This window comes from Micromonospora globosa, assembly GCF_000717585.1.
Classification (GTDB): domain Bacteria; phylum Actinomycetota; class Actinomycetes; order Mycobacteriales; family Micromonosporaceae; genus Micromonospora; species Micromonospora aurantiaca.
This window is the reverse complement of sequence record NZ_JNZR01000010.1, coordinates 57,333-150,953: the sequence shown is the minus strand read 5'-3', so window position 1 is coordinate 150,953 and position 93,621 is coordinate 57,333. Positions and strand designations below refer to the sequence as shown.

Genomic DNA, 93,621 nt, shown 5'->3' with positions numbered 1-93,621 from the left:
ACACACCAACCACCAGGCCCCACAACCGCGGAACCCCCAGCCGGGGCATTTCGTTCAACCACCCGCCGCTCTCGCGCCGGGCACTTTTACTACGTTACCCGGTGGTTTCTGCCGTGTCAAACCGGTGTCAACCAGTTTGTCGTGCGTCACCTTTTACCGGGCACCCCGATTCAACCGACTTCCGTCGGTCGTTCCGAGGAATTCGGTAGGCCGGCCGCCCGCGGTTTTCCCGCTGGCCCGTCCGTTTCCCTACCGGCCGAGAACCTTACCCGGTCGGTTCCGCCTCGCCAAATCCGCCTCCCGGCGAATCCGGGGCACCACCCGGTTCTCAGGTCCTGCGCTCCGGCCTTCCAGGTCTTTCGCCCTGTTTCGTCCGTTCCGCGCTGGCAGAGAGAAAGTTACGCGCCCAGCGGAGTGATCGTCAAATCCGCTGGGCGCGTCCCGCGTCACACAGTCGACAGGCGGCTATCCGCGCAGCTCGACGCCCGCGAACGAGCGCTTGCCCCGGCGCAGTACGAGGTAGCGGCCGTGCAGCAGGTCGTCCGCCGACACGGTGGCGTCCACCTCGGAGATACGCGTGTTGTTGACGTACGCGCCGCCCTCGGCGATGACCCGCCGTGCCTCCTTCATGCTCGGCACCAGGCCCGACTCCTTGAGCAGGCCGGCCACGTCCGGCAGCTCGTCGAGGTGCACCAGGCCGGCCTCGGTCAGCGCGGCGCGCAGCGTCTCCGGGGCCAGCTCGTCGAGCGAGCCGCGCCCGAACAGCGCCTGGCTCGCGGCGACCGCCTGGGCCATCTCCCGCTCGCCGTGCACGAGCGTGGTCAGCTCCTCGGCGAGCGCCCGCTGGGCCAGGCGCGCCTGCGGGCGTTCCGCTGTGGCCTTCTCAAGTTCCTCCAGCTCCTCACGGGAGCGGAAGCTGAAGTACCGCAGGTAGCGGCTGACGTCCCGGTCGTCGGCGTTGACCCAGAACTGGTAGAACGCGTACGGGCTGGTCATCTGCGGGTCGAGCCAGATCGTGCCGGTCTCGCTCTTGCCGAACTTGGTGCCGTCGGCCTTGGTGACCAGCGGCGTGGTGAACGCCTCCACCGGCCCGGCGCCGCGCCGCCGGATGTAGTCCACCCCGGCGGTGATGTTGCCCCACTGGTCGGAGCCGCCGTACTGGAGCCGGCAGCCGTGCCGGCGGTGCAGCTCGAAGTAGTCGTTGGCCTGGAGGAGCTGGTAGCTGAACTCGGTGTAGCTGATGCCCGTCTCCAGCCGCGCCTTGACCACCTCGCGGGCGAGCATCTTGTTCACCGGGAAGTGCTTGCCGACGTCCCGGAGGAACTCCACCACCGACATCTCGCCGGTCCAGTCCAGGTTGTTGACCAGTTGGGCCGCGTTCTCCCCGGAGTACGTGACGAACGGCGAGAGCTGCTCGCGGATGCGCTCCACCCAGCCGGCGATCACCTCGGGCGGGTTCAGCGTCCGCTCCGCGCTCTCCTTCGGGTCGCCGATCTGCCCGGTGGCGCCACCGACGAGCAGCAGCGGACGGTGCCCGGCCTGCTGGAGCCGGCGGGCCATGACGACCTGCATCAGGTTGCCGATGTGCAGGCTCGGCGCGGTGGGGTCGAAGCCCACGTAGAAGGTGGTGCTCCCGCCGTCGAGCAGCTCGCGCAGTTCGTCGAGGCCGGTCGAGTCCTGGATCAGGCCCCGCCACAGCAGGTCGTCGGTCAGGGAGTCCCGCCCCTGCGGGAGGTTGCTGTCGGTCACGGTCACCGATTCTCCCCCATCACCGGGCCCGGCCCGTACCGGGTTTGCCGAGGTGCGGCCGACTAGGCTGGCGGCGCCGTCGAACGCGAGGAGGAACCGCGGTGGACATGCCGAACATGACCGGTGGCTTCGTGGCCCTGCTGGGCCTGACGTTCGACGAGGTCAGCGGGGACCGGGTGGTGATCCGCTGGAAGGTGCGCCCGGAGCTGCACCAGCCGTACGGGATCCAGCACGGCGGCGTCTACTGCTCGGTGGTGGAGACGGCGGCGAGCATCGGCGGCGCACTCTGGCTGGGCGACAAGGGCAACGTGGTCGGGGTGTCGAACCAGACCGACTTCCTGCGCGCGGTGCGGGACGGCGAGCTGACGGCTGTCGGCACGCCGGTGCACCGGGGCCGCAGCCAGCAGCTCTGGCTCGTGGAGATCACCGACGCCGACAGCCGGCTGGTGGCGCGCGGTCAGGTACGGCTGCAGAACCTCACCGCCGCCTGACATCCGCGGGCTCGCCGATTCAGCCCGAAAAGGGGCACTGACGCCGATATCGTCGCCTCGGTGAGGACATCCGCTCCCGATCCGACGTGAGGAAGCTGTTCGCCGCCACGCTCGGCGTGCTGTCGGCGGTCGGCGGCTTCGTCGACATCGGTGACCTGGTGGCGGCCAGTCAGGCCGGCGCGCTGTTCGGCATGGCCCACACCTGGGTGCTGCTGGTCGGGGTGGTCGGCATCTGCGCGTACGCGGAAATGGCCGGCCGGATCGCGGCGGTGAGCGGACGGGCGGTGTTCGACCTGGTCCGGGAGCGTCTCGGGCCGCGCGTGGCGCTGCTCAACCTGGTCGCGTCGTGGCTGGTCACTGTGGTCACGCTCGCTGCGGAGCTGGGCGGGGTGGCGCTGGCGCTGCAACTGGCGACCCGGCTGAGCCACCTGTTCTGGGTGCCGCTCGCGGCGCTGGCCGTCTGGCTGGTGCTGTGGCGGCTGCGGTTCGAGCTGATGGAGCGGATCTTCGGCCTGGCCGGGCTGACCCTGCTGGTGTTCGCTGTCGCGCTGGTGGCGCTGCCGACCGACTGGCCGGCACTCGGGCAGGGCGTGTGGCAGGTCAGCGCGTCCGGGCACGGCTGGCCGCTGTACTGGTTCGTGGCTGTGGCGTTGTTCGCCTCGACTGTGAGTCCGTACGAGGTGTTCTTCTTCTCCTCCGGCGGCGTCGAGGAGCGGTGGGGCGCGGCGGACCTGGCGCGGGCCCGCTCGAACGTGCTGATCGGTTTCCCGGTGGGCGGGTTCCTGGCGTTGTCGCTGGTCGCCGTGGCGACGGTGGCCTACCACCCGTCCGAGGCGTCGTTGGGCACGCTCGACGAGGTGGCGCGGCCGGTGGCGACGGCGCTCGGCGGCGCCGGCCTGGCCGCCGCGGTGCTGGCGTTCTTCGCGGTGACGTTCGGCGCGGCGCTGGAGACCGGGCTGTCGGCGGCGTACGCGGCGGCGCAGTACTTCGGGTGGCAGTGGGGCAAGCGGGTCCGCCCCCGGGAGGCGGCCCGGTTCCACAGCGTGCTGCTCGTCGGTCTGCTGCTCGGTGTGGTGATGCTGATGACGACTGTGGACCCGGTGCGGCTGACCGAGTACATGCTGGTGCTGAGCGCGGTGGTGCTGCCGCTGACGTACCTGCCGATCCTGGTCGTGGCCAACGACCGCGGGTATCTCGGCGACCGGGTCAACGGGCGGTGGCTGAACCTGCTCGGCGCGGTGTTCCTGCTGCTCATCGTCGCGGCCTCGGTGGCGGCGATCCCACTGGCGATCATGACGGGGATGGGGCCATGAGGGTTCAGCTCGCCAGGCGGCTGCTCGACCGGCAGATCGTCGACGTGGACGGGTTGCTGGTCGGGCGCGTCGACGACATCGCGTTCGCTGTCGACGACGAGGGCTACCCGTACGTGGACAGCCTGCTCACCGGGCAGGGCGCGCTCGGCGAGCGGATCGGCGGGCGGGTCGGGCGGCTGCTGGTGGCGGTGGCGGACCGGTTCACCGACGACCCGCCGGTGCCGCCGTTGCGCGTACCGCTGTCCCAGGTCGCCCGGGTGGACAGTGCGGTGCGGCTGCGCTGCCCGGCGACGGACCTGCCGCCGTCACCGGTGGAGGCGTGGCTGCGCCGGCACCTGATCGAGCGCATTCCGGGGTCCGGTCGTGCGAGCGGGTGAGCTGCTCGGCCGCACCGCGTACGACCTGCACGGGCGGCGGCTGGGCCGGGTGGTGGACGTGGTGGTGCGCGGCGGGTGGCCGCCGGACCGGCTGCGGATCACCGACGTGATCGTCGCCGGGCACTGGTGGACCCGGGTGATCAGCCGGCTGATCGGCCCCGAGCTGCACCCGTCCGGGCCGTGGCTGCTGCGGGTGATCGCCCGGTTGGTCGGGCGGAGCACCCGCCAGCTGCCCGCCGACGCGGTGCAGCTGCTTCCGCCGGTGCCCGGCTTCCCGTTCGGCCCGCCGGCCGGGCACCGCTGAGCCGGGCGCCGGGGGACCGGCCGGGGCCGGTCAGCGGCGTGCCTCGTCGAGTTCGGGGGCGTCGGCCGGGCCGGCGGCGCCGTCGGTGGTGTCGCCGTCCGGGGAGCCGTCGTGGCGGCCGCGGCGGCGGACGTGCACCTCGGTGATGGCCCGCTGGTCGACGCCGGCCACCGACAGCTCCCAGCCGTCCACGGTCACCTGCTCCCCCGCCACCGTCGGGATGTGCCCGAGGCAGATCAGCACCAGCCCGGCGACAGTGGTGTAGTCGCCCGCCGGCCGGTTCGGCAGCTCCACGCCGAGGTCGGTCAGGTCGTGCACCGGGAACGTGCCGGGCAGCACCAGCGTGCCGTCGGCCTCGGTGCGCACGGCGCGCAGGTCCCGGTCGGTCTCGTCGTAGATCTCGCCGACGATCTCCTCCAGGATGTCCTCCAGCGTCACGATCCCGTCGACCGCGCCGCGCTCGTCGACCACGAGCGCGATGTGCTGGCGCTCGGCCTTGAACTGGCGCAGCGCGTCGACCACGGGCAGCGAGTCGGGCAGCAGCATCGGCGGTCGGGCGATCTCGTCGACCGGCCGGTCGTCGGAGACGCCGACCAGGTCCCGCAGGTGGATCACGCCCACCGCCTCGTCCAGGCCGCCGTGGCGGACCACCGGCGCCCGGGAGTGGCCGGTCGCCGCCAGGACGAGCCGCGCGGCCTCCGCGGTGGTGCCGCTGTCGAGCGTGAAGACCTGCAACCGGGGTACGAGCACCGCCCGCAACTGCCGGTCGGCGATCTCCACCGCGCCGGCGATGATCGTGCGCTGTTCCTTGGTGAAGCCGTGGTTGCCGGCCACGATGTCGCGCAGCTCGTCCGGGCCGATCTCGTCCGGCTCGGCCTTCGGGTCCAGGCCGAACAGGCGTACCACCAGGTCGGTGGTCGCGCCCAGCAGCCAGACGGCGGGCCGGGTGATGCTGGACAGCACGTCCAGCGGACGGGCCACCAGCAGCGCCCACCGCTCGGCCGACTGCATGGCGATGCGCTTCGGGGCCAGCTCACCGAAGACGAGCGTGACGAACGTGAGCACCAGGGTGACCGCGACGATGGCGACGGTCTCGGCGGCGTTGCCGAAGACGCCCAGCAGCGGGACGAGCGGCCGGGCCAGGGACACCGCGGCGGCGGCGGAGGCCAGGAACCCGGCGAGTGTGATGCCGATCTGGATCGTGGCCAGGAACCGGTTCGGGTCCTTCGCGAGACGGGCGAGGGTCCGTCCGCCGCGGCTGCTGCGCTCCAGCCGCTGCACCTGGCTGTCGCGCAGGGAGACCAGGGCCATCTCGCTGCCGGCGAACACCGCGTTGAGGATCACCAGCACACCGACCAGGGCAAGCTGGCTCCAGTAGCTCTGCACGACCGGTTATCTCCCTCGGCCCGATCCGGGTCGGCCGATGGCCGACTCGCCGGCCGGTAGATCCGGTCGGCGTGGCCCTCTGTTGCCCCGCGGGCCCGCGCCTGAATCCTGTGTGATCACTGAGCGTCGGGCGGCGGGTGCCGAGTTCACCCGCTCGTGGCGGGGACCGGCAGGTCGAGCACGTACGCGCCGCCCTCGGGGCGGAACCCGAGCCGGTGGTAGTAGGGGGCGATCATGCCGGGCGGGCTGACCACCCGGCGGAAGCCCCGGTCGGTGAACAGCCGGCTGCGCCGGTAGACGAACTCCCCCGGCGTGAAGTCGCGGAACGGCGGTGTCACGTAGTCCAGGTCGATCTGGGCCACCCCGCCCGGTTCGGCGTGCGAGAGCATCACGCCGACCACCTCGTCGGCGCGTACCACGAGGAACGCCGAGCGGTCGGCGGCGGCCGGATCCCAGCGGAAGCCCGGGTTGAACCGGGCGATGTCGGCGGCGTGCACCCGCAGCGTGTGCGCCAGGAACGCGTCGCCGGTGCCCACCTCGACCACCTGGTAGGTCTGCTCGTCGTGCCGGGTCGCCAGCAGCTTGCGCAGGTACCAGACGTTGATCACGGCGAGCACCACGTTCAGCCCGACCATCGGCCAGACCTGCACGGCGGTGTTGTAGCCGATCAGGATGAGGCAGCCGACCAGGTTGAGCGCGCGCAGCCGCAGGATCCGGGTCTGCAGCAGGGACCAGACCAGCAGCGCGGAGCCGGCCCAGCCGACGAGTTCCAGCCAGTTCACCCGGGGAGACTAGCGGTCTGCCTGGTCAGACCCCTCGGCGGGCAGCTCCAGGACGTACTCCTCGACCTCGGTGCCGCGCGACGGGGCGTACCCGGAGTCCTCGCCGATCACGACGAAGCCGCACTTGCGCAGCACCGCGAGCGAGGCGGCGTTGTCCTTCGCGGCGCGAGCGTGCAGCGGCCGGTGCGGCACCTCGCGCAGCAGCGCGCGCAGCGCGGCGGTGGCGTGGCCGCGCCCCCAGTGCGCCGCGTCGATCCAGTAGCTGACCTCGGTCTGCTCGCCGACCGGGAACGCGGCCACCCGCCCGACCAGCCGGCCGCCGACGACGACGGCGCGGTTCACGATCCGCTCGTCGGCGCGGATGCGCGCCCAGTGCGCGTCGAACGCGGCCCGGTCGGACGGGTCCTTCGGGCCGAACGCGGCCATCCAGTTCGCCTGCGGGTCCTGCTCGTGGGCGAAGAAGGCGGGCAGGTCGTCGTCGCGCACCGGGCGGAGCAGCACCTCGTTGGTCACGGCCGGAACGATACGGGCACCCCCCGACACTCTCGGGACCTCCGGCCCGGTGTGTGTCCCGTCCGGCCCTGCCGCGCCGCCGCCCGGCCCGGCTACCAAGGAGGTGGAACGACTCAGCCGAGGAGGCCGGACCATGTCGAAGTACGTCTACGACTTCATCGAGGGTGACCGCAGCCGGGCCGACCTGCTCGGCGGCAAGGGCGCGAACCTCGCCGAGATGACCCGGCTCGGGTTGCCGGTGCCGCCCGGGTTCACAGTCACCACCGACGCGTGCCGGGCGTACCTGGCCACCGGTGCGCCGCCGGACGGCCTGTACGAGGAGATCAACGCGCATCTGCGGGAGGTCGAGGCGCGGCTGGACCGGTGGCTGGGCGACCCGCGTGACCCGCTGCTGCTGGCGGTGCGTTCCGGCGGGCGGTACTCGATGCCGGGGATGATGGAGACGATCCTCGACATCGGGCTCAACGACACCACCGTGGCCGGGCTGGCCGCCCGCACCGGTGACGAGCGGTTCGCCTGGGACTCGTACCGGCGGCTGATCCAGATGTTCGGCCGGACCGTGCACGGCATCCCGGCCGAGGAGTTCGAGCACGAGCTGGCCGCGCTGCGGGCCACCGCCGGGCCGGGCGGGCCGGGCGCCGACCAGTTGCGCGACCTGGTCGAGACGTACAAGAAGATCTTCACCCGGCACGTCGGGCACGACTTCCCGCAGGCCCCGCACGAGCAGCTGTTCCTGGCCGTGCGCGCGGTGTTCGAGTCCTGGCACTCGGAGCGGGCCCGGATCTACCGGCGGCAGGAGCGCATCCCGGACGACCTGGGCACCGCCGTCAACGTGATGGCGATGGTGTTCGGCAACCTCGGCCCGGACTCCGGCACCGGTGTGGCCTTCACCCGCGACCCGGCCACCGGCGCCCCCGGCGTGTACGGCGACTACCTGACCGACGCGCAGGGCGAGGACGTGGTGGCGGGCATCCGCAACACGGTGCCGCTGACCGAGCTGGAGCGGCTGGACCCGGCGAGTTTCCACCGGCTGCGGGAGATCATGGCGACGCTGGAGCGGCACTACCGCGACCTGTGCGACGTCGAGTTCACCATCGAGCGCGGCCGGCTGTGGATGCTCCAGACCCGGGTCGGCAAGCGCACCGCGGCGGCGGCGTTCGTGATCGCCGCGCAACTGGCCGAGGAGGGCCTGATCACGGCCGACGAGGCGCTGACCCGGGTCAGCGGGGCGCAGCTCGCCCAGCTGATGTTCCCGGCCTTCGACGCCGCCGGCGCGCCCGAGCCGCTCGCGGTCGGCGTCGGCGCCTCGCCCGGCGCCGCGGTCGGGCGGGTGGTCTTCGACTCGGCCGCCGCGGCGGCGGCCGACGGACCGGTGATCCTGGTCCGGCCGGAGACCAACCCGGACGACCTGCCCGGCATGATCGCCGCGGCCGGGGTGCTCACCTCGCGCGGCGGGAAGACCTCGCACGCCGCGGTGGTGGCGCGGGGCATGGGCCGGACCTGCGTGTGCGGCGCCGAGGCGCTGCGCATCGACGTCGAACGCGGTGAGTTCACGGTGGGCGAGCAGGTGGTGCGCGCCGGCGACGTGATCTCGATCGACGGCACCAGCGGGCGGATCTGGCTCGGCGAGGTGCCGGTGCAGCCGTCGCCGGTGGCCCGGTACCTGACCGGTGAGCTGCGGCCGGAGGCCGACCCGCTGGTCGCCGCCGTGCACCGGCTGCTCGGCCACGCCGACGCGGTCCGCACGCTCGGCGTCCGCGCCAACGCGGACACCCCGGACGACGCCCGCCGGGCCCGCGAGCTGGGCGCCGCCGGGATCGGGCTGTGCCGCACCGAGCACATGTTCCTCGGCGAGCGCCGGGAACTGGTCGAGCGGCTGATCCTGGCCGACGGCCCGGCCGAGGTCGGCGCCGCGCTGGACGAGCTGCTGCCGTTGCAGCGGGCCGACTTCCTCGGACTGCTCACCGCGATGGACGGGCTGCCGGTGACCGTCCGGCTGCTCGACCCGCCGCTGCACGAGTTCCTGCCTCCGCTCGCCGAGCTGACCGCCCGGGTGGCGGGCGCGCAGGCGCGCGGCGAGGAACCGGGCCACGACGGCGTGCTGCTGGCGGCGGTGCGGCGCATGCACGAGACGAACCCGATGCTGGGGCTGCGGGGCGTACGGCTCGGGCTGGTGGTGCCGGGCCTGTTCGCGATGCAGGTGCGGGCGCTGGCCGAGGCGGCCGCGCAGCGGGTCCGGGCCGGCGGTGACCCGCGCCCGGAGATCATGGTGCCGCTCGTCGGTGACGTGCGGGAACTCGCCGCGGTGGCGGACGAGGCACGGCGGGTGCTGGCCGAGGTGCCTGACGCACCGGACATCCCGGTCGGCACCATGATCGAGACGCCCCGGGCGGCGCTGACCGCCGGGGACATCGCCGCCGAGGCGCACTTCTTCTCCTTCGGCACCAACGACCTGACGCAGATGACCTGGGCGTTCTCCCGGGACGACGTGGAGGGCGCGTTCTTCTCCGCGTACCTGGAGCGGGGGATCTTCCCGGTGTCGCCGTTCGAGAGCATCGACGCCACCGGCGTGGGCCGGCTGGTCCGCCTCGCCGTCGCCGAGGGGCGGGCGGCCCGGGCGGACCTGACCGTCGGCGTCTGCGGTGAGCACGGCGGCGATCCGGACTCGATCGGGTTCTTCGCCGACGCCGGGCTCGACTACGTCTCCTGCTCGCCGTACCGGGTGCCGGTGGCGCGGCTGGCCGCCGGCCGGGCCGCCGTCGAGGCCCGCACCGAGAAGTCCGACTCCCGCTAGGAGGGCCGCACCATGACCGCCATCTTCAACCCGACCGGACCGGCTGTCACGCCGCTCCCCCGGCCCGCGCCGCCGCCGGCCGCGACTCCCGCCCCCGCCCCGGCCGGGCCGGTCGGCCCGGTGCTGGAACTGCCCGGGGACGCCGCGCTGGTGCCGGTGAACCGTGACGGCCGCCCGGTCGGCGTCTTCGTCGCGGCCGGCGGCCGGGTCCGCTACCGGCGCGTGGTCGAACCCGACCAGTTGGTCGCCGCCGCCACCGGCGCGTTCGCGGTGGCCGCGCTCACCGCCGCCGTGGCGGTGTGGTCGCGGCGCCGCCCGCCGTCGGTCGGCACCGTCACCATGGGTCCGGGCGGATGGGTCAGCCTGCGCGGCGTGCCGGCGCCGCGGCTGCGCCCGGACCACAGGCCCTGGTGGGCGCGCCTGCTGCGGGCCCGCCGCCTGGTCGTCGACCGCTGAGCACCCCAGGGGTACGGCCGCCGGTACGTCACCGGCGGCCGTACCGCCGTTCCCCCGCGCGCCCGCGAGGAGGGCCGTTGGTCCCGGGTCACCGCGGTCCTGCGCCCCTGCCCGGACGCTCCCGGGTGGACGACGCTGAGGGGGAGAACGAGAGAGGGAGGCCCCCGATGCGCGCCAGTGTCGTCACCGCGTTCGACCGTCCGATGGAGATCACCGAGCGTCCCGTGCCGGAGGTCGGCCCGGGCGAGATCCTGGTCCGCATCGAAGCCAGCGGACTCTGCCACACCGACATCCACGCCGCCCGCGGCGAGTGGCCGGTGAAGCCCACCCCGCCGTTCGTCCCCGGACACGAGGGCGTCGGCCTGGTCGAGCAGGTCGGCCCCGGCGTCACCGAGCACGCCGTCGGCGACCGCGTCGCCCTGCCCTGGCTCGGATGGGCCTGCGGCACCTGCAAGTACTGCGTGACCGGCTGGGAGACGCTGTGCGAGTCGCAGCGCAACACCGGCTACAGCATCGACGGCGCGCACGCCGAGTACGCGGTCGCCGCCGCCCGGTACGCGGTGCGCGTGCCCGACGGCGTGGACCCGTTCGAGGCCGCGCCGCTGACCTGCGCGGGCGTCACCACGTACAAGGCCGTCAAGGTCGCCGGGGTGCGGCCGGGCGAGCGGGTCGCGATCTTCGGCATCGGCGGCCTGGGTCACCTCGCCCAGCAGTACGCCCAGATCTTCGGCGCCGAGACGATCGCGGTGGACGTGACCGCCGAGAAGCTGGACCTGGCCACCTCGCTCGGCGCCGCGCACACCGTCGACGCCGCCACCACCGACCCGGTCGAGCGGATCACCGCGCTGGGCGGCGTGGACGTGGCGATCGTGCTGGCTGCGAGCCCTCGCGTGATCGAGCAGGCGCACCGCTCGCTGCGCCGCGGCGGCCGGCTGGTGCTGGTGTCGCTGCCCGCCGACAACGCGATCACCCTGCCCGTCTTCGAGACGGTGCTCAAGGGCATCACGGTGCTCGGCTCGATCGTCGGCACCCGCGCCGACCTGGCCGAGGTCTTCGCGCTGCACGCCGCCGGCCGTACCCGGGTCGTCTACGAGACCCGCAAGCTGGACGACATCAACGACGCGGTGGACGACGTCCTCGCCGGCCGGGTCGCCGCCCGGCTCGTGCTCCAGCCCTGACCCCCGCCCCCGGTCCCCGCACCCGGCGGGGACCGGGCCACCGCCGACGCCCGGAGAGGGACCGACATGACCGCCACCGAACCCCTGGCCCCCTGGCGCGGATTCCACGCCGGAGCGTGGCAGGAGACAGTCGACGTGGCCGACTTCGTCCGCCACAACCACGAGCCGTACACCGGGGACGCGTCGTTCCTCACCGGGCCGACGCCGCGCACGCTCGCGGTGTGGGACCGGCTGCGGGAGATGTTCGGCGAGGAGCGGCGGCGCGGCGTGTACGACGTCGACGCGGCCACCCCGTCGACCATCACCTCGCACGCACCGGGCTACATCGACCGGGAGCGGGAGCTGATCGTCGGGTTGCAGACCGACGCGCCGCTGCGGCGGGCGATCATGCCGGCCGGCGGGCTGCGGATGGTGGAGACGGCGCTGCGGGCGTACGGGCGCGAGCCGGACCCGCGGGTGCACGAGATCTTCACCCGGTACCGCCGCACGCACAACGACGCGGTCTTCGACGCGTACCCGGCGAACGTGCTGGCCGCGCGGCGCTCGCACGTGATCACCGGGCTGCCCGACGCGTACGGGCGCGGGCGGATCATCGGCGACTACCGCCGGGTGGCGCTGTACGGCGTGGACCGGCTGGTCGAGGAGCGCCGCGCGCTCAAGGCGGCGCTGGACGACCGGCGCAGCACCGACGACGTGATCCGCGACCGGGAGGAACTGGCCGAGCAGATCCGCGCGCTCGGTGAGCTGAAGGAGATGGCCGCCTCGTACGGCTTCGACATCTCCCGCCCGGCCGCCACCGGCGCGCAGGCGATCCAGTGGCTGTACTTCGCCTACCTGGCCGCCACGAAGGAGCAGAACGGCGCCGCGATGTCGCTCGGCCGCACCGCCGGGTTCGTCGACGCGTACCTGCGGCGGGACATCGCCGAGGGGCGGCTCGACGAGAGCGGCGCGCAGGAGCTGATCGACGACTTCGTGATCAAGCTGCGGATCATCCGCTTCCTGCGCACCCCCGAGTACGACCAGCTGTTCTCCGGCGACCCGACCTGGGTCACCGAGTCGCTCGGCGGGATGGGCGCGGACGGCCGGCCGCTGGTCACCCGCACCGCGTTCCGCTACCTCCAGACGCTCTACAACCTCGGCCCGGCGCCCGAGCCGAACCTGACTGTGCTCTGGTCGCCGCGGCTGCCCGAGGGCTTCAAGCGGTTCTGCGCCCAGGTGTCGCTGGACACCAGCGCCATCCAGTACGAGAACGACGAGCTGATCCGCCCGGCGTACGACGACGACACCGCGATCGCCTGCTGCGTGTCGGCCATGCGGGTCGGCCGGGACATGCAGTTCTTCGGCGCCCGGGCGAACCTGGCGAAGGCGCTGCTGTACGCGATCAACGGCGGCCGGGACGAGCTGACCGGCACGCAGGTGGCCCCGCCGGCCGCGCCGGTCGGCGGCGAGACGCTCGACTACGACGAGGTGCTGGCCGCGTACGACCGGACACTGGACTGGCTGGCGCAGACGTACGTGGACGCGCTGAACGTGATCCACCACCAGCACGACAGGTACGCGTACGAGCGGCTGGAGATGGCGCTGCACGACCACCCGGTGCGCCGGTTCATGGCCACCGGCATCGCCGGCCTGTCGGTCGCCGTGGACAGCCTGTCGGCCATCCGGTACGGCCGGGTGAAGGTGCTGCGCGACGCCACCGGCCTGGCCGTCGACTTCGCCGTCGAGGGCGAGTTCCCGACGTACGGCAACGACGACGACCGGGCCGACGAGATCGCGGTGTGGCTGGTCGAGACGTTCGCGGAGAAGCTGCGCCGGCAGCGCACGTACCGCGACGCGGAGCTGACCATGTCGGTGCTCACCATCACCTCGAACGTGGTGTACGGCAAGCACACCGGCAACACGCCGGACGGCCGGCGCGCCGGTGAGCCGTTCGCGCCGGGGGCGAACCCGATGAACGGGCGGGACACGCACGGTCTGGTCGCCTCGGCGCTGTCGGTGGCGAAGCTGCCGTACGACGCGGCCCGCGACGGCATCTCGCTCACCGGCACCGTGACGCCGGACGGCCTGGGTCACACCCGCGACGAGCGGATCGCGAACCTGGCCGGTGTGCTCGACGGCTACGCCGACGCCGGCGGGTTCCACCTCAACGTCAACGTGCTGGACCGGGCCACGCTGCTGGACGCGATGGCGCACCCGGAGCGGTACCCGCAGCTCACCGTCCGGGTGTCCGGGTACGCGGTGAACTTCGTCCGGCTCACGCCGGAGCAGCAGCGCGACGTGGTGTCGCGGACCTTCCACGGGTCGCTGTGAACGGCCGCCTGCCCGCGCCGCCGGAGGTGACTCCGGCGGCGCCGGAGGTGACTCCGGCGGCGCCGGGTGCCGTCTCCGGCGCGGTGCACTCGTGGGACACCTCGGTCGGGGTGGACGGGCCGGGCACCCGGTTCGTGGTCTTCCTGGCCGGCTGCCCGCTGCGCTGCCGCTACTGCCACAGCCCGGACACCTGGTACGGCCGCAGCGGTCGCCGCCGCACGGTGGACGAGATGGTCACGCTCGCCACCCGGTACCGCCGCTTCATCCAGGTGGCGGGTGGTGGCGTCACGGTCAGCGGCGGGGAGCCGCTGCTGCAACCGGCGTTCACCCGGGAACTGCTACGCCGCTGCCACGACGACCTCGGCCTGCACACCGCGCTCGACACGTCCGGCTTCCTCGGTGTCCGCGCCGACGACGCGCTGCTGGACGCCACCGACCTGGTGCTGCTCGACGTGAAGGCGGGCAACCCGCAGACGTACCGCCGGGTCACCGGCACCGGCCGGCTCGCGCCGACGCTGCGGTTCGCGCAACGGCTCGCCGACCGGGGTACGCCCATCTGGATCCGGTACGTGCTGGTGCCCGGGCTGACCGACGCGGTCGACGAGGTGGAGCGGGTGGCCGACGTGGCCGCCGGGCTGGCGACGGTGCAGCGCGTCGAGGTGCTGCCGTTCCACCGGCTCGGCGCCCACAAGTACGCCGAGCTGGGCCTGACGTTCCCGCTGGCGGACACCGAGCCGCCCGATGCCGGCCTGCTGACCCGGGTACGCGGCCAGTTCGCCGCCCGCGGTCTCACCGTCACCTGACGGCGCGCCGGTTCAGCTGGCCGCCGCCGTCGGGTAGCCGTACAGGTCGAGCAGCCGGACCCGGGACGCCTGGAGGCGGTCCACCACCACGCTCATGAACCGGGTGGTGAGCTGACGGCCGAGCGTGTCGTCGGACTCCATCAGCCGGCGTACCCCGTCGGCGTCGAGTTCGACGGCGGTGCTGCGCTGGGTGGCGACCGCGCCGAACTGCCAGCGGTACGGCGGGAACAGCCAGGACCAGCCGAGCACGCCGCCCGGCCCGATCGTCTCGATGCCCACGTCACCACGGCCCGGCACCGGGAAGTCCAGCGCCACCTGGCCGCCGCGGACCAGCCAGAACCGGTCGGCCGGCTGGCCGGCGCGGAACAGCCGGTGCCCGGGGTGCCAGACCACCGGGCGGGCGTAACCGGTGAGCCGGGGCAGCCACTCGTCGGGCAGCCCGGCCAGGAAGGGGTGGACGCGGAGCATCTCCAGCGGGGTCATCGCGCCTCCAGGGTCGACAGGAGGGGAGCACTGGTCCCATTCCACCCCGCCGCCGGCCCGACCGGTAGGGGCCGATGGTCCCGGACGTGCCGGGCGGATCGACTCTGCCCAGGTGGGGGCCGTCGGCGCAGGCTGAAGGGGAACCGAAGGAGGACGTGATGACCGACAGAACCGGTGCCCCCGTCGTGGTGGGCGTGGACGGCTCCCCGTCCGCGCTGGACGCGGTACGGCTGGCCGCACGCGAGGCGGTGCTGCGGCACCGGCCGCTGCGGGTGGTGAACGCCTTCCTGTGGCCCCTGGTCGGCACGCCGCTGGGCATGGTCGCCCCGGTGCTGCCCGACATCGAGCTGCGCCAGGAGGCCGAGAAGCTGGTCGAGGAGGCGGTGGACGAGGCCCGCAAGGTCGACGCGGAGCTGGCGGTGACCGGCGCGGTCGTCGACGGCGGGCCGGTGGCGGTGCTGCTGCGGGAGAGCCGCGACGCCGCGCTGCTCGTGCTGGGTCACCGGGGACTGGGCGGCTTCGCCGAACTCCTCGTCGGCTCCGCCGCGGTGCAGCTCTCCGCCCGCGCGGACTGCCCGGTGCTCGTGGCCCGGGGTGAGGCCCGCGCCGACGGCCCGGTGGTGGTCGGCGTGGACGGCTCCGCGCTGTCGAACGAGGCGGTCGGGTTCGCGTTCGCCGAGGCCGCGGCGCGCGGCGCCGAGCTGGTCGTGGTGCACACCTGGCTCTACCCGCAGCCGGTGACCTACCGGGAGGCGTTCGGCGACGTCGTGCCGCTGGCGTACGACCCGCAGGAGTTGCGCGCCGACGAGCAGCGGGTGCTGGCCGAGGCGATCGCCGGCTGGGCCGAGCGCTACCCGGAGGTCACGGTACGGCCGAAGCTGGTCGCCGCCGCCACCCCGTCCCGGGTGCTCGTCGAGGAGTCCGTCGGCGCGCAGCTGACGGTGGTCGGCGCGCACGGGCGCGGTAGCCTCGGTGCGCTGCTGCTCGGCTCGGTCAGCCACGCCGTGCTGCACCACTGCCACAGCCCGCTCGCCGTCGTCCGGCACCGGGGCGACCGGACCCACTGAGCCGGTTCCCCGGCCCGGGCAGGGCCGGCAGCGCCACAATGGCCTGAGCCGACCGGAGGGAAAGCACCAGATGAACCGACCCGTCGTGGCGGGAGTGGACGGATCGCCGTCCAGCCTGGCCGCCGCCGACCTGGCCGCCGCGACCGCCGTCGCCCGTTCCCGGCCGCTGCTGCTCGTGCACGGCTACCTGCACCCGATGGGGTACGGCGTGCCGCTCAACCCGTACGACCTGGGGGTGCCGGCGCCCACCGCGGAGTCGGAGAAGATGCTGGAATCGGTCGCCGCCGACCTGGCCGAGCGGCACCCGGGCCTGCGGGTGCAGGTGCGCCAGGTCGCCGGCGGCCCCGGCGCCACGATGGTCGAGGAGTCCCGCCGCGCCGAACTGGTCGTGGTGGGCAGCCGGGGCGTGGGCGGCTTCGCCGGCCTGCTGCTCGGCTCGGTCAGCGGGCAGCTCGCGCAGCACGGGCACTGCCCGGTGCTGATCGTCCGCCCGGAGGAGCAGCCGATCCCGGTGGACGGTCCGGTGCTGGTCGGCGTGGACGGTTCCGACTCGGCCGCGTACGCGATCGAGCTGGCGGCGGACGAGGCCGACCGGCGCGACGCGGAGCTGGTGCTGATGCACGTCCGGTCGCCGGAACGCGGCGCAGTCGCGCCGGAGGTCGCGGCGGAGGCGTCCACCGCGGCGCGGGCCGAGGCGGCCGGGCTGCTGGCCGAGGCCGCGGCCCGGGTCCGGGCGGCGCACCCGGACCTGCGCGTGGCGGAACGGGCCGTGACCGCCGCCTCGCCGGAGACCGCGCTCCGGGAGGCCAGCGGTGAGGCGTCGCTCGTGGTGGTCGGTTCCCGGGGCCGGGGCGGCTTCGCCGGGCTGCTGCTCGGCTCGGTCAGCCAGGCGCTGGTGCAGCACTCCCACTGCCCGGTGCTCGTCGCCCACCGGCCGGAGCCGGCCGACGACTGACGCGCCGCGCGGCTGGCCGGCCCGCTCCGACCCGCTCCGCCCGGCCAGAGAGATGTCCTGCAAGCGTTATGACTGAGAGGCATATTTATGCCTCTCAGTCATAACGAGCTCCCCGGCGTGGTTCTCCGGCGACGGCCACGGCCGGTAGCTGTCGGGTCCGCGCCGACCCGCCCAGGCGTCAGGACGGGTCGCGGCCGGCGAGCAGGTCGGCGAAGTCGGTGGTGAGCGCGAACGGGTCGGCCGGGCCGGTCGCGGGCGGGCGGCGGTCCACCTGCTCGGCCAGCTCGGCTCCGGCCCGGCGGATCCGGGACCGCAGCGCGCTGTCGCCGTCGTCGCCGGCCCAGTCCTCCGGTGCGGCGAAGACCGCTGTGGGCAGTGTCGCCGCCCGCAGGTACGTGAACATCGGCCGGACCGCGTGCTCCAGCGCCAGCGAGTGCCGGGCGGTGCCGCCGGTCGCCCCGAGCAGCACCGGCTTGCCGGCGAGCGCGTCCCGGTCGACCACGTCGAAGAACGACTTGAACAGCCCGTTGTACGACGCGTTGAAGATCGGCGTCACCGCGATCAGCCCGTCGGCGGCCGCCACCTCGTCGAGCGTCCGCCGCAGCGCGGCCGGGGCGAAGCCGGTGAGCAGGTGGTTCACCACGTCGTGGGCGTGCTCGCGCAGCTCGACCACGCGCAGTTCCACAGTGGTGCCGCGGCCGGCCAGCTCGTCGCGGGCGGCCGCGGCGAGCTGGTCGGCGAGCAGGCGGGTGGACGACGGCTGGCCGAGACCGGCCGAGACGACCGCGAGGGTACGGCTGGTCATCGCTGCTCCCCGGCCGGGGCGGCGTCGCGGGCGGCCAGCAGACTCGCGTGGGTGGGCGCCTCGGGCACGTGCGCGGGACGCAGCGAGTCGAACTCCTTGCGCAGCACCGGCACCACCTCCTCGCCCAGCAGGTCGAGCTGCTCCAGCACCGTCTTCAGCGGCAGCCCGGCGTGGTCGATCAGGAACAGCTGCCGCTGGTAGTCGCCGACGTACTCGCGGAAGCCCAGCGTGCGGTCGATGACCTGCTGCGGGCTGCCTACGGTCAGCGGCGTCTCGCGGGTGAACTCCTCCAGCGACGGCCCGTGCCCGTAGACCGGGGCGTTGTCGAAGTAGGGGCGGAACTCGCGTACCGCGTCCTGGGAGTTGCGGCGCATGAACACCTGCCCGCCGAGGCCGACGACGGCCTGGTCCGGCGAGCCGTGGCCGTAGTGCGCGTACCGCTCGCGGTAGAGGCCGACCATCCGCTGGGTGTGCTCCTTGGGCCAGAAGATGTGGTTGGCGAAGAAGCCGTCGCCGTAGTACGCGGCCTGCTCGGCGATCTCCGGGCTGCGGATGGAGCCGTGCCAGACGAACGGCGGTACGCCGTCGAGCGGGCGCGGGGTCGAGGTGAACGACTGCAGCGGCGTACGGAACCGGCCCTTCCAGTCGACCACGTCCTCGCGCCACAGCCGGTGCAGCAGGTCGTAGTTCTCGATGGCCAGCGGGATGCCGTTGCGGATGTCCTGCCCGAACCACGGGTAGACCGGGCCGGTGTTGCCGCGGCCCATCATCAGGTCCACCCGGCCGTCGGCCAGGTGCTGGAGCATCGCGTAGTCCTCGGCGATCTTCACCGGGTCGTTCGTGGTGATCAGCGTGGTCGAGGTGGACAGCAGCAGCCGTTCGGTGCGCGCGGCGATCCAGCCGAGCATGGTGGTGGGCGACGACGGCACGAACGGCGGGTTGTGGTGCTCGCCGGTGGCGAAGACGTCGAGGCCGACCTCTTCGGCCTTGAGCGCGATGGCGGTCATGGCCTTGATCCGCTCACGCTCGGACGGCATCCGCCCGTTCGTGGGGTCGACGGTGACGTCACCGACGGTGAAGACTCCGAACTGCATGACCAGCTCCTCGCGTGGGGTCCGGACCGGTCGGCCCGGGATCGCTCCTCACAACATATTTGACGAGTCAACTATTCCGGTGGCTGCCCACCCCCGCGTGGCCCGGATCACGCGCCGCTCACCGACTACCCTTGCCGCGATGACGTACCCCTGGCTCGACGCACCCGCCGCGCAGGTCGCCGACACCGCGCGGACGCTGCTCGGCTGGACCGTGTCGTCCGGCGGCGTCACCGTCCGGCTCACCGAGGTCGAGGCGTACGCGGGCACCGGCGAGGACGCGGCGTCGCACGCCCACCGCGGGCCGACGCCGCGCAACAGGGTCATGTTCGGGCCCGCCGGGCACGTCTACGTGTACTTCGTGTTCGGCATGCACTGGTGCGCGAACATCGTCTGCGGTCGCGACGGCGAGGCGGCGGCGGTGCTGTTGCGCGCGGGCGAGGTGGTCGACGGCATCGAGACCGCTCGCGAGCGCCGGCCGCGCGCCGCCGACCGGGAGCTGGCCCGCGGGCCGGCCCGGCTGGTCACCGCGCTCGGGCTCGGGCGGGAGGCGAACGGCACCTCGGCGATCGACGGCAGCGGCCCGCTGCTGCTGACGCCACCGGCGAGCCCCGTCGACCCGGCGCGGATCGTCTCCGGGCCACGCGTCGGGGTCGCCGCCGCGCACGACCTGCCGTGGCGGTTCTGGCTGGCGGACGAGCCCAGCGTCAGCGTCTACCGGCGGCACACGCCGCGCCGCCGGCCCGCTCCGGCCGCCCCGGTGCGGAACTCACCGGCCTGAATCGGCCGTTCCGGGCAACCCGGAACACCCCGCGGCGCGTCTGTCGTGCATGACGCGCCGTCTTCTCACCACTCCCCGGAGGCACGGCGTTGTGCACGAATGACTTTCAACAGGGTGTTGACAACAGGTCATTCTTGGGTGTGGGATGGACGGCATGGTCACCGTGGACAACGACCCGTTCACCGCTCCGGATGCTGCCCAGGCCCGGGCGCACCGCAACTACGCGGCGCTGCTGCGGATCGCCGAGCGGCACGCCGGCACCAACTCCCGCCGCCGGCGCTACGCCCACCCGGACGTGCCCGACGCCTACGAGGCGGCCACGCTGGTGATGGCGCTGGCCGGGGGCGCCGAGCTGGACGAGGGTGAGGAGCCCGTCGACCAGGCCGACCTGATGGCCGCGCTGACGCTGATCCCGCACGTGCGGGCCGAGGTGGACGCGCTGGAGGCCGGCCTGTTGCAGGTGGCCCGCGGCCGGGGCATGACCTGGCAGGCGATCGCCTTCGGGCTGGGGCTGGGCAGCGCCCAGGCGGCCCGGCAGCGCTACGAGCGGCTCACCGTCCGCACCGGCACCGGCGACTGACCGGCCGCCCGGCGGCGCGGGCTGTCACAGCGGCGGGCGAGACTGTGCCGGACGACGGCACGGGAGGACGCGATGACGCGCGAGGAGATGCTGGCCTACTGCCTGGCCAAGCCGGGAGCCTGGCTCGACCGGCCGTGGGAGGGCGACGAGGTGGTGAAGGTGGGCAGCCGCATCTTCGCGTTCCTCGGCTCCCCCGACGGTGAGGCCCGTCTCGGGGTGAAGTGCGGGGCGTCCCGGGAGGTGGCCGACGAGTGGCTGCACCGGTTCCCGGCCGACGCACGCCCCTCCCCCTACATCGGCCGGTCGGGCTGGAACACGCTGCGGCTCTCCGGCGGCATCCCGGACGACGAGCTGATCGAGGCGGCCGACGGTTCGTACGACGCGGTGGTGGCCAAGCTCCCGAAACGCGAGCGCCCCACCGGCTGACCGGTCCGATCCGGGGCAGGCGGACGCCTGCCCCGGACCAGCCGCGCAGGTCAGCGGGGTACGACCCGCTCGGCGGCCCACTCCCGCCAGCCGGTCAGCTTGTCCGCCGCGGCGGCGAGCTGGTCGGCGACCGGGCCGGGGCCGGTGGAGCCGGGCGTGATGCGGGCGGCGAGCGCCGAGCGCACCGAGAGCACGTCGCGCACCGAGGGGTCCAGGTGCTCGCTCACCGCGGCCAGGTCGGCGTCGGACACCTCGTCCAGCGCGCAGTCGCGGGCCGCGCACAGCGCCACCAGCTTGCCGGTGATCTCGTGCGCGTCGCGGAACGGCACGTTGCGCCGCACCAGCCAGTCGGCGACCTCGGTGGCCAGCGAGAAGCCCGACGGCGCGCTCGCGACCAGCCGGTCCACCCGGACCGTCATCGTGGAGATCATCCCGGCCAGCGCGGGCAGCAGCAGCTCCAGCGTGTCGACCGCGTCGAACGCCGGCTCCTTGTCCTCCTGCATGTCCCGGTCGTACGTCATGGGCAGGCCCTTGAGCATGGTGAGCACGCTCATCAGGCCGCCGACCAGGCGGCCGGACTTGCCCCGGGCCAGCTCGGCGATGTCCGCGTTCTTCTTCTGCGGCATGATCGACGAGCCGGTGGCGAAGGCGTCGTCCAGCTCGACCCAGCCGAACTCCTGCGAGGTCCAGAGCACCACCTCCTCGCCGAGGCGGGACAGGTGCACGCCGATCATCGCGGTGACGAACAGGAACTCGGCCACGAAGTCGCGGTCGGCGACCGCGTCCATCGAGTTGGCGAACGAGGTGCGGAAACCCAGCTCCTTCGCGACCGCCACCGGGTCCAGCGGCAGTCCCGAGCCGGCCAGCGCGCCCGCGCCGAGCGGGCTGATCGCGGTCCGCTCGTCCCAGTCGCGCATCCGTTCCAGGTCGCGCAGCAGCGGCTGCACGTGGGCCAGCAGCCAGTGCCCGAACGTCACCGGCTGGGCGTGCTGCAGGTGCGTCATGCCCGGCGCGGCGGTGTCCACGTGCCGTTCCGCCTGCTCGACGAGGGCCTCGGCCAGCTCGACCAGCCGGGCCGCCACGCCGCGGGCGTGGTCGCGCAGGTAGAGCCGCAGGTCGGTGGCGACCTGGTCGTTGCGGGACCGGCCGGCGCGCAGCTTGCCGCCGAGGCTGCCGAGTCGTTCCAGCAGGCCGCGTTCCAGCGCGGTGTGCACGTCCTCGTCGTCGACGGTCGGGCGGAACGCGCCGGAGGCGCAGGCCGCCTCCAGGTCGTCCAGCGCCGCCAGCATCCGGCCCAGTTCGTCCGGGTCGAGCAGGCCGGCGCCGGCGAGGACCCGGGCGTGCGCGCGGGAACCGGCGATGTCGTACGGGGCGAGGCGCCAGTCGAACTGGACGCTCACCGACAGCCGCGCGAGCGCCTCGGCGGGCCCGCCGGCGAACCGGCCGCCCCAGAGGCTCGTCCGGTTGGCGGGGGCGCTGTTCTCGGTCAGGCTCTTGTCGTCCACCCCACCCATTGTGGTGCCCCCCATCAGGCCCCTCCCATCCGGGCGTCCCGTTGCGCGGCCATCGTGCTGGGCAGTCCCCACAGTCGTACGAATCCCTTCGCCAGCGACTGGTCGAACGTGTCGCCGGTGTCGTAGGTGGCGAGGCCGAAGTCGTAGAGGCTCGCCTCGGAGCGCCGGCCGGTGACCACCGCCCGGCCGCCGTGCAGCCGCAGCCGTACCTCGCCGGTGACGTGCCGCTGCGCGTCGTGAATGAACGCGTCCAGCGACCGCTTCAGCGGCGAGAACCAGAGCCCGTCGTAGACCAGCTCACCCCAGCGCTGGTCGACGCCGCGCTTGAACCGGGCCAGGTCCCGCTCGACTGTGACCGCCTCCAGCTCCTGGTGGGCGGTGATCAGGGCGAGCGCGCCGGGTGCCTCGTACACCTCGCGGCTCTTGATGCCGACCAGCCGGTCCTCGACCATGTCGAGCCGGCCCACGCCGTGCGCCCCGGCCCGCCGGTTCAGCTCCCGGATCGCCTGGTACGGGGTGACCGTCTCGCCGTCGATCGCGACCGGGACGCCGTCGTCGAACGTGATCACCACGTCGTCCGGGTCGCGTTCCGACGCCGGGTCCTCGGTGTACGCGTAGAGGTCCTCGACCGGGGCGTTCCAGATGTCCTCCAGGAAGCCGGTCTCCACGGCCCGGCCCCACAGGTTCTGGTCGATCGAGTACGGCGACTTCGCCGACACGTCGATCGGCAGCCCCTTCTCCTCGGCGTACGCGATCGCCTTGTCCCGGGTCCAGGCGAAGTCCCGGGCCGGCGCGACGACCTTCAGGTCGGGCGCGAGGGCGGCCAGGCCAACCTCGAACCGGACCTGGTCGTTGCCCTTGCCGGTGCAGCCGTGCGACACGATCGTGCCGCCGTGGGCGCGCGCCGCCGCGACCAGGTGCTTGACGATCAGCGGCCGGGACAGCGCGGACACCAGCGGGTAGCGGTCCATGTAGAGGGCGTTGGCCCGGATCGCCGGCAGGCAGTAGTCGGCGGCGAACTCGTCGCGGGCGTCGACCACCTCGGACTCGACGGCGCCGCAGTCGAGCGCGCGCTGCCGGATCACTGTCATGTCCTCGCCGCCCTGGCCGACGTCGACAGCGACCGCGATCACCTCCGCGCCGGTCCGCTCGGCCAGGTACGGGATGGCGACCGAGGTGTCCAGGCCCCCGGAGTACGCGAGCACGACCCGCTCGGTCACGAGGTGCCCCCTTCGACTGGGTCGTCGCGGCGGGCCCACGCGGCGAGCCGCTCACCCAGCGCGGCGCCGCCGTCGGCCTCGCGGGCCACGACGAGGATGGTGTCGTCGCCGGCGATGGTGCCGACGATCTCGGACAGGCCGGCCCGGTCCAGTGCGCTGGCGAGGTACTGCGCCGCGCCCGGCGGGGTACGCAGCACCGCGATGTTGCCGCTGGAGTCGACGCCGTTGAGCAGCTCCCGCAGCAGCCGGACCAGCCGGGCCGGTGCGCCCTCGGCGTCGCGCAGCGGCCGGTGCCCGTCCTCCGGGATCAGGTAGACGCCCCGCCCGTCGCCGCCACGCGCGGTCACCGCTCCCAGTTCCTTCAGGTCGCGCGACAGGGTGGCCTGGGTGACCTGGATGCCGTCGCCGGCGAGCAGGTCGGCCAGCTCGGTCTGCGAGTGGATGGGGGTGTCGCGGATCAGCTCGACGATGCGGGCGTGTCGCGCGGCGCGGGTCAGCGGAGCGGTCATGCGGATTCCTCCAGGAGAAACGTCAGCAGCGCCTTCTGGGCGTGCAGCCGATTCTCCGCCTGGTCGAACACCGCGCTGTGCGGGCCGTCGAGCGCCTCGTCGGTGATCTCCTCGCCCCGGTGGGCGGGCAGGCAGTGCAACACGATCACGTCGGCGTCGGCGTGGCCGAGCAGCGCGGCGTTGACCTGGTACGGCAGGAACGGCGTGGTCCGGTCCAGTCCGTCCTCCTCCTGCCCCATCGACGTCCAGGTGTCGGTGGCGACGACGTGCGCGCCGCGTACCGCCTCGGCCGGGTCGGTGAGCACCTGGACCGAACCGCCGGTGGTGGCGGCGATCTTCTCGGCGCGGGCCACGATCTCCGGGTCGGGCTGGAACCCGGCCGGGCCGGCGATCCGCACGTGCATCCCGGCGGTCGCGCCGGCCAGCAGGTACGAGTGCGCCATGTTGTTCGCCGCGTCGCCCACGTACGTGAGGATCCGCCCGGCGGTCCCGCCGAACCGTTCCCGCACGGTGAGCAGATCGGCCAGCAGCTGGCAGGGGTGGTACGTGTCGGTCAGCGCGTTGACCACCGGCACCGTCGCGTGCGCGGCGACCTCGGCGATCCGGTCGTCGCCGTGGGTGCGCAGCACGATCGCGGCGACGTAGCGGGACAGCACCCGGCCCGCGTCGGCGAGCGTCTCGCCCCTGCCGAAGTGGGTGACCTGGGTGTCCACCACGAGCGGGTGCCCGCCCAGCTCGGCGATGCCCACGTCGAAGGAGATCCGGGTGCGCAGGCTCTGCTTGTCGAACAGCACCGCCACCGACTTCGGCCCGGTCAGGGGCTGGTGCGCGTACCGGTCGGCCTTCATGCGGGCGGCGAGGTCGAGCACGGCGGCCTGCTCGGCGGGCGTGAGGTCGTCGTCGCGCAGGAAGTGGCGGATCATGCGGGAGCCTCCGTCGGGGTCGTGGCGTCGGGCGCGGCGGCGGACAGCGCGGCCGGCAGCGCGGCGAGGAACGCGTCGGCCTGCGCCGCGGTGAGGATCAGCGGCGGGGCGAGCCGGACCACGTCCGGCTGCACCGGGTTGACCAGGAAGCCCGCCTCGCGCAGCGCTGCCGCGGCGGCGGCGGAGACCGGCTGGTCGAGCACGATGCCGAGCAGCAGGCCGGAGCCGCGTACCTCACGGACCAGCGGGTGCCCGAGCGCCTCGACGCCCCGGCGCAGCCGCTCGCCGATCCGCTTGACGTGGTCGAGCAGGCCCTCGTGCGCGATCGTGGAGACGACCGCGAGCGCGGCGGCGCAGCTGATCGGGTTGCCGCCGAACGTGGTGCCGTGCGAGCCGGGGGTGAGCAGGTCGGCGGCCCGGCCGAAGGCCAGGCAGGCGCCCAGCGGCAGCCCGCCGCCGAGGCCCTTGGCGAGCGTGACGACGTCCGGCTCGACGCCCTCGGCCTGGTGGGCGAACCAGTGGCCGGTCCGGCCGACGCCGGTCTGTACCTCGTCGAGCACCAGCAGCGCGCCGTGCGCGGCGGTGATCCGCCGGGCCGCGGCCAGGTAGCCGGGCGGCGGGACGACCACGCCGTTCTCGCCCTGGATCGGCTCGATGATCAGCATGGCGGTGTCGTCGGTGACCGCCTCGGCCAGCGCGTCGGCGTCGCCGAACGGCACGTGGGTCACGTCGCCGGGCAGCGGGCGGAACGGGTCGGCCTTCGCGGGCTGCCCTGTGAGCGCCAGCGCGCCCATGGTCCGGCCGTGGAACCCACCGTGGGTGGCGACCACGTGCCGGCGGCCGGTGAGCCGGGACAGCTTGAACGCGGCCTCGTTGGCCTCCGCGCCGGAGTTGGCGAAGAACACCCGGCCCGGGCGGCCGGCCAGCGCGAGCAGCAGCTCGGCCAGCGCCACCGGCGGCTCGGCGACGAACAGGTTCGACACGTGCCCGAGCGTCGCGACCTGCTTGCTGACGGCTGCAACCACCGCCGGGTGGGCGTGGCCGAGCGCGTTGACGGCGATGCCGCCGAGCAGGTCGACGTACTCCCGGCCGGTCTCGTCGACCACGACGGCGCCGGAGCCGGAGACGAGCGCCAGCGGCGGCGTGCCGTAGTTGCCCATCATGGTGGCGTTCCACCGCTGCACCAGCGTGCTCATGACTCGATCACCATCGTTCCGAAGCCCTCCGACGTGAACACTTCCAGCAGCGTGGAGTGGGCGACCCGGCCGTCGACGACGTGCGCGGCGGGCACTCCCCCGCGCACCGCCCGCAGGCAGGCCTCCATCTTCGGGACCATGCCCGACTCCAGGGACGGCAGCAGCTTCGCCAGGTCGTCCGCGGTGATCTCGCTGATCAGGCTGGACGTGTCGGGCCAGTCGGCGTACAGGCCGGGCACGTCGGTCAGCACGACCAGCTTGCGGGCGTCCAGCGCCACCGCCAGCGCGGCGGCGGCGGTGTCCGCGTTGAGGTTGTGCAGCACCCCGTCGGCGTCCGGCGCGACCGTCGAGATGACCGGGATCCGGCCGGCCTCGATCAGGTCGGTGACCGCCGAGACGTTCACCGACTCCACGTCGCCGACCTGGCCCACGTCGACCGCTTCCCCGTCCACGTACGCGGGACGGCGCACCGCGGTGAACAGCCCCGCGTCCTCGCCGGAGAGGCCGACCGCGTACGGGCCGTGCGCGTTGATCAGCCCGACCAGTTCCCGGCCGACCTGACCGACCAGGACCATCCGGACCACGTCCATCGCCTCCGGGGTGGTGACCCGCAGGCCGCCCCGGAACTCGCTGGCGATGCCCAGGCGGCCGAGCATGGCGGAGATCTGCGGGCCGCCGCCGTGCACCACGACCGGCTTCAGGCCGGCGTAGCGCAGGAACACCATGTCGGCGGCGAACGCCCGCTGGAGTTCGGGGTCGACCATGGCGTTGCCGCCGTACTTGACCACGACCGTGGCGCCGGAGAAACGGGCCAGCCAGGGCAGCGCCTCGATCAGCGTGGCGGCCTTGGCCTGGGCCCGGGTGAGGTCAGCGGAGAGGTTCATGTGGAGTAGGCCGAGTTCTCGTGGACGTACGCATGGGACAGGTCGTTGGTCCAGATGGTGGCGGTGTCGGCGCCGGCGTGCAGGTCGATCCGGACCGTGACGCCGCGGCCGGTGAGGTCCACCTTGGCGCGGTCCTCGGCGGCGGCGCCGCCCCGGCACACCCAGATGCCGTTGACCGCGACGTCCACGCCGTCCGGCTCGAACACGGCGGCCGTGGTGCCGACCGCGGCGAGGATCCGTCCCCAGTTCGGGTCGTTGCCGAACAGCGCGGTCTTCACCAGGTTGTTGCGGGCCACCGTGCGGCCCACCTCGACCGCGTCGTCCTCGCTCGCCGCGCCGACCACCTCGATCGCGACCTCCTTCGTCGCGCCCTCCGCGTCGGCCAGGAGCTGCTGGGCCAGGTCGTGGCAGGCGGCGGTGACCGCGGCCGTCAGCTCCTCGGCGGTCGGCTCGATGCCGGAGGCGCCGCTGGCCAGCAGCAGCACCGTGTCGTTGGTGGACATGCAGCCGTCGGAATCGATCCGGTCGAACGTGATCCGGGTGGCGGCGCGCAGTGCGGCGTCCAGGGCGTCCGGCCCGGCCACCGCGTCGGTGGTGAGCACGCAGAGCATGGTGGCCATGGCCGGGGCGAGCATGCCCGCGCCCTTCGCCATGCCGCCGACGGTCCAGCCCGTACCCTGCGCCACAGTCGTCTTGGGCCGGGTGTCGGTGGTCATGATCGCCTCGGCGGCCGCCGGGCCGCCGTCGCGGGACAGGCCGCGCACCGCCTCGCGTACGCCGGGAAGCAGTTTGTCCATCGGCAGCCGCTCGCCGATCAGGCCGGTCGAGCAGACCGCGACCTCGCCGGCGCCGACGATCAGCCGCGCGTTCGCCGCGGTGATCGCGGCGGCGGTGTGCTCGGCGGTGGCGTGGGTGTCCTGGAAGCCGGCCGGGCCGGTGCAGGCGTTCGCGCCGCCGGAGTTGAGCACCACGGCGCGCACGACGCCGCCGTGCACGACCTGCTGGCTCCACAGCACCGGCGCGGCCTTGACCCGGTTGGCGGTGAACACACCGGCCACGCCGGCGTCCGGGCCGTCGTTGATCACGAGGGCGACGTCGGCGGCGCCGGAGGACTTCAGTCCGGCCGCGACACCTGCGGCGCGGAACCCACGGGGGACGGTGACGCTCACGGGGCCACTCCAAACACGGACAGACCGGTGGTCTCCGGGAGACCCACCATCAGGTTGGCGTTCTGCACGGCCTGGCCGGCCGCGCCCTTGCCCAGGTTGTCGATCGCGCTGACCACGATCACCCGGCCCGAGTCGACGTCCACAGTCGCCTGGAGGTGGCAGGAGTTCGACCCGGCGGTGGCCGCGGTGTGCGGCCACGATCCCTCGGGCAGCACGTGCACGAACGGCGCGTCGGCGTAGGCGGCGGCCAGCACCGCGCGGGGGTCGGCGTCGCCGGTGGGGACCGCGGTGACGGTGGCCAGGATGCCCCGGGGCATCGGCGCGAGCACCGGGGTGAAGGACAGGCCGGTCGCGCCGGTGGCCTGCTTGATCTCCGGCACGTGCTGGTGCGCGCCCACCTTGTAGGGGGTCAGGTCGCCCATCACCTCGCTGCCGAGCAGGTGGGCCTTGGCGGCCCGGCCCGCGCCGGAGGTGCCGGAGGCGGCGACCACCACCACGTCGTCGGGGCGTACCGCGCCTGCGGCGATCAGCGGCGCCAGCGCCAGCGTGGTCGCCACGGCGTAGCAGCCGGTGCTGGCGACCCGCGTGGCGGCGGCGATCTCGGCCCGCTGGCCGGGCAGCTCGGGCAGCCCGTAGGTCCAGGCGCCGGCGTGCTCGCCGCCGTAGTAGCGGGACCAGGCGCCGGCGTCACGCAGCCGGTGGTCAGCGCCGAGGTCGACCACCTTGACCGGGTCGGGCAGCGCCGCGGCGAGCGCCGCGGACTGCCCGTGCGGCAGGGCCAGGAAGACCAGGTCCGCGTCGGCGAGGGTCGCCGGTTCGGTCGCGGCGAACACCAGGTCGAGGCCCGCGAGGTGCGGGTGTACGGCGGTGACTGGCTGACCGGCCTGGCTGTGTGCGGTGGCGGCGATCAGCTCGAACTCGGGGTGACCGGCGAGCAGGCGCAGCAGTTCGCCCCCGGCGTATCCACTCGCCCCGGCCACGGCAACCCGAATGCCCATACCCACCTCCGCATGACTATGCAGAGAAGAGTACCGGTCGGGGCAGCGCCACCGCAAGGTCATACGGCGCGTTGCATAGCCATGAGATGACGTTCACCAGCGGCTCGCGTGAGCCGGCGTGTTAAAAGGGGCCCCCTCCTCTACCGGAGGCGTTAAGAGGGGGCCCCTCCTTTCATGCGCCGCGCAGGGTGGCGCCGAAGCGCTCGGCGGCTACCGCTACCGCCGCGTCGCGCGCGGCCACCGCCTCCTCGCCCGCGAGGGTCCGGTCCGGGGCGCGGAACGTCAGCTTGTACGCCAGCGACTTGCGTCCCTCGCCGAGCTGCTCGGAGGTGTAGACGTCGAACAGGCGGACGTCCTCCAGCAGCGCGCCCGCGCCCTCGACCAGCGCCGCCCGCACCTCGGCCGCCGGCACCGCGTCGTCCACCACCAGCGCCACGTCGATCAGGGCCGGCGGGAACGTGGAGATGGTCGGCCCGGCCGCCAGCGGGGCGGCGGGCAGCGCGTCCAGGTCCAGTTCCATGGCGCTGGTACGCCGGGGCAGCTCCAGCGCGGCCAGCACGGCCGGGTGCAGCTCACCGGCGTGGCCGACGACCACGTCGTCCACCACCAGTTCGGCGCAGCGGCCCGGGTGCCAGGGCGCCCGCTCCCCGGCCCGTACCGTCACCCGGTCGGCGGGGATCCCGGCGGCGTCGAGCACCGCCCGGCCCGCCTCGACGGCGTCCGCCCAGCCGGCCGTGCGGCCCGCGCCCCACCAGCCGGCCGGTTCGATCTCGCCGGTGAGCGCCACCGCGACGTGCCGGGGCTGGGCGGGAACGACCGCGTCGGCGGCGGCGAACTCCTCGTCGGTGGGCCGCCGGTCCACGCCCATCGCGGGCGGGGTGCCGGCACCGGGACGCGGGTGGAAGACCGTGCCGATCTCGTAGATCGCCACGTCCCGCTGGCCCCGGCCGACGTTGCGCTTGACGATGCCGAGCAGCGGGCCGAGCAGCGTGGTGCGCAGCAGCGGCTCCTCCTCCGACAGCGGGTTCGCCAGCCGTACCGCGGGGCGGCGCGGGTCGTCGGCGGGCAGGCCGAGCTGGTCGACCAGTTCCGGCGCGACGAACGGCTGCGCCAGCACCTCGACGTAGCCGCGCTCCGCGAGCGAGCGGGCGACGGCCCGGCGACGCTGCTGCTGCCAGGTCAGGCCCCGGCCGGGCGGCGCGGTGGGCAGCACCGACGGCACGCGGTCGTAGCCGTCGAGGCGTACCACCTCCTCCACCAGGTCGGCCGGGTCGGTCAGGTCGGGACGCCAGCTCGGCGGCGTGACGGTCAGCACCTCACCGGCACCGGCGCCCGGGCCGACCCCGGCCGTGCCGACGGTGCCCGGGTCCTCGGCGAGCCGGTCGGTGCCGCGGGTGACGGTGCAGCCGACCTGCTCCAGCAGCTCCACCACCCGGTCCGGCGAATAGGTCACGCCGACGCGCCGCGACGGCAGGTCCACCGGCAGCGTGACAGGCGTACGCGGCGCGACGTGGTCGATGTCGAGCACCTCCTCGCCAGCCGTACCACCGGCGAGGTCGGTGAGCAGCCGGACCGCCTTCTCCAGCGCGACCAGCGGCAGCGCCGGGTCCACGCCCCGCTCCCAGCGCTTCGCGGCCTCGCTGAACAGTTTGTGCCGCCGCGCGGTACGGCCGACGGTGGCCGGATCCCAGTGCGCCGCCTCGAACAGCACGTTCGTGGTGGAGGCGAGCACCTCGCTGGTCTCGCCGCCCATCACCGCGGCGAGCGAGATCGGAACGCCGGCGTCCTCGCCTGCGAGGGCGTTGGGCAGCCCAGCGTCGCAGATGACCAGGTCCTCGGCGGACAGCGTGCGGTTCACCCCGTCCAGCGTGGTCAGCTTCTCCCCCGCCTCGGCGCGGCGCACCACGAGCGTGCCGGCGATCCGGTCCGCGTCGAAGGCGTGCATCGGCTGGCCGAGTTCGAGCATCAGGTAGTTGGTGATGTCGACGGCGAGCGAGATGCTGCGCACCCCGGCCACCGTGAGCCGCTGCCGCATCCAGCCGGGCGTCTCGACCGTCGGGTCGACGCCGCGCACCATCCGCGCCGCGAACCGGTCGCAGCCGACCGGGTCACGGACCTCGACCGGGTACGCGGGCTCGGCGGTCGCGCCGGGCGCGGGCGCGTCGGCCGGGTCGCGGAACGGCACGCCGAGCGCGTGCGACAGCTCCCGGGCGATGCCGCGCACGCTCAGCGCGTACCCGCGGTCCGGGGTGATCTCCATCTCGACCACGACGTCGTCCAGGCCGACGACGGGCCGGGCGTCGTCGCCGGGCTGGGCCTTGACGTCCTCGGGCAGCACGACGATGCCCGAGTGGTCGTCGCCGAGCCCCAGCTCCTGCGCCGAGCAGATCATGCCGTGGGAGTTGCGCCCGTACGTCTTGCGCGCGCCGATCGCGAACCCGCCGGGCAGCACGCCGCCGGGGAGGATCACCACGACCTTGTCGCCCACGGCGAAGTTGCGCGCCCCGCAGACGATCTCCTGCGGCTCACCGGTGCCGTTCGCGGCGCCGACGTCGACCCGGCAGAAGCGGATCGGCTTCTTGAAGCCGGTCAGCTCCTCGATCTCCAGGACCTCGCCGACGACCAGCGGGCCGGTGACCGACTCGCGCAGGTCCACCACGGACTCGACCTCGATGCCGAGGTCGACCAGCGCCTGCTCCAGGTCGCCGGTGGGCAGGTCGGCCGGCAGGTCCACGTACTCCCGCAGCCAACTGACAGAGACTCGCATGACTGTTTAAACCACCGTTCCCGTAGCTCAGGCGCCGAACGCGCGGGTGAACCGCACGTCGCCCTCGGCCATGTCCCGCATGTCACTGACGCCGTGCCGGACCATCACGGTCCGGTCGATGCCCATGCCGAACGCGAATCCGGAGTAGACCTCCGGGTCGATGCCGCAGGCGCGCAGCACCCGCGGGTTGACCATGCCGCAGCCGCCCCACTCGACCCACTGCGGGCCGTCCCGGTGCTCCGGGAACCAGACGTCGAACTCCGCCGACGGCTCGGTGAACGGGAAGTAGTGCGGCCGCCAGCGCGTCTTCGCACCCTCGCCGAACATGGCCCGGGCGAAGTGGTCGAGCGTGCCGCGCAGGTGCGCCATGGTGATGCCCTTGTCCACCACGAGGCCCTCGACCTGGTGGAACACCGGCGCGTGGGTGGCGTCCAGTTCGTCGGTGCGGTAGACCCGGCCGGGCACCACCACGTAGATCGGCGGCTTGCGGCTGAGCATGGTGCGCGCCTGCACCGGCGACGTGTGGGTGCGCAGAACAAGGCCCGAGCCTTCGGGTGCGATGTGGAACGTGTCCATCAGGCCGCGCGCCGGGTGGTCGGCCGGGATGTTCAGCGCGTCGAAGTTGGTCCACTCCAGCTCGACCTCGGGGCCCTCGGCCACCTCGTACCCCATGCCGATGAACAGGTCGCTGATCTGCTCCATCAGCACGCTCAGCGGGTGGCGGGCTCCGCGCGGCCGGCGGTCGTACGGCAGGGTCACGTCGACCCGCTCCTCGACCAGTACCCGCGCGGCCCGTTCCCGGTCCAGGATCTCCTGCCGGGCGGCGTACGCGGACTCGATGGCCCGGCGGGCCTCGTTGACCCGCTTGCCGGCGTCGGCCTTGGCGGCCGGCGGCAGCGCGCCGATCTCCCGGCGGGCCAGCGACACCGGGGACCGGTCACCGAGGTGCGCGGGGCGCAGCGCGGTGAGCGCGTCCGGGTCGGTGGCCTCGGCGAACGCCTTCTCGGCGTCGGCCACGGCCCCGGCCAGGGCGTCCGGGTCGAGCAGGGCGACCTGCTTCGGGTCGTACGGATCGTTGCGGTAGCTCATGGTGAACGGGCACTCCCTCACGGCGGCGCCGACCCTCGCGGGTGGCTAGGCGAGTCTACGGACGCGCGGCTTCGCCGCAGCCCGCCGGTGGGGAGTCGTGCAGGGGGAAGGGTCAGGCCCGCCGCCCGCCGACACCGGCGGGCTGGCTAAACGAACGCCATGGCGCGTTCATGACGAGGCGGACTCCCCTGCTGTCTCTCGCGTGCCCCGGGGGACACGCAGTGCTCTGGCGGAAGAATACAGGCAGACGGCCGCCGCCGCAGCCAGGTTCAGGCTCTCCGCGCGCCCGTGCAGCGGCACCCGGACCCGGGCGTCGGCGGCGCCGGTCAACTCGTCGGGCAGGCCGTGCGCCTCCGAGCCGAACAGCCACGCGGTGGGGGCGGCCAGCCGTCCCGCGTCGGCGAGGTCGTCCAGGTCGCTGTCGCCGTACCCGGTGGTGGCCAGGATCTCCAGGCCGGCGGCCCGCAGCGCCTCGACGGCGGCGAGCGGGTCGGCGGCGCGCACCACGTCGACGTGGAAGAGGCTGCCGGCGGAGGCCCGCACGCACTTGCCGTTGTAGGGGTCGACCGCCTCGCCGGCGAAGACCACAGCGCCCGCGCCCGCCGCGTCGGCGGTACGCAGCACGGTGCCGGCGTTGCCCGGGTCACGGATCCCGGCGAGCACCGCGACCAGGCGCGGCCCGCGCGCCACTGCCTGCTCCAGGGGTACGTCGAGGTGCCGGCACACCGCCACCAGGCCCTGCGGCGCGACGGTCTCGGCCAGCGCGGCCAGGGCGTCGTCGGTCACCTCGGAGACCGGCACGTCGGCGCGGGCGGCGGTGGCCGCGAGGTCGGCGTACCTGTCGAGTGCCGCCGGGGTGCCGAACAGCTCGACCACGGTGCCGGTGCGGGCGAGCGCCTCACGGACCGCCTGCGGCCCCTCGGCCAGGAACCGGCCGGCCTGGTCGCGGTCGCGCCGGCGCTGCAACCGGCGGGCGGCAACGACCCTCGGGGTACGCGGGGTGAACGGTCCGGGAACGGCGTCGAGGCGCCTCCCCTGCGACTGTGACTGCATGGGAGACGCCTCGATCTGCCGTACGGGGTGGGTCAGGCGGCCTGAGCCGCGGCGCCACCGGTGCCCTCGGCCGCCACGGCGGCGCGGGCCAGCTCGACGATCGCCGCGAACGCGGCGGCGTCGTTGACGGCCATGTCGGCCAGGATCTTCCGGTCGACCTCGATGCCGGCCAGGCGCAGGCCCTGGATCAGGCGGTTGTAGGTCAGGCCGTTGGCCCGGGCGCCGGCGTTGATCCGCTGGATCCAGAGCTGCCGGAAGTCGCCCTTGCGGTCGCGACGGTCCCGGTAGGAGTACTGCATCGAGTGCAGCACCTGCTCCTTGGCCTTGCGGTACAGCCGGGAGCGCTGACCGCGGTAACCGCTCGCGGTCTCCAGCAGGGTACGACGCTTCTTCTGGGCGTTCACAGCCCGCTTGACGCGTGCCATCTCAACTCCTTCTTCGGTTCAGGTGGCTCGCGTCAGCGGCCGAGCAGCTTCTTGATGCGCTTGGTGTCGGCCTTGGCCAGCTCGACGGTGCCGGTCAGCCGACGGGTCTGGGTGCTGGGCTTCTTCTCCAGGTTGTGGCGAAGGCCGGCCTGCTGGGCAACGATCTTGCCCTTGCCGGTCACCTTGACCCGCTTGCCCATACCCGTGTGGCTCTTCATCTTCGGCATTGGAACGTCTTCTCCCCTGTTACTGGCCGCTGGTCTCAGCGGTCGTGCCGGTCTCACCGGCTGCTGCGGTCTCGCCGGCCGCCGGGGTCTCGCCGGCCGGAGCGGCCGGTTCCTCCGCTGCCCGGTCGCGCGGTCCACCGCGGGACGCCGTGGCGGCGACCGCGGAGGCCTTGACGGCCCGGTGCGGAGCGAGAACCATGATCATGTTTCGGCCGTCCTGCTTCGGCGCGGCCTCGACGTATCCAAGGTCCGTGATCTCGGACTCGAGCCGGCGCAGGAGCCGGTAGCCCAGCTCCGGGCGGCTCTGCTCCCGACCGCGGAACATGATCGTCACCTTGACCTTGTCGCCGGCCTTGAGGAACCGCACCACGTGACCCTTCTTGGTCTCGTAGTCGTGCGGGTCGATCTTCGGCCGGAGCTTCATCTCCTTGATGACGGTCTGCTGCTGGTTACGCCGCGCTTCGCGCGCCTTCAGTGCGCTCTCGTACTTGAACTTGCCGAAGTCCATGAGCTTGCACACCGGCGGGCGCGCCATCGGCGCAACCTCGACCAGGTCCAGGTCGACGTCCGCGGCCAGCTGCAGGGCGCGCTCCAGCGGGACGATGCCCACCTGCTCACCCTCAGGGCCGACCAGTCGGACCTCACGTGCCCGGATCTGCTCGTTCACGCGTGGTTCGACGCTGATGGGGCCTCCTCGAGTCGAGTCTCCTACGGTGCCGACTCCGTGGGCTCCCGGGTGGGAGCCGACCCGGAAAGCAGAAGGCCCCGGCGTATGCCAGGGCCCACTCGACCGGTCGGCACGATCACAGGATCGCGCATCCGGCGTCGGGACGTGCCCGAAACCGGGGACCGGACCCGGCCACCGTGGCGGCGACTCGGGTGGGAGCGGGCGCTCCGCTTCTCGACCGCCCGCGCGTCAGGGACGGGGGCAGTCTGGTCGACTCCGCAACACTACACCCTCGGCCCAGGCCAGCCCAAACCGGGCTCGCTGGTCAGCGGGGTGCCGACTGGCCGGCGGACAGCGCCGCCAGGTGCGCCTGGTGCAGGCGGCGCAACGCGCGGACCGCCTCGACCGCGCTCTCCTTGTCGGCGGCCTGCAAGGCGACCATCGGCAGCAGGTCGTCGTCGTGCAGCTCCAGGCTGGCCCACGGGGCGCCCCTGTCGAACCGGACACCGCGGACGACCTCCCACGGCAGCTCGTACGAGCTGAACACGTTGCGCACCCGGACGCCCCTGGCGTCGGCGATCACGCGAGGGCGGGTGAACAGCAGGAAGCCGAGCGCGCCGAAGACACCCAGGCCGATCATGGCGAACTGGTCGCCGCGCTGGAACGTGCCGTAGCCGTTGCCGGTGGCGCCGGTCAGCGACGTCGCGACGAGGCTGAACACCACGATCAGCGTGACGGCCGACACCCAGCAGACGACCCGGACGCGGCGGGGTCGCACGGTCACCACGGAATCGCTCACCCGACCAGTCTGCCATCCGGTTCGGGCGCGCCTTCGGCCGCCACACGCTCCGGGCCACGCCGGCGCAGGCTGGTGACCACCACGGCGAGCAGCGTGAGCAGGGCGCCGGCCAGCACCGGCAGCCGGACACCGGGGCCGCCGGGCAGCACCAGGTCCAGCAGCAGCGCTCCGCCGAGCTGCCCGGCCACCAGCGCCAGGCCGGTACGCAGCACCCCGGCGGCGCGTACCCCGACCAGCAGCGAGAGCACGATGCCGACGCCGAGCAGGCCGCCGACGTAGAGCCACCACTGGGCAGGCCAGCGGGGCTGGCTCGCGAGCGCTCCGGTCAGCGCCGCGACCGCGCCGATCAGCACTGTGCTGACCGCGAAGTTGACAGCGAGGCCGGCGGCCGGGCCGACCGAGGCGGCGACCCGGCCGTTGAGCGCGGACTGCCCCGCCACCGCCAGCCCGCCCAGGACGCAGAGCAGCACCAGCCCGACCGCCAGGTCACCGACCGGGCGGCCGAGCTGGGCGAGGGCCACCGCGCCGACGCCGAGCACCGCGCCGCCGACCCGGGGCACTGTGAGCGGCATCCGCCCGGTCGCGGCCAGCCCGGCCCGGTCCACCGCGAGACCGCCGAGGCTGCCGCCTGCCACCTGGGCGATAGTGAACACCGCCACCCCGAGCACCGGCACCACCACCGGGGCGACCAGCACGATCACCGCGCCGCCCACCCCGCCGAGGTACGCCCACCACGGCAGCCCGGAGCGGCGCAGCCCGGCCAGCCCGGCGCGCATCGACGGCAGCGCCACGATCCCGGCCAGCACCAGCAGGCAGCCGCCGAGGTTGTTGACGACCGCGCCGAGGACCGGGGCACCGGTCCGCTCCCCCATCTCGGCGTTGACCGCGCCCTGGGCGGCCGAGGCCACGCCGCCGGCCACGACCACCGCGAGCGCGGCCGGGAGCGGCAGCGGTCTCACAGCCGGCAGGCGTGGATGTTGGTGACGAGGATCGCGCGGGCGCCCAGCTCGTACAGCTCGTCCATGATCCGGTGGACGTCGTCGCGGAGCACCATCGCCTGCACCGCGACCCAGCCCTCCCGGTGCAGCGGCGAGACGGTGGGCGACTCGATGCCGGGGGTCAGCGAGCTGGCCCGGTCGAGCAGGCCGGCCGGGACGTCGTAGGCGAGCATCACGTACCGGCGGGCGACGAGCACGCCGTGCAGCCGGCGCTGCAACTGCTCCTGCTGCGCGCCGCCGGGAGCACCGGCGCGGCGGACCAGCACCGCCGAGGAGCGCAGCAGCGGCTCACCGAAGACCACCAGGCCGGCCTGGCGCAGCGTCGCGCCGGTCTCCACCACGTCGGCGACCACGTCGGCCACGCCGAGGCGGATGGCGTTCTCCACCGCGCCGTCCAGGCGGATCACGTCGGCCTTGACGCCCAGCTCGGCCAGGTGCCGCTCGACCAGACCCGGGTACGCGGTGGCGATGCGGTGCCCGCCGAGCTGCTGGACGGAGGCGACGTCGTCGGGCCGGGCGGCGAACCGGAACGTGGCCCGCCCGAAGTTGAGGTCGACGATCTCCTCGGCCGGCGCGCCGGAGTCGATCAGCAGGTCGCGGCCGGTGATGCCGACGTCCAGGTCACCGGAGCCGACGTAGGTGGCGATGTCCTTGGGGCGCAGGTAGAAGAACTCGATGTCGTTGGCCTCGTCCCGGCAGACGAGGTCCTTCGGGTCGGTGCGCTGGCGGTAGCCCGCCTCGCGCAGCATCCCGGCGGCCGACTCGGCCAGGGCGCCCTTGTTGGGTACTGCGACACGCAGCATGGGAGTGCTCCTTCGTTCGATCGGATGATCAGCGGACGGGCACTCAGAGATGTCGGTAGACGTCCTTCAGTTCCAGGCCGGTGGCGAGCATCAGCACCTGCGCCTGGTAGAGCAGCTGGGAGATCTCCTCGGCGGCCCGCTCCGGGCCCTCGTGCTCGGCGGCCATCCACGACTCGGCCGCCTCCTCGACGACCTTCTTGCCGATGAAGTGCACGCCCTTGGCGAGCGCCTCGACGGTGCCCGAGCCCGGGGTGCCGGCGGCGGCCTTGGCCTGCAGCTCGGCGAACAACTCCTCGAACGTCTTCACGGAAGGCGATTCTTCCAGCCGCTCCTGGTGACGGGCCGGGTGGGTCAGGCGAAGCCGACCCGCTGGGCGGACTGGGCGTCGAGGGCGCGGACGGCCAGGGCGGCGTCCAGCGCCGCCACGGTCGCCGACCAGCCCTTGTCCTCGGCCGAGCCGGGCAGCCCGGCCCGGTCGCGGGCCTGCTCGACGGTGTCCACCGTGAGGACCCCGTGCGCCACCGGCTTGCCCTCGTCCAGCGCCACCCGGGTCAGCCCCTCGGTGACCGACTTGCAGACGTAGTCGAAGTGCGCCGTCGCGCCGCGTACCACCACGCCGAGCGCGACGACCACGTCGAAGCGGCGGGCCATCGCCTGGGCCACCACCGGCAGCTCCACCGAGCCGGCCACCCGGGCCACCACTGCCCGCGCCCCGCACGCCTGCGCGGCGGCCACCGCACGCTCGGTCATGTGGTCGGTCAGGTCGCCGTGCCACCGGGCGGCCACCACGCCCACAGTCATCCCGGCGGCGTCCACCGCGGTCACGCCCGGCTCACCGAAACCCGCCATCGCCCTACGCTCCGATCTCGTCACCGGCGACCGGGCGGCCCATCGGCGCCTCGGTCACCTCGTCCAGTCCGTCCAGCAGGTGGCCCATCCGGTCCCGCTTGGTGCGCAGGTAGCGCACGTTCTCCGGGTTGGAGCGCACCGGCAGCCCCTCCCGGCCGGTCACGGTGAGGCCGTACCCCTCCAGCCCGGCCCGCTTGGCCGGGTTGTTGGTCAGCAGCCGCATCGACCGGACGCCCAGGTCGTAGAGGATCTGCGCACCTGTGCCGTAGTCGCGGGCGTCGGCCGGCAGGCCCAGGTCGAGGTTCGCGTCCACGGTGTCGCGGCCCTGGTCCTGGAGCTGGTACGCCTGCAGCTTGTGCAGCAGGCCGATGCCCCGGCCCTCGTGCCCGCGCACGTAGAGGACCACGCCGCGGCCCTCCTGCGCGACCCGGGCCAGCGCGGCCTGCAACTGCGGCCCGCAGTCGCAGCGCAGCGAGCCGAACACGTCGCCGGTGAGACACTCGGAGTGCACCCGCACCAGCACGTCCCGCCCGTCGCCGAGGTCACCCATGACCAGCGCCACGTGTTCGGCCGGGTCGTGCTCGGCGCGGTAGCCGAGCGCCCGGAACACGCCGTACGGGGTGGGCATCCGAGCCTCGGCGGCCAGCTCGACCTGCTTCTCGGTACGCCGCCGGTGTGCGATCAGGTCCGCGATGGTGACGAGCGTCAGCCCGTGCTCGGCGCAGAACTTCTCCATGTCCGGCAGGCGCATCATGGTGCCGTCGTCGTTCACCAGCTCGCAGAGCACCCCGGCCGGGCGCAGCCCGGCCATCCGGGTCAGGTCCACCGCCGCCTCGGTGTGCCCGGGACGGCGCAGCACCCCGCCGGCGCGGGCGCGCAGCGGCACCACGTGACCGGGCCGGGCCAGGTCGGTCGGGCCGGTGGCGGCGTCGGCGAGCAGCCGGATGGTGTGCGACCGGTCGGCGGCCGAGATGCCGGTGCTGACGCCCTCCCGGGCGTCCACAGTCACCGTGTACGCGGTGCCGCGCCGGTCCTGGTTCGTGTGGTGCATCGGCGGCAGGTCGAGCCGGTCGCACTCGTCCTCGGTCAGCGGCACGCAGATGTAGCCGGAGGTGTACCGGACCATGAACGCGACCAGCTCCGGGGTGGCCAGCTCGGCCGCGAAGATCAGGTCGCCCTCGTTCTCGCGGTCCTCGTCGTCGACCACGACCACCGGACGCCCGGCGGCGATGTCCGCCACCGCCTGCTCGATCGAACCGAACGTGCTCATGCCACGGCCTCCGAGTACGTCGCCGGGATCGGGGCGGGCGCGGTCGCGACGGCCCGGGAGGTGCGCCACCAGCTGTACAGGCCTGCGGCGCAGAACGCGCCGTAGACCAGGTACATGGCGGCCGACGGGTAGAAGCCACCGCGCAGCAGCAGCGGTACGCCGACCGCGTCGACGGCGATCCAGATCAGCCAGAACTCGACCCAGCCGCGGGCCATGCCGTACGTGGCGAGCAGGCTGCCGACCAGGATCCAGGCGTCCGGCAGCGGCCCCCACGAGCCGAGCGCGGCGAGCACCGGGTACGCGGCGGCGGTGCCGACGGCGGCGGCCACGAGCAGGCCGAGCCGCTCCGGCCAGGTGGCCCAGCGCGGCACCACGGCAGGCTCGTCCCCGCCACCGGCACGCCGGTTGCGCGACCAGCGCCACCAGCCGTACACGCTGACGGCGAAGAAGAAGACCTGCCGGCCGGCCTGGCCGTAGAGGTCGTGCGCCTGCGGGGTGACGAAGACACCGCCGAGGAACACGGTGAACAGCAGCGCGTTGCCGATCATGCCGACCGGCCAGGCCCAGACCACTCGGCGCAGCCCGAGCAGCGCCGAGCCGAGCCCGAAGACGTTGCCGACGATCTCCCGGACCAGCACCGGCGAGCCGGCCACCTGCACCTGGGCGTCGAGCAGCCAGCCGAGCGGGCCCATCACCGGGCACCCCCCGCGCCGCGGTCGCCGAGCAGCCGCTCGACGTACTTGGCCAGCACGTCCACCTCCAGGTTGACCGGGTCGCCGATCCGCTTCGTGCCGAGCACGGTGAGCTTGAGCGTGGTGGGGATCAGGCCGACCGAGAACCAGTCGTCGCCCGCCTCGGCGACGGTCAACGACACGCCGTCGACGGTGATCGAGCCCTTCTCCACCACGTACCGGGCCAGCCCGGCGGGCAGCCGGAACCGCACGGTCTCCCACTGCGCGGCGGGCTCCCGGGCGACGATCTCGCCGACGCCGTCGACGTGGCCCTGCACCAGGTGCCCGCCGAGGCGGCTGTTGAGTGCGGCGGCCCGTTCCAGGTTGACCGGGTCGCCGGGGCGCAGCGCGCCGAGCGCGGTACGGCGCAGCGTCTCGCCCATCACGTCGGCGGTGAACACGCCGCCGTCGACGTCGACCACGGTGAGGCAGACGCCGTTGACGGCGATCGAGTCGCCGTGCCGGGCGTCCGAGGTGACGAGCGGGCCGCGGATGGCGACCAGCGCGGAGTCGTCGCCGGTCTCGGTGCTCCGGACGATCTCGCCCAGTTCCTCGACGATGCCGGTGAACATGTCAGCTCTCCCTCTTCCGGGGCAGCGCGGTGATCCGCAGGTCGGGACCGACCCGCGTAACGTCGGTGATCTCCAGATCGATGGCGTCGGCGATGGTGCTCACGCCGGCGTCGAGCAGCGCGGTCGGGCCGGCGCCGAGCAGCTTCGGCGCGACGTACCCGACGATCCTGTCGACCAGGCCGGCGGCGAGGAACGCGCCGGCCAGCGTCGGCCCGCCCTCCAGCAACGCGGCCCGCACGCCCCGGTGGTGCAGCTCCGCCAGCAGCGCCGGCAGGTCGACCCGGCCGTCCGGCCCGGCGCCGACCTCCGCGGCGGTGGCGATCCACGTGCGCGCGGCGCCGTCGCGGACCCGGGCGTCGGCCGGGGTACGCCCCGAGCTGTCCACCACCACCCGCAGCGGCTGCCGGATGGCCATGGTGCCGTCGCGCAGGTTGCGGGCGGTCAGCCGGGGGTCGTCGGTGAGCACGGTGCCCACCCCGGCGAGCACCGCGTCGACGGTGCCGCGCAGCGCGTGCACGTCGATCCGGGCCGCCTCGGAGGTGATCCACATGCTGGTGCCGTCGGCGGCGGCGGAACGCCCGTCGAGCGTGGCCGCGTACTTCCAGATCACGTACGGCCAGCCGCGGCGCATCGAGGTGAGCCAGGCGACGTTGCCGGCCTCGGCCTCCTGCGCGCGTACCCCCAAAGCGACCTGGACCCCGGCGGCGCGCAGCGTGGCGGCGCCGCCGGAGGCGACCGGGTTGGGGTCGGGCACGGCGATCACCACGCGGGACACCCCGGCGGCGATGAGCGCGTGGCTGCACGGGCCGGTGCGGCCGGTGTGGTCGCAGGGTTCCAGGGTGACCACCGCGGTGCCGCCGCGGGCCCGCGTGCCAGCCTGGGCCAGCGCGACGATCTCCGCGTGCGGGCCGCCGGCGTACGCGTGGAAGCCCTCGCCGACGACCTCGCCGTCGGTGTCGAGCAGCACGCAGCCGACCACCGGGTTGGGGCTCGTGGCGCCGAGGCCCCGCGCGGCCAGTTCGATGGCACGACGCATCGCCTCGTCGACGGAGACGCTCGCCATGGCCGCCTGTCCTCCCGCTCGCCGGTCGCGCGCGGGCGGGGTTCGGGAGGAACGGCCACGAAAGCCGCGGACACGCGGCGGCGGAGAACCCGGGGACGGCGACGCCGACCCCGGGGAGCCCACGCGGCGGCTGAGGGTGCTCAGCGGCCGGCAGGGGCCTCCCCCGTTCCGCGCGCTGTCTCCCATCCGGACTTTCTGGGGGCGGACGAGCCGCACCCCAACCGTCGGCCCCGGATTTTCACCAGGTCCACCGTCCGGCCGAAGCCGTCCGGGTCGCGGGCTTACCACGGTCGGACCGTGGATCACCGCCGGTTCGGAATTTCACCGAGCCCCGCCAGCGCGTGGTGGGTATAGGGGAAGTCTTACACGTTCCGCCCGGGCGCGCGCCACAGAGGCGAGCTACCTCACAGGACCGGTCAGGTGACGCCGCGCCGGCGGTCCACCGCCACGTACGAGCCGGGCTGGCTCTTGGCCACCGTCTTCATCTCCGAGGCCACCGCGATCGCCTCCAGCGGGTCGGTGAACCGCTTGCCGGAATCGGACAGCGACACGCCGATGGAGAGCGTGACGAGCGCGGCGCGGCGGATGTTGCCGCGCCGGTCCTTCAGCTCGACGAAGCCGCGTTCCCGGTCGGTGGCGTCGTAGAGCGCGTCGGCGGCCTTCTCGAAGTCGACGACGGCCCGGCTGGTCAGCGGCCGGACCTGGCTGGGCGCGCAGACGATGACGAAGTCGTCGCCGCCGACGTGGCCGAGGAACGCCGGCGGCAGCCCGATCGACACCACCGCCCGGTGCAGGCTGCGGGCCAGCGCCGAGATGAACTCGTCGCCGCGCACGAAGCCGTACCGGTCGTTGACGCTCTTGAACCGGTCGATGTCGATGTAGCCGACGGCGTAGTCGACGCCGTTGCGTACCCGGTCGCTGATCTCCCGCCGGATCCGGCTGTTGCCGGGCAGCCCGGTCAGCGGCGAGACCTCCCGGAACTCCTTGTTGCGCCGCAGCGTGGAGTTGACCCGGGCCACCAGTTCCAGCGTGTCGAACGGCTTGACCAGGTAGTCGTCCGCGCCGACGCTGAGCCCGTTGACCTTGTCCTGGGTCATCCCCTTGGCGGTCAGCATGATCACCGGCAGGGCCGAGGTCATCGGGTCGGCGCGCAGCCGCCGGGTCAGCTCCAGCCCGTCGATGCGCGGCATCATCAGGTCGACGACTGCGAGGTCGGGCCGCTGCCGCTCGATGACCTCCAGCGCCTCCTGGCCGTCGGCGGCGTGCAGCACCTCGAAGCCGTGCAGGCGCAGGTTGAACTCGACGAAGCGGGCGATGTCCTCGTCGTCGTCGACGACGAGGATCACGTCGGGTCGCTCGCCGGCCGGGTCCATCTCAGGCCCCGGTCATCGCGCGTTCCGCCAGGCCCCGCAGGCGGCGTACCGCCTCCGCGGGATCGTCGGCGCCGTAGACGGCGGTGCCCGCGACGAACGCGTCGGCGCCGGCCGCGGCGGCCTGCTCGATGGTGTCCGCGGCGATGCCGCCGTCGACCTCGATGCGCAGCTCCAGGTGCCCGCTGTCGACGTGCCGGCGGGCCGCGCGCACCTTGTCCAGCAGCTGCGGCAGGAAGCGCTGGCCGCCGAAGCCGGCCTTGATCGTCATGATCAGCAGCGTGTCGAAGCTCGGCAGCAGTTCGAGGTACGGCTCGATCGGGGTGTCCCGGTCGATCGCCAGCCCGGCCTTCGCCCCGGCCGAGCGCAGGTCCTTGGCCAGCGCCACCGGGTCGTCGCACGCCTCGGCGTGGAACGTGACGTTGTACGCCCCGGCGTCGGCGTACCCGGGCGCCCAGCGGCGCGGGTCGGTGATCATCAGGTGCACGTCGAACGGAATCCCGGTGACGGCGCGCAGGCTCTGCACCACCGGCAGCCCGATGGTCAGGTTGGGTACGAAGTGGTTGTCCATGACGTCGACGTGCAGCCAGTCGGCGGCGGGCTCCACGGCACGGACCTCGTCGGCGAGGCGGGCGAAATCGGCGGCCAGGATGCTGGGCGCGACGATCGGCGGCGGTACGGTCACGGGGCCAGTGTACGAACGCGGTGATCCGGAGGTAGCGGCACGGCTCCCGGAGCGACCAGCGGTGATCCTTCCGTCACCCGTGGTGCACCATCCGGCCGTCCGGAGAAAAAATCGGCACGAATAGTCGCCGGTGACTGGCCGATCGATTGAAAGATGACGAAACTCCTACAGGGACGGTCACGTATGCTGCACGCCCGGGCGCGGGGGACGCCGGTCGGGCCTATGACGACCGGCTGTCATCTCTCCCGGAAGGGGCGGACGATGCGACGGTGGCTCCACGTGCTCGCGCTGGCCGGCGCCGCGACTGCGGTGCTCGCGGGTTGCGCTCAGGTGCATCGGGCCGACGGCGACCTGATCGACGACTGGGCGGCGCTGCCGGTGCCGCAGCTGTTCGTCCCGGCGACCGAGGCGTGCCTGCCCCGGCTGAGCACAGTGGTGGCGGCCGCCACGTACGAGACGGTGAACTGCGCGGGCAGCCACCTGGCCGAGACCGTGCACGTCGGCCGGTTCAGCGGGCCGGCGGCGCAGGGCGTACGCCCCGAACCGGGCTCACCGGCGCTGCGGACCGCGCGCGCCGAGTGCGACCAGCGGGCCCGGGAGATGATCGGCGGGGACTGGCGCGCCGCCCGGCTCACGTTGAACATCGCGCTGCCCACCGTCACCGCCTGGACGTCCGGCGCCCGCTGGTTCCGCTGCGACCTGGCCGAGACCGACAGCATCGACAACACCCGCCCGGTCAACCGGGTCGGCAGCCTGCGGGGCGCGCTGGTCGGCGACAACCCGCTGGTGCACAGGTGCTTCGACCCGAAGCTGATCGGCCAGAACCTCAACTACATGGCCCCGGTGCTGTGCACCGAACCGCACCGGGCGGAGTTCGTCGGCGTGTACGAGGAACGCGACATGAGCTGGGCGGAGTTCACCCGGGGCGCGCCCGCCACGCACCGGCGCTGCATGACGCTCATCGCCGCGTTCGCCGAGGTGCCGGACAACGCCGAACTGCCGTACCGGGCCGGGTCCATCTTCTACCCGCCGTCGCAGCGGGAGTGGGAGGAGGGCGACCGGGGCGTGCGCTGTTTCCTGTGGAGTGACGACCGCAAGCTGAACCGCTCGGTGCGCGGCGCCGGACCCGAGGGACTCCCGGTCACCTGAGCGGCTGCCGTATGCTGCACCGCCGAGGCGTACCGGTCGACCGGGCGGCGCCGGATGCGCGGGGGAGGTCGGTCGGGATGCGGCGATGGCGGGTGGCGGTCACAGTGGGCGCGGCGCTGGCGCTGGCGCTCGGCGGCTGTGCCGCGCCAGCCGGAGTGGACCGGGACCTGGTCGACGACTGGCCCGCGTTCGCCGCGCCGGTCGGTTTCGTGCCGCAGAGCGGGGCCTGTCATCCCACTGTCGCCGACGTCGGCTACCTCAGCGGCTACCAGCCGGTCGACTGCGCCACCCCGCACCGCACCGAGACGCTGCACGTGGGCACGATGACCGGCGCGGAGGCGGAGCGTTCCGCACCGCCGCGGACCGGCTCGGCCGGCGTGCGCGCCGCGCACGCCGACTGCGCCCGGCAGGTCACCCGGGCCGTCGGCGGGGACTGGCGCGGCGGGCGGCTACGCCTGGCGGTGGTCTTCCCCTCGGCGCTCGCGTGGTCCGGCGGGGCCCGCTGGTACCGCTGCGACGTCGCCGAGATCACCGATCTGGACGAGGGTGCCGTGGCCCAGCGCACCGGCAGTCTGCGGGGTGCGTTGAAGCCCGGCTCGAAGCTCGCGCTCGGCTGCTTCAACCCGAAGCTGAGCAAGGACGAGGTGCAGTCGATGCGGCCGGTGGCCTGCACCAGCAAGCACCACGCCGAGTTCGTCGGCGTCTACCAGGCGCCGGACATCAGCTACGCCGAGTTCGAACGCACGCCGCTGCGCACGCACAAGGCCTGCCGCGGCCTGATCGCCAAGTACGCCGGGCTGCCGAACGACGGCAACATGCAGTACCGGGCCGGCACCATCATCTACCACCCGTTCGAGGAGCAGTGGCGCGACGGTGACCGGGGCGTGCAGTGCTTCCTGTGGGTCTCCGAACGTTCGCTGACCCGGTCGGTCAAGGGCGCGGGCGCGAAGGCGCTGCCGATCACGTGAGACCCGGGCGGGGCGGGCCGGCGCCCACCCCGCCCGGGACCGCTCAGCCGACCTGCAGCGTCACGTCGTCCACGACGAAGCTGGTCTGCAACGAGGAGTCCTCGACCCCGGTCCACTTCAGCGTGACCGTCTGACCGGCGTACGCGGCCAGGTTGAAGGTGCGCTGGGTGTAGCCGGTGGCCTTGTTCAGGTTCGAGTACGTGGCCAGCGTCGTCGAACCGACCTGCACTGTGAGCTTGTCGTACGCGGTCGAGGTGGTCGTCTCGGCCGAGTCGATGTGCAGCCAGAACGAGAACGTGTAGCTGCTGCACCCGGACGGCAGCGTGACCGACTGGGACAGCGTGTCGGTACGCGAGGAGCCGTACCCGTTCATCCACGCCTTGTACGACCCGGTGCGGGCCGCCTGGCTGGAGCTGTTGGTGATCACGCCGGAACTGGCCGTCCACGGCGTGGTGCCGGACTCGAAGCTGCTGTTGCCGATGAGCTGGCCGCCGGTGCAGCCGCCGCTGCCGCCGGTCACGGTGATCGTGTAGCTGGCGGTGCGGGTGGCCGAGCCGGTGCCGGTCACGGTGAGCGTGAACGTGCCGGTGGTGGCCGTCGACGAGGCGGTGACGGTCATGGTGGCCGAGCCGCCCGAGGTGACCGAGGACGGGCTGAAGCTCACCGAGACGCCGCTCGGGGCGCCGCTGGCGGACAGCGCCACGGTCTGCGCGCTGCCGGCGGTGGTGGCGGTGCTGACCGTGGCGGTGGTGGAGCCGCCCCGGGCGACGCTGCCGGAGGTGGGGCTCACCGAGACGGAGAAGTCGTTGGACGGCGTGCCGCCGCCGACGGCGAGCTGCCAGATCGCGTACGCCACACCGTCAGCGGCCCGGTTGAGGATGGTCGTGTTGATGTTGCTGGTGTTGTCGCAGGAGCGGTGGTAGCACCCGTCGTACGCCGCACCGGCGGTGCCGCCCCACTTGCTGGCCTGCGCCGAGCTCTTGGTGTAGCTGGCGCCCGCCGCGTAGCCGGAGGTCTGGATGCCGGCGTTGGCGAACGAGTAGTCGTCCGAGCGGCCCTGGCCCTCGGTGTTCTCCTCCGGCGAGATGCCGAACGAGTCCCAGTACGCCTTCAGCGGCGCGGCCGTGGCCGAGGTGATCCGGTTGATGAAGTAGCCACCGTTGGGCGAGCCCACCATGTCGAAGTTGTAGTAGCCCTTGATGTAGCCCCGCTGGGTGGAGCTGAGCTGGTTGACGTAGTGCTTGGAGCCCTGCAGGCCCTGCTCCTCGCCGTTCCACCAGGCGAACCGGACCCGCTTGGTCATGGTCGGGTTCTGCGCGGCCAGCACCAGCGCGTTCTCCAGCAGCACCGACGAGCCGGAGGCGTTGTCGTTGATGCCGGGGCCCGCGGAGACGCCGTCCAGGTGGGCGCCGAACATGACGACCTGGTCGGAAGGGCCCTGCGGCCACTCGGCGATCAGGTTGTTGCCGGGGTAGGTGCAGGTGGAGCAGTTCTGCTCGGTGACCGTGTAGCCGGCGGCCTGCAGCTTGCCCTTGACGTAGTTGACCGACGCCGTGTAGCCGGCCGAGCCGGAGCGCCGGTTGCCGCCGTTGCTGGTGGCGATGGAGTTGAACTGGGTGAGGTGGGCCTGGATGTTGCTCAGGGAGACGTCCGGCGCGGCGAGGGCGGCGACGGCCGGGGCGGGGGCGGCGGCCGGAGCGGGCGCGGCGGAGGCGGTGCCGGCCAGGCTCGCCGTCGTCAGGGTGGCGACGAGGGCGAGCGCGAGGCTCGTGGTCGGCGTTCTGCGTCTCATGGAGACTCCTCGTGGGGGTTCGGCGGGCGGGGGTGCCGGGACCGGTGGTCGAAACAGTTACATGCATCGATCAAACAGTCAACGGGCTGTCACATCCCACCGGCCCCCTCTCCCCACCGGGATGCCGCACACGCTCCATCCCTCCCCATTTCTCCGCATGACGATCAAGGAGTTCGTGTCCGGGCACGGCGGCCCAGGCGACACGAACTCCTTGATCGACTGCGAGGAGAGGTGGGTCAGACCCGGCGGAGGACCGCCAGGAACATGGCGTCGGTGCCGTGGCGGTGCGGCCAGAGCTGCACAGTGGGGCCGTCGCCCAGGCCCGGCATGCCGGCCGGCAGCAACGGCCGCGCGTCGACGAAGTCGACGTCGAAGCCGCACCGCCGGGCCGCCTCGGTCACCGTCACGTGCGTCTCCACCACGTGCGGCGAGCACGTCACGTACGCGACCAGGCCGCCCGGCCGGGCCGCCCGCAGCCCGGCGGTGAGCAGTTCCCGCTGCAACCGGGTCAGCGGCGGCAGGTCCGACGGCTGGCGGCGCCACCGCGACTCCGGGCGACGGCGCAGCGCGCCCAGCCCGGTGCACGGCGCGTCCACGAGCACCCGGTCGAAGTGCTCCTCCGGCAGCTTCGGGTCGCTGCCCACTGTGCGCCCGTCCGTGTGCACCACAGTCACCGGCAGCCCGCGGGTGGCCTGGGCGACCAGCCGGGCCCGGTGCTCGGCCACCTCGACAGCTGTCAGCCGGGCACCACGGGTCGCGGCGAGCGCGCCGAGCAGGCCCGACTTGCCGCCCGGACCCGCGCACAGGTCCAGCCACCGGCCGTCCGGGCCGTCCAGCGGTGCCGCCACCAGCGCGTCCGCCACCAACTGGGAACCCTCGTCCTGCACGTGCGCGCGGCCGTCGGCCACCGCCGGCAGATCGCCCGGCGCGCCGCCGGGCAGGTAGACCGCGTACGGCGAGAACGCGCCGGGCGCGCCGCCCACCTCGTCGGCGAGCGCCACCGGATCGGCCAGGCCCGGCCGGGCGCACAGGTGCACCGGCGGGCGCTCGTTGTCCTCGATGAGCAGCCGGGTCGTCTCGCCCATGTCGCCGCCGAGTGCCTCGGCGAACGACCGCACGATCCACTGCGGATGGCTGTACGCGAGCGCGAGGTGCCCGATCGGGTCGGTCTCCTGCGCCGGGGCGAGCTTCGCCACCCAGGCGTCGGCGTCCCGGCTGGTGATCTCCCGCAGCACCGCGTTGGCGAACCCGGTGGCGCCCGGCCCCACGGACCGGACCAGGTCCACGGTGGAGGACACCGCGGCGTGCGCGGGCACCCGGGTGTGCAGGATCTGGTACGCCCCGAGCCGCAGCGCGTCGCGCACCGGCGGGTCGATGCGCTGCACGTCCCGCCCGGCCGCGTCGGTGACGATCGCGTCGAGCGTGCCGGTGTGCCGCAGCGTGCCGTAGGTCAGCTCGGTGGCGAACGCGGCGTCCCGGCCGGTCAGCCCGGCCTCGCGCAGCATCGCCGGGAGCACCAGGTTGGCGTACGCGTCGTCGCGGTGCACCGCCGCGATCGCCTCGTACGCGATCTGCCGGGGCAGGTCGACTGCCGGACGGGCCGGACGCCCGCCCCGCCGGTCCCCACCGAACCGGTCCCCGCCTCGCCGGTCGCCGCCGGGCCGGTCCCCGCCCCGCCGGTCGCCGCGCTCACGGTCGCCGCCGAACCGGTCGCCGGCACGCCGGTCCGCGGCGGGCCGGTCGGAGCGCTGCCGGGCGCCACGCTCACGGTCGCCGAAACGGTCGTCGCCCCGGCGCTCGCCGCCGGGCCGGTCGCCGTGCTCACGCGCGTACCCCCCGGGACGCTCGCCCTCGACGGGCCGGTCCGGGCGCTGCGGCCCCGTCACGCGAACACCTCGCCGGCGGTGACCCGGGCGCCGCGAGCCCAGTCGCCGGCGGGCATGGCCTTCTTGCCTGCGGCGCGCACCTCGCCGAGGCGCACCGGCGTGGTGGCGGTGCCGACCAGCACACCGGACTTCTCCACGTGCAGCTCCCCCGGCTTCAGCTCCGGGCCGTCGGGCAGCGGGGTGACCGGGCCGAGCTTGACCCGGTCGTCGCGGAACGTGGTCCACGGGCCGGGCGCGGGCGTGCAGGCGCGGATGCGCCGGTCCACCGCGAACGCGGGGTCGCCCCAGCGGACGCGGGCGTCCTCCACTGTGAGCTTCGGGGCGAGTGAGACCCCGTCGGCCGGCTGCGGCACGGCCCGGGCGGTGCCGGCGCCGATCGCGTCGAGGACCGCGACCAGCAGCCCGGCGCCGGAGTGCGCGAGCCGTTCCAGCAGGTCACCGGAGGTGTCGGCGGGACGGATCTCGTCGGTGACGGTGCCGTACACCGGGCCGGTGTCCAGCCCTTCCTCCAGCTCGAAGACGCTGGCCCCGGTCAGCTCGTCGCCGTGCAGCACGGCGTGCTGCACGGGCGCGGCGCCGCGCCAGGCGGGCAGCAGGGAGAAGTGCAGGTTGATCCAGCCGTGCCGGGGGATCTCCAGCGCCACCGGCGGCACCAGCGCGCCGTAGGCGACCACCGGTACGCAGTCCGGCGCCAGCTCGCGCAGCCGGTCGAGGAACTCCGGCTCACGCGGACGGGCCGGGGTGAGCACCTCGACGCCGTGCGCGTCGGCCCACGCGCCGACCGGCGAGCGGACCAGTCCCCGGCCCCGCCCGGCCGGGGCGTCGGGGCGGGTGACCACGGCGAGCAGCTCGTGCCCGGAGGCGGCGATCGCGTCCAGGGCCGGTACGGCGACAGCCGGCGTGCCGGCGAAGATCAGGCGCATCCGGGTCACCGCCCCAGGCCGAACGGGTTGCCGGCGGCGTGCGGGCTGAGCTTGACCGTCGGCGGCGCGGCCTGGTCGTACCACTCGGCCTGGCGGATCGCCTTCATGGCCTCCTTGCGGCCGGCCGCGTCGAGCCGGTCGACGAAGAGCACCCCGTCGAGGTGGTCGGTCTCGTGCTGCACGCAGCGGGCCATCAGCCCGGTGCCGACGATCTGCAACGGGTCGCCGTAGCCGTTGAAGCCCTTGGCGATCACGTTCTGCCGGCGCTTGGTGTCGAAGTAGAGCCCGGGGATGGACAGGCAGCCCTCCGGGCCGTCCTGCTCCTCCTCGTCGGGGAACTCCAGCACCGGGTTGACCAGGTGGCCGAGGACGTCGTCGACGTCGAAGGTGAACACCCGCAGGCCCACCCCGAGCTGCGGCGCGGCCAGGCCGGCGCCGCTCTGCTCGCGCATCGTGTCGGTCAGGTCGGCGATCAGCTTGCGCAGCTCGGCGTCGAAGTCGACGACCGGGTCGGCCGGCGTGCGCAGCACCGGATCGCCGAACAGACGGATGGGCTGGACGGTCACTCGGCGTGGCTCCTTGTCTGGGTCGAACGATGCGCGTCCAGTCTACGGAGTCGGCCCGGCCGCCCCGGGTGGCGTACCGGGAACGGTGACCGGGGCCGCCTCCCACCCCACGCTCACCGGCAGCGTGGCGTGACCACGCAGGGTGAGCCGGACCCGCCGCTCGGGCCGGCCCGCCACTGCCAGCCCGGGCAGCCGGCGCAGCAGCAGCGGGAACGCCACCTGCGCCTCCAGCCGGGCCAGCGCCGCGCCGAGGCAGTAGTGCGGCCCGGCGCCGAATGAGAGCGGCGCGATCTGCGCCCGCCACGGGTCGAAGCGGGCCGGATCGGGATAGCGGCGGGGATCCCGGTTGGCCGCGCCGAGCAGCACGATGACCCAGCTCTCCGGCGGCAGGTCGACGTCGCCGTACCGGGACGGCGCGGTGCTCATCCGCGAGGTGAGCTGCACCGGTGAGTCGTAGCGCAGCAGCTCGTCGACGTACGCGGGGGCGAGGTCGGGCCGCTCGCGCAGCGCCGCCGCGGCGCGCGGATGCTCCAGCAGCGCCACCAGGCCGTTGCCGAGCAGGTTGGTGGTGGTCTCGAAGCCGGCCACCAGCAGCACGATGAGGTTGGCCAGCAGCTCGTCGCCGGAGAGCCGGTCGCCACCGTCGTGCGCCTGGACCAGCGCGGTGGTGAGGTCGTCGGCCGGGGCCCGGCGGCGGGCCGCCACCAGCTCGGTGAAGTAGCCCCGCAGCTCGGTCGCGCCCCGGTCGGCCACCGCCAGCTCGTCGGCTGTGATCTCCGGTTCGAGCACGCCGGTCAGGTCGGTGGCCCAGCGCCGGAACAGCGGCCGGTCCGCCGCCGGCACGCCGAGCAGCGCGCAGATCACGCCGACCGGCAGGGGGTACGCGAACGCGGCCATGAAGTCGACCGGCTCGTCGGCGGCGAGCATCGCGTCGACCAGCTCGTCGGCCTGCGCCCGCACCACGTCGCGCATCGCGGCGATCCGGCGCGGGGTGAACGCGCCGGCGGCCAGCCGCCGCATCCGGCTGTGGTCGGGCGGGTTGGTGCGCAGCATCGACCGGGAGATCGACAGCACGGCCGGGCTCTCCCGCCAGCCGGGCATGAACTGGTCGCGCAGCGCGTCGTCCATCACCCGAACCGGGCGTCGCGCAGGATCGCGTCGGCCTCGGCGTAGCCGGTGACCACGTAGAAGACCGGCCCGGCCTGGACCACCGGGCCGTGCGCGCGCAGCCGCTCGTACGTCGGATAGGGGTCGAGACGACCCTCGGGGGACATCAGCAGCGCGAGCGCGTCGGTCGGATCCACGATTCCGCCTCCCCAGGCATCGGAGGCCTTCATCATGCTCCGGCCCGCCGGATCGGGTGAACCCGTGACGGCGAGGTGGCGGTGTCCCCGGCGGTCAGGCGCCGGCGCCCGGCTCCCCGGCGAGCACCGGGCCGCCGCCGAGCAGCGCGTGCTCCGGCAGCGGCAGCGTGATGCCGTGCGCGTCCTCCCAGTCGTGGATGAGCCCCGGGCGGGCCTGCGCGGTGAAGAAGTCGACGGCGCTGATCCCGCCGACCACCGGCTCGTCCACCTCGGCGACCAGCCGGGCCGGGACCATCGGCAGGCCGGCGCGCACCGCCGCGCTGAGCCGCCGGTGGCCGTCGACGACGAAGAAGTACTCGCCGGTGTAGCCGATGCTCAGCGGCTCCGGCTCCTCGTCGCGTCCGGCCGCCTCGGCGGCGGCGTCGGAGTCCCAGAGGCCGCGCAGCGTCGACACGTCCTCGGTGGGGTACACCCGGTTCGGGTCGAGCAGCAGCAGCGGCCGGCCGGCGCGCAGCACGTCCGCGCCGAGGCGGCCCTCGTAGACGTCGATGACGTGCTGGATGACCTGCTCCGGGTTGGCCCGGGTGGTGTCGCAGACCAGGTCGTAGTTGCGCAGGCGGGCCTTGTCGACGCCGTACCGGACGATGAACCGGCCGCGCTCGCTCTCGCTGCGCTCGCGCAGCTTGGCCCGCGCCTCCTCCAGCGAGGTGTAGCTCTCGGCCGGGCCGGACGGGCGGGCGAGCACGCGCCGGGCCGCCTCGGTCGGCTCGGTGATCATGTGCACCTTGAGCGCGTCGGTGAAGAAGTGCCAGGCCAGGCGGGAGTCCATGACCAGGGACTCACCGGAGGCGGCGATGTCGCGCTGGAGCTGGTCGACGTACCCGTCGACGGCCTGGTCCAGCTCGGCGTGCAGGTTGAGCTGGAGGGCGGTCATCTGCCGCTCCTGGGCCATCTGGCGGTAGAGGTCGCCGACGCTGACCCGGCGCAGCCCGAGCCGCTTGGCGATCTCGACCGAGACGGTGCTCTTGCCACTGCCGAGGTCACCGTTGAAGACGATCGACTGACGAACGGTCACGACTGGTCCACCCCTGCTCACCGGCTGACTGACGACATCGAATCCGTGTCGGCCCGACGTGCTCTGGCACCCGCCGCGCCGCGTCCCGCGCGGGAAAACCGCACGGCTGGGCATGACGGGCGATGCTATCACCGCCCGCTACTCGATTGCCGGACCAGGTGTGCGGCAAACCCCAGGTCACGACCGTGCGCGAGGGTCCGCGTGCGCACTGTCACGCGATCGCGTCCGATCAGAACAGGGTGAGCGGATCGACCTGGAGCCGTACCGGGTCGGCCGCCTTGCGGGCGCTGCGCTGCCCGGCGGCGGCGTGCAGCGCCTCGGCCATCGCGGCGGCCCGGGACCGGGGCACGCGTACCAGCATCCGCTCCCGGCCCTCGTCGGCCGGCACCGGGCCGAGCACCTCGGCGTCGCCCGGCAGCCGGGCGCCGGCGAGCAGGTCGGCCACCGCCTCGGCCGCGCCGGTGACGCTCGCCATCCGGACCGCCGGCGGGAAGCCCAGCTCGCGCCGCTCGGCCAGTTCCCGGGCCGCGAACCAGGCGGAGTCCCACCGCAGCAGCGCCTGCACCGGGGCCAGCGCGCCGTCCGCGACCACCACCACCCGGCCACCTGCCGTACCGGGCCGGGCCAGCGCGGCGGCGGCCATCCAGCGCCGCAGCGCCTCCTCGCCGGCCCGCAGGTCGGCCCGGGTCAGCAGCGCCCACGAGTCGAGCAGCAGCACCGCGCCGTACCCGCCCTCCGCGACCGGCTCCGCGCCCGGGGTGGCGATCACCAGCCCGGCGCCGCCCGGCACCGTCGCCAGCACCTCCTCCCGCCCCGAGGTCCGCACCGGCACGCCGGGGAACGCCCGGCCCAGCTCCTCGGCGGTCCGCCGGGCACCGGTCACCGAGGCGCGCAGCCGCCGCCCGCCGCACTCCGGGCAGGCGTACGCGGCGGCCACCCGCCCGCACCAGCGGCAGGCGGGCGTGCCCTGCGCCGACGGCAGCGCGAGCGGCCCGGCGCAGTGCGGGCAGCGGGCCGGGGCGCGGCAGTCGGCACAGGCCACCGACGGCACGTAACCCCGGCGCGGCACCTGCACCAGCACCGGCAGGTCCGCGCGCAGCGCGTCCCGGGCGGTGGTCCAGGCCAGGCTCGGCAGCCGTGCCGAGGCCGCGCCGGGATCGCGGGCCAGTTGCGGGTCGTCGCCGGTGGGCGCCAGGGCCGGGGTACGCGCGCGCACCACCGCCCGGTCGGCCACCACCTCGCGCGCCCAGCCGGTCTCCACCAGCAACTGCGCCTCGGCGGTACGGGCGTAGCCGCCGACCACCGCGGCGATGTCGCCGAGCTGCGCCCGGGTCAGCAGCACGTCCCGGGCGTGCGGGTAGGGCGCCCGCGGTTCGCCGTGCAGGTCGTCGCCGTCGTCCCAGATCGCCACCAGGCCGAGCCGCCGCACCGGGGCGAACATCGCCGCCCGGGTGCCGATCACCACGTCCACCCCGCCCGTCCGGGCGGTGAGGAAGGCCCGGTAGCGGCGGGCCGGACCGTCGGCGGCGGCGAGCCGGACGTGGCGTCCCGCGCCGAGCACCGCGGTCAGGGCGGCGTCGAGCCGGTCCAGGTCACGGGCGTCGGCCACCACGACCACGGCACCACGGCCACCGGCCACCGTGGCGGCGACCGCGTCGGCGTACCGGTCGGCCCAGTCCTCCCCCGGCAACGCCGACCAGACCGCGCGGGCGGGCCGGCCGTCGGTGAGCGCGCGCAGCAGCGCCGGCCCGGCCGGGTAGTCCCGCCAGCCGCGCGGATCCACCTCCGCCCGGCCACCCGGCCGGGCCCCCGCGTCGGCGGCCTCGGACGGTACGCCCCCGGGCGCGGTGCCGTCGGCGGGGCTGCCGTCAGGTTCGGTGCCGTCGGTGGGGCTGCCGTCAGGTTCGGTGCCGTCGGGCGCGGGCTCGTCGGTGGGTGGCGTGTCCGTCGTGACGGCCTTCTCGGCGCGGGCGTGCCGGGGCGGCACCGCCAGCCGGAGCACGTCGGCGAGGCTGCCGGCGTACCTGTCGGCGACCGCGCGGGCCAGCCGGGCCACCTCCGGGGACAGCACCGGCACCGGGGAGACGACCTTCTCCAGGTACGCCAGCTTGGGGTGCTCGGACGACTCGGCGCGCTCCAGCAGCCAGCCGTCGACGAGTTGCCCGGCGAACCGCACCTTCACCCGCACCCCGGGCCGGGCGTCGGCGTCGAGCGCCTCCGGCACCAGGTAGTCGAAGGGACGGTCGAGGTGGGGCAGCGGCACGTCCACGCAGACGCGCGCGACCGGCGACCCCTGCGCGGGTCGCCGGTCGCGGCGCGTGGTGGCGGTCAGGCTCCCGCGGCCGACTTGAGGTCGGCGGCCCGGTCGGTGCCCTCCCAGGTCAGCTCCGGCAGCTCCCGGCCGAAGTGGCCGTACGCGGCGGTCTGCTGGTAGATCGGGCGCAGCAGGTGCAGGTCCCGGATGATGGCGGCCGGACGCAGGTCGAACACCTCGGCCACGGCCTTCTCGATCGAGGCGACCGGCACGGTCTCGGTGCCGAACGTCTCGATGAACAGGCTCACCGGGTGCGCCTTGCCGATCGCGTACGCGACCTGCGCCTCGCACCGCTCGGCCAGCCCGGCGGCCACAACGTTCTTGGCCACCCAGCGCATCGCGTACGCGGCCGACCGGTCGACCTTCGACGGGTCCTTGCCGGAGAACGCGCCGCCACCGTGCCGGGCGTACCCGCCGTACGTGTCCACGATGATCTTCCGGCCGGTCAGGCCGGCGTCACCCATCGGGCCGCCGATCTCGAACCGCCCGGTCGGGTTGACCAGCAGCCGGTAGCCCTCGGTCTCCAGGCCGAGGCCCTCCAGCTCCGGGGCGATGACGTGGTCCCGGATGTCCGGGGTGAGCAGCGACTCCAGCGAGATGTCCGCCGCGTGCTGGCTGGACACGACGACGGTGTCGAGCCGGACCGGGCGCAGCCCGTCGTACTCGATGGTGACCTGCGTCTTGCCGTCCGGCCGCAGGTACGGGATCGTGCCGTCCTTGCGGACCGCGGCGAGCCGCCGGGCCAGCCGGTGCGCCAGCGCGATCGGCAGCGGCATCAGCTCGGGCGTCTCGGAGCAGGCGAAGCCGAACATCATGCCCTGGTCGCCGGCACCTTGCGCGTCCAGCGCGCTCTCCGACCCACCGGTACGCAGCTCGAAGGCGTTGTCGACGCCCTGGGCGATGTCCGGCGACTGGGCGCCGATGGACACGCTGACGCCGCAGGAAGCGCCGTCGAAGCCCTTCTTCGACGAGTCGTAGCCGATGCCGAGGATGGTCTCGCGGACGATGGTGGGGATGTCGGCGTACGCCTTGGTGGTCACCTCGCCGGCCACGTGCACCTGACCGGTGGTGATCAACGTCTCCACCGCGACCCGGCTGTGCGGGTCCTGGGCGAGCAGCGCGTCGAGAATGCCGTCACTGATCTGGTCGGCGATCTTGTCCGGGTGGCCCTCCGTGACCGATTCGGACGTGAAGAGACGTGTCACGGCACTCCTAAGCATGTGAAGACTTTTAAAGGTCGCTCGGCGGCAGTTTAGTCATCATCGTTCCGCCGCGACGCGATGAACGCGGGTCGACCAACCGTCAGGAACGCGACGGCAGCCGCGGACAGACGAGGTCCCAGACGGCGTCGGCCAGGGCCTCCTTGGGCTGCTCGGGCAGCCGGTGCACGGCGCCGTCGGCGCCGATCACGGTGGCCGCGTTGGTGTCGGCGCCGAAGACCTTGTCCACGCCGACCTCGTTGACCACGATCATGTCGGCCCCCTTGCGGGCCAGCTTGGCCCGGCCGTTGGCCTCCGCGGCGTCGGTCTCCGCGGCGAAGATCACCAGCACCTGCCCGGGCCGGCGACGCCGCCCCAGCTCGACGGCGATGTCCGGGTTGGTGACCAGCTCGATGGTCGGCGCGACACCGTCGTCGGACTTCTTGATCTTCCCGGTGGCGTAGCTGGCCGGCCGGAAGTCGGCGGGCGCGGCGGCCATCACCACGGCGTCCGCGTCGGCGGCCGCCGCCAGCGTGGCGTCGCGCAGCTCCTCGGTGGTGCCCACCCGGACCAGGTCCGCCCCGGCCGGGTCGGGCAGCGCCACGTTGGCCGCGACGAGCGTGACCCGGGCGCCCCGGGCCACGGCGGCGCGGGCGAACGCGTACCCCTGCTTGCCGGACGACCGGTTGCCCAGGAACCGGACCGGGTCCAGCGGCTCGCGGGTGCCCCCGGCGGTGACCACCACGTGCCGGCCGGCCAGATCGGCCTCGGCCTCGACGCCGCGGGCCAGGGCCCGGCGGGCCACCGCGAAGATCTCCGCCGGGTCGGGCAGGCGGCCCTTGCCGGTGTCCCGCCCGGTGAGCCGGCCCACGGCCGGCTCGATCACGCGGACGCCCCGCGAGCGCAGCGTGGCCACGTTCGCGACGGTCGCCGGGTGCTCCCACATCTCGGTGTGCATGGCCGGGGCCAGCAGCACCGGGCAGCGGGCGGTCAGCAGCGTGTTGGTGAGCAGGTCGTCGGCGAGCCCGTGGGCGGCCTTGGCGAGCAGGTCGGCAGTGGCCGGGGCGACCACGACCAGGTCGGCGTGCTGCCCGAGCCGCACGTGCGGCACCTCGTGCACGTCGGACCAGACGTCGTCGGCGACCGGCCGGCCGGACAGGGCCGCCCAGGTCGGCGCCCCGACGAAGCGGAGCGCCGAGGCGGTCGGCACCACCCGGACCCGGTGACCCGACTCGGTGAAGAGCCGGAGCAGCTCACACGCCTTGTAGGCGGCGATGCCGCCGCCGACCCCGAGGACGATCTCGGCGGGCATCGGCGCTGGCGGGGTTACGGCTGGTCGGTCGGCTCGGCGGTGAGCAGGCCCGCGTTGATCTCGCGCATGGCGATGGAGAGCGGCTTCTCCTGCGGGGTGGTCTCCACCAGCGGGCCGACGTACTCCAGGAGGCCCTCACCGAGCTGGCTGTAGTAGGCGTTGACCTGACGGGCGCGCTTGGCGGCGAAGATGACCAGCGCGTACTTCGAGGTGGTCTTCTCGAGCAGCTCGTCGATCGGCGGGTTGGTGATGCCCTCGGGGTTGGTGGCGATGGATCCCACGAATTAAACCTCTGCGTCTCGTGCGCCGCCCGCGGGCGGTCGGGCCGGAGCCAGGAAGGACGAACCGAGCAATCCTACCAGCTCCGCCGCGGCGCGCTCGGTGTGGTCGTGTGCCACGGCATGGGCGAAGAGGGCCGCGACGTCCGGGTCGGCCCGGTACGCCGGGGGCGCGAGCAGCACCAGCCGGGCGCCGGGCGCCGCCACCCGTACCGCCAGCGCGCCGGCCAGGTCCAGCGGCAGCAGCACCGGCCGTCCCTCCGCGAGCCGCGCCCGCACCTCGGCCCGGGGCACCCCCCGGCGGTACGGCCCGATCCGGCACCACTCCAGCAGCTCTCCGGCGGCGATCAGCCGGTCGAAGCCGGGCGCGTCGAGGAAGACGCGGTCGACGCCGTCACGCTCGTCCGGACGGGGTGGGCGGGTGGTGGCGACCACCGGCACGCAGACAGACGCAAGGCGCGCCCGGACCGCCTCGACGACACTGCTCCGGCCGGCCCCGGAGGGACCGGACAGGACAGTGAGCCGAGCCGCCGAGCGCGCCTCGTCATCCGTGCTCACCGCTTGTTTCTACACGGCGGGCCGTTCAGTTGGCGGCGAACTCTCCGAGCAGAGCCTTGCGCTGCTGCTCGCCGAGGCCGCGCAGGCGACGGCTGTCCGCGATCTTGAGCTTCTCCATGATCTGGGTGGCCCGGATCTTGCCGATGCCCGGCATCGCCTGGAGCACGGCCGAAACCTTCAGCTTGCCCACGACGTCGTCGGACTCGGCCCGCTCGAGGACGGTGGCGAGGGTGGTCTTGCCCTGCTTGAGCTGCTCCTTCAGCTCAGCGCGGGCCTTGCGGATCTCCGCGGCCTTCTCCAGCGCGGCAGCGCGCTGCTCGGGGGTCAGTGACGGGAGCGGCACCAGTTCTCCTCAGGTCCCTAGTACGGCGGGCTGAGCGCCCCACCGCATCTGTGAAACGTGGTGTCGCTGGCAACCAAAGGGGTCCGTGGTTCCCAGCGCGGGGAAAACTAGCGGTCAACGGAGATTTCGGCAACGTGGACGCGCGATGATCAACCCAAAGTGACCGAGCCGTCAGTCAGTCCGCCGTGCCCAGGGCGGCCCGGCAGTCGGCCAGCACCCGCTCGGTGGCGGCCCGCAGGCCGGCCGGGTCGGGGCCCGCGCCGAGCACCTCCCGGGAGTACGACGGCAGCACCCACGGCAGCGCGGCGCCGAACACGGTACGCAACCCGGCGGGTGTTCCGCCCTGCGCGCCCAGCCCCGGCGCGAGCAGCGGACCGTTGACCGAGTCCAGATCGTGACCCGTCTCACCGACTGTCGCGCCGACCACCAGACCGAAGCTGCCGAGTGGCTCCGCACCGCGGTTGAGCTGGGAAATCTCGTCGATCACGGTCTGCGCGACGGTGCGCCCGCCGGCGCCCACGGCGCGCTGCACGGAGGCACCCTCCGGGTTGGAGGTGAGCGCCAGGACGAAGACCCCGCCACCGTGCTCGGCGGCGGTGGAGAACATCGGGGCGAGCGAACCTACTCCCAGGTAGGGGCTCGCGGTGACCGCGTCGACATACAGAGGGCTGGATGGATCGAGGTACGCCGAGGCGTACGCGGCGACGGTAGAGCCGATGTCACCTCGCTTGACGTCGAGCAGAGTGAGCGCTCCCAAATCTCGCAACTGTCGGATAGTTGACTCAAGCACGCCGACGCCCCGGGCGCCGAAGCGCTCGAAGAACGCCGACTGCGGCTTGACCACGGCGACCCGGTCACCGATCGCCTCCACCACGGTGGCGCAGAACCGCTCCAGGCCCGCCACGTCGTCGGACAGGCCCCACGCGGTCAGCAACCCGGGGTGCGGGTCGATCCCCACGCAGAGCGGCCCTCGTTCCGCCACGGCCCGGTGCAGACGGGCGCCGAACGTCTCCATGCGTCTCTCCCTCTCCCGGCGGCTCCGGGCCGCCTGGCGTGTCCGGCGACGGGCCTCCCGTCGCGCCCTGTCGAACCGGCCGGGCTCAGCCGGCCTTGACCGCCGCGGCCACTCCGGCCGCGATCCGCGCCACGTCCGCGGCGTCGCAGACGTACGGCGGCATCGTGTAGACGAGATCCCGGAACGGGCGCAGCCACACCCCCTCGGCCACCGCGGCGGCGGTCGCCCGGGGCAGGTCCACCTCGTGGTCGAGCTGCACCACCCCGATCGCGCCGAGCACGCGTACGTCGGCCACACCGGGCGCGTCCCGCAACGGCGCCAGGCCGGCCCGCAGGCCGTCGGCGATGCCCGTCACCCGTCCCGCCCAGTCCCCGGCCCGCAGGAGGTCCAGGGAGGCGTTGGCGACGGCGCAGGCGAGCGGGTTGCCCATGAACGTCGGCCCGTGCGCCAGCACCCCGTCGGCGGAGATGGCCCGCGCCACCTCGGGCGTGCACAGCGCCGCGGCGAGCGTCAGGTACCCGCCGGTGAGCGCCTTGCCGACGCAGAGCACGTCCGGGGTGACGCCGGCGTGCTCGGCGGCGAACATCCGGCCGGTCCGGCCGAAGCCGGTGGCGATCTCGTCGAACACCAGCAGGATGCCGTGCCGCCGGGTCACCTCGCGCAGCACGCGCAGATAGTGCGGGTGGTGGAACCGCATCCCGCCGGCGCCCTGGACGACCGGCTCGACGATCACCGCGGCCAGTTCGCCGGCGTGCCGCTCCACCGCCTCCACCAGCACCGCCTCGTACGCCGGGTCCGGCGCCGCGTCGAAGCCTGGCGGCGGCACCGGCGCGAACACCTGCCGGGGCAGCACGTCGCCCCAGAGGTGGTGCATGCCACCCTCCGGGTCGCAGACGCTCATCGGGTGGAACGTGTCGCCGTGGTAGCCGCCCCGCCAGGTGCCCAGCCGGCGTCGCTGCGGGCGTCCCAGCGCCCGCTGGTACTGCAGGCACATCTTCACCGCCACCTCGACGCTGACCGAGCCGGAGTCGGCCAGGAAGACGTGTTCCAGGCCGTCCGGGGTCAGCTCGACGAGCGTGCGCGCCAGGCGTACGGCGGGCTCGTGGGTGAGCCCGCCGAACATGACGTGACTCATCCGCCCGAGCTGGTCGGTCACCGCGGCGTCGAGCACCGGGTGCCGGTAGCCGTGGATCGCCGCCCACCACGACGACATCCCGTCGACCAGCTCCCGCCCGTCCGCGAGCCGCAGCCGCACCCCCGCGGCGCTGTCGACCACGTAGGGCGCGCCGGCGCCGGGCATCGGGGCGTACGGGTGCCACACGTGCCGCCGGTCGGCTTCCAGGATCTCCTCGGGCGTCACGTCTCCTCCTTCGGCCCTCTCCCCCGCGATCTTGCAGTTGCCGCCCCGGCAGCGCCCGGAATGGGGCGGTGTGCCGGGGCCGGAACTGCAAGATCGCGCGGGTCAGGTTCGGGTTGTGATGGCTCGGGTGAGGGCGGGGCCCCGGTAGATGAAGCCGGTGTAGAGCTGGAGCAGGGAGGCGCCGGCGTCGAACATGCGTGTGGCGTCGTCGGGGTGCAGGATGCCGCCCACGCCGATCACCGGCAGCCGGCCGCCTGTCTCCCGGTGCACGAAGGCGACCATCTCCCGGGCCCGGGCGGTCAGCGGCCGGCCGGACAGCCCGCCGGCCTCGGCGGCGCGCTCCCGGTCGGCCGGGGCGAGCCCGTCCCGGGCGAGTGTGGTGTTGGTGGCGATGACCCCGGCCGCGCCCCGGTCGAGGCACACCTCCAGCAGCTCGGCCACGGCCGGCTCGGTCAGGTCCGGGGCGATCTTCACCAGCACCGGCTTCTCCCCCACCAGCGCGGCGAGCAACGCGTCCAGATGGGACCGGTCCTGAAGCGACCGCAGCCCGGGGGTGTTCGGTGAGGACACGTTCACCGCGAAGTAGTCGCCGTGATCCTTGAGCGCCCGGTACGAGGCGAGGTAGTCCTCGACCGCCTCGTCCAGCGGGGTCACCTTGGACTTGCCGAGCGAGATGCCCAGCGGCACGCCGAGCGGGCGCGGCAACGCGGCCAGCCGGTCCGCCAGCGCCTCGGCACCGGCGTTGTTGAAGCCCATCCGGTTGATCACGGCTTCGCTGTCGCGCAGCCGGAACAGCCGGGGCCGGGGGTTGCCCGGCTGGGCGTGCGCGGTCACGGTGCCGACCTCGACGAAGCCGAAGCCCAGTGCCGGCCAGGCCGGCAGCGCGAGTCCGTTCTTGTCCATCCCGGCCGCCAGCCCGACCGGGTTGGGGAAGCGCACCCCGAACACGGTGCGCGGCGCCGACCGGAAGTACGCCGCCCGCAGCGCGGCGAGGACCGCCGGCTGCCGGGACACCGCGGCCAGCCGCGCCAGCGTCCACTCGTGCGCCCCCTCCGCGTCCCCGCCCGCGAGCGAGAACAGCCGGGGCCGCACCACCTTCTCGAAGATCACGCCCCGGCCCCCCGCCCGGCTCCCCCGGCCCGCCCGGCCCGCCCGGTTTCCCCGTCGATCATGAGGTTGACGGCGATGTGGATCTCCAAATCCGCCGCCAACCTCATGATCGGCGTGTTGAGGCGCGGGGTCACTCGCCCGCCCGGAGGGCGGCGTGGAGATCCTGCAGCGGGCGGACCCTCAGGTCGCCCCGGATGCGGGCCTCGATGCCCATGACGGCGGCTGCGGCGCCGGGAACGGTGGTGACGCACGGGATGTCCACGCTCACCGCCGCGCTGCGGATCTCGTACCCGTCGGAACGGGCGCTCGCCCCGGAACCCTGTGGCGTGTTCACCACCAGCGCCACGTCCCCGCCGAGGATCAGCGAGACCGCGTCCGCGCCCTCACCCGACTCATAGTGCTTGCGGATCTGCTCGCAGGCGATGCCGTGCCGGCGCAGCACCTCGGCCGTGCCGGTGGTGGCCACGATCTCGAAGCCCAGGTCGGCCAGGCGCTTGATCGGGAAGATCATGCCGCGCTTGTCCCGGTTGGCGACCGAGACGAAGATCTTCCCGGCGGTCGGCAGTGACCCGTACGCGGCGGCCTGCGACTTGGCGAACGCCTGGCCGAAGCCGGTGTCGATGCCCATCACCTCGCCGGTGGACTTCATCTCCGGGCCGAGCAGCACGTCGATGCCCTTGCCGGACGGGGTGCGGAACCGCTTGAACGGCAGCACCGCCTCCTTGACCGCGATCGGCGCGTCGGCCGGCATGGTGCCGCCGTCGCCGGTGGGCGGCAGCATCCCCTCGGCGCGCAGCTGCGCGACGGTGGCGCCGAGCGCGATCCGGGCCGCCGCCTTCGCCAGCGGCACCGCAGTGGCCTTCGAGACGAACGGTACCGTCCGGGAGGCGCGCGGATTGGCCTCCAGCACGTAGAGCATGTCGCCCTGCAGCGCGTACTGGACGTTGAGCAGGCCGCGCACCCCGACGCCGCGGGCGATCTGCTCGGTGTAGTGCCGCACCTGGGCCAGGTGCGAGCCGGCCAGGGTGATCGGCGGCAGCGCGCAGGACGAATCGCCGGAGTGGATGCCGGCCTCCTCGATGTGCTCCATCACGCCGCCCAGGTAGACGTCGCCGTCGGCGTCCACGAGCGCGTCCACGTCGATCTCGATGGCGTCGTCCAGGAACCGGTCCACCAGCACCGGCCGGTCCGGCGAGATGGCGGTGGCCCGGCCGATGTAGTCGCGCAGCGTGGCGTCGTCGTACACGATCTCCATGCCGCGCCCGCCGAGCACGTACGAGGGGCGGACCAGCACCGGGTACCCGATCTCGTCGGCGATCGCCTTCGCCTCGTCGTACGAGGTGGCCATGCCGTGCGCGGGCGCGCGCAGCCCGGCCCGGGCCAGCACCGCGCCGAACGCGCCGCGCTCCTCGGCCAGGTGGATCGACTCCGGGGAGGTGCCGACGATCGGCACCCCGGCGTTCTTGAGCCGCTGCGCCAGGCCCAGCGGGGTCTGCCCGCCGAGCTGCACGATCACCCCGATGACGCCGGGGCCGCCCGCCTCCTTGCCGGAGGAGTCCTCGGCGTGCCAGACCTCCAGCACGTCCTCGAACGTCAGCGGCTCGAAGTAGAGCCGGTCGGCGGTGTCGTAGTCGGTGGAGACGGTCTCCGGGTTGCAGTTGACCATGACGGTCTCGTAGTCCACGTCCCGCAACGCCTGGACCGCGTGCACGCACGAGTAGTCGAACTCGATGCCCTGCCCGATCCGGTTCGGCCCGGAGCCCAGGATGAGCACCTTGGGCCGGGCCGAGGGCGCCACCTCGGTCTCCGAGTCGTATGTCGAGTAGTGATACGGCGTGGTCGCCTCGAACTCGGCCGCGCAGGTGTCCACCGTCTTGTAGACCGGCCGGACGCCGAGCCGGTGCCGCAGGGTCCGGACGCCGTCCTCGGCGGCCAGCTCGGGACGCAGCGCGGCGAGCTGCCGGTCGGACAGGCCGGCCCGCTTGGCCCGGCGCAGCAGGGCGGCGTCGAGCACCGGCGCGTCCACGATCTCGGCGCGCAGCTCGACCAGCGAGGCGATCTGGTCCAGGAACCACGGGTCCATGCCGCCGGACGCCTCGGACACCTCGGCGATCGACGCGCCGAGGCGCAGCGCCCGCTCGACCGTGTAGAGCCGGCCGTCGTGCGGCGTGCGCAGCGCCGCGAGGGTGTTCTCCCGGGTCGCGTCCTGAGGGTCGGGGACGGTCCAGAAACCGGATGATTTGGTTTCCATCGAGCGCATCGCCTTGTTCAGCGCCTCGGTGAAGTTGCGGCCCAGGCTCATCGCCTCGCCCACCGACTTCATCGTGGTGGTCAGCTCCGGGTCGGCGCCGGGGAACTTCTCGAACGCGAACCGGGGGATCTTCACCACCACGTAGTCGAGCGTCGGCTCGAACGCCGCGGGCGTCTTCAGCGTGATGTCGTTCGGGATCTCGTCGAGCGTGTAGCCGATGGCGAGCTTCGCGGCGATCTTCGCGATCGGGAAGCCGGTGGCCTTCGACGCCAGCGCCGAGGAGCGCGACACCCGCGGATTCATCTCGATCACGACGATCCGGCCGTCGGCCGGGTTCACCGCGAACTGGATGTTGCAGCCGCCGGTGTCCACACCGACCTCGCGCAGCACCGCGATGCCGAGGTCACGCAGCCGCTGGTACTCCCGGTCGGTGAGCGTCATCGACGGCGCGACTGTGACGCTGTCACCGGTGTGCACGCCCATCGGGTCGACGTTCTCGATCGAGCAGACCACCACCACGTTGTCGTGGCGGTCGCGCATCAGTTCGAGCTCGTACTCCTTCCAGCCGAGCACGCTCTCCTCGATGAGCACCTCGTGCACCGGGCTGGCCGCCAGGCCGGTGCCGGCGATACGCTCCAGGTCCTCGTCGGTGTGCGCCATGCCGGAACCGAGGCCGCCCATGGTGAACGACGGCCGGATGACCACCGGCAGGCCCAGCTCGGCGACCGTCTCGCGGACCTCGTCCATCGAGTGGCAGACCCGCGAGCGCGGCACCAGCGCGGACGGATCGTCCAGGCCCAGCCGTACGCCGGCCTTCGCGACGATCTCCTTGAACAGCTGCCGGTCCTCGCCCCGGTTGATCGCCTCGATGTTCGCGCCGATTAGCTCGACGCCGTACTTCTCCAGCACGCCCGCCTCGTGCAGCGCGACAGCGGTGTTCAGCGCGGTCTGCCCGCCGAGCGTCGGCAGCAGCGCGTCCGGGCGCTCCTTGGCGATGACCAGCTCGACGAACTCCGGGGTGATCGGCTCGACGTACGTGGCGTCGGCGAACTCCGGATCCGTCATGATCGTCGCCGGGTTGGAGTTGACCAGGCTGACCCGGATCCCCTCGCTGCGCAGCACGCGGCAGGCCTGGGTGCCGGAGTAGTCGAACTCGCAGGCCTGTCCGATCACGATCGGCCCGGAGCCGATCACCAGGACGTGCTTGAGGTCGGTCCGCTTAGGCATTCTTTCCGCCTTCACTGTGGTTCCGGTCGAAGCCACGGCCTTCGATCAACTCGGCGAAACGGTCGAAGAGATAGTCCGCGTCGTGCGGGCCGGCCGCCGCCTCCGGGTGGTACTGGACGGTGAAGGCGGGCACGTCCACGGCCCGCAGCCCCTCGACCACGTTGTCATTGAGGCAGACGTGTGACACCTGGACACCGCCGAACTCGGTCTGGATCACCTGATCCGGCACCACGGCGCCGTCCCCGGCGCCCGGCACCTGCACCGCGAAGCCGTGGTTGTGGCTGGTCACCTCGACCTTGCCGGTGGCCCGGTCGAGCACCGGCTGGTTGATGCCGCGGTGGCCGTACCCCAGCTTGTAGGTGCCGAAGCCGAGCGCCCGGCCGAGGATCTGGCTGCCGAAGCAGATCCCGAACAGCGGGATCCGCCGGGTCAGCACCTCCCGGGCCAGCGCCACCGGGCCGTCGGCGGTCGCCGGGTCGCCCGGGCCGGGCGAGAAGAAGACCGCGTCCGCGCCGGTGGCGAGCAGGTCCTCGATCGTCGACCCGGCGGGCAGCACGTGGGTGGTGACGCCGCGGGCGGCGAGCCGGCGCGGCACGTTGCGCTTGATGCCCAGGTCCACAGCCGCCACCGTGAACCGGTGCTCGCCCTGCGCCTCGACGACGTACGGCTTGGCGGTGGTCACCTCGTCGGACAGGTTCGCGCCGACCATCTGCGGCGAGCGGCGGACCCGCTCCAGCAGGGCGGCCGGGTCGTCCTCGACGCTGGAGATGCCGACCCGCATCGCGCCGCGCTCGCGCAGGTGCCGGGTCAGCGCCCGGGTGTCCACGCCGCTGATGCCGACGACGCCCTCGGCGGCGAGCCGGTCCTCCAGGCCGCCGCCGGCCCGCCAGTTGGAGCTGATCCGGGCCGGGTCGCGCACCACGTACCCGGCCACCCAGATCCGGTCGGACTCGTCGTCCTCGCTGTTGACGCCGGTGTTGCCGATGTGCGGCGCGGTCTGCACCACCACCTGCCGGTGGTACGAGGGGTCGGTGAGCGTCTCCTGGTAGCCGGTCATGCCGGTGTTGAAGACGGCCTCGCCGAAGGTCTCCCCGACGCTGCCGTACGCCTCGCCGTGGAACGTGCGCCCGTCCTCCAGGACGAGGATCGCCGATCTACGCTTCACCATTACCGGGCCCGCCTTTCGTTCGCGACTGCGGGACTCCGCTCCGCTGCGTTCCTCGCGCTCACTTGACAGCCTTTCCGTCCAGGACCGTCGGCTCGCCGCGCAGGAAGGTCGCCACGATGCGACCCGGCAGCGTCATGCGGGCGTACGGGGTGTTGCGACTGCGACTGGCCAGCTCCGCCGGTTCGACGACGCGCCGGGCGGCCGGGTCGACCAGGGTCAGGTTGGCCGGTACGCCGGGCGCCGGGTCGAGGCCGTGCCCGGCCAGCCCGGCGATCCGGGCCGGCGTGCGGGACATCCGCTCGGCGATCAGGTCCCAGCGGGGGCCGAACACGTCGAGCGCGATCGACAGCGCCGTCTCCAGGCCGAGCATGCCCGGCCGGGCGTACGCCCACTCGCACTCCTTGTCCTCCACGGCGTGCGGGGCGTGGTCGGTGGCGATGATGTCGATCACGCCCTCGGCCAGCGCCTCCCGCAGCGCGGCGATGTCGGTGGCGGTGCGCAGCGGCGGGTTGACCTTGAAGACCGGGTCGTAGCTCTCCGCTTTCTCGTCGGTCAGCAGCAGGTGGTGCGGCGTCACCTCGGCCGTGACCCGTACCCCGCGCGCCTTGGCCTGACGCAGCACCTCGACGCTGCCGGCGGTGGAGACGTGGCAGACGTGCAGCCGGCTGCCGACGTGCTCGGCCAGCAGCACGTCCCGGGCGATGATCGCCTCCTCGGCGACGGCCGGCCAGCCGGTCAGGCCGAGGCGGGTGGACACCTCGCCCTCGTGCATCTGCGCGCCCTCGGTCAGCCGGGGCTCCTCGGCGTGCTGGGCGATCACGCCGTCGAACGCCTTGACGTACTCCAGCGCCCGGCGCATCAGCCGCGGGTCCGACACGCAGTGCCCGTCGTCGGAGAAGATCCGCACCCCGGCGGCCGAGTCGGCCATCGCGCCCAGCTCGGCCAGGCGCTCGCCGGCCAGCCCGACGGTGACCGCGCCGATCGGCTGCACGTCGACCAGGCCGGCCTCCCGGCCGAGCCGCCAGACCTGCTCCACCACGCCCGCGGTGTCGGCCACCGGGGAGGTGTTCGCCATCGCGCACACCGCCGTGTAGCCGCCGAGCGCCGCCGCCCGGGAACCGGACTCGACCGTCTCGGCGTCCTCCCGGCCGGGCTCGCGCAGGTGGGTGTGCAGGTCGACCAGGCCGGGCAGCGCGACCAGGCCGGTCGCGTCGATGACTGTGGCGTCGTCCGCGGCGAGCCCGCGGCCCGTCCCGGCCACCACGCCGTCGCGGATGAGCAGGTCGGTCGGCTCGCCGCCGACGATGCTGACGCCTGTGATGAGGTACGCGGTCACCGGTTGTTCCCTCCGAGCAGCAGGTAGAGCACGGCCATCCGCACGGAGACCCCGTTGGCGACCTGTTCGACGATGGTGGAGCGGGGCGAGTCGGCCACCTCGGGCGTGATCTCCATGCCCCGGTTCATCGGGCCGGGGTGCATGACGATCGCGTGCTCGGGCAGCCGGCGCATGCGCGGCCCGTCGAGCCCGTAGCGTCGGGCGTACTCGCGGGCCGACGGGAAGTAGGAGTCACCCATCCGCTCGCGCTGCACCCGCAGCATCATCACCACGTCCACATCTGGGAGAACGGCGTCGAGGTCGTAACAGACGTCGGTGCCGGTGGCCAGGGCGGCGGCGATGTCGACCGGGATGAGGGTTGGCGGGCCGACCAGTGTCACCTTCGCGCCGAGGGTGGACAGCAGCAGCACGTTGGAGCGGGCCACCCGGGAGTGCAACACGTCGCCGACGATCGCCACGTGCAGGCCGTCGAGGCGGCCCAGCCGGGACCGCATCGTGTACGCGTCGAGCAGCGCCTGGGTGGGGTGCTCGTGGGTGCCGTCACCGGCGTTGACCACCGATCCGTCCACCCACTCGGCGAGCCGGTGCGGCGCGCCGGAGGCGGGGTGCCGGACGACGACCGCGTCCGCGCCCATGGCCTGGAGCGTGAGCGCGGTGTCCTTCAGGCTCTCCCCCTTGGCCACGCTGGAGCCCTTGGCGGAGAAGTTGATCACGTCGGCGCTGAGCCGCTTGGCGGCCGCCTCGAACGAGATCCGGGTGCGGGTGGAGTCCTCGTAGAAGAGGTTGACCACGGTGCGCCCGCGCAGCGCGGGCAGCTTCTTGACCTCGCGGCCGGCCACCGTCGCCATCTCCGCGGCGGTGTCCAGGACCAGGGTGGCGGTGCCGGCGTCCAGATCGGCGCCGGAGAGCAGGTGCCGGATCATGCGTGTCGCCGCCTTTCGTTCGCGACTGCGGGGCTCCGCTTCGCTGCGCTCCTCGCGCTCACAGTGAGCCTCCGTACAGCCGTACCTCGTCACTGCCGTCGGTCTCGGCGAGGGTGACCTTGACGTTCTCGGCCAGCGCGGTGGGGATGTTCTTGCCGACGTAGTCGGCGCGGATCGGCAGCTGGCGGTGGCCGCGGTCGACAAGGACCGCGAGCTGCACGGACGCCGGCCGGCCGACGTCGCTGAGCGCGTCCAGCGCGGCCCGCACGGTGCGGCCGGAGAACAGCACGTCGTCGACGAGGATCACCCGCTTGCCGTCGATCCCGCCGGGCGGCAGGTCGGTCGGGCCGACCGCGCGGGTGGCGTGCCGGCGCAGGTCGTCGCGGTAGAGCGTGATGTCGAGCACGCCGACCGGGACTGTGACGTCCTCGAAGGTGCTGATCCGGGCCGCGAGGCGGTGGGCGAGCGGCACGCCCCGGGTCGGGATGCCGAGCAGCACGGTGTCGGCGGCGCCCTGGGTCTTCTCCAGGATCTGGTGGGCGATGCGGTCGACCACCCGCGACACGTCCGCTGCGGCGAGGATCACCTTCACCGAGGGTTGTCGCGGCGGCGACGAGTGGGCAGCCGGTGGGTAGGCCACGGCGGACCTCCTTCCCCGCCTCACGGGACGGGTCGTTAAAGGACGTCTGGTCTGCTCCGGCAGGCCCGCGCGGGGCCCGGACCGGGGCTTCACGCCACGTTACCAGCGGTCACCGGGCTGCCCGCCGCCGGTCCTGACCTGCTGGTCAGCCCGGAGAAATGGGGACAAGCCACACGTGGGTGCCGGACCCGGTGGACGGCAACACTTGACCACATGTCGCAATCCCCGTACCGTCACGCTCCGTAGCGATAGCTCGGGGAACCCGAACAGCACTGGGAGTGTCCGAATGCCCTCTGAATACGCCAAGTCGCTGGGCGCCCGCCTGCGCTCCATCCGCCAGCAGCAGGGCCTGTCCCTGCAGGGGGTGGAGGAGAAGTCGAACGGGCGGTGGAAGGCCGTGGTGGTCGGCTCGTACGAGCGCGGCGACCGCGCCGTCACCGTGTCCCGCCTGGCGGAGCTGGCCGACTTCTACCGCGTTCCCGTCTCGGAGCTGCTGCCCGACGGCAGCGGGGTGCGTCACGAGCCCACCAGCAAGATCGTCCTGGACCTGGAGCGGCTCTACGACGAGGCCTCCGAGGACCTCGCGTACGTGGCCCGCTACGCGCGCGCCATCCAGCAGCAGCGCGGCGACTACAACGGCCGGGTGCTCTCGATCCGCGCCGACGACCTGCGCGCCCTCGCGATCGTCTACGACGCCTCGCCGTCGGGCCTGATCGAGCGGCTGACCGAGCACGGCGTGCTGGTCGCCGACCCGCGGGCGTTCTTCGCGTCCTGACACCCCGTACGACGACAAGGGCCCGTGCCGGCTGGCACGGGCCCTTCGTCGTTGCGGCGCGTCAGCGCGTGGCGTACTCGGCGATCCGGCCGAGGATGCCGTTGAGGAAGCGGGGCGAGTCGTCGGTCGACATCTGCCGGGCCAGCTCCACGGCCTCGCTGATCGCCACCGCGTCGTCGATCTCGTCGACGTAGAGCAGCTCGTACACGGCGATCCGGGCCAGGTTGCGGTCGACCACCGGCATGCGCTCCAGCGTCCACCCCTCGGCGTAGCTGGCGATCGTCTCGTCGATCCGGTCGAGGTGCGCCGCCACGCCCTCGACCAGCCCGACCGCGTAGCCGAGGTGGTCGGGGCGCGGCTGCTCGATCCGTTCCAGGTAACCGGCGAGCACCTCGACCGGCGGGCGGTCCCGCAGGTCGGCCTCGAAGAGCACGTCCAGCGCCCGCTTGCGCGCCTTGCGGCGCGCCGGCATCTGCTGCTTGGGGCCCTCGGCCATCAGGCTCGGCCGAGGTAACGGCCGTCGCGGGTGTCGACCTTGATCTTCTCACCGGTGGTGATGAACAGCGGCACCTGCACGGTCGCGCCGGTCTCGACGGTGGCCGGCTTGTTGCCGCCGGTCGAGCGGTCGCCCTGCAGGCCCGGCTCGGTGTAGGTGACCTCGAGCACGACCGAGGTCGGCAGCTCGATGTACAGCGGCACGCTCTCGTGGGTGGCGACGGTCGCCTCGGCCTCGGGGAGGAGGTAGTTGGCGGCCTCGCCGACGGTGCCGCCGGGGACGGTGATCTGGTCGAACGTCTCCAGATCCATGAAGACGTAGTCCTCGCCGTCGGCGTACAGGTACTGCATGGTGCGCTTGTCCACGGTCGCGGTCTCGACCTTGGTGCCCGCGTTGAAGGTCTTGTCGACCACCTTGCCGGACAGCACGTTCTTCAGCGTGGTGCGCACGAAGGCACCACCCTTACCGGGCTTGACGTGCTGGAACTCGACGACGGCCCACAGCTCGCCGTCCAGGTTGAGTACCAGGCCGTTCTTCAGGTCGTTGGTGGTGGCCATTTCCTGCCTTGATCATCAATTGGCGGACAGACCGGCCAAGTCTACTCGCTCTGTCGAATCGGACTCGCGCCACGGAACGGTCCGGCTCAGGCTCCTGCGGCGAGCCGGGCGGCCAGGTGGTGCAGCGCCAGCCGGTAGCCGTCCACGCCCAGGCCGCAGATCACGCCGGTGGCCACCGCGGAGACCACCGAGTGGTGCCGGAACTCCTCCCGGGCGTGGATGTTGGAGATGTGCACCTCGACCAGGGGGCCGCGCAGCATGGCGCAGGCGTCCCGGACCGCGATCGAGTAGTGCGACCAGGCCGCGGGGTTCAGCACCACCGCCGCCGCCTCGTCGGCCGCCTCGTGCAGCCAGGCGAGCATCTCGTGCTCGGCGTCGGTCTGCCGGACCACCACGTCCAGGCCCAGCTCCCGGCCGTGCCGTTCACAGTCGGCCACGAGCTGGGCGTAGCTGGTCACCCCGTACACGTCGACCTGGCGGGTGCCGAGCCGGCCCAGGTTCGGCCCGTTGAGCACGTACACCCTCACGAGCTGATCTCCGCGTACGCGGCGGCGAGCAGGTCGTCCGGCAGCGCCTCCATGATCGCCGGGCGGGCGAGCCCGTCGAGCACCACGAACCGCAGCCGGCTGCCCCGGGCCTTCTTGTCCACCCGCATCGCGGCGAGCAGCTCCGGCCAGGCGTCGGCCCGGTAGCCGGTGGGCAGGTCGAGCGCGGCCAGCACCCGGCGGTGCCGCTCGGCGTCGGCCGCGTCGAGCCGGCCGGCGAGCCGGGCCAGCGTGGCGGCGTACACCAGGCCGACCGCCACCGCGTGACCGTGCCGCCAGCGGTAGCCCTCCACCTTCTCGATCGCGTGCGCCAGCGTGTGCCCGTAGTTGAGCACCTCGCGTACCCCGGATTCGCGCAGGTCCCCGGCGACCACGCCGGCCTTCACGCGGACCGCGCGTTCGACCAGTTCCCGCAGCACCGGCCCGGCCGGGTCCAGCGCGGCGGCCGGGTCGTCCTCGACCAGGTCGAGGATGACCGGGTCGGCGATGAAACCGCACTTGACCACCTCGGCCATCCCGGCGGCCAGGTCGGCCGGGGGCAGGCTGTCCAGAGTCGCCAGGTCGGCCAGCACGCCGGCCGGCGGGTGGAACGCGCCGACCAGGTTCTTGCCGGCGGCGGTGTTGATGCCGGTCTTGCCGCCCACTGCGGCGTCGACCATGCCGAGCAGCGACGTGGCGACCGGCACCCAGCGCACGCCGCGCAGCCAGGTGGCAGCGACGAACCCGGCCAGGTCGGTGACCGCACCGCCGCCCACCCCGACCACCGCGTCGGTACGGGTGAACCCGGCGTCGCCGAGCCGGTCCCAGCAGGCCGCCGCCACGTCGACGTGCTTGCCCGCCTCCGCGTCCGGCACCTCGATCAGCAGCGGCGTCACGCCGCCCTCGCGGACACCGTCGGCGAGCTTGTCGGCGAGTGCCTTGAGCGGCGGCGCGTGCAGGAAGGCCACCCGCTCGGCGCCCGGCAGCAGCCGGGGCGGCGGGTTCAGCAGGTCACGTCCCACGAGCACGTCGTACGGCCGCTCGCCGCCGACCGGGATCCGGGTCACCTCGTCCATCGCGGGCAGCCTAGTCCAGCGCGCCGCCCCCGCGCGGCGACTGTCCACTCCCTGGGTGTTTGACCGGCCGCACCGCGGGTAGGGCGGCCGGAATGAGCGAGACGAGGGCACACGCGACCCGACCGGAGTCCGCGACGAGCATCCGGCTGCCCGCCACGATCCTCGGCGTCGGGCTGGGCGGCTTCGTCGACGGCATCGTCCTGCACCAGGTCCTCCAGTGGCACCACATGCTCAGCAGCACCGGCAGCGACCGGATCGGCGTGCGTGAGTACCCGGTGGACACCGTGCCCGGGTTGCAGATGAACACGCTCTGGGACGGCCTGTTCCACGTGGTCACCTGGGTGGCGGTGCTGACCGGTCTGGCCCTGCTCTACTCCCGGGTCACCCACTCGCGGGGCCGGCTGTGGCGCTCGCCGATGCTGTGGGGCTGGGCGCTGATCGGCTGGGGCCTGTTCAACCTGGTCGAGGGCATCGTCGACCACCACCTGCTCGGCATCCACCACGTCCGCGGCGGCCCGAACCAGCTCTGGTGGGACCTCGGGTTCCTCGCCCTCGGCGTGGTGCTGATCGCTGCGGGCTGGGCGATCCAGCGCCGGGCCCGCGCGGTGGACCTCTGCCCGCCGGAGCGCCGGTGACAGTGGCCCACGCCGGGCATGCCGACGGTGGCTTCCCGGTGACCGCGCTGATCCCGGTGGCGATGTCCTGGGCGTACCTGGCCGCCGCGCTGCGGCTGCGCGACCCGGGCGGGCCGGGCTGGCCGCACGCCCGCACGGCGAGCTTCGGTCTGGGCGCGCTGCTGCTGGTGGCCGGGCTGCTGTGGCCGGCCGGCGACTTCGTCGGGCACATGTGGCAGCACCTGCTGATCGGCATGCTCGCGCCGCTGGCGCTGGTGCTCGGCGCACCGGTCACGCTGCTGCTGCGCACGCTGGACCGGCGTACCGGCCGGGCCCTGGTCCACCTGCTGCGGCATCCGGTAGCGCGGGTGCTCGGCCACCCGGTGACCGGCCTGCTGCTCACCGCGGGCGGGCTCTGGCTGCTCTACCTCACCCCGCTGTACCGGGCCACCTTGGACAGCCCGGCCCTGCACACGCTGGTGAACCTGCACTTCCTGCTGAGCGGCTGCCTGTTCGCCTGGTCGATCGCCGGGCCGGACCCGGGACCGCACCGCCCGCGCGTACCGGTGCGGCTGGTGGTGATCGGGGTCGGGGTGGCCGCGCACGCCACCATCGCCCAGTTGCTCTACGCCGGGCTGTTCGTGGACGTGCCGGCCACCGCCGCCGAGCTGCGGGCCGGGGCCACGCTCATGTACTACCTGGGTGACCTGGCCGAGATCGCGCTGGCGCTCGCGCTGCTCGCCACCTGGCGGCCCGAACCGGCCCGGCGCCGCCGCGCCGGACGCCGGACGGCCAGGGCCGCTGCGGCCAACGCCTGACCGGCGCGCCTTCTCACCCGCCCATGGCGTTCCACCCAGCGGCGTCCTCCACGCCGACTGGAACGCCGCGGGTGCCACAACGCTCGGGAGACACCCACGGCGTTCCACTCATCCGCGGCATCCCCGCCGACTGGAACGCCACGGGTGTCACAACGCCCGCGAGACACCCACGGCGTTCCACCGAGAGAGCCGGACACGGCGGGGGCGGGGCGTTGTCAGGGTTTGAGCAGGGCGGCGATCTCCGCGGCCAGCTCCTGCGGGGTACGGCCGTCGGTGACCACAGTCGCGGTCGCCACCTCGGCGTAGAGCGGGCGGCGCTGGTCCATCAGGTGCTTGAGCGTGGCGCGCGGGTTCAGCGCGAGCAGCGGCCGCCCGGCGCCCAGACCGACCCGCTTGACCGCGTCGGGCAGCTCCACCGACAGGTGCACCACCGTGTGGCCGATCAGCGCGGCCCGGTTCTCCTCGGCCAGGACCGCGCCGCCGCCGACCGCGAGCACGCCCGCGTGCGACGCGAGCGCCGCCGCCACGGCGGCCCGTTCGAGGGTACGGAAGTGCTCCTCGCCCTCGTCCACGAAGATCTCCGGGATGGGCTTGCCGGCGAGGTTCTCGATGTCGGCGTCGGTGTCCCGGAAGTCGACGCCGAGCGCCTCGGCGAGCGCCGTGCCGACAGTGGTCTTGCCGGAGCCGGGCGCCCCGACCAGCACGCAGACCGGCCGGGTGCTCATTTGATCACCAGGCTGTCGAGGTAACCGTTGAGGTTGCGGCGCATCTCGGCAATCGAGTCGCCGCCGAACTTCTCCACCGCCGCCTCGGCCAGCACCAGCGCGACCATCGCCTCGGCCACCACCGCAGCGGCCGGGACCGCGCACACGTCGGAGCGCTGGTTGATCGCGGTGGCCGGCTCGCCGGTGGTCACGTCGATGGTGGCGAGCGCCCGGTTCAGCGACGAGATCGGCTTCATGGCCGCCTTCACCCGAAGCGGCTCACCCGTGGTGATGCCGCCCTCCAGGCCACCGGCCCGGTCGGTGATCCGCCGCACCCCGGTGGCGGTGGGCACGATCTCGTCGTGCGCCTCCGAACCGCGCGAGCGGGCCTGCTGCCAGCCGTCGCCGATCTCCACGCCCTTGATCGCCTGGATCGACATGAGCGCGGTCGCGAGGCGGGCGTCGAGCTTGCGGTCCCACTGCACGTGGCTGCCCAGGCCCGGCGGCACCCCGTACGCGAGCACCTCGACCACGCCGCCGAGCGTGTCGGCGGCCTTCTTCGCGGCGTCGACCTCGGCGACCATCCGGGCGCTTGCCTCGGCGTCGAGGCAGCGCAGCGGGTCGGCGTCGATGCGCGCGGCGTCCTCCGGCGTGGGGCGCAGCCCCGGCTTGACCGCCACCGGGCCCAGCTCGACCACGTGGGAGACGATCTCGACGCCGAGCGCCTGGCGTACGAGCGCCTTGGCGACGGTGCCCACCGCGACCCGGGCGGCGGTCTCCCGGGCGCTGGCGCGCTCCAGGATCGGCCGGGCGTCGGTGTGCCCGTACTTCTGCATGCCGGCCAGGTCGGCATGACCCGGGCGGGGACGGGTCAGCGGCGCGTTGCGGGCCTGGCTCGCCAGCTCCTCCGGGTCGACCGGGTCGGCGGCCATCACTGTGCGCCACTTGGGCCACTCGGAGTTGCCGACCCGGATCGCCACCGGGCTGCCGAGCGTCACCCCGTGCCGGAGCCCGCCGATGATCTCGACCTCGTCCTGCTCGAACGACATCCGGGCACCCCGGCCGTAGCCGAGCCGGCGCCGGGCCAGCTCGCCGGAGATCTCCCCGGTGGTCACCTCGATGCCGGCGGGTACGCCCTCCAGCATCGCGACGAGGGCGGGTCCGTGCGATTCACCTGCAGTCAGCCAGCGCAACACGACGGTCAGTCTGTCACGCCCGGTGGTCACCGGCGTACGCCGCCCGCCGCGTCCCGCCAACCGGACAGGCCACCTCCGTACGCTGGTCCGCCGCCCGACGGGTGAGGTGTTAACAGGGGACCCTTCCTCTACCGGAGGCGTTAAGAAGGGGCCCTTCCTTACACCGGCAGCGCGGCGCGCATCGCGGTGCGTGGGGCGGTGACGCCGGTGAAGTGCTCGAACTGGCCGAACGCCTGGGCCAGCAGCAGGTCCAGCCCGGAGACCACCCGGCACCCGGCGGCGAGCGCCGCCGCCGCGAGCGGCGTGGGCCACGGGTCGTAGACCACGTCGAAGAAGACCGACTCCGGCCGCCAGTCGAAGTTGTCAGCCAGGGGGTCGGCGACGCCCTTGGGCACTGTGGAGATCACCAGGTCGGCGCGGGCGTGGGAGGGTGCGCCGTCCCACTCGGCGCCAGCGAGCGGCACCCCGGCCGCCGCCGCGACCGGGCGCAGCTCGTCGACCGCCTCCGGGCGGCGGGCCACCACAGTCACCTCGGCCGCCCCGATCCGGGCCGCCGCCGCGATGGCCGCCCGGGCGGTGCCACCCGCACCGAGCACGGTGACGACCGCCCCGGCCACGCAGCCGGCGCCGGTGAGCACCTCGACCATGCCGGTGACGTCGGTGTTGTCCGCGTACCAAGTGCCGTCTTGTCGGCGTACCAGCGTGTTGGCGGCGCCGACGGCGGCGGCGGCCGGCGAGACCTCGTCGGCCAGCGCGAGCGCCACCTCCTTGCCCGGCATGGTCACCGACAGCCCGGCCCATTCGGGGCCGAGGCCCGCGACCAGGCCGGGCAGCTCGTCGGCGCCGGCTTCGATCCGGGTGTACGACCAGCCGGTCAGCCCGGCCGCCGCGTACCCGGCGGTGTGGATCACCGGGGAGAGCGAGTGGGCGATCGGCCTGCCGACCACGGCGGCGCGGCGGGGATCGGCCATCAGATGATCCCGGCCTCCCTGGCCTTCTGCTCGTTGCGCTTCTGCTCGGCGTAGGTCTCGGCGAACGCGGAGCGGCCGTCCCTGCTGATCGCCACGAAGTAGAGCCACTTGCCGTCCGGCGGGCTCAGCGCGCCTTCCAGCGCCTCCTTGCCGGGGTTGTTGATCGGCGAGGGGACCAGCCCGCGCAGCTTGCGGTTGTACGGGTTCTTCGGGTTGTCCAGCTCGGCGGCGGTCATGTCCTTGGACGCCTTGGTCTTCTGCCCGGTCAGCTCCAGGTAGTAGTTGACCGTGACGTCCATCTCGAGGCAGTTGCAGGGGAACTCGCCGTAGACCCGGTTGTAGGCCACCCGGGCGACCTTGCCCAGGTCGGCCTTGTTGCCGGCCTCGGCCTGCGCGAGCGAGGCGACGATCAGCGCCTCGTACGGGGTGATGCCGCCGCGATCTTTCTGCACCTTCTCCGCGTACTGCATGCCGGAGGTGACGGTGAGGAAGTTGTCCACCATCAGCTTGAGCACCGTCTCGGCGGTGGCCTTCGGTGGGATCTCGTAGGTGTCCGGGAACAGGAAGCCCTCGATCGACGGGTTGACCTTCTTGCCGTCGGAACGCTTGAACCACCAGTCCGGTACGCCGAGCGCCTCCGGATCCTTCGCCGCGGCCTCGAAGTCCTTGACCGGGATGTCGGTCTTCTCGGAGAGCCGCTTGTAGACCGTCTTCGCGGTGAGGCCCTCGGGAATGGTGATCCCGTTGACGATCTTGTTCTTGAGGTCCAGCAGGGCCACGACCGCCGCGTCACCGCTCATCTGCTTGCGCATCTTGTACGTGCCGGGCTGGATGTTCTTGCTGCGCGAGTTCTCCTCGGCGGCCTCGATGAACGCCTTGGTGCTCTTCACCACGTCGGCCGCGACGAGCGCGTCGGCCATGTCGGCGATCAGCGCGCCCTGCTTGATCTCGACGGTCACCTCGCCGGTGCCGGAGCCGTCGTAGTCGGGTGTGACGAAGTAGTTCTGGACCCGGTCGAAGCCGTAGAACGCGCCGCCGCCGATGCCGCCCAGCAGGACCAGCGCGAGAGCGAGTGCGAGAAGGGTCTTGCCCCGGCCGCCGCCGGACTTGCCCTGGCGACGGCGCACCGCGCCGCGCCGGTGCCGGCCCTTCTCCCCCCTGTCCGGCTCGTCGAACCCCAGATCAAGATCGTCGATCATTGCGTCCGCCTCCGCTGTGCGTCCAGCCAGCTCTGCAGAATCTCCACCGCGGCGGCCTGGTCGACCACCGCTCGTTGGCGCTTTCCCCGGACGCCCCGTTCGGCCAGCCTACGACTCGCGACGACGGTAGACATCCTCTCGTCCGTCAGCGTCACCGGAATCGGCCTCATTACATCAGCCAATCGGCTGGCATATGCTGATACGTTCAGCGCCGCGGGGCCGTGCTTCCCGGCGAGATTGACCGGCAGCCCGACCACGATCCCCACCGCCTCGTGCTCGGCGGCGAGCCGGACCAGCTCGGCCATGTCGGCGGGCACCGCGTCCGGTTCCGCGGTCAGATCACGGGCCAGCGTCACCAGGGGCGTGGCGAGGATGCCGTGCGGATCACAGCGCGCCACCCCCACCCGGACCTGGCCGACGTCGACACCCAGCCGGACGCCACGGGACACCTCACTCACGGGCGGACACCTCCCCGCCGGTACGGGCCAGGGCGGACCGGGTGGTCCGCCCTGGCGTACATCCGTGCACTCATGCCGTGCCGGCTGGGCATGCCCTCACGGCCCTCGCTCCGCTCGGTGCGTTCGCTCATGCCGTGCCGGCCGGGCATGCCCTCACGGCCCTCGCTCCGCTCGGTGCGTTCGCTCATGCCGCGTCGGCGACCGCCCGCTCGACGGTGACCAGCAGGTTCGGCGCCTCCGTCGCGGGCAGGCCGCCGCCCTGGGCCAGGTCGTCGCTACCGCCGCCCCGGCCGGAGAACGCCGCCTTGACCAGGTCCTTCGCGCTCAGGTTCCGCCCCCGGGCGGCCTGGTTGACGGCCACCACGAGCGACGCCTTGCCGTTGGCCCGGGCGGCCACCGCGATCACAGCCGGGCGGGCCGCGTCGATCCGGCCCCGGATCTCCTGAGCGAGGGTCCGCACGTCGTTCGCCGCCGCGCCCTCCGGCGCCTCGGTGCCGACGTACGCGACGCCGCGCACATCCTTCGCCTGCGCCGCCAGGGCGCCGGCCCCGCCGAGCACGAGCTGGGCGCGCAGCTTCTCCAGCTCCTTCTCCGCGTCGCGCAGCTGGGTGACCGTCTGCTCCACCCGGTCGGCGACCTGCTCCCCCGGCACCCGGAACAGCTCGGCCAGCCGGGACACCAGCAGGTGCTCACGGGCCAGGAAGCCGAACGCGTCCATGCCGACGAGCGCCTCGATCCGGCGTACGCCGGAACCCACCGACGCCTCGGAGAGGATCTTCACCAGGCCGAGCTGGGCGGAGCGGGCCACGTGCGTGCCGCCGCACAGCTCGCGGGCGTAGTCACCGACCTCGACGACCCGGACCCGCTCGCCGTACTTCTCGCCGAACAGGGCCATCGCCCCGATCCGCCGGGCCTCCTCCTGGCTGGTGACGAACGCGTGCACCTCCAGGTCGGCCAGCAGCACCTCGTTGACCTGCTGCTCGACGTCGTGCAGCACGCTCGGCGCCACACCCGTCGGGGTGTTGAAGTCGAACCGCAGCCGGCCCGGCGCGTTCAGCGAACCCGCCTGGGTCGCCGACTCACCGAGGAAGTTGCGCATCGTCTGGTGCACCAGGTGCGTGGCGGTGTGCGAGCGGGAGATCGCCCGGCGGCGGGACACGTCGATCTCGGCGTACCCGGTCTCCCCGGAACGCACCTCGCCGCGCACCACCTTGGCCCGGTGCACGATCAGGCCGGGCACCGGCTGCTGCACGTCGAAGACCTCGACCTGGCCGCCGCCCACAGTGATGAGCCCCTGGTCGGGCTGCTGGCCACCACCCTCGGCGTAGAACGGGGTGGTGTCGAGCACCAGCTCGATCGTGTCACCCTCGACCGCCGCCGAGACCGCGGCGCCGCCGGACAGCAGCGCGCGTACCCGCGACTCCCGGCTCAGCTCGGTGTAGCCGGTGAACTCCACCGGACCGCCGCCGTCGAGCACCGACCGGTACGCCGACACGTCGGTGTGCCCGGTCTTGCGCGCCTGCGCGTCGGCCTTGGCCCGGCTGCGCTGGTCGGCCATCAGCCGGCGGAAGCCCTCCGCGTCGACCTGCAACCCCTGCTCGGCGGCGATCTCCAGGGTCAGGTCGATCGGGAAGCCGTACGTGTCGTGCAGCTGGAACGCCTTGTCGCCGGAGAGCGCCGCCTGGCCGGCCGACTTGGTCTCGGCGATGGCGGTGTCCAGGATCGTGGTGCCGGCGCGCAGCGTGGCCAGGAACGCGTCCTCCTCGGCGTACGCGTACTGGGAGATCCGGCCGAAGTCCTCGGCCAGCTCCGGGTACGACGGCGCCATGCAGTCGCGGGCCACCGGCAGCAGCTCGGGCAGCGCCCGGTCCTGGTAGCCCAGCAGCCGCACCGCCCGGATCGCCCGGCGCATGATCCGCCGCAGCACGTAGCCCCGGCCCTCGTTCGACGGGGTCACCCCGTCGCCGATGAGCATCAGCGAGGTACGCACGTGGTCGGCGATCACCCGCAGCCGTACGTCGTCCGGGTGCGACTCGTTGGCCGCGTGACCGGAGTGCACGCCGTAGCGCTTGCCGGTCAGCTCGGCGGCCCTGTCGAGGATCGGCTTGACCTCGTCGATCTCGTAGAGGTTGTCCACGCCCTGCAGCAGCGAGGCCATCCGCTCCAGGCCCATGCCGGTGTCGATGTTCTTCGCCGGCAGGTCACCGAGGATCGGGAAGTCCTCCTTGCCGACGCCCGGACCGCGCTCGAACTGCATGAAGACGAGGTTCCAGAACTCCAGGTAGCGGTCCTCGTCGACCTCCGGGCCGCCCTCGCGGCCGTAGGCCGGGCCGCGGTCGTAGTACAGCTCGGAGCACGGGCCGCACGGGCCGGGGATGCCCATCGACCAGAAGTTGTCGGCCTTGCCGCGGCGCACGATCCGCTCGGCCGGCACGCCGGTGGCCCGCCAGATGTCGTACGCCTCGTCGTCGTCCAGGTAGACGGTGGCCCAGATCCGCTCCGGGTCCAGCCCGAAGCCGCCCGCCTCGACCGGCTTCGTGGCCAGGTCCCAGGCGAGCGGGATCGCCCCGGACTTGAAGTAGTCACCGAAGGAGAAGTTGCCGTTCATCTGGAAGAACGTGCCGTGCCGGCTGGTCTTGCCGACCTCGTCGATGTCCGGCGTCCGGATGCACTTCTGCACGCTCGTCGCCCGCGCGTACGGCGGGGTCTGCTGGCCCAGGAAGTAGGGCACGAACTGCACCATGCCCGCGTTGATGAACAGCAGGTTCGGGTCGCTGATGGCGGGCAGCGGAGCGGACGGAACCACGGTGTGCCCGTTCGCCTCGAAGTGGGCGAGGAACCGCCGCTTGATCTCCGCCGTCTTCATCGCTGGTGGTCCTCCGGGAAAATCTCTCGGTCACCGATACGCGGGTCCTCCCGCAGCTCGGCGAACTGGTCGTCGTACACCTCGCCGCGGGCGAAGGCCTCGTGGATCTCCTGCTCACGCTCGGCCATGCCGACCCGGACGTCGTCCACGAACGCCCGGAGCGACTCGACCAGACCACCGGCGGACTCGGACAGCCCGCTGGCGATGCCGGCCGGGGTGTACGCCTGCGCCGTCCGGGTGGCCTTGCGCACCACCAGGACGCCCACGGCCAGCCCGATGCCCAGCCAGAACAACCGCCTCATGTTCTCATCCTTCCCGCGTACGCCGGCCGGGGTCAGCGGTTGCCGCGCTTGGCGGCGCGACGCTGCTGCTTGATCGTGTCGCGCACCTCGCGCTCGGTCTCGGCGTGCCGGCGGGCGGAGGCGGCCCGGCGCACGCCGTACCCGAACGCGGCCACCTTGACCAGCGGGTTCGCGGCGGCGGCGGAGACCACGGTGGCCAGGTTCGCCACGTTCGCGGTGACGTTCTGCGCGTGGCTGGTCATGGTGTCCACCTTGGCGAGCTGGAGGTTCACCCCGTCCAGCGAGGTCTGCACCTGCTCCAGCGCCACGTTGACGTTCTTCACAGTGGTGTTCACGTCGCCCAGCAGCGGCGCGGTGCGCTCGTTCACGTCGGTGATCATGCGGGTCGTCGCGTCCACGGTGTGCCGCAGCCGCAGGATCGGCACCGCGAGCACGAGCACCAGCATCAGGAACGCGCCGGCCGCGATCAGCGCAGCGATCTCTCCACCACTCACGCGAAAGTCCTCCTCAAGCAGTGTCCCGGAACCCGACGCCCCGGAACGCGCGACCGTACCTACCCACTTCGCGCCACGCCGACCCGGTCACCGGGCACGGACGGGCGTGCCAGCCCCAGACCCTACCGTCCGTGATGAAAGTCGGCTCACGACGGTGAGGGGGTCGCCTCGCCCAGCGGGTCGTCGGTCAGGGTCGGGTACGGATCCTCACCGGTGAGTGACGGATCGGTGGTCGGCGTCGGTCCGGTGCGCTCGTCGTCGATCGCGTTGCGCACCTTCACCGACACCAACGAGCCGGTGCACTCCGCCGCTGCGGGCGCGGGCGGCGCGGTCGGCGCGGGCGCCCCGTCCACCGGCGGGGGCGTGCAGGTGCGGTCGCGCACCCACAGGTCGAGCGTGAGTTCGTCCCGGCGCCAGCAGGTGTAGCTACCAGGGACCTTCTCGTCCGGGCAACGGTCGACCTTCCAGCGCCGCCAACCGTCCCCGGCCAGCGCCTCCTCGTAGACCGCGACGGTCTCCTTCCACCCCTGCTCCGACTCGACGGAGCGTTCACGCAGGCGGCAGTCCTGGAGGCACCAGCGGCTGCCGCTGACGTTGTCGACCGTGTTGCTCTGTGCCCAGGCGGGCACGGCGAGCGCGTCGAGGGTGTCGAAGACCGGGTCGCGGCTGAGCGTACGCATCCCGAAGTAGAGCGGCACCGCACCGAGCAGCACGAGGCTGACCAGGGCGAGGATGCCCAGCCGCAGCCGGCTGCGTTCGCGCATCTGCCGGCGCAGCTCCGACCGGGCGCCGCGCAGACCACCGGCCTCCGCGCCGCTGTCGTCCGGTCCGGGACCGCCGGGCCGCGGCGCGCCGCCCGCAGCGGGCCGTGGCCCCGCGGGCTCCCCCGGGGGTACGACCACAGCCGCCCGGGCCGCCGCCGGTGTCGCCGCGTTGCCCGGTCCGGTCCGGTCCGGCTCCGCTCCGGGTGGCGTCGCCCGTCCGGTGGTCCGCTCGTCCGGCGCGACCGGGCGGGCCACGCCGGCTGCCGCGCGGGCGGTCACCGGGGCACCGGGCGGCACCGGGCCGTCGCCTGCCGGCCCTCTGGCACCGGGGGCCACCGGCGGACGAGGCCCGGCACCGGGCCGGGTGTCGTCGGGGCGTGCCACCCCGCGTCCGTCGCCACCGGGTCCAGCCGGACCGGCTCCGGGTCCAGCCGGACCGGCTCCGGGGCGGCCGGCGCCGGCCGGAATCCCCCCCGTGCGATCGACGTCACCACGCGGACCGGGACCGGCCGGACCCGCGGGGGCACCACCGGGACGGCCACCGCCGGCCGGAATCCCACCCGTGCGCTCGACGTCGCCGCGCGGGCCGGGAGTGGGCGCGACACCGGGGCGGGCCGCGCCGCGGGCCGGGCCGGGCCTACCGGGCGACGGGTCGGACGGCTGAGGCCGGGCCGGGGGCACGACCGGGCCGGGCTGGTCGGGGCGGACCGCCGGTTCGGCGCGCGCCGGCACGTCGGGGCCGGGCGGTCCGGGCCGCCGGGACGGCGTACCCGGCTCGGGACGCACCGGCGGGACGGCGACGCCGGCCCGGCCGGCGGGCGCTTCGGAACGGCCGGACGGCTGGTCGGCCGGAGCGCCGGCCGGGCGGCGGGTGACCGGCATGGCGGGGTCGGTGTGTGGCGTGCGACCCGCCTGCCGCAGCCAGTCGGCGGGCCGGTCGGGCCGTTGCGGCCGCGGCTCACCGGCGTCGTCACGGGCGGCCCGGCGACCGGGTGTCTCGGCGCCGACGCCGGTACCGCCCGGCTCGTCGGGCGCGGTCCGGCGGCCGTCGGGCGCGGCACCGCGGCCGGCGGGCGCGCCGCGGCGGCCGGCGGGCGGGGTCGGGCCGGTCGCCGGGCTGCCGGAGACGGGCGCGCCCGGCAGGTCCGGCGCGTTTCCGCTGCGCGGTACCGGGGAGCGGTCCGGGGCGGCCCGCCGGCCGGTGCCCGGAGTGGGCACGGCTGCGGAGCCGCCGCCAGGGGCGGGCACGTGGTGGCCGCCGGTGGGCTCGTCGTGCCGGGCGCGTCGCCCGCCACCGGAGACCGGGGCGGCGTCCGGAACGACTCGTCCGGCCGGCCCGCCGGATACGACGCCTTCCGGCGCGGCGCGACGGCCCGCACCGGAGACCGGCCGGGTACCGGGCGGAACATCGTCGGCACGGGCCCGGCGGCCCGCCCCCGAGACCGGCTGGGTGCCGGGTGCCACGTCATCGGGGCGCGCTCGGCGTCCCCCCGGAACGGGCTGGACGGCGTCGGCGTCCTCGGCGCGCGCCCGGCGGGCACCACCGGAGACCGGCTGGATGCCGGCGGTGTCGTCCGGCCGGGCCCGGCGGCCGCCGGACGGCGGCGGGATCGTCGGATCGGCCTGGTGCGGGACCTCGGGCCCGGCTCCGTGCCGGCCGCGGGGCGTCGGCGGTACGCGGCTGTCGCCGTCGGCGGGCGGGCGGCCCGGGGCGGCGGGTGCCCGGCCGGGCGGTGGCGCAGCGGGCGGGACGCGGGTGCCGGCGACGGGCGGCTGCTGGCCGGTGGGTCCGTCCACGCGGCGGCGGTACGGCGCGTCGGCCGGACGGGGCGCCTCGGGCACGCCGGGCCACGGACCGTCGACGGGGCGGCGCGGGGCACCGGCTTCGGGGCCGCCCGGCCAGGGGCCGTCACCGGGCCGGCGCGGGGCACCGGTCTCGGGACCGCCGGGGCGCACCGGCGGCGCGGCCGGACCGGGCGTGTCGGGGCGGCGCATGACCGGCGGACGCGGACCGGGCCGGCCACCACCGGGCGGCGTCTCCGGGCCGGGACGGCCACCGCCGGAGGGCGCGTCCACGACCGGTGGGCGGGCCCCCGGCGGCGTGTCCGCGGCCGGACGCCCGGGGGCCGGGGGCATGTCCACGCCGGGCCGGCCGGACGGCGGGGCGGTGTCCACGCCGGACCGTCCCGGCGGCGGAGGCGTGTCCATGCCCGGTCGACCGGGGGCCGGGGGCGCAGCCGGACCCGGACGGCCGGTCACGGGCGGCAGCGTCGGGTCGGTTCGGCCGACCGGAGCGGGCCCGCCCGGATGGGGCCGGCCGGGCGTGTGCGGCGCGGCGGGCGGCGGAACGGCCCGGCCGGGAGTCTGCGGCGCGGCAGCCGGGGGCGGAACGGCCCGGCCGGGAGTCTGGGGCGCGCCGGCCGGCGGAGTACCGGGCCGGCCGGCGGGCGAGGGTGGCGGAACCGGCTGACCGGTCGAGGGCGGCGGGGAGCCCGGTGCCGGGGGCCGCGGAGCCTGTCGGCCGCCGGGTGGCATGCCGGGGCCCGGCCCCGGTGCGGCGGCCGGGCGGGGTGGCCGGGACGGCTCGCCGTCCGGCCAGGACGGATCGGCGTCGGGCCGCGGCGCGGGCACGCCCCCGTCCGGTCCGAGTTCGCCGCCCTGCTGCTTGGCGGTGCGCAGGTCGTCGATCCAGCCGAGTTCCTCGCCGACGACAGTCGGGTCCAGCTCGGGCTCGGCCCGGCCGCGTCCCCACCGGCGGCCCTTGCCGCGCGGGTCGCGCCGCTCGTCGGGGCCGTCCGCCGGCCGCTCCGGACCACGCGCCATCACTACTGACCCCCCTCGGCGGCATCGCTGCCGCCCTCACTCGCCCCGCTGGACTGCTCGCCGCCCCCCACCCGGGCCCCGTTCGCGGCGGCCGGGGCGCCGGCCTCCGCCCGGGTCGCCGGAGCCGGCAGCCCGCGCACGATCCGGCGCAACAGCGGCAGCCGGGTGGCCACCGCCCGCTCCGCGCCGTGCCCGCTGGGCTGGTAGTAGTCGGTTCCGACGAGGTCGTCCGGAGCGTACTGCTGGGTGACCACCCCCCGGTGGTCGTCGTGCGGGTAGCGGTAGCCGGCGCCGTGGCCGAGGCCCCGCGCGCCGGAGTAGTGGGCGTCGCGCAGCCCGCGCGGCACCGCGCCGCCACGACCCGCGCGTACGTCGGCGACGGCGGCGCCGATCGCTGTCGTGGCCGAGTTCGACTTCGGCGCGGTGGCCAGGTGGATGACCGCCTGGGCCAGGTTCAGCTGTGCCTCCGGCAGGCCCACGTACTCGACCGCGTGGGCGGCCGCGGTGGCCACGGTCAGCGCGGTGGGATCGGCCATTCCCACGTCCTCACTCGCGAAGATCACCAGCCGGCGGGCGATGAACCGGGCGTCCTCCCCGGCCACCACCATCCGGGCCAGCCAGTGCAGTGCCGCGTCCACGTCCGAGCCGCGCATGCTCTTGATGAACGCGCTCGTCACGTCGTAGTGGGCGTCGCCGTCGCGGTCGTATCGCACCGCTGCCACGTCGACCGCCTGTTCGGCCACTGCGAGGTCGATCCGGCCGGTGCCGAGCGCGGTCGCGGTGGCAGCCGCCGCCTCCAGCGCGGTGAGCGCCTTGCGCACGTCGCCCCCGGCGAGCCGGACCAGGTGGTCCTCCGCCTCCTCGGCCAGGACCAGCGCGCCGCCGAGCCCGCGTTCGTCGGCCACCGCGCGGCGCAGCAGGCCGCGTACGTCGTCGTCGTCGAGGGCCTGGAGGGTGAGCAGCACGCAGCGCGACAGCAGGGGCGAGATGACCGAGAAGTACGGGTTCTCGGTGGTCGCCGCGAGCAGCGTGACAGTGCGGTCCTCGACCGCGGCGAGAAGCGAATCCTGCTGGGTCTTGCTGAACCGGTGCACCTCGTCGATGAACAGCACCGTCGGCGGGCCGCCGGACCGGCGCTGCCGGCGGGCGGTCTCGATCACGGCGCGGACGTCCTTGACGCCCGCGGTGAGCGCGGACATCGCCACGAACCGCCGGTCGGTGGCCCGGGCCACGAGGTGCGCGATGGTGGTCTTGCCGCTGCCCGGCGGCCCCCAGAGGATCACCGACATCGGCGCCGCGCCCTCGACCAGCTGGCGCAGCGGCGCCCCCGGCGCGAGCAGGTGCTCCTGCCCGACCAGCTCGTCGATGCCGGCCGGCCGCATCCGCACCGGCAGGGGCGAGTCCGCCCGGGTGTCGGTGAAGCCGTCGGCGCCGCCCGCGCCCGCGGGTGCGCCGGCCGGCTCGCCGAGGGTGAAGAGGGCGTCCGATTCCATCACGAAGACAGTACCGGGCCGGGCCGACGACGCCGGAATCGCGCCGCCGCCCCGACCCGGGTGGTCTTTTCCGGTCAGCCGCGACCCGGCCGCCGGCCCCGGTACCACCGGCCGCCACCGCCGCCGCGCGGGCCGGAGCCGACCCCGGCCAGGTAGAGCGAGAGCAGCAGGAAGCCGATGAGCATGAGCGTCGTGGTGCTGAACAGATCGGGCGCGCCGAGGTCGGTGTTCATGAAGTCGAGCAGCAGCGCGAAGCCGAACACGATGGCCGCGAGAATGGCGAGCATGTCGTTCCTCCGGTGGGGGTTCCCAGCAGGTCGGCGACGGATGTACCCAATCGGTCTGTTCGTCAATCTCCACCGTGGAACAGGCGGTGCCTCGGCCCTCGGTACCAGCGGGGATGGTCGTACGCTGGCGGAATGATCACGGTCGACGAGTCGCTGACCGAACGGGAGGGGCTGCTCGCCGCGGCCGGCCACCACCCGTACGCCCGGCACGCGCTCCGGCGCGGCGGGGCCGTACGGGGATGGCGGCACGACGGCGCGGTCGGATGGCTGCTGCCACCGGGTGGCTGGTCGGCCGGCGGGGCGGTCGGCGCCCCCGGCCCGGCGCTCGACGTGTTCGCCGCCCAGCGGGCGGACGGGACGCTGCGGGCCGGTCAGTCGGTCAACCTGTCCCACGCCGATCCGGACGAGGTGGCCGCGCGACTGCCGGTGGCCCGGCTGACCGAGTGGGACCTCCTCTGGGCCACCGGCCCGCCGCCGCACCAGCCGGAGCAGGAGCGGGTGGTACGCCTCACCGAGGCCGACCACCCCGCCCTGGCCGCGCTGATCGAGGAGGCGTTCCCGGCCACCACGTCGCGGCCGGGCGAGCCGGGCATCGTCGACTGGTACGGCATCCGCGACGGTGACCGCCTGCTCGCCTGCGGCGCCGACCGCAGCCGCGGCGACATCGGCTTCCTGGCCGGGCTGACTGTCGCACCGAAGCATCGCGGCCGAGGGCTGGGTGCGGCGCTGACCGCCGGGATGACGTGCGCCCTGTTCGGCAGGTACGACGCCGTGGCGCTGGGCGTCTACCCGGACAACGTGGGCGCGATCCGGCTGTACCGCCGGCTCGGCTTCACCGCCGCCGAACGCCGCACCTCCGTCGAGCTCGCCTGACGCGCGACGCCCCGACGGCGTGGGTGGAACGCCATGGGTGTCGAACGACGTCCGAGACACCCATGGCGTTCCACCCGGCCGGTCGGATCAGTCGCGGCCGGCGGGAGCGGGCGCGGCCACCGCGGGGGCCGCGTCGAGGGGCGGGCCGGCGTGGCCGGGGCCGCCTACCGTCGACTCCGGTTCCACGGTGACGTCCTGCCGGGTACGGCGGGCGGCCCGCCAGGCCGGCAGGTAGAGCGGCGCGGCCACGGCGAGCATCACCGCGCCGACGACCATGGCGATGCTGACGCTCGTGGCGTCGGCCAGCGCGGTCAGCGTCACCGCGCCGAGCGCGCCGGCCGGCTGGGCGGCCATCGAGTTCAGCGAGAGCACGCTGGTCCGGTACGGGCCGTCGACCTGCCGGTGCAGCAGTCCCATGTGCAGCGGGTTCGACGCGCCGTGCACGGCGTAGCAGGCCAGGTACGCGATGAGCACACCGACCGGGCCGGCCAGCAGGCCCATGCCGACCACCGTCACGCCCTGCAGGATGCGCATCAGCGCGGCGGCCGGGGCCGCGCCGAGGCGGCGCAGCAGGAACGGGGTGAGCGCGGCACCGGCGGCGTTCGCGAGCCAGGCCGCCGTGCCGGCGGGGCCGAGCAGCGCCGCCGCGCGGTCCGGGTCACCGAGCACGTCGGCGAGGCGTACCGGGAGCAGCGACTCGAAGGTGACCATGCCGAAGCCCCAGAACAGCTCGACGGCGACCAGGGCCGCCAGCACCCGGTTGCGGCGCAGCAGCCCGACGGCCTGCCCGACCATCCGGGGCGCGTCGACCACCGAGGCGCGCAGCGCGGCCGGGCCGGACGCGGGCCGCCGCTCCGCCATCAGCGCCAGCAGCGCCACGATGGAGACGGCCTGGAGCACGGCGGCGACGATCACCGGCAGGGCCAGCGCGCTGACCGGGCCGACCGGGCCGAGCGCGACCAGGCCGCCGCTGAGCAGCGCGCCCGCGCCGATCGCGACACCGATCACGGTGCCGGCCCAGCCGAGGCCGCGCTCGTATTCGGCCTTCGGGTCGACGGCGAGCGTGGCGTCGACGTACCAGGATTCCATCGGGCCGCTGTCGAGCGCCCGGTAGACGCCCTGCAACGCCCAGACCAGGAAGAACATCCAGAACGAGTCGGCGACCGCCATCAGCGCCAGCGAGCCCAGGCCGAGCACCCAGGCGACGACCAGCACCGGCTTGCGGCCGAGTGCGTCGGCGAAGCCGCCGGTGGGCAGCTCCAGCGCCAGCACGACGAGGCCCTGCGCGGTGGCGACCAGGCCGATCTGCGACAGCGTGAGCCCGCGTTCCTGCATCAGCAGGATCATCACCGGCATGAGCAGGCCGCTGGGCAGCCAGCGCAGGCCGTACAGCGTGAGGTAGCGGAACCGGATCTGGCGTACGGACAGCGCGGTCACGGCTTCTCCTCGGTGGACGGCGGGGCGGGCCGCGGGAACGCCGCGTCCATCGGGAGGGCGGCGAGGTAGAGCTGGACCGTCTCGGCGTCGGGATCGTCGGGGTCGGTCTCGTCGCGGTGCCGCTCGAAGAGCGCGAAGACCTCCTCCTTGATCGCTTCGAGCCGGGAGACCGGGATCCGCATGAAGAAGTCGCCCATGCCGAACGCGTCGCGCCAGGCCGGTCCCCACTGGTGCCGCTGGGCGAACCAGCGTTCGGCGTGTCCGGCGAAGAAGCGGACGTAGTCGGCCTCCAGCCACTCGATCGCGGCCCGCGAGTCGGGGTCGTCGTCGAAGTCGCTCGACTCCCAGTTGGTGACGTCGTGCGCGGCCCGCCAGTAGCGCTGCCGGCCGGTGCCGAGGTTGGGGTCCTCGACCACGAGACCGACCTCGGCGAGCTGGCGCAGGTGGTAGCTGGTCGCGCCGCTGTTGGTGCCGAGCATCTCGGCCAGGGCGGTGGCGGTGGACGGGCCTGCCACGCGCAGCGCCCCGATCAGCCGCATGCGCAGCGGCTGGGCCAGCGCGCGAACCTGACGGTGGTCGATGCGTACGGCGCGTTCCTCGGGCCGCTTCTTCTCCTCCATGAGATGCACAATATCTGTGCACACTTTCCGTGCACAAGACGCTTGCAAAGAATCTGTGCAACTAGCCGTACAGCTCGGTGATCCCGCGCAGCCGGGTCCGCAGCAGCCCCGCGGCACGGCTGGAGTCCAGCACCACCTCGCCCGGACGGTGCAGTCCGGCGGCGGCGATCGTGGTCGTCCGCAGCCCGCCCGCGTCCGCCCCGTCGTGCCGGGCCACCAGCAGGCCCAGCTCGGCGCGGCTCACCGCGTCCGGCCCGGCCACGTTCAGCAGCCCGGCGTAGTCGCCCGGCACCAGCTCCAGCACCGCGGCGGCGAGGTCGGCGACGTGCACCGGGCAGCGCAGCTCGTCGGTGAACAACGTGGCCCGGCCGGCCAGCGCGTCCCGGCAGAGCTGGATCTGCTTGCTGCCCTTCCCCACGATCAGCGACGTCCGCACCAGCACGGCGCCCGGATCCACCGCCCGCACCGCCGTCTCCGCCGCCGCCTTCGCCGCCCCGTACGGGTGCAGCGGCGTGGGCACGTCCTCGTCCGCGTACGGCTTCGGGCGCCCGGCGTGCAGCGCGTCGCTGGACAGGTGCACCAGCCGGGCGCCCACCTCGGCGGCGGCGACCGCGATGTGGGCCGCCCCGTCCGCCGTGACCGCCCAGTCGTCGTACCGGTAGGGGGTGGCGACGACGGCGTCGGGGCGTACCCGGGTCAGCAGCTCGCGCACGGCGGCGCGGTCGGTCACGTCGAGCCGGTGCGGCGCGACGCCGGGCACCGCCACGGCGGTGGAGTGGTACGTGCCGGCCACCCGGTGCCCGGCGGCGACCGCCTGCCGGCACACCTCGGCGCCGAGGAACCCGCTGGCTCCCACCACGAGCAGACGCATCAGTCCCCCTGAAGATCGAAAAGGCCCGCGTCATCATGACGCGGGCCCTTCGACGAGGCGAGGATCAGGTGGGGTCGGCCACCGGCGCGGCCGGGCCGGCGGTGCCGGCGTGCGGGCCGGCCGGCGCCTTCGGCTTGGCGTCGATGCCGGCCTCGGCGCGCTGCTGCCCGGTGATCGGGGTGGGCGCGCCGGTCAGCGGGTCGAAGCCGCCCCGGGTCTTCGGGAACGCGATGACCTCGCGGATCGAGTCCGCGCCGGCCAGCAGCATGCAGACCCGGTCC

General features: G+C 73.8%; 89 protein-coding genes, 2 pseudogenes and 1 riboswitch (1 of these 92 cut by a window edge). Of the genes and pseudogenes, 20 read left to right on the top strand and 71 right to left on the bottom strand.

Annotated elements, in window-relative coordinates; genetic code table 11:
* Positions 1-465: 465 nt before the first annotated feature.
* Positions 466-1,749, bottom strand: coding sequence for a tyrosine--tRNA ligase (tyrS, locus tag IF06_RS0112565; protein WP_030271096.1), 1,284 nt, complete (start codon positions 1,747-1,749; stop codon positions 466-468).
* A gap of 101 nt (positions 1,750-1,850) precedes the next feature.
* Between tyrS and IF06_RS0112560 the strand changes: the two genes are divergently transcribed.
* From IF06_RS0112560 to IF06_RS0112545, 4 genes are all read left to right on the top strand, one after another.
* Entirely contained in the window at positions 1,851-2,240 is a 390-nt protein-coding gene (locus IF06_RS0112560) for a PaaI family thioesterase (protein ID WP_013285572.1), read from the top strand.
* A gap of 86 nt (positions 2,241-2,326) precedes the next feature.
* Positions 2,327-3,553 carry an NRAMP family divalent metal transporter gene (locus IF06_RS0112555; protein ID WP_030271094.1) on the top strand — a complete coding sequence of 409 codons (1,227 nt, stop codon included), beginning with the start codon at positions 2,327-2,329 and terminating at the stop codon, positions 3,551-3,553.
* Positions 3,550-3,930: a hypothetical protein gene (locus IF06_RS0112550; RefSeq protein WP_013285570.1), complete on the top strand. Its 381-nt coding sequence runs from the start codon at positions 3,550-3,552 to the stop codon at positions 3,928-3,930. Before IF06_RS0112555 ends, IF06_RS0112550 begins: the two co-directional genes overlap by 4 nt.
* Positions 3,917-4,234: a hypothetical protein gene (locus IF06_RS0112545; protein WP_013285569.1), complete on the top strand. Its 318-nt coding sequence runs from the start codon at positions 3,917-3,919 to the stop codon at positions 4,232-4,234. Before IF06_RS0112550 ends, IF06_RS0112545 begins: the two co-directional genes overlap by 14 nt.
* A gap of 30 nt (positions 4,235-4,264) precedes the next feature.
* Here the strand turns inward: IF06_RS0112545 and IF06_RS0112540 are convergent, their stop codons facing one another.
* The 3 genes from IF06_RS0112540 to IF06_RS0112530 all read right to left on the bottom strand — a co-directional run bounded on the left by IF06_RS0112540 (position 4,265) and on the right by IF06_RS0112530 (position 6,915).
* Positions 4,265-5,620: a hemolysin family protein gene (locus tag IF06_RS0112540; protein WP_013285568.1), complete on the bottom strand. Its 1,356-nt coding sequence runs from the start codon at positions 5,618-5,620 to the stop codon at positions 4,265-4,267.
* 146 nt (positions 5,621-5,766) lie between these two features.
* Positions 5,767-6,402: a hypothetical protein gene (locus IF06_RS0112535; RefSeq protein ID WP_013285567.1), complete on the bottom strand. Its 636-nt coding sequence runs from the start codon at positions 6,400-6,402 to the stop codon at positions 5,767-5,769.
* A 9-nt stretch (positions 6,403-6,411) separates the two neighbouring features.
* The gene (locus IF06_RS0112530; RefSeq protein ID WP_030271092.1) at positions 6,412-6,915 is read right to left on the bottom strand and encodes a GNAT family N-acetyltransferase; all 504 of its coding nucleotides are present in this window, start codon (positions 6,913-6,915) and stop codon (positions 6,412-6,414) included.
* Between the two features lie 133 nt (positions 6,916-7,048).
* Here IF06_RS0112530 and ppdK point away from each other — a divergent pair, with 133 nt between their 5' ends.
* The 5 genes from ppdK (at position 7,049) to pflA (ending at position 14,456) form a co-directional block, all read left to right on the top strand.
* Entirely contained in the window at positions 7,049-9,709 is a 2,661-nt protein-coding gene (gene ppdK, locus IF06_RS0112525; RefSeq protein WP_030271090.1) for a pyruvate, phosphate dikinase, read from the top strand.
* Positions 9,710-9,721: 12 nt separating this feature from the next.
* Positions 9,722-10,165: a hypothetical protein gene (locus IF06_RS0112520; RefSeq protein WP_030271088.1), complete on the top strand. Its 444-nt coding sequence runs from the start codon at positions 9,722-9,724 to the stop codon at positions 10,163-10,165.
* 167 nt (positions 10,166-10,332) lie between these two features.
* Positions 10,333-11,343 carry an alcohol dehydrogenase AdhP gene (adhP, locus tag IF06_RS0112515; RefSeq protein WP_030271086.1) on the top strand — a complete coding sequence of 337 codons (1,011 nt, stop codon included), beginning with the start codon at positions 10,333-10,335 and terminating at the stop codon, positions 11,341-11,343.
* A gap of 66 nt (positions 11,344-11,409) precedes the next feature.
* Complete coding sequence (pflB, locus tag IF06_RS0112510) at positions 11,410-13,653, top strand: formate C-acetyltransferase (RefSeq protein WP_013285562.1); 2,244 nt, start codon at positions 11,410-11,412, stop codon at positions 13,651-13,653.
* Positions 13,650-14,456: a pyruvate formate-lyase-activating protein gene (gene pflA / locus IF06_RS0112505; RefSeq protein WP_030271084.1), complete on the top strand. Its 807-nt coding sequence runs from the start codon at positions 13,650-13,652 to the stop codon at positions 14,454-14,456. Before pflB ends, pflA begins: the two co-directional genes overlap by 4 nt.
* 12 nt (positions 14,457-14,468) lie before the next feature.
* Here pflA and IF06_RS0112500 read toward each other — a convergent pair whose 3' ends face one another.
* Positions 14,469-14,939 (bottom strand): cyclic nucleotide-binding domain-containing protein, encoded by a 471-nt coding sequence (locus IF06_RS0112500; RefSeq protein ID WP_013285560.1) that lies wholly within the window; start codon positions 14,937-14,939, stop codon positions 14,469-14,471.
* Positions 14,940-15,097: 158 nt separating this feature from the next.
* On the opposite strand from IF06_RS0112500, the gene IF06_RS0112495 reads away from it, so the two are divergent.
* Together IF06_RS0112495 and IF06_RS0112490 are read left to right on the top strand one after the other, a co-directional pair.
* Complete coding sequence (locus IF06_RS0112495) at positions 15,098-16,006, top strand: universal stress protein (protein ID WP_013285559.1); 909 nt, start codon at positions 15,098-15,100, stop codon at positions 16,004-16,006.
* Between the two features lie 70 nt (positions 16,007-16,076).
* Complete coding sequence (locus IF06_RS0112490; protein ID WP_013285558.1) at positions 16,077-16,961, top strand: universal stress protein; 885 nt, start codon at positions 16,077-16,079, stop codon at positions 16,959-16,961.
* A 178-nt stretch (positions 16,962-17,139) separates the two neighbouring features.
* On the opposite strand, the gene IF06_RS0112485 is transcribed toward IF06_RS0112490, so the two are convergent.
* Together IF06_RS0112485 and IF06_RS0112480 are read right to left on the bottom strand one after the other, a co-directional pair.
* Complete coding sequence (locus tag IF06_RS0112485; RefSeq protein ID WP_030271082.1) at positions 17,140-17,766, bottom strand: CE1759 family FMN reductase; 627 nt, start codon at positions 17,764-17,766, stop codon at positions 17,140-17,142.
* Entirely contained in the window at positions 17,763-18,860 is a 1,098-nt protein-coding gene (locus IF06_RS0112480) for an LLM class flavin-dependent oxidoreductase (RefSeq protein WP_013474920.1), read from the bottom strand. The genes IF06_RS0112485 and IF06_RS0112480 overlap by 4 nt, the downstream gene beginning before the upstream one ends.
* A gap of 139 nt (positions 18,861-18,999) precedes the next feature.
* Here IF06_RS0112480 and IF06_RS0112475 point away from each other — a divergent pair, with 139 nt between their 5' ends.
* The 3 genes from IF06_RS0112475 to IF06_RS0112465 all read left to right on the top strand — a co-directional run bounded on the left by IF06_RS0112475 (position 19,000) and on the right by IF06_RS0112465 (position 20,644).
* A complete protein-coding gene (locus IF06_RS0112475) occupies positions 19,000-19,638 on the top strand; it encodes a DNA-3-methyladenine glycosylase (RefSeq protein WP_013474919.1) in 639 nt (212 codons plus the stop codon).
* A 154-nt stretch (positions 19,639-19,792) separates the two neighbouring features.
* The gene (locus tag IF06_RS0112470) at positions 19,793-20,218 is read left to right on the top strand and encodes a hypothetical protein (RefSeq protein WP_013285554.1); all 426 of its coding nucleotides are present in this window, start codon (positions 19,793-19,795) and stop codon (positions 20,216-20,218) included.
* Positions 20,219-20,290: 72 nt separating this feature from the next.
* A complete protein-coding gene (locus IF06_RS0112465) occupies positions 20,291-20,644 on the top strand; it encodes an MmcQ/YjbR family DNA-binding protein (protein ID WP_013285553.1) in 354 nt (117 codons plus the stop codon).
* A gap of 50 nt (positions 20,645-20,694) precedes the next feature.
* Here IF06_RS0112465 and argH read toward each other — a convergent pair whose 3' ends face one another.
* From argH to rpe, 25 genes and pseudogenes are all read right to left on the bottom strand, one after another.
* Complete coding sequence (argH, locus tag IF06_RS0112460) at positions 20,695-22,158, bottom strand: argininosuccinate lyase (RefSeq protein WP_030271078.1); 1,464 nt, start codon at positions 22,156-22,158, stop codon at positions 20,695-20,697.
* Between the two features lie 14 nt (positions 22,159-22,172).
* A complete protein-coding gene (locus IF06_RS0112455; protein WP_030271077.1) occupies positions 22,173-23,378 on the bottom strand; it encodes an argininosuccinate synthase in 1,206 nt (401 codons plus the stop codon).
* Positions 23,375-23,887: an arginine repressor gene (locus tag IF06_RS0112450; RefSeq protein WP_030271075.1), complete on the bottom strand. Its 513-nt coding sequence runs from the start codon at positions 23,885-23,887 to the stop codon at positions 23,375-23,377. The genes IF06_RS0112455 and IF06_RS0112450 overlap by 4 nt, the downstream gene beginning before the upstream one ends.
* On the bottom strand, positions 23,884-24,810 hold the full coding sequence (gene argF / locus IF06_RS0112445; RefSeq protein ID WP_030271073.1) for an ornithine carbamoyltransferase: 927 nt from the start codon (positions 24,808-24,810) through the stop codon (positions 23,884-23,886). Before argF ends, IF06_RS0112450 begins: the two co-directional genes overlap by 4 nt.
* On the bottom strand, positions 24,807-26,006 hold the full coding sequence (locus IF06_RS0112440) for an acetylornithine transaminase (protein ID WP_030271071.1): 1,200 nt from the start codon (positions 26,004-26,006) through the stop codon (positions 24,807-24,809). Before IF06_RS0112440 ends, argF begins: the two co-directional genes overlap by 4 nt.
* Entirely contained in the window at positions 26,003-26,890 is an 888-nt protein-coding gene (gene argB, locus IF06_RS0112435; protein WP_013285547.1) for an acetylglutamate kinase, read from the bottom strand. Before argB ends, IF06_RS0112440 begins: the two co-directional genes overlap by 4 nt.
* Positions 26,887-28,059, bottom strand: a complete 1,173-nt coding sequence (gene argJ / locus IF06_RS0112430; RefSeq protein WP_013285546.1) for a bifunctional glutamate N-acetyltransferase/amino-acid acetyltransferase ArgJ — start codon at positions 28,057-28,059, stop codon at positions 26,887-26,889. Before argJ ends, argB begins: the two co-directional genes overlap by 4 nt.
* Positions 28,056-29,057, bottom strand: a complete 1,002-nt coding sequence (gene argC, locus IF06_RS0112425) for an N-acetyl-gamma-glutamyl-phosphate reductase (RefSeq protein ID WP_013474915.1) — start codon at positions 29,055-29,057, stop codon at positions 28,056-28,058. Before argC ends, argJ begins: the two co-directional genes overlap by 4 nt.
* Positions 29,058-29,229: 172 nt before the next feature.
* Positions 29,230-31,824, bottom strand: a complete 2,595-nt coding sequence (locus IF06_RS0112420) for a phenylalanine--tRNA ligase subunit beta (RefSeq protein ID WP_030271070.1) — start codon at positions 31,822-31,824, stop codon at positions 29,230-29,232.
* Positions 31,825-31,851: 27 nt separating this feature from the next.
* Entirely contained in the window at positions 31,852-32,913 is a 1,062-nt protein-coding gene (pheS, locus tag IF06_RS0112415) for a phenylalanine--tRNA ligase subunit alpha (RefSeq protein ID WP_013285543.1), read from the bottom strand.
* A 168-nt stretch (positions 32,914-33,081) separates the two neighbouring features.
* Entirely contained in the window at positions 33,082-33,966 is an 885-nt protein-coding gene (locus IF06_RS0112410) for a TrmH family RNA methyltransferase (RefSeq protein WP_030271069.1), read from the bottom strand.
* Positions 33,967-33,998: 32 nt separating this feature from the next.
* The gene (gene rplT / locus IF06_RS0112405; RefSeq protein WP_013285541.1) at positions 33,999-34,391 is read right to left on the bottom strand and encodes a 50S ribosomal protein L20; all 393 of its coding nucleotides are present in this window, start codon (positions 34,389-34,391) and stop codon (positions 33,999-34,001) included.
* 32 nt (positions 34,392-34,423) lie between these two features.
* Positions 34,424-34,618 carry a 50S ribosomal protein L35 gene (gene rpmI, locus IF06_RS0112400; protein WP_007075851.1) on the bottom strand — a complete coding sequence of 65 codons (195 nt, stop codon included), beginning with the start codon at positions 34,616-34,618 and terminating at the stop codon, positions 34,424-34,426.
* Positions 34,619-34,637: 19 nt separating this feature from the next.
* The gene (gene infC / locus IF06_RS0112395; protein WP_013285540.1) at positions 34,638-35,285 is read right to left on the bottom strand and encodes a translation initiation factor IF-3; all 648 of its coding nucleotides are present in this window, start codon (positions 35,283-35,285) and stop codon (positions 34,638-34,640) included.
* A gap of 325 nt (positions 35,286-35,610) precedes the next feature.
* Positions 35,611-36,084, bottom strand: coding sequence for a PH domain-containing protein (locus tag IF06_RS0112390; protein ID WP_030271068.1), 474 nt, complete (start codon positions 36,082-36,084; stop codon positions 35,611-35,613).
* On the bottom strand, positions 36,081-37,043 hold the full coding sequence (locus IF06_RS0112385) for a DMT family transporter (RefSeq protein WP_030271067.1): 963 nt from the start codon (positions 37,041-37,043) through the stop codon (positions 36,081-36,083). Before IF06_RS0112385 ends, IF06_RS0112390 begins: the two co-directional genes overlap by 4 nt.
* On the bottom strand, positions 37,040-37,885 hold the full coding sequence (gene hisG / locus IF06_RS0112380; protein ID WP_013285537.1) for an ATP phosphoribosyltransferase: 846 nt from the start codon (positions 37,883-37,885) through the stop codon (positions 37,040-37,042). The genes IF06_RS0112385 and hisG overlap by 4 nt, the downstream gene beginning before the upstream one ends.
* A 43-nt stretch (positions 37,886-37,928) precedes the next feature.
* On the bottom strand, positions 37,929-38,210 hold the full coding sequence (locus IF06_RS0112375) for a phosphoribosyl-ATP diphosphatase (RefSeq protein ID WP_198039659.1): 282 nt from the start codon (positions 38,208-38,210) through the stop codon (positions 37,929-37,931).
* 26 nt (positions 38,211-38,236) lie between these two features.
* The gene (ribH, locus tag IF06_RS0112370; RefSeq protein ID WP_013474910.1) at positions 38,237-38,734 is read right to left on the bottom strand and encodes a 6,7-dimethyl-8-ribityllumazine synthase; all 498 of its coding nucleotides are present in this window, start codon (positions 38,732-38,734) and stop codon (positions 38,237-38,239) included.
* Positions 38,735-38,738: 4 nt separating this feature from the next.
* Entirely contained in the window at positions 38,739-40,004 is a 1,266-nt protein-coding gene (locus tag IF06_RS0112365) for a bifunctional 3,4-dihydroxy-2-butanone-4-phosphate synthase/GTP cyclohydrolase II (protein ID WP_030271066.1), read from the bottom strand.
* Entirely contained in the window at positions 40,001-40,696 is a 696-nt protein-coding gene (gene pnuC / locus IF06_RS0112360; protein ID WP_030271064.1) for a nicotinamide riboside transporter PnuC, read from the bottom strand. Before pnuC ends, IF06_RS0112365 begins: the two co-directional genes overlap by 4 nt.
* A pseudogene (locus tag IF06_RS0112355) lies at positions 40,686-41,307 on the bottom strand (riboflavin synthase); the annotation flags it as partial. The gene pnuC and the pseudogene IF06_RS0112355, both read right to left, overlap by 11 nt.
* A 1-nt stretch (position 41,308) precedes the next feature.
* Complete coding sequence (ribD, locus tag IF06_RS0112350) at positions 41,309-42,370, bottom strand: bifunctional diaminohydroxyphosphoribosylaminopyrimidine deaminase/5-amino-6-(5-phosphoribosylamino)uracil reductase RibD (protein WP_030271062.1); 1,062 nt, start codon at positions 42,368-42,370, stop codon at positions 41,309-41,311.
* Positions 42,371-42,540: 170 nt separating this feature from the next.
* Positions 42,541-42,713: riboswitch (FMN riboswitch) on the bottom strand.
* 73 nt (positions 42,714-42,786) lie between these two features.
* Positions 42,787-43,743 (bottom strand): response regulator, encoded by a 957-nt coding sequence (locus IF06_RS0112345; protein WP_013285530.1) that lies wholly within the window; start codon positions 43,741-43,743, stop codon positions 42,787-42,789.
* A 1-nt stretch (position 43,744) separates the two neighbouring features.
* Positions 43,745-44,425, bottom strand: a complete 681-nt coding sequence (gene rpe, locus IF06_RS0112340) for a ribulose-phosphate 3-epimerase (RefSeq protein ID WP_013285529.1) — start codon at positions 44,423-44,425, stop codon at positions 43,745-43,747.
* A 261-nt stretch (positions 44,426-44,686) separates the two neighbouring features.
* Between rpe and IF06_RS0112335 the strand changes: the two genes are divergently transcribed.
* A complete protein-coding gene (locus tag IF06_RS0112335) occupies positions 44,687-45,574 on the top strand; it encodes a septum formation family protein (protein ID WP_013285528.1) in 888 nt (295 codons plus the stop codon).
* 77 nt (positions 45,575-45,651) lie between these two features.
* Positions 45,652-46,542, top strand: a complete 891-nt coding sequence (locus tag IF06_RS0112330) for a septum formation family protein (protein ID WP_013285527.1) — start codon at positions 45,652-45,654, stop codon at positions 46,540-46,542.
* A gap of 43 nt (positions 46,543-46,585) precedes the next feature.
* Here IF06_RS0112330 and IF06_RS0112325 read toward each other — a convergent pair whose 3' ends face one another.
* The 20 genes and pseudogenes from IF06_RS0112325 to pyrR all read right to left on the bottom strand — a co-directional run bounded on the left by IF06_RS0112325 (position 46,586) and on the right by pyrR (position 71,122).
* Positions 46,586-48,334 carry a M28 family metallopeptidase gene (locus tag IF06_RS0112325; RefSeq protein ID WP_013285526.1) on the bottom strand — a complete coding sequence of 583 codons (1,749 nt, stop codon included), beginning with the start codon at positions 48,332-48,334 and terminating at the stop codon, positions 46,586-46,588.
* Between the two features lie 236 nt (positions 48,335-48,570).
* Positions 48,571-50,220, bottom strand: coding sequence for an RsmB/NOP family class I SAM-dependent RNA methyltransferase (locus tag IF06_RS0112320; protein ID WP_030271059.1), 1,650 nt, complete (start codon positions 50,218-50,220; stop codon positions 48,571-48,573).
* Positions 50,217-51,143 (bottom strand): methionyl-tRNA formyltransferase, encoded by a 927-nt coding sequence (fmt, locus tag IF06_RS0112315; RefSeq protein WP_013285524.1) that lies wholly within the window; start codon positions 51,141-51,143, stop codon positions 50,217-50,219. The genes IF06_RS0112320 and fmt overlap by 4 nt, the downstream gene beginning before the upstream one ends.
* Positions 51,144-51,148: 5 nt before the next feature.
* Complete coding sequence (gene def, locus IF06_RS0112310; protein ID WP_030271057.1) at positions 51,149-51,709, bottom strand: peptide deformylase; 561 nt, start codon at positions 51,707-51,709, stop codon at positions 51,149-51,151.
* Positions 51,710-51,751: 42 nt separating this feature from the next.
* Positions 51,752-53,013, bottom strand: a pseudogene (locus IF06_RS32105) (cytochrome P450).
* Between the two features lie 94 nt (positions 53,014-53,107).
* Complete coding sequence (locus IF06_RS0112300) at positions 53,108-54,088, bottom strand: AAA family ATPase (RefSeq protein ID WP_013285521.1); 981 nt, start codon at positions 54,086-54,088, stop codon at positions 53,108-53,110.
* Positions 54,089-54,317: 229 nt separating this feature from the next.
* The gene (locus IF06_RS0112295) at positions 54,318-56,357 is read right to left on the bottom strand and encodes a primosomal protein N' (RefSeq protein WP_030271055.1); all 2,040 of its coding nucleotides are present in this window, start codon (positions 56,355-56,357) and stop codon (positions 54,318-54,320) included.
* A gap of 59 nt (positions 56,358-56,416) precedes the next feature.
* Positions 56,417-57,622, bottom strand: coding sequence for a methionine adenosyltransferase (gene metK, locus IF06_RS0112290; protein ID WP_030271053.1), 1,206 nt, complete (start codon positions 57,620-57,622; stop codon positions 56,417-56,419).
* Positions 57,623-57,704: 82 nt separating this feature from the next.
* Positions 57,705-58,913, bottom strand: a complete 1,209-nt coding sequence (gene coaBC / locus IF06_RS0112285; RefSeq protein ID WP_030271051.1) for a bifunctional phosphopantothenoylcysteine decarboxylase/phosphopantothenate--cysteine ligase CoaBC — start codon at positions 58,911-58,913, stop codon at positions 57,705-57,707.
* 14 nt (positions 58,914-58,927) lie between these two features.
* On the bottom strand, positions 58,928-59,194 hold the full coding sequence (rpoZ, locus tag IF06_RS0112280; protein ID WP_013285517.1) for a DNA-directed RNA polymerase subunit omega: 267 nt from the start codon (positions 59,192-59,194) through the stop codon (positions 58,928-58,930).
* Between the two features lie 3 nt (positions 59,195-59,197).
* On the bottom strand, positions 59,198-59,749 hold the full coding sequence (locus IF06_RS0112275; RefSeq protein ID WP_030271049.1) for a guanylate kinase: 552 nt from the start codon (positions 59,747-59,749) through the stop codon (positions 59,198-59,200).
* Positions 59,750-59,774: 25 nt separating this feature from the next.
* Positions 59,775-60,092 carry an integration host factor, actinobacterial type gene (mihF, locus tag IF06_RS0112270; RefSeq protein WP_013285515.1) on the bottom strand — a complete coding sequence of 106 codons (318 nt, stop codon included), beginning with the start codon at positions 60,090-60,092 and terminating at the stop codon, positions 59,775-59,777.
* 175 nt (positions 60,093-60,267) lie between these two features.
* The gene (pyrF, locus tag IF06_RS0112265; RefSeq protein WP_030271048.1) at positions 60,268-61,107 is read right to left on the bottom strand and encodes an orotidine-5'-phosphate decarboxylase; all 840 of its coding nucleotides are present in this window, start codon (positions 61,105-61,107) and stop codon (positions 60,268-60,270) included.
* 85 nt (positions 61,108-61,192) lie between these two features.
* A complete protein-coding gene (locus tag IF06_RS0112260; RefSeq protein ID WP_030271046.1) occupies positions 61,193-62,467 on the bottom strand; it encodes an adenosylmethionine--8-amino-7-oxononanoate transaminase in 1,275 nt (424 codons plus the stop codon).
* A 102-nt stretch (positions 62,468-62,569) separates the two neighbouring features.
* The gene (locus IF06_RS0112255) at positions 62,570-63,577 is read right to left on the bottom strand and encodes a quinone-dependent dihydroorotate dehydrogenase (RefSeq protein WP_013285512.1); all 1,008 of its coding nucleotides are present in this window, start codon (positions 63,575-63,577) and stop codon (positions 62,570-62,572) included.
* 130 nt (positions 63,578-63,707) lie between these two features.
* Positions 63,708-67,055 (bottom strand): carbamoyl-phosphate synthase large subunit, encoded by a 3,348-nt coding sequence (carB, locus tag IF06_RS0112245; protein ID WP_030271044.1) that lies wholly within the window; start codon positions 67,053-67,055, stop codon positions 63,708-63,710.
* Positions 67,048-68,220 carry a glutamine-hydrolyzing carbamoyl-phosphate synthase small subunit gene (carA, locus tag IF06_RS0112240; RefSeq protein WP_030271042.1) on the bottom strand — a complete coding sequence of 391 codons (1,173 nt, stop codon included), beginning with the start codon at positions 68,218-68,220 and terminating at the stop codon, positions 67,048-67,050. Before carA ends, carB begins: the two co-directional genes overlap by 8 nt.
* A 61-nt stretch (positions 68,221-68,281) precedes the next feature.
* Positions 68,282-69,559, bottom strand: a complete 1,278-nt coding sequence (locus IF06_RS0112235; RefSeq protein WP_013474896.1) for a dihydroorotase — start codon at positions 69,557-69,559, stop codon at positions 68,282-68,284.
* A complete protein-coding gene (locus IF06_RS0112230; protein WP_013285507.1) occupies positions 69,556-70,482 on the bottom strand; it encodes an aspartate carbamoyltransferase catalytic subunit in 927 nt (308 codons plus the stop codon). The genes IF06_RS0112235 and IF06_RS0112230 overlap by 4 nt, the downstream gene beginning before the upstream one ends.
* Before the next feature lie 58 nt (positions 70,483-70,540).
* Entirely contained in the window at positions 70,541-71,122 is a 582-nt protein-coding gene (gene pyrR, locus IF06_RS0112225; protein ID WP_013285506.1) for a bifunctional pyr operon transcriptional regulator/uracil phosphoribosyltransferase PyrR, read from the bottom strand.
* A gap of 286 nt (positions 71,123-71,408) precedes the next feature.
* Between pyrR and IF06_RS0112220 the strand changes: the two genes are divergently transcribed.
* Positions 71,409-71,897 carry a transcriptional regulator gene (locus tag IF06_RS0112220; protein WP_013285505.1) on the top strand — a complete coding sequence of 163 codons (489 nt, stop codon included), beginning with the start codon at positions 71,409-71,411 and terminating at the stop codon, positions 71,895-71,897.
* Positions 71,898-71,958: 61 nt separating this feature from the next.
* Here IF06_RS0112220 and nusB read toward each other — a convergent pair whose 3' ends face one another.
* The 4 genes from nusB to aroB form a co-directional block, all read right to left on the bottom strand.
* On the bottom strand, positions 71,959-72,369 hold the full coding sequence (gene nusB / locus IF06_RS0112215; RefSeq protein WP_174361785.1) for a transcription antitermination factor NusB: 411 nt from the start codon (positions 72,367-72,369) through the stop codon (positions 71,959-71,961).
* 23 nt (positions 72,370-72,392) lie between these two features.
* Positions 72,393-72,950, bottom strand: coding sequence for an elongation factor P (gene efp / locus IF06_RS0112210; RefSeq protein WP_013285503.1), 558 nt, complete (start codon positions 72,948-72,950; stop codon positions 72,393-72,395).
* An 86-nt stretch (positions 72,951-73,036) separates the two neighbouring features.
* Positions 73,037-73,477, bottom strand: a complete 441-nt coding sequence (aroQ, locus tag IF06_RS0112205) for a type II 3-dehydroquinate dehydratase (protein WP_013285502.1) — start codon at positions 73,475-73,477, stop codon at positions 73,037-73,039.
* Positions 73,474-74,550, bottom strand: a complete 1,077-nt coding sequence (gene aroB, locus IF06_RS0112200; RefSeq protein ID WP_030271040.1) for a 3-dehydroquinate synthase — start codon at positions 74,548-74,550, stop codon at positions 73,474-73,476. Before aroB ends, aroQ begins: the two co-directional genes overlap by 4 nt.
* Positions 74,551-74,642: 92 nt before the next feature.
* Between aroB and IF06_RS0112195 the strand changes: the two genes are divergently transcribed.
* On the top strand, positions 74,643-75,185 hold the full coding sequence (locus IF06_RS0112195; protein ID WP_013285500.1) for a DUF2243 domain-containing protein: 543 nt from the start codon (positions 74,643-74,645) through the stop codon (positions 75,183-75,185).
* Positions 75,182-75,982, top strand: coding sequence for a cytochrome c oxidase assembly protein (locus tag IF06_RS0112190; protein ID WP_013285499.1), 801 nt, complete (start codon positions 75,182-75,184; stop codon positions 75,980-75,982). Before IF06_RS0112195 ends, IF06_RS0112190 begins: the two co-directional genes overlap by 4 nt.
* Before the next feature lie 215 nt (positions 75,983-76,197).
* Here IF06_RS0112190 and IF06_RS0112185 read toward each other — a convergent pair whose 3' ends face one another.
* The 11 genes from IF06_RS0112185 to IF06_RS0112130 all read right to left on the bottom strand — a co-directional run bounded on the left by IF06_RS0112185 (position 76,198) and on the right by IF06_RS0112130 (position 89,539).
* Complete coding sequence (locus tag IF06_RS0112185) at positions 76,198-76,707, bottom strand: shikimate kinase (RefSeq protein WP_013285498.1); 510 nt, start codon at positions 76,705-76,707, stop codon at positions 76,198-76,200.
* Positions 76,704-77,882, bottom strand: coding sequence for a chorismate synthase (aroC, locus tag IF06_RS0112180; protein WP_013285497.1), 1,179 nt, complete (start codon positions 77,880-77,882; stop codon positions 76,704-76,706). Before aroC ends, IF06_RS0112185 begins: the two co-directional genes overlap by 4 nt.
* A 158-nt stretch (positions 77,883-78,040) precedes the next feature.
* Positions 78,041-78,853: a shikimate dehydrogenase gene (locus tag IF06_RS0112175; RefSeq protein ID WP_013285496.1), complete on the bottom strand. Its 813-nt coding sequence runs from the start codon at positions 78,851-78,853 to the stop codon at positions 78,041-78,043.
* Positions 78,853-80,052 (bottom strand): endolytic transglycosylase MltG, encoded by a 1,200-nt coding sequence (mltG, locus tag IF06_RS0112170; RefSeq protein ID WP_013285495.1) that lies wholly within the window; start codon positions 80,050-80,052, stop codon positions 78,853-78,855. The genes IF06_RS0112175 and mltG overlap by 1 nt, the downstream gene beginning before the upstream one ends.
* A complete protein-coding gene (ruvX, locus tag IF06_RS0112165) occupies positions 80,049-80,510 on the bottom strand; it encodes a Holliday junction resolvase RuvX (RefSeq protein ID WP_013285494.1) in 462 nt (153 codons plus the stop codon). Before ruvX ends, mltG begins: the two co-directional genes overlap by 4 nt.
* Positions 80,511-80,694: 184 nt before the next feature.
* A complete protein-coding gene (gene alaS / locus IF06_RS0112155; RefSeq protein ID WP_030271036.1) occupies positions 80,695-83,376 on the bottom strand; it encodes an alanine--tRNA ligase in 2,682 nt (893 codons plus the stop codon).
* Positions 83,373-83,678, bottom strand: a complete 306-nt coding sequence (locus tag IF06_RS0112150; protein WP_013285491.1) for a hypothetical protein — start codon at positions 83,676-83,678, stop codon at positions 83,373-83,375. Before IF06_RS0112150 ends, alaS begins: the two co-directional genes overlap by 4 nt.
* A 32-nt stretch (positions 83,679-83,710) precedes the next feature.
* Complete coding sequence (locus IF06_RS0112145) at positions 83,711-84,172, bottom strand: DUF948 domain-containing protein (protein WP_013285490.1); 462 nt, start codon at positions 84,170-84,172, stop codon at positions 83,711-83,713.
* Positions 84,173-84,318: 146 nt separating this feature from the next.
* Positions 84,319-84,936 carry a hypothetical protein gene (locus tag IF06_RS34860; RefSeq protein WP_013285489.1) on the bottom strand — a complete coding sequence of 206 codons (618 nt, stop codon included), beginning with the start codon at positions 84,934-84,936 and terminating at the stop codon, positions 84,319-84,321.
* 2,825 nt (positions 84,937-87,761) lie between these two features.
* Positions 87,762-89,252, bottom strand: coding sequence for a replication-associated recombination protein A (locus tag IF06_RS0112135; RefSeq protein ID WP_030271033.1), 1,491 nt, complete (start codon positions 89,250-89,252; stop codon positions 87,762-87,764).
* A gap of 74 nt (positions 89,253-89,326) precedes the next feature.
* The gene (locus IF06_RS0112130; protein ID WP_013285485.1) at positions 89,327-89,539 is read right to left on the bottom strand and encodes a hypothetical protein; all 213 of its coding nucleotides are present in this window, start codon (positions 89,537-89,539) and stop codon (positions 89,327-89,329) included.
* A gap of 132 nt (positions 89,540-89,671) precedes the next feature.
* Between IF06_RS0112130 and IF06_RS0112125 the strand changes: the two genes are divergently transcribed.
* Positions 89,672-90,412: a GNAT family N-acetyltransferase gene (locus tag IF06_RS0112125; RefSeq protein WP_030271031.1), complete on the top strand. Its 741-nt coding sequence runs from the start codon at positions 89,672-89,674 to the stop codon at positions 90,410-90,412.
* An 87-nt stretch (positions 90,413-90,499) separates the two neighbouring features.
* Here IF06_RS0112125 and IF06_RS0112120 read toward each other — a convergent pair whose 3' ends face one another.
* From IF06_RS0112120 to aspS, 4 genes are all read right to left on the bottom strand, one after another.
* Positions 90,500-91,849: an MFS transporter gene (locus IF06_RS0112120; protein WP_030271030.1), complete on the bottom strand. Its 1,350-nt coding sequence runs from the start codon at positions 91,847-91,849 to the stop codon at positions 90,500-90,502.
* Complete coding sequence (locus tag IF06_RS0112115) at positions 91,846-92,469, bottom strand: ArsR/SmtB family transcription factor (RefSeq protein ID WP_013474882.1); 624 nt, start codon at positions 92,467-92,469, stop codon at positions 91,846-91,848. Before IF06_RS0112115 ends, IF06_RS0112120 begins: the two co-directional genes overlap by 4 nt.
* A 61-nt stretch (positions 92,470-92,530) precedes the next feature.
* A complete protein-coding gene (locus IF06_RS0112110; RefSeq protein ID WP_030271028.1) occupies positions 92,531-93,340 on the bottom strand; it encodes an SDR family oxidoreductase in 810 nt (269 codons plus the stop codon).
* Between the two features lie 64 nt (positions 93,341-93,404).
* On the bottom strand, positions 93,405-93,621 hold the final stretch of the coding sequence (aspS, locus tag IF06_RS0112105; RefSeq protein ID WP_030271027.1) for an aspartate--tRNA ligase. 1,589 nt of this gene lie beyond the right edge of the window; only the last 217 of its 1,806 coding nucleotides appear in the window; its start codon lies beyond the right edge, outside the window; the stop codon is at positions 93,405-93,407.

Excerpts from the sequence above, each read along its gene's own strand:
- IF06_RS0112480 (WP_013474920.1), bottom strand. The coding sequence starts at position 18,860 with ATGCAGTTCGGAGTCTTCACCGTCGGTGACGTCACCGTCGACCCCACG.
- IF06_RS0112475 (WP_013474919.1), top strand. The coding sequence starts at position 19,000 with ATGACGTACCCCTGGCTCGACGCACCCGCCGCGCAGGTCGCCGACACC.
- pnuC (WP_030271064.1), bottom strand. The coding sequence starts at position 40,696 with ATGGGCCCGCTCGGCTGGCTGCTCGACGCCCAGGTGCAGGTGGCCGGC.
- IF06_RS0112220 (WP_013285505.1), top strand. The coding sequence starts at position 71,409 with ATGCCCTCTGAATACGCCAAGTCGCTGGGCGCCCGCCTGCGCTCCATC.
- argC (WP_013474915.1), bottom strand. The coding sequence starts at position 29,057 with ATGGGCATTCGGGTTGCCGTGGCCGGGGCGAGTGGATACGCCGGGGGC.
- IF06_RS0112175 (WP_013285496.1), bottom strand. The coding sequence starts at position 78,853 with ATGGCCGATCCCCGCCGCGCCGCCGTGGTCGGCAGGCCGATCGCCCAC.
- IF06_RS0112330 (WP_013285527.1), top strand. The coding sequence starts at position 45,652 with ATGCGGCGATGGCGGGTGGCGGTCACAGTGGGCGCGGCGCTGGCGCTG.
- IF06_RS0112365 (WP_030271066.1), bottom strand. The coding sequence starts at position 40,004 with ATGAGCACGTTCGGTTCGATCGAGCAGGCGGTGGCGGACATCGCCGCC.
- IF06_RS0112410 (WP_030271069.1), bottom strand. The coding sequence starts at position 33,966 with ATGCAGTCACAGTCGCAGGGGAGGCGCCTCGACGCCGTTCCCGGACCG.
- IF06_RS0112335 (WP_013285528.1), top strand. The coding sequence starts at position 44,687 with ATGCGACGGTGGCTCCACGTGCTCGCGCTGGCCGGCGCCGCGACTGCG.
- fmt (WP_013285524.1), bottom strand. The coding sequence starts at position 51,143 with ATGCGCCTGATCTTCGCCGGCACGCCGGCTGTCGCCGTACCGGCCCTG.
- IF06_RS0112450 (WP_030271075.1), bottom strand. The coding sequence starts at position 23,887 with ATGACCGCTCCGCTGACCCGCGCCGCGCGACACGCCCGCATCGTCGAG.
- IF06_RS0112465 (WP_013285553.1), top strand. The coding sequence starts at position 20,291 with ATGACGCGCGAGGAGATGCTGGCCTACTGCCTGGCCAAGCCGGGAGCC.
- hisG (WP_013285537.1), bottom strand. The coding sequence starts at position 37,885 with ATGCTGCGTGTCGCAGTACCCAACAAGGGCGCCCTGGCCGAGTCGGCC.
- mltG (WP_013285495.1), bottom strand. The coding sequence starts at position 80,052 with ATGATCGACGATCTTGATCTGGGGTTCGACGAGCCGGACAGGGGGGAG.
- IF06_RS0112325 (WP_013285526.1), bottom strand. The coding sequence starts at position 48,334 with ATGAGACGCAGAACGCCGACCACGAGCCTCGCGCTCGCCCTCGTCGCC.
- IF06_RS0112195 (WP_013285500.1), top strand. The coding sequence starts at position 74,643 with ATGAGCGAGACGAGGGCACACGCGACCCGACCGGAGTCCGCGACGAGC.
- IF06_RS34860 (WP_013285489.1), bottom strand. The coding sequence starts at position 84,936 with ATGCGCGAACGCAGCCGGCTGCGGCTGGGCATCCTCGCCCTGGTCAGC.
- IF06_RS0112110 (WP_030271028.1), bottom strand. The coding sequence starts at position 93,340 with ATGCGTCTGCTCGTGGTGGGAGCCAGCGGGTTCCTCGGCGCCGAGGTG.
- pflB (WP_013285562.1), top strand. The coding sequence starts at position 11,410 with ATGACCGCCACCGAACCCCTGGCCCCCTGGCGCGGATTCCACGCCGGA.
- IF06_RS0112125 (WP_030271031.1), top strand. The coding sequence starts at position 89,672 with ATGATCACGGTCGACGAGTCGCTGACCGAACGGGAGGGGCTGCTCGCC.
- argF (WP_030271073.1), bottom strand. The coding sequence starts at position 24,810 with ATGATCCGCCACTTCCTGCGCGACGACGACCTCACGCCCGCCGAGCAG.
- IF06_RS0112485 (WP_030271082.1), bottom strand. The coding sequence starts at position 17,766 with ATGACCAGCCGTACCCTCGCGGTCGTCTCGGCCGGTCTCGGCCAGCCG.
- ribD (WP_030271062.1), bottom strand. The coding sequence starts at position 42,370 with ATGGCGAGCGTCTCCGTCGACGAGGCGATGCGTCGTGCCATCGAACTG.
- pheS (WP_013285543.1), bottom strand. The coding sequence starts at position 32,913 with ATGAGCTACCGCAACGATCCGTACGACCCGAAGCAGGTCGCCCTGCTC.
- aroB (WP_030271040.1), bottom strand. The coding sequence starts at position 74,550 with ATGGACGAGGTGACCCGGATCCCGGTCGGCGGCGAGCGGCCGTACGAC.
- argB (WP_013285547.1), bottom strand. The coding sequence starts at position 26,890 with ATGAACCTCTCCGCTGACCTCACCCGGGCCCAGGCCAAGGCCGCCACG.
- adhP (WP_030271086.1), top strand. The coding sequence starts at position 10,333 with ATGCGCGCCAGTGTCGTCACCGCGTTCGACCGTCCGATGGAGATCACC.
- IF06_RS0112150 (WP_013285491.1), bottom strand. The coding sequence starts at position 83,678 with ATGAGGCGGTTGTTCTGGCTGGGCATCGGGCTGGCCGTGGGCGTCCTG.
- IF06_RS0112470 (WP_013285554.1), top strand. The coding sequence starts at position 19,793 with ATGGTCACCGTGGACAACGACCCGTTCACCGCTCCGGATGCTGCCCAG.
- IF06_RS0112115 (WP_013474882.1), bottom strand. The coding sequence starts at position 92,469 with ATGGAGGAGAAGAAGCGGCCCGAGGAACGCGCCGTACGCATCGACCAC.
- metK (WP_030271053.1), bottom strand. The coding sequence starts at position 57,622 with ATGCTTAGGAGTGCCGTGACACGTCTCTTCACGTCCGAATCGGTCACG.
- coaBC (WP_030271051.1), bottom strand. The coding sequence starts at position 58,913 with ATGCCCGCCGAGATCGTCCTCGGGGTCGGCGGCGGCATCGCCGCCTAC.
- IF06_RS0112185 (WP_013285498.1), bottom strand. The coding sequence starts at position 76,707 with ATGAGCACCCGGCCGGTCTGCGTGCTGGTCGGGGCGCCCGGCTCCGGC.
- IF06_RS0112135 (WP_030271033.1), bottom strand. The coding sequence starts at position 89,252 with ATGGAATCGGACGCCCTCTTCACCCTCGGCGAGCCGGCCGGCGCACCC.
- nusB (WP_174361785.1), bottom strand. The coding sequence starts at position 72,369 with ATGCCGGCGCGCCGCAAGGCGCGCAAGCGGGCGCTGGACGTGCTCTTC.
- IF06_RS0112345 (WP_013285530.1), bottom strand. The coding sequence starts at position 43,743 with ATGGACCCGGCCGGCGAGCGACCCGACGTGATCCTCGTCGTCGACGAC.
- ribH (WP_013474910.1), bottom strand. The coding sequence starts at position 38,734 with ATGGCGGGTTTCGGTGAGCCGGGCGTGACCGCGGTGGACGCCGCCGGG.
- alaS (WP_030271036.1), bottom strand. The coding sequence starts at position 83,376 with ATGAAGACGGCGGAGATCAAGCGGCGGTTCCTCGCCCACTTCGAGGCG.
- pyrF (WP_030271048.1), bottom strand. The coding sequence starts at position 61,107 with ATGGAGACGTTCGGCGCCCGTCTGCACCGGGCCGTGGCGGAACGAGGG.
- IF06_RS0112500 (WP_013285560.1), bottom strand. The coding sequence starts at position 14,939 with ATGACCCCGCTGGAGATGCTCCGCGTCCACCCCTTCCTGGCCGGGCTG.
- IF06_RS0112550 (WP_013285570.1), top strand. The coding sequence starts at position 3,550 with ATGAGGGTTCAGCTCGCCAGGCGGCTGCTCGACCGGCAGATCGTCGAC.
- rpmI (WP_007075851.1), bottom strand. The coding sequence starts at position 34,618 with ATGCCGAAGATGAAGAGCCACACGGGTATGGGCAAGCGGGTCAAGGTG.
- IF06_RS0112420 (WP_030271070.1), bottom strand. The coding sequence starts at position 31,824 with ATGCGAGTCTCTGTCAGTTGGCTGCGGGAGTACGTGGACCTGCCGGCC.
- IF06_RS0112520 (WP_030271088.1), top strand. The coding sequence starts at position 9,722 with ATGACCGCCATCTTCAACCCGACCGGACCGGCTGTCACGCCGCTCCCC.
- rplT (WP_013285541.1), bottom strand. The coding sequence starts at position 34,391 with ATGGCACGCGTCAAGCGGGCTGTGAACGCCCAGAAGAAGCGTCGTACC.
- carB (WP_030271044.1), bottom strand. The coding sequence starts at position 67,055 with ATGCCTAAGCGGACCGACCTCAAGCACGTCCTGGTGATCGGCTCCGGG.
- IF06_RS0112490 (WP_013285558.1), top strand. The coding sequence starts at position 16,077 with ATGAACCGACCCGTCGTGGCGGGAGTGGACGGATCGCCGTCCAGCCTG.
- ppdK (WP_030271090.1), top strand. The coding sequence starts at position 7,049 with ATGTCGAAGTACGTCTACGACTTCATCGAGGGTGACCGCAGCCGGGCC.
- IF06_RS0112440 (WP_030271071.1), bottom strand. The coding sequence starts at position 26,006 with ATGAGCACGCTGGTGCAGCGGTGGAACGCCACCATGATGGGCAACTAC.
- IF06_RS0112495 (WP_013285559.1), top strand. The coding sequence starts at position 15,098 with ATGACCGACAGAACCGGTGCCCCCGTCGTGGTGGGCGTGGACGGCTCC.
- IF06_RS0112230 (WP_013285507.1), bottom strand. The coding sequence starts at position 70,482 with ATGATCCGGCACCTGCTCTCCGGCGCCGATCTGGACGCCGGCACCGCC.
- efp (WP_013285503.1), bottom strand. The coding sequence starts at position 72,950 with ATGGCCACCACCAACGACCTGAAGAACGGCCTGGTACTCAACCTGGAC.
- argH (WP_030271078.1), bottom strand. The coding sequence starts at position 22,158 with ATGGGTGGGGTGGACGACAAGAGCCTGACCGAGAACAGCGCCCCCGCC.
- IF06_RS0112130 (WP_013285485.1), bottom strand. The coding sequence starts at position 89,539 with ATGCTCGCCATTCTCGCGGCCATCGTGTTCGGCTTCGCGCTGCTGCTC.